Source organism: Nitrogeniibacter aestuarii (assembly GCF_017309585.1).
In the GTDB taxonomy this organism is placed as follows: domain Bacteria; phylum Pseudomonadota; class Gammaproteobacteria; order Burkholderiales; family Rhodocyclaceae; genus Nitrogeniibacter; species Nitrogeniibacter aestuarii.
The window spans coordinates 2,982,589-3,095,605 of the sequence record NZ_CP071321.1; the positions used below are offsets into that span (position 1 = coordinate 2,982,589).

A 113,017-nucleotide genomic window follows, 5' to 3' on the forward strand; every position below is an offset into this window, starting at 1 on the left:
GCGCACCGATGCCGAACGACTTTGGCGGCGCAGCGGCCAGTGTGCAACTCAACGCCGCGGCCGACTGACTCGAACAGGCAGGCTAGGCGCCCAAGCCCGGGCTGACCACCATCAGCCACGCCCCCCAGGCGATCAGCCCCGCACCCACCGTACGGGAGAACCAGGCGCGCCCGGCCAGCCACTTCTCGACGAGTACGAACACGGTCAGCGCGAGAATCCACCACAGATTCATCACCCCGAGCACGAACAGCAGCAACATGAGCATGGCGCAGCAGCCCACGCAGTCACTGCCCTGCCGCACGCCGAGCCAGAATCCGCCGGCGTCGCCATGGGTCAGCAGAAAGCTCAACGGCGAGCGGCATCGTTGCAAACAGGCGTGCTTGAGCGCACTGAACTGGTAAAGCCCGGCCAGAATGAGCAATACCGCACTGAGCTGGGCACTCGCGCTGTCCATCATGGGCGACACAAGACGCAGCTCGAGCAAGCCCCACTGAAGCCCGGTGGCCAGCACGGAAAAACCCGACCACACAGCGAGATAACCCAGCGCAAACAGGGTGCTGCGCGAACTCGCTCGCCCAGGCACGCTGCCTAATTGCTCGGCTTTGCGCAGCAGACCAAAGACCGGCAGGACGGAGGGCAGCATCATGGCCGCCATCATGATGGCCCACATGAGAAACACCAGCAGCAGATCGACCGCACCCCAGTTGACCATGCGCGGCATCAACCACCAGGTGCCGGACACCTCCATGTGCTCCATGCCCCACACCATGGCGACGAGGTAAGCCCAGCCCAGGGCAATGACCACCACCGGCACCCCTGCGCCGGCAAGCTTCATGCGGGTCGGAACGCGCTCAGGCCTGGTAGGCAAAGGGCGAATAGAACCCATTGCGGTCGCTGATATCCAGATCGAAGCCGTGGTCATGCACGCTCAGTCCGGACGATCTGGCCACCACGGCAGGAAACCCCGGCACGGGCGTGAACGGCACATTTTCTATGGTGACCGGTTTGCCGCCCTGCCCTTCGATCGCGGCCACATCCATCGCAAGCAGGTTGCTGACACGCAAGCGGCGCTTCGTGCCCTCGGCCACAAATTCGATCGGCACCGTCTTGACGCCCAGCACCTCGCCCACGAGGGGTGCAAGCGCGCCCAACGGGCCGCCGGCCTGACCGGAAAAGATGGCCCCAAGTGCCTGCTGCTGCTCCGGCGTGGCCCGATCGTCCAGATAGAGCGCCACTTTCCATTGAGTCTTGAGCATGTTCCCCGGCGACGCACCAAGGAAGGCGACATTGCAACCGTCCAGTTCGACCCCGTCGTAATGCCCAGCATCCACATGCCAGGCGATGAGGACGGTACATCCGCCTTCAGTCGGGTTGCCGAGCACGACGCAAGGACACATCGAGGTGCAATTGCAAGCCTCGAAATAAGTACCGCTGACCTGCCAGGAAGCTGAAGCCATGGTGATGCCCTCCACGATCGTTCAAAGGTGGTCGGCGCCAAAGGAACTGACGTCGGGAGTGCGGGGACAGGGTCTCCGTATTTCAAGGTAGCCGACGCTCGTCGCGGGTCAAGCACGAGGTACCTGATCACTCAGTGATCATTCGGCGCGCGCGCTTGCCGCACATTCCTTAAACTGGACGTTTCCATTCACCTGCCAAGCCGCCATGTCCACCCTGTCAGAAGTGCACGTCTCCGCGATCTATCAGTACCCGATCAAGTCCTGCGCCCCCGTGCTGCTCTCGCGTGGGTACGTGGACCACTACGGCCTGGCCGGCGACCGGCGGTATCTGGTCACCGATCCCGAGGGCAACTTCCTCACCGGTCGCAAGCATCCGCGCCTGGCCAGCCTCCTCGCCACGCCCTTCGATGGCGGCCTGGTGCTGGCGGTCGAGGGCGAAGCCGACCTGATCCTGCGCACGGCCGATTTTCCTGACGACTACGTGGATGTGCAGGTCTGGCGTCAGGGCATCTTCGCTCAGCGCTGTGGCGATGCGGCCGATGCCTGGATGAGCCACTACCTGGGCACGCCGGCCCAGGTGGTGCACTTCGGCCCGCTCACCACCCGTGCCATCCGCGACGTGCAGTCCAAAGAGGTGAGCTTTGCCGATGGCTATCCCTTGCTGCTGGCCAACGAGGCATCGCTCGAGGCTGTTCAGGCCGAATGCCCGGCGCCGCTGGTCATGGAACAGTTCCGCCCGAACATCGTCATCCGCGGTGCTGAAGCCTGGGCTGAAGATGCCTGGTCTGCCATCCGTATCGGCGCGCTGGAGTTCGACATCCATTCGCCCTGCGAGCGCTGCATCTTCACGACGCTCACGCCGCGCACCGAGCACTTTCACCCGATGCAGCAACCGCTGCGCACGCTCATCCGGATGCACAGCAATGAGCACAAGGCCCCGCTGTTCGGACAGAACATCATTGCCAGAGGCACCGGCGTGATCGAAGTCGGCACCCGGGTCGAGATCCTCGGTGCATGACGCGCGGTCATGATTGTCCCTGACTTCTGGGCGCAGGCCAGCGCCCGACACCGCGACCGCAAACGCCAGATCACGGTCCGGCGCTTCGGATGGTCAAACGAAAGTGAAGCCGACGCCAGGGCGATGGCGCAGCAACGCGCCGACGAGGCGCTCGCCCAGATCCTTCAGGGCAAGTCGCTTCAGCGTCGGGAGCCGGTCCGCGCCTATAACGGCGCCGATGGCGTACCCATTCGCGAAGAGGTGCTCGCCCGGCATGGCGAACAGGTCATCACCCGCAACAGCTATGGGGCCCACTGCCTCAACTCGCCCGATACCCTGTTCGCCGACATCGACTTCGACCCTCCTCGCAGCCGGGCATGCAATCTGATCGCCCTCGCCCTGCTGATGTCGGCTGCCTTCGTGGCCAGCCAGACGATCGGCTCGAACAGCTGGCCGCTGTGGATCGTGGCCGCGATTGCGTTTGTCCCGCTGGGCCGGGCCATGGCCCGGGTCGTGAATCGATATCGCGGCGGACATGAAACCATCGCGGTCGCGCGCATGCGCAGCTTCATCGCCCGGCATCCGGACTGGGGGCTGCGCTATTACCGCACGCCAGCGGGCATGCGCGTCGTTGCGACCCACAGCACCTTTTCCCCGCGAGATGACGTGGTCGCCAAGTTTTTCGCCGCCATCGGCACGGATCCGCGCTACGCGCGCATGTGCGCCCATCAGCACTGCTTTCGCGCACGACTGACGGGAAAACCATGGCGGATGGGCATTGATCGCCACGTGCGCCCGCGCCCGGGTGTCTGGCCCGTGAGCGACGAAAAGCGCCCGGTGCGCGACGCCTGGATTCGCGAATACGAAGCAAAGGCGGGCGGGTTTGCCGCCTGCCGATTCGAGGGCAGTCTGGGCACGACCCGGGTTCATCCGGATGTCCGCGTGACGCTTGAACTGCATGACCGGCTGGCGGGCGCGAAACGAAAAGGCGCCCCTCTGGCCTGATGCGATCAAGCCGCCCCGCCGTGCGGAAAATGACAAACAGTAGCCGCCCGGGTCGCTTAAACTAGGGCCTTTCCGTTCTCGTTGGAGCGCATCCGGTGCATATCCTGATCGGCTTTTTGCTGCTGGCAATCATCGCCTATCTCCTGTTCCGTCAGTCGAGCGCCCAGCGCGCTTCACTGCCCGAGCCGCAGGCCCTGTCGGGCCAGAGTGTTCGCCCGTTTGCCTACATGGCCAATGGCGTGCTGTTTCTGCGACGCAACGGCCAGAAGATCGAGGAACTGGACAGCCCGTATATTCGCGAATCCATCGCCCGACGCGACCGGGCCCGTCAGCGTCACAGCTGGAAAGAAGGCACCAGCTTCAACATCCAGGCCGGTGGCGGTCGCCGCAGTTTCGAATCCATCGATCGGCCGCTGGTCGCCACCGCAGCCGCATACGCGCCCAATGGCGATCTCTACTATTTCCTGCGCGATGAAACGATCGGCGGTCTGTTCCGGCGTGAGGCGGAATCCGACAAGGAACTGCGCATCATGCTGCGCCAGGGCCTTCATCTGACCCACCTGTGCGCCTCGCCCGACGGCAGCCGACTGGCCGCCTCGGTTCAGGAAGACGGCGGGGTCTCGAGCATTGCGCTGTTCGACAACGAGGGCAACAACTTCCGCATCGTCACCGGCGGCGACACCGTCGATGTGGCTCCGGCGTGGATTCCCGACGCCCCGGCCCGGCTGCTGTTCCAGTCGGCAGGCCTCGCACGCGACGAGAACGGCTACCTGCTCGCCCAGAGCCACAACAGTATCCAGATCCTCGACATGGACACCGGCACCATCGAGCCGATTCTCGACAACGACGCCTTCGACTATCTCAAGCCACGGGTCGACGCCGAGGGCAATCTGCTGTTCATCCGCCGCCCCTACGAGATCCCGCGCTACAAGGCCGAGAACGCCATCACCGATGTGCTGTTCTTCCCCTTCCGCCTGCTGCGCGCGCTGTTTCACTACCTCAACTTCTTTTCGCTCATGTATTCGCGCAAGCCGCTCACCAGCGCAGACAACCCGAGCGTGAAGGCCGACATCAAGGACATCCTGCTTCAGGGCAAGCGCATCGATGCCGAAAAGGCGCTGCGCAACGAGCGCCCGGTGCACGGCATTCCCTCGCTGGTACCGTCGAGCTGGGAGCTGGTGCGACGCAGCCGGAATGGCGACGAAACCGTGCTCGCCACCAACGTGGCCAGCTACGACCTGGGCGCGGACGGCGTCATCGTTTATTCCAACGGTCGCGGGGTGTTCGTGATCGAGCCCGATGGCAAGGCCGCTCTGGCGATGAAGGGCGATCTGGTGGCGGAAGTGGCGGCCGGATAAGTCCGCTCAATGCTGTCTCGACTCAGATCGCTGTTTCGCCCTGAACCCGCGTCGCCCGCCGGCAAGGTGCGCGTGCTTGAGGAAAATCCTCCGCACGCAATCGGTCATTCGTACCACTCCAGTCTCGACTTTCTGGATGTACTTCAATGCCACGAGGGACTCCCGGCGCCTGACTGGCGTCGCGTCATGGCATGGCTCGATTCGGGCGAAGCACACGGCTCGATCGCTGAACGATGGCCAGAGATCCAGCGCGCCTGGGCGCTTCACTTGCGTCAAGCCCTGGGGCCGGCATACGAGATCAGCGAGCTCGGCAGCACGCTGCTCGTGAGCACGCTGCCGGCCAGACAACGCGACATGCTGCTGACATTCGTCGAAAAATCCCAGCAGCGGATTTCGCGATTGCTGCATGGCATTGCCAGGCGGGCAAACGGTGCCCTGACCCTCGTTTTTGTCTTTGAGGACCAGGAAACCTATTACCGCTATGTCTCCCGGTATTACCCTGACTGCGGCGAGTTTGCACTGAGTGGCGGCATGCACATCAACGATGGGTGCAGCCATTTCGTCACGGCTCGTGCCGACCTGACCTTGATCGAGCCCGTCATCGTTCATGAGCTGACCCATGCGCAAGTGACGCATCTTCCCATTCCGGCCTGGCTCAACGAAGGGCTGGCGGTGAATTCTGAAAGACGCCTCACACCGACACCCGCCGAATTCACGCCCGCAGAATTTCACGCGATGCATGCAGCGTACTGGTCACCTGAGACGATTCAGGATTTCTGGTCCGGCCAGGCGTTTCACGCTTCGGGAGAAGAGAACCGGCTCGCCTACGACCTGGGACAACTCCTGACGGCACAACTCTCGCAAGACTGGGACGCCTTCGCCGCCTTTGCGAACGAAGCGACGATGGCAGACAGTGGGCACGCCGCTGCGTTGGCGCATTTCGATCTTGATCTCGGAGAAGCGGTCCGGCTGATGTTCGACGCCCGACCCGATGAGGGCTGGTCACCCAGACCCGCTTCGTGGGGACAGCCCTCAAACGCTTGAGCTGACTCAAGCCCCCCGGGCAATCGCCAGCACGGCCCCCCGCGCCCGCTCAAACGCACCCAGGTCGTTCGACACCTTGGTCATGAGCATGGCGCCCTGCATGAGCGCCAGAATGTTCTCGGCACGACGTGCGTTGTCGCCCTCCGGGATTTCCCCCTGCGCGACCGCCCGATCGAGCGTCTGTTCAAGATAAGCCCGCTGCTCGGCAAAGATGGCGTCGAGCGTGGTGCGGATGTGTTCGTCCTGCCGCGCCATCTCCTGCCCCAGGTTGCCGAAGGGGCAGCCCAGCACGCCGCCCTTGGCGTCGGCCACCTCTCGCTGGAAGCCGATCATGCCGTCAACAAAGGCCTCCAGTTGCACCAGGCCGCTGCCTTCCTGGCCGAATACGCCGTCAAATAAACGCGCTCGCGCCATGGCCCAGAATGACTCGATGGCAGCCACGGCCAGATCCGTCTTCGACTTGAAGTAGTAGTAGAAGCTGCCCTTGCGGGCATCGGCACGCTGACACACTTCGTCCACGCCCGTGGCCTGGAAGCTGCGCTCCCAGATCAGGTCAGAGGCGGTGTGGACCAGTCGGTCCCGGGTATCCAGTGTTTGCGCGGCGCTCATGGCTTTTCCGGTGGGGTTTTCATGGGTGTAAGCCTATTGCCAGTTGACCGGTCTGTCAATTGAAGCTAGCTTGTTGACTGACCGGTCAAATACAAGCTTCTTCCCGAGCTTCTTTTTCCCCCTATGCAACCTACTGGAGCACCCCATGAGCCTTTTCACTCAACACACCGAAGCCACCGCCCCCGCCGAATCCGCTGCCATTCTTGCGCAGGTGAAAGCCCGCTACGGCTTCATCCCCAATCTGGCGGCCTACCTGGCCGAATCGCCTGCTGCACTCGGTGCCGTGCTGAGCCTGGCCGGCGCGGTCGACAAGAGCAGCCTCACCCCGCAGGAGCAGCAGATCGTCCAGCTCACCATCAGCGTTCTCAATGGATGCGGCTACTGCAAGACCGCACATACCGGCATGGGCAAGATGGCCGGCGTCGATGAAGCCACCATCAATGCCATCGTCGGCCTCACGCCGCTGCCCGATGCACGCCTGAACGCCCTGCGCGACTTCGTCCAGAAAGTGGTCGAGGAGCGCGGCTGGGTCAGTGAGGCCGAGGTCCGCACCTTCATGGCCGCCGGTTACACCCGCGCCCATGTCTTCGATGTCGTCCTGGCCGTCGCCAACAAGGTGCTGACCAACTACACGAACCACATCGTCGGCACGCTGGTGAACGAAGAATTCGTTGCCATGGCCGAGGGCCGGATCGCCGCCTGATTCCCGATTGTCACCGCCGTTGCCGGCGCTCACTGCCTACGGGCGCCGGCCTTTTTCTGCTGCAGGAGCCCCTCATGAGCCTCAACACCACATCACGCCCGCGCGTGTTTTCCATCCCGGCGGCGCAGCCCGTCCCCTGCCCCGAATGTGGCGCCACGACCCTGGAAGTGGCGCGCGGGCGCTTCGGCCCGATCCGTCAATGTTCAAGCCCCTTCTGTGCCTACTGGTGGTCGCCGCCTCCCGACGCCCCCCAGAGCGCCAAAACCGATCGCTAACCCCCACTCGTCCACACCGGAGGTCATCCACATGCCCTACGTCAACATCAAGATCACCCGCGACGGCGCCACGCCAGAACAGAAAGCCGAACTGATCGACGGCGTCACCCAGCTGCTCCAGCGCGTTCTGGACAAGAACCCCGCGACCACCATGGTGGTCATCGACGAGGTGGACCCCGACAACTGGGGCATCGGCGGCGAATCCATCTCCATGCGCCGCGCGAACACGCGTTGACACCCACGCGCACAAACACACGCTCATGAGCCCGACGTTGACTCCCCATGCCAGCTTGATAAGCTAGCCGGCGTTTTCAGGTGCTTGCGCGTGTCGGCCATGTGCGAGTGAAACGGGAAACGGGTGCGCTCATCGAGCAATGCCCGTACTGCCCCCGCAACGGTAGGCAGATTCAGCCCCTTCCGCCCGGCCTCCCCGGCCCGGCAGCCACTGCGTTCAAACGTGGGAAGGCGAAGGTGGCGGTCGAACCGGTGTTTCACCGGCTATTCGACGATCTGTGAGTCCGGAGACCGGCCTGAGACCCAGGAGAAAGTCATCCAGGCGGGGCGCCGTGGACACGATCGTGCCATCCCCTTTCCCGGCGGCTTTCATCGAAAACCCAATGATGTCCGGGCGGGTGCGCGCGGGCGGGATGGTCTCTCATGTCTTCGATGTTGCGCTCGTGTGGCGTCCTCTGGCAGTGCCTGTGTCTGGCGCTGTGTCTGCTTTCCTTGGCGCCACGGGCCCACGCGGACGATCTTGGCGTACTGGCCATCGTCTCAGACCGCTCGGCCGCCACGGTGGTCGCCGGCGCACACCAGTTGCTCGACGCGCGCCCCGCCCAAGGCGTTCAGGTGCGCTCGCTCTCGCAACTGGCCCGCATGGACGACGCACAGCTTCAGGCGCTTGTCGCCAGGCACGATGCCGTGCTGATGCTGGCGGTGTTTGGCGAGTCCGTCGAACGACTGCTCGCGCTCAAGTACCGGAAGGACCAGTTGCGCTTCGTGTTGCACAGCGACCGTCGCCTGCTCCCCTTGCAGCACGACCGCTACGGCAACATCTTTGCAAGCGGGCTACCGGCACAGGTTGTCGACGAAAAGATGGCGCTGTTCTCGCCAGAAGCACTCGCCGCCGCCAGGACGCAGTACCCGCAGTACGCGCACTGGCTGCAGGCCCGGGCCTACTGGATCAACCGATCTGCCGACAATGCGGCCAGCTTGCTCAACATGATCTCCAGCGGCGGCGAGCGACAGGCACCGGTGAGACCGGTGCCGCCGGTGCGCTATGCACTCCACGGCGATCACGGCCCGCGCTGGCTGAGCGCGCCTGAACTGCTCGGGCAGGCCGACCCGGCACGCCCCACCCTGTGGCTGCTCGATCACGACACCGGCGATCTGTCCGGCGAATGGGCGCTGCACGAGCGCCTGTGCGACGGCCGGCCGTGGCAATGCATTTCGGTGCTGGCGGCCTGGGGCGAACCGAGCCTGGAGGCCATTCACACCATGACGCGCTTCAGGGCGACGGCAAAAAGCGCGATGGCTGTCGTCGCCGTGCAGGATTTCGTGATCGGTGGCGGCGAGCATCGCGAAGACGTCACCGCCTTGCTGACGCAACTGGACGTGCCCGTGCTCAAGGCCCTGCGCCAACGCGAACTCACCGAGGCCGAATGGCGTCTGTCGAACGAAGGCGTGCCCGCCGAAAAGGTGCACTACCGCCTGGCCATGCCCGAGTTGCAGGGCATCAGCCAGCCACAGGTGCTGGCGGTCTCCGAACCCGAGCGGCTCGATGAGCGCACGGGTGCGAGCGTGGCGATGAGTCATGTGATCGATGGCGAAGTCGAACGCCAGGCCCGCCGACTCGAACGCTGGATGATACTGCAGACCCGCCCCAACGCCGACAAGCGGGTGGCCATCGTCTATTACAACCACCCACCGGGCCGCCACAACATCGGCGCCGACAACCTGAACGTACCCGAAAGCCTGCTGGACATGCTGCGCGCGCTCAAGGCCGCGGGCTACACCACGGGCACGTTGCCGGCCGACGGCAAGGCGCTGCTCGACCGGCTGCAGGCCCAGGGTGTCAACCTGCCGGAAGACGCCGATGCCCTGGCCGGGATGGCCCCGCATGTGGCCTCGCTCGACACGCCCACCTACCGCCGCTGGTTCGAGACCCTGCCCGCCCATGTCAAGGCCGAGATGACCGAGGGCCCGGTGGCCGCGCTTCGCGCCCTGATGCACGCACAGGCCGTCGAGATCACGGCCATCGACAGCGCCCATGAACGCGCCCCGCGGATCGACCTCCTGCGCCAGCGCATGCACAGCACCATCGCCGATCTGCATCACGCGATCGACGGCGCCCGGCACAAGGGCCGGGCCCGTGCACTCGATCTGCTCGGTCAGCTCGAAGCCGCCTACGACAGCGCGCTGAACGCACTGGCCGAACGCCAGACGCCCGACTGGCCCGCCGGTGACACCCTCGCCACCGCGCTCATCGACATGCAGATCGAAGGGATTCGCGGCTGGGGTCCGGCGCCGGGGAAAGTGATGGTCTGGCAAGGCAAGCAGCTCATCCCGGGCGTGCAGTTCGGCAACGTTTTCATCGGCCCTCAGCCGCCGCGCGGCTGGGAGCTCAATGAAGAACTGCTGCACGCCAACATGTCCTTCCCGCCACCGCACCAGTACCTGGGCTTCTACCACTATCTGAAATCGGTCTTCAAAGCCGATGCACTGATCCACGTCGGGCGCCATTCCACCTACGAATTCCTGCCCAAGCGCAGCGCCGGACTGGCGGAAGACGACTACCCCAGCCTGATCGCCGGCGATCTGCCGGGCATCTACCCGTACATCGTCGATGGCGTCGGCGAAGGCATTCAGGCCAAGCGCCGCGGGCTGGCGGTGATGGTCGATCACCTGACGCCGCCACTGGCCATCACCGAGCTGTACGACGACCTGCTGGAGATTCGCCAGCTCATCGAAAGCGCCGAGGCCACCACGGATGCACCGACCCGGCGCAAGGCGGTGCTTGCCCTGCGCGAGCGCATCGACGCGGCCGGGCTGCGCGACGAGCTCGAGGCGAGCATGGACGAAGAGCTGAAAGTTCGGGGCGTGCGCTTCGAGGAGGCGGACGACGAGATGCTGCTGCATGAAGTCGGACACTACCTCACCAAGCTGCAGGAAGACTTCATGCCGCTCGGCCTGCATGTGTTCGGCCGCACGTGGTCGCCCAAAGGCATCGACACCATGCTCGCCTCCATGGCCGACGGTGCCACGGCGGATGGCGCCTCCCACGCGCAGTGGCGGCAACACCTGACCGCATCACCCGGCGCGGAGATGACCGCGCTGCTGGCCGGGCTCGATGGCCGCTTCGTCGCCCCCGGCAAGGGCAACGACCCCATCCGCACGCCTGAAGCGTTACCGACCGGACGCAATTTCTTCGCCCTCGACGGCAGTCTGCTGCCCACCAAACTCGCCTGGGAGACCGGGGCGGCGCTGGCCGACGACGTACTCAGCGGCAAGGCTGGCGTCGCAGCGCATACGGAAGAAGTCGGGGCCAACAAGCAGGGTATCATCCTGTGGGCCTCGGACGCCGTGCGGGACGAAGGCACCATGATCGCCTTCGGCCTCAAGCTGCTCGGCGTCAAACCGGTGTGGAACAGCCGCGGCATCATCAAGGGGCTGGAGCGGCTGCCCCTGGACGACAGCCAACCCAAGCGATACGACGTGGTCTTCACCACCTCAGGTCTGTTCCGCGATCTCTACGGCCAGCACATGCTCATCCTCGACAAGGCCTCGCTGGCCGCCCTGGACGCCAGCCGCGCCACCATCGAGCACGACTACCCGGCCCTCAGTCTGGCGCTGGCCGAGGCGCTCAACCCGCTGGGTGAGTGGCAGCGCGGCGGCGACGAGCCACTGGCACGGAATCAGGTGGCCGCCAACTGGGTGGATCAGGCGCGCAAGATGCTTCAGGCCCGGCCGGAGCTGACACCCGCCGAGCTCGGCCGCCAGGCCAGCGCGCGGGTCTTCGGCATCGCCCCCGGTGCGTACGGCGCCGGGGTCAACCGCATGGTCGAGCGCTCCGGCGCCTGGCAGGACCGCGCCGAGCTGGCCGAGGTGTTCACCCGCCGCATGGGCCACGCCTATGGCGCCGGGCTGGACGGCGTACCCGCGCAGGCCCTGTTCGAAACCCAGTTGCAGGGCATCAGCCAGACCTACCTGGGCCGCGCCAGCAACCTCTACGGACTCATGGACAACAACGATGCCTTCGATTATCTGGGCGGGTTCAACATGGCCGTGGAACATCAGCGTGGCGCCCCGCCCGCGAGCGCGGTCGTCAACCATGCCAACGCACGCGACACGCGCATCGACCCCCTCCACAACGCCCTGCTCGGCGAGTTGCGCGGCCGCTTCCTCAACCCGCAGTGGATCAAGCCGCTCATGGACGAGGGCTATTCCGGTGCCCGCACCATGGGCAACGAGTTCATCGAGTATCTGTGGGGCTGGCAGGTGACCAGCCCGGAGATCATCGACGACCGCGTCTGGGAAGAAGTGAAGGCCGTCTATGTGGACGACAAACACGACCTCGGCCTCGACCGTTTTCTCGCCGATGGCCACAACCGCTACGTGCAGACGAACATCCTCGCGGTCATGCTGGTGGCCATCGACAAGGGCTTCTGGGCGGCAGACGCGGCCACCCGCAGGCAACTGGCCGAGCAGTTCGCCACCAACCTGATCGAGCACGGCAACCCGGGCAGCGGCCATACCCACGCCAACCACCCGATGTACGACATGGTCAAGGCACAGCTCAGTGCCGAACGCGCCGCGCAGCTCGACGCCGTGCTGGCCAGGAGCCGGCTCGATGACACGGCCGAATCGGCCGAGGCGCCGGCACACATTCAGGAGGTCCGCCTCGAGACCGCCGACCCCGACCCGACCGCATCGCAAGCATCGCAGGCCGACACGTCCAGCCCGACGGACGAGCCAGATGCGCCAGACTACCTGCCCTGGCTGGCCGTGGCCGCCGCCCTCCTGCTGCTCGTCGGCGCCACCCGTGGCCGCCGCGCCCGATAACCCAAGCGAAGTGACCCCATGAACATGTTTTCCGGTATCTCCCTGGGCCTCATGCACCAGATCACTGCCTGGTTGCTCGAACCTGTGGTCTGGGCGCTGCTGTTCTTTGTCGGGCTGGCGCTGTACGAAGCGGGCGTGAGCCTGGGCGAGCGTTTCGGCGGCATCGGCAAGCTCACCGAGCGGGGCGACCGCGCCGCCCTCATGCAGGCCGGCCGGCGTCGCATCGAGCGGGCGGATTTCATTACCCGTCTTGCGCCCATGCTCGGCCTCATGGGCACACTCATTCCGCTCGGGCCGGGGCTCGCCGCACTGGGCGACGGCAATCTCAAGATTCTCACCACCGCCATGACGGTCGCCTTCGACACCACGGTCATCGGTCTGCTCGCCGGCATGATCGGTTTCGTCCTCGGGCGCCTGCGCCGCCGCTGGTACGACCATGCCCTGGGGCAGCTGGACGCACGCCATGGATAAATGGCGCAACTCCGCGTTCTACGACACCGAGGAAGACCCGCTCGGCCCGCTGGCCAACCTGGTCGACATCATTCTGGTGTTCGCCTGCGGACTCATCGCCGCCCTGGTCGCCTACAGCCCGGATCTGCAGCAACACTTCGGCAAGCTCGAACAGCGTGACATCACCCTGGGCAAGGAGCTGCCGACGGTGCCGGAGAACATCGACCGTGAGCGCACGGCCGGCGACGGGTACGAAGCGCTGGGACAGGTGTATCGGGATCCGCAGACCGGGAAGCTGATTCTGATCGGGCGTTGAGCACCGGCGCGCGCCACCCGATCAAGCGGTCGACGCATCCAACACGCGACACGCGACCTGAAAGAGCATCGATCAGGAGATACGTGTTCAGCCGTGCACGGTCGCGCCGTTGATGGCGATCATCAAGCCGCCTTCACCAAAGCTGAAGTCGATGACCGCCGGCGGCATGCTTTGGCTGAACAGATCGGCATAGCGGGAGATCAGCCGATCGGCCTCCGCCTGCGATCCTGCATTGGCATATTCGCGAGAGAACGCGGCAGCCCGCTCGAGGCCAGGCACATGGCTGGCCAGTGCGTGGGCATTGTGCACGGCCATCTGTATGGCCGGATCACCATTGATCGCGTCTTCAATCGCGCGGGCGTCCGGGCGGTTGCCCTTGACCGTGACATGGGGCGAATTGACGTCCTCGATGACCAGATCGAACGCGGGGTTGCGCGCAATGCCCAGCGCATCGAGTCTGGCGCCCACCAGCTGACCGGCCTTCTCAGTCAGTGTCGCCACATTCGCCCGGCTTGGCAGAAGCAATTGGTCCGTATCCAACAGACTCGCGGGCTGGCGCGTCGCCGGTTCGACCGCTTGGCGCCCCTGAGCCGACAAGTGCACCACGGTCGATGCATCATCGGGCGCATGGGCGGCAGATGTTGCCACGGCGGACGGACTCCGGCCGGCAAAGACTGCCGACGTGTAGGTCGAAACAAGGGCGCTGATGGACATATGGGCCTCCGAAGATCAAACATCGACATGCCCCCGGTACGTGCGCAATTTCCGTTCCACCCCGGGTCGACGTCCTCCTCGCGCGCCCGACAGCCGCCGTGCGCCCCTCTCCTCGAAATGACGCCGCTGGCGTAGAATGCGCGCCGCTGACGTCGGGTGCGCCTGCCGCCAACGCGTATCCACGGCCCACCGGCCATTGCAGGCAGACCTGACATGACAATGAAGAAAACCGACCTCTACAAGAACCTGGGCAAACAGATCGAGCGCCAGAACAAGGCCGCCAACCGCCCCGACCGCTTCGGCGATGGCGCCGCCGAGATCGGCAAGCGCGAGAAGAAGACCGTGGCGCCCAAGTCGGTGCCGCTCACCTGCCGCCTGAGTGCTGATCTGGTCACACGCTTGCGCGCGCATGCCCAGACGGTGGACGGCGGCGTCAGTGCCGTGGTGGAGATGGCGGTCGCGCGCTGGCTGGACGAGGTAAATCCGGACGGCGACGCCTGATCGAGTCGGTATTGTCAGCACAGAGCGTTCAAACAGGGCAGCGTGTCACTGCCCGGTACCGACGGATCTGAATTCAATCGAATCGCCATCAAGCCTTGACGCGGCCAACTGGCGACCATGCCATTCGATTGACACAATCGAGCCACAGCGCTTTCACACCAAGGCCTGCAGCCCGATAGAAGACTTGAAAAAATACCGGAAGGGCACCAAAACCGGGCCTTGAGTGCCGTCGTTTGGTGCATTTTCGACGTCCGGCACCTGCATTCAAACAGCGGTTCCACAGACATGTGCTTTGAGTTCAGCCACTTGGGGCTTCGGGCACATCCCTTGCGTCGAGCATCATGCGGGGGTTTCTGCTCTCTACCCCGGCATGCTGTCTCCTCACTTCGCCCGCTTCGCCCAAGCGGGCGTTTTCTTTTGTGCGCGGGCGCTTGCCGGTAGCATGTCCACCCAAACCTGCCTAGCACAGCACAGGACACCAATGAGCGACACCTGGGACTACTATTTTCTGCGCGTGGATGACCAGCCGGCCTCCATCTTTCTGAACCTCAGCGCCTTCGAACGGGCGCCGGATGCCAAGCTGCCGCATATGGCCTATCTGCGCCTCTACATGCAGGCGCCCCGCGAGGACGGATTGTCGAACCAGGAAGAATTCGATGCCTTGATGGCGCTGGAGGACCACGTCACCGAAGCGCTTGAAGGCGATGGCGCCGCCTATGTCGGTCGCTGCACCACCAATGGCTGCCGGGATTTCTTCTTCTATGTCGCCAAGCCTGACGACTGGGCAGCCCGGGTCGCCAAGGCGCTCGACACCTATCCGGAGTATGAATACGACGTGGGCACGCGCGAGGACGAGGACTGGGGCCTGTACTTCGGCTATCTGTATCCCTCGGCCATGGATATGCAGACCATCCAGAACCGCCGGGTGTGTGAAGCACTGGAAAATGACGGTGATGCGCTCAAAACGCCCCGGCCGATCGATCACTACGCATACTTCAAAACGGCCGCCGGCGCCGACGCCTTTGCCAACGCAGCCGCCGCCTTGGGGTTTGAAATCACGGGTCGCGGCGACCCCACGGACACCCACGACGAGTACGGCGTGCATCTGACGCGCGAAGATACGCCCAGCTACGAGCACATCGACAGCATCACCCTGCCCCTGTTCGAACTGGCCCTCGACAACGAGGGCGAATACGACGGCTGGGAATGCCCCGTCGTCGAGGGCAAGCCGAACTGAGGCCATGCGCGTCGGGCTCATTTCGGACACTCACGGGCTGATGCGCCCGTCCGTGCTCGCCTACCTGGCGGGGGCGGAGCACATCATCCATGCGGGCGACATCGGCGGTGCCGACATTCTCGACGCCCTCGCCGAACTCGCACCGCTCACCGCGGTGCGTGGCAACAACGACCACGGCCCGTGGGCGGATGCACTGCCAGAGCGCATCACCCTGGAACTGGCCGGTGTGCGCATCCATGTGCTTCACGATATCGCCGAACTGGACGAATCGGTGGATGCACACGCAGTGATTTGCGGGCACTCGCACCAGCCCCGCGCCGAGACCGTGTCCGGGCATCTGCAGATCAATCCGGGCAGCGCGGGCCGGCGACGCTTCAAGCTGCCTATTGCCGCAGGCAGTCTGTGGATTGACGGGCACGGCATTCGCCACGAGATACACACCTTCGAACCCGATTGACGAGCGTCCGGTTGCAAGTCGACACGGCATGTTGCGCCAATGTGCGCTACGCTCCGTCCCTTGCTTCTGCGTTCACACCCATGCCTCAAATCATCGAGCTCGATACCCCGCGAATGATCCTGCGCCAGTGGGCGCGTTCAGATCGCGCGCCCTTTGCCGCACTCAATGCCGACCCACGGGTCATGGCCTGTTTTCCCGCGCCCCTGAACCGGGCGCAGAGTGACGCCCTGGCCGCGCGATGCGAGGCCCTGATCCGCGCTCGTGGCTGGGGTTTCTGGGCTGTCGAGGAAAAGTGCAGCGGGCATTTCATCGGCTTTGTGGGCCTGCATATACCCGGCGCAGAGCTGCCGTTTTCCCCCTGTGTCGAGGTGGGCTGGCGCCTCGCCCATGGCGCCTGGGGCAAGGGCCTGGCCACCGAGGCCGCCCGGGCCGCCCTCACCTTCGGATTCGACCGTCTCCAATTGAACGAAGTGGTGTCGTTTACCGCCGTGATCAACCGTCGATCCCGCGCCGTCATGAGCCGGCTGGGCATGCGCGAAGCGGGCACCTTCGATCACCCACACCTGCCCGCCAGCAGTCCGTTGCAACGGCATTACCTCTACAGACTGAGTGCCGTTCGCTACCAGGCGTCACAACAAACCGTGGCGTGATCGGCGTCAAGGCCTAGAATGAACGGGTATTCGTCCCGACTCGTTCCGCCATGCTTTCATCGCTCGAATCACGCATCCCGCCACCTTTCGTTGCACTCGTGACCGCGCTTGTCATGGGCACCACGCTCGGAGGCGACCCGCGCTTCGAACCCGGATTCACCGTCAATCTGATCTACACCGTGCTGATGAACCTGTCGTGGGTCATCGCGGGCGCCGCCCTGCTCGTCATGTGGCGGGCGCGCACCACCATCAACCCCATGCACCCCGAGCGCAGCAGCGCGCTGGTCACCACCGGCATCTACGCCTGGTCGCGAAACCCCATGTACGTGAGCCTGCTGTGTCTGCTCATGGGCTATTCCCTGCAGCTCGGGCATGTGGCGGCCGTGCTTGGACCGATCCTGTTCGTGAGCTACGTCACCCGCTTTCACATCGTGCCCGAAGAGCGCGCCCTTGAAGCGCGTTTTGGGGACGCCTACCGCGCCTACAAGGCCCGAGTCCGCCGCTGGATCTGAAGCGCGCTTGACAGCCGGGCAGCCCGGCGCCATCGTCTGTGGCCATGAATATCCTCGCCGTCAGCCTCTTTCTGTTCATCTGCCTCATCACCCTGTTTGCCTGCATTCAGGTGCTGGCCGCCAAGGCCAGGGAAGACTGCCCCGATCTGCACGCCCGGATCACCGCGCACGGGGTGCCCGGATTGCGCTGGATCGGCATGGCGTGTCGTCCCGGCGCCATCGAGCGCACCGGCGGACACCTCAAGGGCATCGTCTGGGTGGTGCGGGTGATGGTCTTTGTGGTGCTGTTCGTGATCGTGCGACTGCTGATCGGTTAAGCGTCATGGCGCCGCTTGTCTACTTTGCCTATGGCTCCAACATGTCGGTCGCGCGTTTGCGTGCGCGCATTCCCGCAGCCACACCGGTCGGCCGCGGGCGACTCACCGGCCATGTGCTTCGATTCCACAAACTGGGTGATGACGGCTCTGCCAAGCTCGATGCAGCACCATCCACCGTGCCCGGTGACCAGGTGCTGGGAGTGCTCTATCACCTGAGTGCCGCCGACAAGGCCGTGCTCGACCCCATCGAGGGCCAGGGCTACGAGGTGGTCGAGGTCACCATCGAGCGTGACGACGGCCACGCGGTACGCGCCTTCATGTATCGAGCCGTACGCATCGACGCCAACGCACGTCCGTTTCACTGGTATGTGCATCATGTGCTGGTGGGCGCGCGGGAAGCCGCCCTGCCCCAGGCCTATCTCGACGCCATTGCCGCGACCCCCGCCGTCGAAGATCCGGACACGGCTCGCGCGGCCCGGGAACACGCCATTCATTCGGGAACCGCCTGAGGGCGCGACCGTCAACAAGCCCCAAGACCGCCCACTGGAAACCGACCATGCGCCTGCTCAGGATTGCCTGCCTCATCGCCACCACCAGCCTGACGCTCGGCGCCACGGCGGCCGAAGACACCCGCGAAATGGTTCAGATGCCACCGACGATGCAGGCGCACATGCTCGCGAACATGCGCGACCACATGAAGACCATCGACGGCATCCTGCGAGCACTGTCCGAGCGCCGCTTCGACGCTGCCGCCGAACTGGCCGAACAGCGCCTGGGCATGAGTTCGCTCGATGACCATGGCGCATCGCACATGGCCCGGGTCATGCCGCCCGCGATGCAGGCCATCGGCACCGGCATGCATCGGGCCGCCAGCCGCTTCGCCCTGCGGGCGCAGGAAGAAGACGCACCCGCCGCCTATCAGGCCCTGACCGAAGTGACCGGTGCCTGCGTGGCGTGCCACGACGGCTATCGGATTCGCTAGACCAAGGCCCTCGGGTTCAGAGTTTTCTGAACACCCGGATTGTCCCCGGATCGTCGGGTACGCGCTCTTGAGCGAAACCCAGTTGCCGGGCGAACTTGAGCATCTTGTGATTGCTGGCCAGCACCAGCCCGTCCATGGTTTCGATGCCGCGCGATCGCGCCACGTCCATGAGGGTGAACATCAGCACGCCGGCGATGCCGGACCCCTGCCAGGCGTCATCGACGGTGACGGCAAACTCGCAGCTCGTCCCCGACGGGTCGAGCACGTAACGCGCCGACCCCACTTCCACGGTCTCGCCATCGTGCTGCACCAGCGCCACCAGGGCCAGGTGATGCTCATAGTCGACATCGGTCAGATAGCGCAGCTTGTTGGCCGGGAGCTCGTTGAGGGTGGCCATGAAGCGGGCATACCGTGAATCGGGCGACAGATGGCGGACAAAGTCCTGTTCCATCGCTGCGTCACCCGCCCGGATCGGCCGCACCAGGACCTTGCGCCCGTCGAACAGGGTGCGTTCCCGTTCCAGTTCGACGGGGTAGTCAGCCACCGCCCGATCCTGTGCGTTCGGCCACGTAGGCGACGATGTCGTCGAGTGTCTGCAAGCGCCCATAGTCGGTTTCGGGCACCGCGATGCCGAACACGTCGGCAAGCCCGGCAAGAATGTTCAGCGAGTCCATCGAATCGATGTCGATCTGGGCACGCAGGGCGCGGTCGCCACGCAAGGCATCGAGGTCGGCCTCGGGCGCAATCCGCCGCAGCAGTGCGACAACGTCGCCACGGATGACCTCAGGCTTCATGCAGGCTCGCCTCTTCGAGCATGGACAGATCAACAATGGACTCGCCGAGCGCTTGCGCCCGCACCTGGCGGCGCATGATCTTGCCACTGCGCGTGTGCGGCAGTTCCGCCGAGAATTCGATGTGCCGCGGCGCCATCACCGCGCCGAGCCGGGCGCGCGCATGCCCTCTCAGTTCAGTGGCCAGCGCGTCGCTCGCCGCGTAGCCGGCATTGAGCGACACGACCGCGTGCACCGCTTCGCCGCAGGTGTCGTCGGGCACGCCGATGGCGGCCGCCTCCGCCACGGCCGGATGCGCCATGAGGACCCGCTCGACTTCGTAGGCACCGATCAGATGGCCCGACGACTGGATGGCGTCGTCGACCCGCCCCACATACCAGTAATCACCTCTGGCATCCCGCCGGGCGAGGTCGCCCGTCAAGTACAGGCCATTGCTGAACTGACTGCGATAGCGTGCCGGCTGATCCAGATACGCGCCGAACATGGCGGGCCAGGCAGCGTCGAACGCCAGCTCGCCTTCGGCGGCTTCATGATCGTCGAGCACATGGATCAGACCCAACGGCAGCCGGCGCACCAGATGCGCACGCACGCCGATGACCGGTCGGCCCATCGACCCATCCGCCGAAGCGCCTGCCGGCGTATTGGCAATCATGATGGCGCCGGTCTCGGTCTGCCACCAGGTATCACGAATGCGCTGGCCCAGCATGGTTCGCCCCCATTCCACGACCTCGGCATTGAGTGGCTCGCCGACACTGGCGACCACCCTCAGCGAAGTGGCCTCAAGCGGCGGCTGACCCAGCGGGCGGGCACGCATGATCATGCGCAGCGCGGTGGGTGTGGTGTACCAGACCGACACGCGCATGCATGCCAGGGTGTCGAGCCAGCGTTGCGGATCGAAGGGTGCGGTGTCGATCACCAGGGTCGCGCCGATGAGCAAAGGCGCCAGCACCCCATAGGCCGTGCCTGTGACCCAGCCCGGATCGGCGGTACACCAGAAGCGGTCCAGCCCGCCCAGATCGAGCACCTCACGCCCGGTGGCCACCAGACTCACGCCAATGGCGTGGGAATGCACCACCGCTTTGGGCGTACCGGTCGTCCCGCTGGTGAAATGCAGCAAGGCAGGCGCACTTTCGTCGGTATCGACGGAGCACGGCCCTTCACCAGACTCGGCGATCAGCAGGTTCAGATCGAACACGCCGTCCGACCACGCCCCTTCGGGGGCATCGACCAGCACGATCGCACGCAATTGGGGCAACCGGGCGCGAATGGGCGCAATTTTGCGCCGATACAGGGCATGGGTCGTGACCAGCACACCCTCCCCGCCCACGCCAATACGGGTGGCAATCGGATCGGGGCCAAAGGCGGCAAACAGCGGCGCGGCAACACCACCGGCCTTCAGTGCGCCGAGGACCAGCTTGGGAAACTCGACTGATCGCTCAAGCAGAATGTACGCCTTCAGACCGGGCCGCAAACCGACCACACGCAGGGCGTGGGCAATTCGCGTGGTTTCGGCACACAGCGCGCGGTAGCTGAGCTTGCTGACGGTGCCATCGGCCCCGCGCACCTTGATCGCAACCTGATCCGGACGCAATGCCGCATGGCGGTCGATCGCCGCCCCGAGATTCACCGTGCCATGCGGTTCGGCCAGCCAGTCGCGCGCGCTGCGCCACGCCGGCACATTGGCCCGGGTGAATTCATTCGATTCCACCTCGCTCTCCCATCCTGCTTCTCGCCTCGTCATGCCCATTGTGCATGCAAGAAGTCGGCCACACTTTGATCAAAGGCAAGTGTGTCGGGTGCAAGGTGCTGCCGATCAAGTGTCGCTGGCGAGCGCCGGGGCGACAATACTGCCCTTGCCCAGCAGGACCCTGAACGTGCTCTCGGAGACGGGCCGGGAGAAAAAGTAACCCTGCTGCACATGCCCACCCGCGGTCAGCAGCCGTCGGGATTGCGCCGCCGTTTCAACCCCCTCGGCCACCACTTCGAGACCGAACTGGCGTCCGAGCATGAGAATCGACATGGCGATGATGGCGTTGCGCTCGCCTTCATCGATATGCTTGATGAATGCGCGGTCGATCTTCAGTTCGTCGATGGGGAAGCGGTGCAGATAGCTCAGTGACGAATAGCCTGTTCCGAAATCATCGAGCGACAGCCTGAAGCCGGCCTGCTTGAGCGCATTGAGTCGCTCCAGCGTGCCTTCGGCGTCGTTCATCAGCAGGGATTCAGTGATCTCGATGGTAATCAGCGACGGGTCGACCTCGAAGGTCCGTGCGGTGGACGCGAGGCGCTCCACCGCCTCCTCGATGGCAAAGTAGGGCGCCGGCACGTTGACCGACAGGGGCACGAGCGGCAAGCCGGCCTGCCGCCATTGCGCCAGGCTCGCACACGCCATCTGCATCACGCTGTCGGTCATCGGGATGATCAGCCCGGTCTCTTCGGCCACCTGGATAAAGTGACCCGGGGCCAGCACGCCCTGCTCCGGGTGGTCCCAGCGGACGAGGGACTCGGCGCCGATCATGCGCCCGGACCGCGCATCCACCTTGGGCTGGAAATACAGGCACATTTCGCCCGCCATGAGACCGCGACGAAAATCCTTGTCCAGCTCCGCACGGGCATGCGAGAGGCGACCGAGCTCCTGACTGAAGAATTCATAGCGGGCGCGGCCCGCCTTCTTGGCCGCGTACATGGCCTGTTCAGCGGCCTGGATGAGACCGGGCACATCGTTGGCGTCGCGCGGATAGAGCGCAATCCCGGCGCTGGCCGTCACGAACTGAGGCTGGCCGTCGATCACCAGTGGCTCGGCCAGCGCGTTCAGAACCCGGGCGCACACCTGAGCAGCCACCTGATCGTTGGCCAGGTCGACAAGCAGCACGATGAACGAGTCACCCGCCAATCGGGCCACCGGCTCCTCCTGACCGTTGTCATCGCAACGCGCCAGCATGTCGGCTCCGCGCACGCACCGCTGAATGCGCCAGCCCACCTTGCACAACACGGCATTGCCGCCCTCGTGACCGAGCGAGTCGTTCACCGACTTGAAGCGGTCGAGATCGAAGTACAGCACCGCACTGGTCTTGCGAAACCGTAGCGAGTGCTCCACCGCACCCCTGCCGACCTCGAGAAAGTAGTGTCGATTGGGCAGGCCGGTGAGTTCGTCCTTGAATGACAGCGCATCGATGCGCTGCTGCGCGGCCACCCGGTCGGTAATGTCCTGGGCGATCGCCCGCAGGGTGACGATGCGACCGAGCGCATCGCGTTCGACCTCGGCCTGCTCGATCAGCACACGCTCGACGCCGTCGTCACAGACGACCGCATACTTGAGCTGGTAGGCCCGACCCGATTCGGCGGATTGCCGGCGTACCGAGGCAACCGTTGAACGATCGGATTCGCTGACATGCGCGAGCAGTGCGTCGAAATGCGTCGTCTGCCCCAGTTGATACATGTCGAGCAGACGCAGCATTTCGTCGGAACAGATGACCTCGCCCGAATCGACCACCCACTCCCAGCTACCCAGCCGCGCCAGCCGCTGGGCGGCCGACATCTGGCGCTGGTGGCGCATGGCCGTTTCGGCCAGGGCCGCCGCACGCAGGTTGAAGCGGATCCGGTGGCTGAGCAGGGTCCAGTTGATCGGTTTGGTGACGAAGTCGGTTGCACCGCGCCGGAAGGCCTCGTCCACCGATGCCGTGTCGTCCAGCCCGGTCAGCATCAGGATGGGGATGTGCAGTCCCCCCGGCATCTGCCTCAGTCGCTCGCAGACCTCGAAGCCACTGATCCCCGGCAGCATCACGTCGAGCAGGACCAGATCGAACTCACCCGAGTCAAAAGCCTGCACCCCCGCCTCGCCCGAATCGACCGCATGGACGGAGAAACCGGCGTGCTTGAGCGTTCGGCTGGCCATGCCGCGCAAGACCATGTCGTCGTCGACAAGCAGAATGTGATTGCGCTGTCTGGCTGGCGTGATCATTGTCCTGCCCTCGCCCGGATCTGCGACCGATAACGTTCAACCGCGACGCTCAGCTGGTCGAGTTCAGTGCGCGCCTCGGTCAGCCAGTCGGCACTCACCCGCCCCCCTTTGCGTAGATGGGCCTCTGCGTCCTTCATGAATGCCGACATGGCCATGGCCCCCACAGACGCACTGGACGACTTCAGAGAATGCACCAGACGCAAGGTGTCGGGCGTATCGTCCTGCTCAAGCAGCGGTGCCAGTTCGTCCAGCACACTGCAGGTATGCTCAAGATACATGTCAAGCAGCTCCTCGCCCGCAGCCGGATCACTGCCGTCGGCCACCATGGGTAAGGCGTCGATCACCGACGGGTCGAAGATCAGCACGGACTCCTCCTCGACCGTCTTCACAGACGGGGCCACTTCGGTTACAGATCCATCCACGCCATCCGGCGCAGACAGATCCAGCTGACGCGTCAGCGCGTCGCGAATATCGGCGCGCTCGATCGGCTTGCTCACGTAGTCGTCCATACCGGCCGCCAGACAATGCTCCCGATCGCCTGACATGGCGTTTGCCGTAAGGGCAATGATCGGCATACGATCGAGACCGGTGCTCTGTTCATGGCGACGGATGCAGCGCGTGGCTTCGAGACCGTCCATCTCAGGCATTTGCACGTCCATCAGGACGACGTCGTAGGCGTTGGTGCTGACCGCGTCGACCGCCTCGCGGCCGTTGCACACGAAGTCGGACTCGCATTTGAGCGAAGCGAGCACATGCATGATGACCCGCTGATTGACCATGTTGTCCTCGGCAACCAGCACGCGCACCCCGGCAAGCGCGTCGGCGCTGATGGCGGTGCTCGCATCGTGCACCGCCTGGCCGGCGTCGTGTGCAAGCACGCAGCGCCTCAGCGTCTTTCGCCGTACGGGTTTGCGTAGCAACTGTTCCACGCCCAGTTCCGCCAGCTGATCGGGGTGAACCTCGTCGCTGGCACAGGTGAGCAACACCAGGCGCAGTGATGCGTTGGCAGGGTCCTCGCGCAGTTCGCGGGCAAGCGCAACACCATCCATGGACGGCATGCCCACATCCGCCAGCACCAGCGAGAAGGGGCGCCCGGCGTCGCGGGCAAGCCGGACCCGTTCGAGTGCATCGCGCGCCGACGGAGAGGTGGAGCAACTCAGCCGCCAGGAAGCGAGCTGGCGTTGCAAGGCGCCGCGGCTGGCATGGTTGTCATCGACCAGCAAGACCCGCTTGCCGAACGTTTCTGACGACTCCACCGGCTCGCCGGCCTCCGCGACATACTGAACGGTCACGGTGAACCAGAATTGAGAGCCCTCACCCGGCTCGCTGACCACGCCCACGTCGCCTCCCATGGCGATCGCCAGCTTGCGAGCGATGGACAAGCCCAGCCCGGTACCGCCAAAGCGGCGCGTGGTCGAACTGTCGGCCTGACTGAACGCGTCGAAGATGCTGGCCTGCACCTCGCGCGAGAGTCCGACGCCGGTGTCGACAACGACAAATCGCAAGCTCACCTGCTCGCCACGTCGCTCGAGCAACTCGACACGGGTCACCACCTCGCCACGGGACGTGAACTTGATGGCATTGCCCACCAGGTTGAGCAGGATCTGCCGGATCCGGCCGGGGTCACCGCAGAACCGGCCGCGCACCTCCGGGGCAATTTCGACGACCAGTTCAATTCCCTTGTGTTGCGCGTTGCCCGCCAAGAGAACACCGGTGTCCTCGATCACGTCCACCGGGTCGAACTCGATCTGCTCAAGCACCAGCTTGCCGGCCTCGATCTTCGAAAAATCGAGGATGTCGTTGATGATGTCCAGCAAGGCGCGGCCCGACTGATTCACCGTCTGGGCGTATTCCATCTGGCGCGGCGTCAGCGGCGTACTGAGCAGCATTTCAACCATGGCGAGCACCCCGTTCATGGGCGTGCGGATCTCGTGACTCATAGTGGCCAGGAACTGGGATTTGGCCAGGTTCGCCGCTTCGGCCAGCCCCTTTGCCTCCTTGAGCTGGGCGATGGCGTCGGCCAGCGCAGCGTCGCGACTCTGGATCTGGTCGAGCATGGTGTTGAAGCCGTCGATCAGGTGGCCGGTATCCTCATCCTCCGCTGGCGGCACACGCAAGCTGTAGTCGCTCTTCTCAGAGACCTCTCGCATCGCTCGCCCCAGACGCACCAGGGGCGCCGAGATGAAGCGCTCCATGCGCGAGGCCAGCAGATAGGCCACCGCGAGTGCCGCCACAAAGACGAGCGCGGCAAACACCAGTTGCCGGTGAATCTGTGCCTTCAACTGTGCGTCGGACACGTACAGATCCAGAAAGCCGAACACCTTCCCCCCGGCCGAGACCAACTGGGTCACCCGCAAGTAACCGTCATCGAAGGTCGTGCGGACCGGGGCATCGAGACTCAGGCCGCTTGAATGGAAGTCATCGCTGACCGCCATGCGATGGGCAACGTCCACGGCCGGATGCGACGTTCTGCCTTCGACGGCGGCAAAACGGGTGCCGTCGGCCATGCGCAGATCGACGAACAGGGTGCCCGCTTCCTGGGCCAGCGCGGTACCGATTTCCTCGGCGGCGCGGTTGTCCTTGAAGGCCAGGGCCGCCGAGGCATTGACGGCGGACACCCGGGCCAGCGCGGTCGTCGAACCGACCATGGCAGCCCGCGCCGCCTCGGTCTGGTTGGCCACGAAGATCATCGAGGCCGCCAGCATGGCCAGAAACGTCGTGATCACCGCGACGGCAATGATGCGGGCGCGGATGGACAGCGCCTTGAGCCCCGAGCGAAGGATGAGCGGCATTCGCCACCTCGGCGCGGTGGCGACCGTGCGCTCAGTCATGCAGCACCTGCGCCAGCCTCAGCAGCTTGGAGCTGATCATGAGCCCCCCGCGGCGTACCGCCGAGAGGTTGATCTCGAAGACCACGCGTGCGTTCTGCAGACCCATGTTGATGCCGACGCCCGCCTGGGCCGCCCCGGGGGAGTCCGCCACGGTCAGCACGGCCGTCCCGTCGAGCGTTGAGAGAATCTGCGGCAGAATCGCCATTGACGCCTCCGGAATGAACAGCAACTGGCAGCCCGACAGGGGCGCAAGACGCCCGAGGCGCCTGACCTGCAAGCGGCGCGAGCCCACCGGCTCGCCGCCAAGCGCATCGAGTTCGGCACCGAAGGGGTCGGCACCGATGACGCACACGGTGATCTGCTCGCCCACACTCTCGGGCCACTCGACAAACAGGGCAAAGTTGTAGAGCACTGCCGCCTTGAGCGAATACTCGGGCACCGTCTGCGCTGCCGAATGGCTGCTCCCGAACGCGACGCCCAGGGCAAGCAGGATGAACATCACCCGTTCGCGAATTCGGCAGTTCAGCAACTCGAAGAGACGGAGGCACATGCTCACGTGATGCTCAGAATCCTGCCGTGATACCCAGCGTCACCGATCGACCGTCCTGCTCGATGGTGTGCTGCCAATTGGTATCGGGCGCCGGGTTCCGGTAGTGCCGGTCGAACAGGTTGCGAATATCCAGCGCGACCGTGGTGTTCCGGGCGATGGCGTCGGTGCTCAGGCACAGGTTGGAAATTGCGTAGCCTCCCGTGTTGCCGCCCATCACGGCCTCTCGCCGGGCGTCATAGCGCAACTCGTAGCCGAGCTGGGCACCGAGTACCGGCAACGGCGTGGAGGCATTGAGGCGGCCCAGCATCCGGGGCGAGTTGGCGATCCGGTTGGCGTCATCCGCACTGGCATGCTGGAAGGCAATGCTGCCGCGCAGGCTGGCGCCACTTTGCCAGCCCCGGTTGAACGAAAGTTCGATGCCGCGGGCGTCATAGTCGCCGCCCGACTGGTACTGCGGCAGACCGCTTGAGGCGTCAATCCCCAGGGCAATGACGTCCTTGATCGTCCACTGGTACAAGGCGGCACGCAACGAGCTGTCGGACGACAGGCGGTGATCGGCCACCACCTCATAAGTGGTGATGGTTTCGCCGTTCAGATCCGGGTTGGCCACCACGGAGACCGCATCGTCGTACTCGGATTCGTAGGCGTTGGGTGCCCGGTGCGCACGGCCGTACAGCAGTTTGACCACCGTGGCACCGGAAGCGGTCCAGATCACGCCCGCCCGCGGGCTGAGCTTGGTCCCGGTGACGCTGTTGTTGTCGATGCGCAGGCCAAGGGTCGCAGACACGGCATCGGCTAGCCGCCATTCGTCCTGGAGGTAAGCCCCGATGCGCTGGCCGGGCGATTCGATACGCATGTTGTTTTCCGGCGCGGACGCGTCAAGGATGAACTGGTCCACCCGGCTGTTGCGCTGGTATTCCATACCGACCATGAGCTTGTGTCGCTCGACAGCGGTGGATACGAGCTGAAGCTCGAAGCCGTGCCACATGGCCTTGCCCGGGTAACCGTAGATGTCCCCGCCGTAGGAGAATTCGCTCGCATAGCTCAGCTCGCCGGCAAAGGCGCGCGCAGACACACGCAGCGACGAGTCGGGCACATTGGCGTCGTAGCGGATCTGCAGCAGGTGGTATCGGTCTTTCTGGTATTGCCCTTCGGTCAACGGGTCCGACAGGTAGCCGGCAGTAGGATCGTCTTTCTTGCGATCGCTGATCAGATATTCCGCGCTCCACGCCTCTTGCGACGCGCGCAGGAAGAACTGGTCGACCCGCTCACCGTCGAGCCCGCGCACGCGCGAACGCCCGCCCGCTGAGCCGAAATCCATCCACAGATCGTCGCCCCGGGCCTTCATGCTCGAGACCGAGGCCACCACATCGACGCCGCTGTCGTACTTCTGCCCCCAGCTGGCGCGCGCCTCACGACGCTGTTCCGGATGGGTATATGCGGCCATGACTTCCGCGCCACCGAACGATGCGCCCGTTCGCGTCACCACATTGACCACACCGAACATGGCGTTCTGCCCATACACGGCGCCCCCCGGGCCCGGGATGAACTCGATGCGCTCGACCAGATCCATGTCGAGCGGAAACTCCCGTCCCGTCGGCCCCGCGTCGTAGAGCGGGTCATTGATCCGGTTACCGTTGATGGTCACGAGAATGCGTGTGTTGAAATCCCCCGGGATACTGAAGCCGCGGGTCCCCAGCCCCATGTACTGCCGGTCATAGCTCAGATAGAGCCCCGGCAGACTGGCCAGGGCATCTCCCAGGGTCCGCCAGCCGTAGGCATGAATTTCCTCGCGGGAGATGACGCTCACCGCCGCCGCGACCTCGCTTTGCAATTGCTCGTACTTGGAGGCCCCCACCACCGTCATGCCCATCAGGTCTTCGAGCGACATGCGTGTGAGTTTGCCCGCAGCGCTAGCGGGTGAGGCGACAAGCAGACCGGCACTCACTGCGGGCAAGAGCGTGCACACCAGGCGTGCCATACGGTTGACCCGTGTCGGGTGGCGGCAAATTTTCATCTGGAGTCGTCTCGGTTCGATGCCATTTTTTCGGCAAATTCCGCATCAACTTTAGGGATACCGAGGCGCAAAGCCCTTTATACATGCGGCATTTCGGCAGATGTTTCAAACGCGACTTGCCACCCGGCATGGGCCTGTGTTTCCCTGAAAGAGACGAACACGACAATGGAATTCGCGGATGCAGACGCTCCACACCGCCGACTACATCATCGTGGCGATCTACCTGCTGGTCGTCATCGCGGTCTGCGTGCGGGTCACACGCAAGAGCCCGGATGCGGACGACCTGTTTCTGGCCGGCCGCAGCCTGGGGGCAGGCGTCATCGGGCTGTCCCTGTTCGCCTCCAACATTTCCTCCACCACGCTCATCGGCCTGCCCGGCGCCGCCTGGTCGACGGGCATCTCGGTGGCCAACTACGAATGGATGGCGGCCCTGGTGCTGGTATTCACCGCCGTGTTCGTGGCGCCCCTGTTCATCGGTCGGCGGCTCACGACGGTGCCCGAGATCCTCGAGCAACGGTTCGATGCCCGCCTGCGCAAATATCTGTCGGCCACCAGTTTGCTGCTCAGTGTCTTTCTCGACACTGCTGGCAGCCTGTATGCCGGGGCGCTGGTGATCATGCTGTTCGTGCCAGGCCTGAGTCTGTGGCCCACCTGCGTGGCGCTGGCGATCTTTGCAGGCCTGTACACGGCCGCCGGCGGCCTGCGCGCCGTGGCCTACACCGATGTGCTCCAGTCGCTGGTCCTGCTGATCGGCTCGATGATTCTCTTTGCGCTGGTCTTCGCGGAGTTTGACTACTCCTGGGCGCAGGTGACCGCCGTGGTACCCCCCGAGAAACTCTCGCTCATCCGCCCGCTCGATGACGAGGCCCTGCCCTGGCTGGGCACCCTGCTCGGCCTGCCGATTCTCGGCTTCTACTACTGGACCATGAACCAGTACGTCTGCCAGCGACTGCTCGGCGCGCGCAACATCGAAGCGGCCGGCAAGGGTGCGCTCATTGCCGCCGCCCTCAAACTGCTGCCCCTGTTCTTCATGGTGCTGCCCGGCGCCATGGCCATCGGGCTGTTCTCCGATCTGGAGCGGCCGGACACGGTCTTCCCCCGTCTGATCGGTGAATACGCGCCCCCCGGTCTGGCCGGTCTCATGGTGGCGGGTCTGCTGGCCGCGATCATGTCGAGCGTGGATTCGGCCCTGAACTCTGCCTCGACGCTGGTGATCACCGATTTCGTTCAGCCCCGGCGCCCGCGCCTGGATGCGAAAGCCCTGGCGCGACTTGGCCGCTACACCACGCTTGGCATGATGTGCGTTGCCGCCTTGTGGGCACCGGCCATCGACAACTTCCCGGGGCTGTTCGCCTATCTGCAGCAAGGCTTTGCCTATGTCACCTCGCCCCTGGTGGCGATCTTTGCGCTGGCCATGCTCTCCCGGCGCGTGTCCGCACGAGCGGCGCTGGCCGGGCTGATCACCGGACATGCCGTCAGTGCCCTGTGGTTTATCGCGGCCCAGTTCGACTGGCTGACCATGCACTTCACCATCGTGGCCTTTGTGCTGCTGGTACTGACCGTGGTGGCGACCTATGCCTGGCAATCGGTGCTCGGCACGTCGCCAACGGCGACGCAACTCGCTTCGGTCAGCTCGGCTAACGTCGCCCCGGCACCGGCCTTTGTGCGGCGCGGCGCCCTGGTGCTGACCGCACTAACGACAGTACTGGTAGTCGCCTTCTGGTAGGCAGCGACATGCGGATACGCTTTGCTGCTTGTCGCGCGCTGGCTCGAGTGATTCAATTTTCGCCACCGCCCATACCGCCAGACACGAGTCCGCCACCATGCCTTCGCGCCCCCTTTCGCTCCTTGCCCTGTTCGTCGCTCTAACCGTCTCCGGCACCACGTTCGCGGCCGGCACCTGCGAGGTGCGCGAAGCCGACATGAGTTTCTTCGGCGATCAGGCCAAGACCGTTTCGCTGGGCACCAAAATGCGCTTCAACAAGGTCTTGCTGCAGGAGAAATTCGACGTGCGCGTGGTCGGTGGCGTGGCCATTCTCTCGGGCAACGTGAGCTCCAAGCTGGCCATCCAGACCGCAGACAAGATCGCCCGCGACACCGACGGCATCCGCTGCGTGCAGAACCACCTCAAGATCGGCCCGCCCATCCCGGAACCGACAACCGGCCCGTACTGAGGCACTACCCTGATTTCAGGGCACGGGCCTGCTCACGAATCGCCTTGCGTTCCTCATCCGGTTTTCGCCTCAGGTTCTTGACCTGCAATGCCATGCGCGGGTGATCGGCAAAGCGCTTTTCGTGGCGATCGAGAAAATCCCAGTACAAGGTGGTGAATGGACATGCCGCCTCCCCGGTCGCTTCACCGGGGTCGTACCGACACCCCTTGCAGTAATTGCTCATGCGGTCGATGTAGTTGCCGCTGGCCACGTAGGGTTTGGAGGCCATGCGCCCGCCGTCGGCATGCTGGCTCATGCCCAGCACGTTCGGCAACTCCACCCACTCGACCGCGTCCACGTAGATGGCCAGATACCACTCGTGCACCTGCCGGGGTTTCACCCCCACCAACAAGGCGTACAGGCCGGTCACCATCAGGCGCTGGATGTGATGCGCGTAGCCCGTCTTCAGCGTCTGCTTGAGGGTCTGGCTGAGGCATACCATGTCGGTCTGCCCCGTCCAGAAGAACCCGGGCAACTCAGCATCGGCCTCAAGTGCGTTCTCATCCAGCCAGCCGGGCATGAATCGCCAGTACAACCCGCGGACGAACTCGCGCCAGCCCAGAATCTGCCGGACGAAACCCTCCACCGCGGCGATCGGCGCCCTGCCCCCCTGCCATGCTTTCTCGGCGGCCCGGCAGACCGTCATGGGGTCGATCAGCTTGAGATTGAGTGCGGCAGACAGACGCGAGTGGTAGAGCCAGGTCTCGTCGGTCCACATCGCATCCTGATAGTGGCCGAAGCATTCGAGACGATGTGTGATGAAGTCGTCGAGCGCCTGCCGGGCCTGCTCGGGCGTGACCGGCCAGTCGAAGTGCTCGAGCGTGCCCGGGTGATCCGCGAAGCGTGATTCGACCAGCGCAATCACCGAGCGCGTGATGTCATCCGGCTCGAACGTGGCCGGGCTCGGCAGCCAGCCGGGGCCGTCCGCATCGAAGCTGGCGCGATTCTTTTCGTCGTAGTTCCAATCGCCCCCCGCCGGCTTGCCGTCCTTCATGAGCAGGCCCGTGCGCTTGCGCAGTTCGCGGTACCAGTATTCGAGCCGCAACTGTTTGCGCCCGTCATCGGCCCAGGCGTTGAAATCGTATTCGGTGGCGATGAAATGCCGGTCTTCTGCCCAGTCGATGGCCACCCCGGCCGCGTCCGCCGTTTCGCAAAGTGCCTGGTGCACGCGCCAGTCACCGGCCTTGACCATGCGGATACTCGACGGCTTGAAGCGGCGGAGTGCATCGGCCAGGGCGTCACCCAGCGTTTCGTGATCATGGTCATCGAGCGCCAAGTAGTCGACGGGCCGCCCCTGCGCACGCAGCGCCCCGGCAAAGTGGCGCATGGCGCTGAGAAACATGGCGATGCGCACCTTGTGCGACCACACGTGCGTGCTTTCCTGCACCACTTCGGCCATCCAGATGCGGTCGGTGTCCGGATCGAAGTCTTCCAGAGCTGCACTGTCGGGGTCGAGCTGGTCGCCCAGCACCACGATCAGACGACGCGTCTTGTCACTCATCGACAGACCTCCTGCGTTTCCGGCAGGCCTCGGAGCAGTAGCGCACCTCGTCCCACACACGCGCCCACTTCTTGCGCCAGGCGAAGGGGCGGCCGCAGATGGCGCAGATACGGGTGGGTAGATTGGGTTTCCTGCGGTTCATCCGAACAAGCCCATCTGGCCATCGTTGCGTCGCGCCGACCCCGTGCGCCCCCCATCCGCGCGTCGCTTGCGGCTGCCATGGCGCGCCATCACCGCCTGGCTCGCTTCGAGAGCGTCCTCCCCCCGGTAAGCAGCCCGCAATCGCGCACGCGCCTTACGCGCGGCAGCCTCGTGATCGACGATGGGCGCCGGGTAGTCACGCCCGATGCGACACCCACTGCGTGCCTGCAAGCTCGCGTCCATGCGCCAGGGCTCGTGAATCCACGCGTCGGGGACCTGCGCCAGTTCCGGCACCCATCGGCGGATGAAGGTGCCCTCCGGGTCCTGATCGTGGGACTGTTTGATCGGGTTGTAGATCCGGAAAGCATTGATGCCGGTCGAGCCGGACTGCATCTGCATCTGGCTCCAGTGGATGCCCGGCTCATAGTCGATGAACTGCCGCGCCAGATGCAGGCCGGCCTCGCGCCAGGGCTGCCACAAGTGGTAGCAGGCCACGGCGGCCAGCATCGCGCGCATGCGGAAGTTGATCCAGCCGGTGTGATGGAGCATGCGCATGCACGCATCCACGAACGGCCAGCCGGTGCGCCCCTCGGCCCAGGCGGCGAACCGCTCGGGATCAACCGACTGGCGCTCGTCCGCCATCGCCGGGTGGAGGTTGCGCCACTCCATCTCCGGCTCGGATTCAAGTTTCTGCATGAAATGGCTTTGCCAGGCCAGGCGTGCTTCGAAGGCGGCCAGCGGCCGTCGCCAGGCACTCAGGGCCGGATCGGCTTTCACCTCGCGCCGCCGCTGGCGCAGCGCCTGAACCACTTCGCGCATGGACAGGGTGCCGTAGGCGATGTGAGGGGACAGTCTTGAACAGGCATCCGCCGCCGACAACGGGGACGACATGCCCCGCGCGTAGTCGACCCCGCGTTGCTGCAAAAAACTGTCGAGCAACATCAGTCCGGCCGTGCGCCCACCGGGCTGGGCACCGGGACAGTCGTCATCCGCGAGGGTCGATACCGGACGCACGGGCAGCGGGTCGGAGAGTATCGACACCCCCCGGATGCGTGCAGGTTGCGGCGCAAGATCCAGGGCCATGAAACGGTCCCGGTGGGCGGCCCAGCCGTCCCGGTTTCCGAGCCGGCGAACCACGCCATCCTGGCGGTACTCCTGCCATGTCACATTGTTGCAACGACACCATCGCGAAATTGCTGCATCGCGGCAAAAAGTCCACATATTGCCCGTCTCTTCATGAGACCATAGCGCCGCTTTGCCGAATTGCTGCCGAACTTGTTCCAGCACCTCGACGGCTTCACCATGTCGAACGATCAGCCCGGGCGCCCCCAGCGCCTTGAGTGACTGATCAAGTTCCCGCAGCGACTGGCCGATGAATCGCCATTGACGCAAGGACGACTCGGGCTGTTGCCACAGCCCCGGCTCGACGATGTACAGCGGGAGCACCGAACCGGCACGCGCCGCCTCGACCAGAGGCATGTGGTCGTGCGTTCTGAGATCCCGCTTGAACCAAACAATCTGAATTCCGTCCACGGCGCTGCCCTCCTGCCATCGAACGCAGCCGGGCAGCGCCGACGACGCACTTGGGATTGGCAAGTTTGTCTAGGACAAATAATATACACACTTCAATGGGACCGCATCATGATCACCTTGAGCTACACCGGTAACCGATTACCCCGCGCACTCGGCCTGGCGGGTGTCATCCCCTTCATCCTGCTGGGGCTGGCCTCGCATGTGCCCTGGAAGCACCAGGCCGATGTCCAGACGGCGCTCGTGAGCTACGGCGCGGTCATCCTGACCTTTGTCGGTGCGCTGTACTGGGGTCTGGCCATGCGTCGCGAGGGCACGGTGGCCTCCCGCGCCTACTTCTGGAGCGTCATCCCCAGCCTCATCGCCTGGGTGGCACTGATGTTCCCGACCTTCGGGGGGGCATTGATCGTGATCGTGGCTCTGTGGACACAGTATGTCCAGGACACCATCCTCTCGCCTGAGCTGTCGGTGCCTGAGTGGTTCATTCCCCTCCGGCTCGGGCTCACCGTGGGTGCGACCATCGGCATCGCCATCGCGCTGCCCCCCATATGGACCATGTGATCGACGAACCGACACACGATTTCGACTTTCCGCCCAGCGTCTTCACGGCGCTGCGGCGAGTGCTGGCGGTGCAGCCCGAGGCCTACGCCGCCCGCCGCAACCACCTCGATGGCCCCGTCACCGGCCTGTCGCCGTACATCACCCACGGCTATCTCGACGACGCCGCCCTGTATGCCTTCTGGCACAAACGCTTCGACCTGCCCGCGCACAAGGGGCTACTGAGCCAGCTGGCCTGGCGCAGTTTCTTTCATCACGTCTGGTTTCACCTGGGCGACGGCATCTTTGACGACCAGCGCCCCGCGCTCACGGGTGTGCGGTATCGCAATGCTTTGCCGGACGACATCCTCACCGCCAGCACCGGCGTACCGGTGGTCGACGCCAGCATCCGCACGCTCTACCGCACCGGCTATCTGCACAACCACCAGCGCATGTGGCTCGCCAGCTACGTGGTTCATCTGCGCAAGGTGGCCTGGCGCACCGGCGCCGACTGGATGTACGGGCACCTGGTCGACTGCGATCTGGCCTCCAATCACCTGTCCTGGCAGTGGGTCGCCGGCACCTTCAGCACCAAGCCGTATCTGTTCAACGCGGACAACGTGTTGCGCTTTGCCCCTGCGCTGGCCAGCCCCGGCACGGCCATCGATACCGATTACGAAGCACTTGCCGACATGGCAGCAAGCAACACGGATGTGGGCCCGGAGCGGCAGCGACCACACCCGCTGGAGGCCCCGCCCTTACTCGCCATTCCGGCGGAACTGGTCAGCGGCCGTGCAGGCGGCCTTGATGGGAACACGGCACGTGTGCTTCATCCATGGTCACTCGCCGGCCACCGGGGTAATCACACGCTCGGTTTTCTCTGCCCGCGCTTTCACGCGCGGTTCGGCTGGTCGGCGCGGCGCTGGCATTTCGTCCTGACGCGCCTGAAGGCGCTGTGCGACGACATCATCGTGAGCAACCGCCTGCCCGAGGCGCTGCATGCAAACGCACAGGCCGTTCAGACACTCAATCCGGGTTACCGGGGCGCGCTGGCCGCGTTGCCTGGTGATCACTTGAGCGCACCACCGTCCGCCCTGCCCGTACTGGACGCGCCAACCCGCTCCTGCGCCCAGTACATGAAGCGCCTGGGCAAACTGGGCTTGCTGCCGGGCTAGATGCCGCGCCAGGCCGCGATGGCAAAGAGCGTGATCACCGCCGCCACATACCCCTGGGCACAGTAAGCCCAGTTGCCTCGCGCCAGCCGGGCGCCCGAGATGCCGTAGCGCCCCTGCAGCGCCAGGTGCACCCCCGAGAGCGGGCTGGCCGCCAGGCCAATGGCCCAGCACTGCATGTAGACCATGGCCATGAGAATCGGGTCCGGCTGCAAGGGCGCGAGCCAGACTGCCACCATGGTGATCGAGATGACTGCATGGATACCCACGATGCACAAGGCGATCATGCCCGCGAGGATCAGTGAGGCTTCCAGCGCGCCGACGTGGTCCATGGGCAGCCAGACACCGCTGCTGCCGATGAGCGCGTTCAGGCCCGTGGCAAACACCGCGGCGGCGAGAAACAGCCCCAGCTCCCCACGCATGGCCGGCAAACGGTGCATTGCATGGCGGACGATCCGGCTGCTGCCATCACCGAGACCATGCCGTGCAAAGATGACCGCCGCCGTCATGATGGGTGCCGCCAGTGTCACGATGGCCAGGGTGGTCCAGTCCGGCCAGATCCAGTGCCCGGCAATGACCATGCCGGCCAAGGTGGTCGGGACCCAGAGCGAGGACGGCCGCATCGGGTAGCCCACGAAGTCATTGCGCACCGATGGGTTGCGCTGAACATCCATACTGGCCAGGGCGATCAACACCACGGTGAGCGGCACGCCCCACATCGCCAGCACGCCAAGCGAGGCCCCCGGCGCATTGGTCGTGGCCACTGCCGTCGCCGCAAAGAAGGGCGACCACAAAGCACCGATCAGAAAACCGCGCGTGAGGGCGTTGAGCTGTGCCGGGCCCGGCCCTTTTGCGCCGCCCATGCGGTCCGCCATGATGAAGATGGCCGACAGATTGATGACCGCGCCGAACACATGCACGCCCGCCACCGTACGCCACAGCGCGCCCACCCCCCTGGGTGAATCGTCGTCCGCTTCCAGCCCGATGAGCTGCAGAAAGCTCACCCCCGCCAGCATGCCGAGCAGCGCGATGTTGGTGGTCAGAACGCCTTGCCACGGCCACTGTCCACTCCCATATCCGGCATACACGAAAGCCGCCACGCCAATGCCGACAAGAATCCACACCTGACGCCGTTGCCGGTGGTCCATGCCGGGCCACAGCAGTGTCAGCGCGGCCCACGCGGCGACCCCACCGGTCCAGGCCGGCCAGCCGGTCCGCGCGCCCACCAGCACGGCGGCCACGAGCATGGCGAAGATGAGTAAGGCGGCAAGACGGTCAGCGTGCTGACGAACGAAAATGGACATGACCCGGTATGATTTTGGAGACGCATGACAGGTGCAAGCAGCGGCAACGCCGCACACCCATGCAAAACCGTATTGTCCCGTGATCAAGGGAAATGAGAAAGCGCATTCGATGACCCAACGCATCATCACTGTGGTGCTCAACACCCGCTCGGCTGGCGGCCGCGCACCTCACCTGCGCGAGCAGATCGAAAAGGCCATGCAAGGCCCCGGCGTAGAACTCAAATGGTTCGACCCGGCCAAACGCTCGCGCATCGACCAGCTGTGCCAGCAGGCCGCGGAAGCGGGTGACCTGATCGTCGCCGTGGGTGGCGACGGCACCGTGCGCAGCGTGGCCCAGGCGGCACGGGCCGCAAACACGCCGATGGCGATCATCCCCACCGGCACCTACAACTACGTGGCCCGCCAGCACGACATCCCCGAAGAGATCACCGACGCCGCGCGCCTGGCGATCACGGGCACCCCCAGACCCACAGGCGTGGGCGACATCAACGGCCTGCTGTTCTTCAACCACGCCGCCTTCGGGCTTTACACCCGCATCATCGTCGCCCGTGAACGCCACACCGCCATGCTCGGGCGCTCCCGCATCACCGCCGTGCTGTCGGGCATCGCCACCCTGTTCAACCGTTATCCGATCATGCGCCTGACGCTCACCGAAAACGGCGTCGCCCGGCAGGTCAAAGCCAATGCCGTGTTCTTTGGCGCCAACCCGCTCATGCTCGAAGCCGTCGATACGGTCTTCGCCCGTGAATGCCGTGACGAGACGCTCGGCCTTGTGCTCATGAAGCACCAGTCGCGCCTGCATGTGCTGGCAGCCGCCGTGCGCGCCACGCTGGGGCGTCTGTCGGAGGCGCCGGAATTCGAGCTGGCCCCGGTCACCCGCATGGAACTCGACATCAAGCGCCGGCGCCGCCGCTTGCGGGTCTCGCTCGATGGAGAGATCATCAAGTGTGCCCTGCCGCTGGATCTCGCCTTCGAAAAGAGCGCACTGCAGCTCGTCAGACCATGAATCCCGTTCACGACCACCTGCGTATCGTCCATATCTCCGACCTGCACTTCGGCGCCCAGCACGAAGGTGCCGCCGACGCGCTGCTCGACGCCATTCACGGCCTCGCCCCCACGCTCACGCTCATCACCGGCGACATCACCCAGCGCGCCCGCACCCAGCAGTTCCTCGACGCCAAGCGCTTCTTCGAACAATTGCCGGCCCAGTGGATGGCCATCCCCGGCAACCACGACATGCCGCTCTTCCGCCCCTGGCACCGCCTGCTCACCCCTCGCCACCGCTACCGCACCCACATCGGCGCCATCACCAGCGACCGGCTCGACCATCCGCAGCTACGGGTCGCCCTGCTCGATAGCACCAACAACCTGTCCTGGCGCTCCGGCCGCCTCAAGTCCGAAGCCAGCCGCAGCGCCGCCCACTGGCTGAGCCAGGCCAAGCCCGGCCAACTGCGCATCGCTGCCGCCCATCACCCCTTTGCCTCACGCGAGAAAGGCAACAAGGGCGGCATGGCCGGCGCCAGCAAGGCCCGCCAGGCGCTCATCGACGAAGGCGAAGTCGATCTGCTGCTCTGGGGCCACCTGCACCGCACCGAAACACTGCTACTGCGCGCCCAGTCCGGACGACAAGCGGTCGGCCTCGGGGTTGGATCGCCCACCTCCCATCGCCACATCGGAGACGGCTTCTACTTTCATCACATGGACGTCACCCGCGACCGCATCACCACCACCGTCTGGCAACGCTTCGCCGGCGAGACCGGCTTCCATTCACACGCGGCCCATACGTTCGAACGGCACGCAGGCTCATGGACACAAACGTCGAACTGAGGCCGGCGCGCGTCCAAGACGCTGCCTCCATCGCCATCCTCGCCGGCCAACTGGGTTACCCCACTTCGGAAGCGCACATGCGCGCACGACTCGCAAACCTGCTCGACCAGACTGAACGGCATGCCGTGGTTGTCGCCTCGACAGCCGACACACTCACTGGCTGGATTCACGTCATGCGTGTGGATCGGCTGGAAATACCCCCTCACGGAGAAATCGCAGCCCTGGTGGTTGGGGAGGAATATCGAGGCCACGAAATTGGCGCCCGACTGGTCGAAGCAAGCGTTCGCTGGACGCACAACGCCGGGCTCGCGCACCTGACCGTGAGATCACGCATCGAGCGCGACGACGCACATCGCTTTTACCAGCGAATGGGGTTTTCCATGGAAAAGACGCAACGGGTCATGACCATCGGCCTTTAGTGTCATTCGGCGGATCAAATCGGGACGGGACTCGACCCAGAACGGTCAAGGTTACGGCTTCGAATGAAGACCGCTATTGCCTCGAAGCTGACTCTCAACGTTTGGTTAAGGGGCGGGCATTAGACAGTCCCAGTGAGCGAAGCGAACGATTTAAACTACTTGTTAGAGGACTGCTAGTTCACGGAGCTTTGCACCTAGCACCTGCATCTCTTCACGCGTGTAACCAACCAAGGTTGGCATTTCCCAGTCATAAAATGTTTCGTCAGAAGTCGCTTGAAAGACTAAGTTACTTAGCGCTGCCAGCTCTTGAGTTGTGAATATACCCGCGTATGCAGTTTTGACCGCTTCAGCCATTGGTTCGGTAATGTCATTGATGATAGCTGTGGCAATGACAAGATCGCCGTTCTCCTCGGACCTAGTCAGCGCCTCTGCCAGCGCTTTCTTGATTTTTCTCGTGGAGTCGGCCATAGCCACCTCTAACGAAGCTGTAGAAAAACCCGTTTCCAGGCAATCAGATCTTGCCCGGTCACTGCCGGTCTGTTTTGTTCGTTCATCGACTTCGCCTTTCTGTTCCGTCGTCTCTCGGGCCCCTCTGGGGCTCCGTGCTCATCCCTGAGCGTGTTCCCGCAGCTGCCTGCCTCTTAATCTATCCTGCATACCCGTGATGCGCCAGCTTCTCGATGTTGTGCATCAGGCACATGAGCTTCCACTGCCCATCGACCTTCGTTCGCCCACGCAGGGTGAAGCGCGTGAGCCGCTTGTTGTGCCTCAGGTTGCCGAACACCGGTTCGACCGTGGCAAAGCGCGCTGCGATCATTCGCTTGCCCTGCGCCGAATCAACGCGCTGCTTCATGCGCTCGGTGTGGCTCGTCGCCCCATCGCGCTTACCCATGAAGAACGCCACCTGACGCACACGCGTGGTGTCGGGCTTTCTCAGGCACTGCCGACGCAGTGCGCAGGGCTCGCAATCGCGTGCGGCGCCACTGAACTTCATCGCCTTGTGCCCACCGATCGTGCAGTCTGATCCGTTCGAATAGAGGCGCTTGCCTGCCGGGCAGGTGCAATGGCTTGCATCGGCCGCCAGTGCGAATTCACTCACACCAAAGCAGCTCGGCTTCTTGGGCCTCTTCGACTTGTCCCACAAGGGGTCGGGCTTGCTCTTGTGTGCGCTCTGGCCCGCGTAGCGCGGGTCGCGCGAGCGGTACTGGTTGTCGCAGATCCACGCATTGACCTGGCGTACCGACAGCGCCTTGAGGTTCGCTTCCGAGTGGTATCCGGCGTCGGCGCAAATGGCCGTCTGTGCGCTTCGATACGCTTTGACTCCATCAATGGCGCCGATCAGCAACTCCTGCTCACTGCCGCTGCCGTGGGCCTGTGCGTCCAGCACGATCTGCGCCCTGGCGTCGACCGTGGCTACCCCGGTGTAGCCCTGGATCACCCCTTTGCCCGTGGCCATCTTGGCCGACTCGTTGTCCGTCCGGTTCGATAGCCGTACGGCTCCACGTGGCCCCCGGCGATCCGCCGGATTGCGCTCGAGCCAGCCACGGATCTGCGCCGCCTCGCGGGTGAGCCGCTCGCGCGTGCGTCGGGCGTGTTCGCCTTCGGTATGGGGGTTCGTGTCATCGTCGCTGGCCGCATGGGAGGCCATCATCTGCCGAACCGCCGCCTCCATCTTCGCCGCTTCGCGCTCGAAGTCCGAACGCTTGCCGCTCTTCGCCTTGGAGGCATTCGAGGGCAGCTTGACGCCATCGATGGCAAACAGCTCCCGCCCGATCAAGCCCTGCCGATCGCACACCAGCAGCACTTGGGTAAAACACCTGCCCACCTCTTCGCCCAGCCCCGACACAAAGGCGGCAATCGTCGTGAAGTGCGGGCAGCTATCGCCCGAGACCGCCATGAACAGCACGTTACTGACACAGGCCGAAGCGATGGCCCGGGAGCTGACCAGCCCCCGCGAATAACCGAGCAGCACAATCTTGAGCAGCACCGCCGGATCAAAGGCCGAAGCCCCGCCGGCATCGTTGCGATAACCCGAACGCAGTCCCGACAGATCCAACTCATGATCGACCAGGTGACACAGCGCAAACTCGATACTGCCCGGCAGCACCTGCTGCGAAAAATCCACCGGAATCATCTTCAGACCGTAGTCGGGTGTCTTGAAGTGCGCCATCGGGGCATCCTCGAACGAGATGCCTGATTATACGGTCAGCATATGGCCACCAGAATGGGCGGCGGGAGTTTTTCTACAGCCTCAACGCCCAGGTAAGCGGCATTCAGCATGGAGCGATTGCTCGGGCAAAAATGGCAAAGCCATGCCCGAGCAAGTGCGGAGTGCTGAATGTCCGAGTGAGCCGCAGGCGAACGGCTTGACCTGCTTGTTAGCCCTTTTCACGCGAATAACTCTCGGACAACTGACTTCTTTGGATTACTCGCATCAACCAAGACTCGCACGGGCTGCCGGAAGGAAAAACCAAGCACGCGCTTCGTTTTGTGCACCGGGCTCCACGCCACCAGAGTTTCTTCACCCCAATGGTACGTGTACTCAAGCCTCCCCCGATCTCGGGTAATCAACACGCCTCGAATCTCGCCAGGCACTTCTACCCCGCGTTCGAACAATGCTCTCACCCTCAGCACGCGCCACGCCAGCAGCCCCACCAACAACGCTGTTGAGACAACCGGCAAAAACACTGCATAGCTACCGGAAAGTGGTTTCGACCCGTTAAGCATCGGGAACGCAAAATAGATCGCCCACATGATCGGGATGCCAAGCCAAAACGCCAGCGCTGGCCAATCGTTCCATAGAATTGCTCGGAGTGATGCCTTCATTGGGCTAACTTGTTGTAGACCGCGAAATTGCGAGCGTAACCAGGGACCTGCGGTATAACCTGCCGAAGTCCGCAGGCTGAATCCCTTGATGGCACTGGGAATTACAAGAAAAACTGTATTTATGTGCAGTGATAACCAAGCTAACAAACCCCGCAGTCGTGACAGGAGAATTTCGTGCCCACGAGACACGACGAGCATACGATTGGCATGGCGTCATGTCCATCGCATCGATCCGGGTGCTTTGCGTCAAGGGCCGCTTCAGGTTCTGAGCTGACGGAGACGTCCGAAAGGTCGCCGGCCGCGCCTGACCGACTGCAGCCATAAACGCAACAACGCCCGACGTGCATTCGCACGCCGGGCGTTGGCCTCTCTGTTTGAGTTGTTATCAGTTACAGCGGTTCAGCGTTTGCCGCCAGCGACCAGAGCAATCCCGCCGATAGCGATGGCTGCCACCCCGGCCCAGACCGGGATATTGACGGTTTCCTGCTCTTTGACTGTCAGCTCCATGGGCCCCACCTTAGCGGCCGTGGTGTCCTTGGTGTAGCTGAAACCACCGTAACCGAGGGCCAGAATACCAGCAACAATGGCGGTGATTGCAAAAATCCGGATGCCGTTCATAGTGTTCTCCTTGAGTGTCTCGCGCTTCGGGGCCTGATTTGGGTTGATGTCGGCCGCTGCGTTGCGCACACCTCAATTTCAGGACATTGCTCGACCTTCGCGTGTAGGAAAACGCCGGTATCGCTGTCAGCCGGAATCCCGGCGTCAGAAAAGAAAAACCCCGGACGTGCCGGGGTTTTCTGTGAGACGGGCTTGCGCGCTCAGACGACCAGGGTCGGTGCCTCGCCTTTGGCCTGTGCTCGCACGGTGCCGAGTTCATAGACCGTCTCGCCCGCATCGCGCAGGGCCTGAGCGGCGGTGGCCGCGTCGGCGGCGGCGACAACCACGCACATGCCAATGCCGCAGTTGAAGGTGCGATACATCTCTTTGGGCTCGATGTTGCCCGCGCCCTGCAGCCACTGGAACAGGGGCGGCATTTGCCAGGCGTCAGCACGCAGTTCGGCGGTCAGGCCTTCGGGCAGCACGCGCGGCAGGTTTTCCAGCAGGCCGCCGCCGGTGATGTGGGCCATGCCCTTCACCATGCCCGGGTTAGCTTTCATGAGCGAGAGCATGGACTTCACATACAGGCGGGTAGGCTCGAGCACCACGTCGCGCAGCGGGCGACCGTGGAAGTCGGCATCCAGGTTAGGCTTGGTCAGCTCGATCACCTTGCGGATCAGCGAGTAGCCGTTGGAATGCGCACCACTGGAAGCGAGGCCCAGCACCACGTCGCCGGCCTGAATGGTCTGGCCGGTGATGATCTCGGACTTTTCAACCGCGCCGACCGCAAAGCCGGCCAGGTCGTATTCGCCGTCCGGGTACATGCCCGGCATTTCGGCCGTTTCACCGCCGATCAGGGCGCAGCCGGACAGCTCGCAACCGGTGGCAATGCCCTTGATCACGTCTGCGGCGGTGTCCACGTCGAGCTTGCCGCAGGCGAAGTAATCGAGGAAGAACAGCGGCTCGGCGCCCTGCACGAGAATGTCGTTCACACTCATGGCGACCAGATCCTGGCCGACGGTGTCGTGCTTGTTGAGCTCGAAGGCCAGCTTGAGCTTGGTGCCCACGCCGTCGGTGCCCGAGACCAGCACCGGCTCCTTGTACTTGCCGGTCAGCTCGAACAGGGCGCCAAAGCCACCGATGTTGCCCAGCACTTCGGGGCGCATGGTGCGTTTGGCCATGGGTTTGATGCGGTCAACCAGGGCGTCGCCGGCCTCGATGTCCACACCAGCGTCGCGATAAGTCAGGGAAGTCAAGGGCATACCTCGTGAATCAATGGCAACGGCATCGCCGTTTGCTTGAGCCTGTCGCAGCTTGCGACTACAGTGTCGGGGTTTTGCGCAATCCTGCGCTTGGTGCGGACCCTCCGCCCCCGAACCGAAACCCCGCATTTTACATCGAATGATCTCCTTGAGTGACCGCCAGATACAAACGGCGACGTGGATTGGCGTCGGTATCGCCCTGTTGGTGCTGCTGTACCTGCTCGGACCGATCCTCGGCCCCTTCGCAGTCGCAGCGGTGCTGGCCTACATCTGTGACCCGATGGTGAGCTGGCTGGTCAATCGGCGCGTCCCCCGGGCAGCGGCGGTGCTGCTGGTGATCGCCCTGCTCGGTCTGGTGCTTGCCGCGCTGCTGCTGATTCTCATCCCCATGGTCTACAAGGAGGCGATGACCCTCGTCAGCCGCCTGCCGGACCTGGTCGAGATGCTCAACACCAACGTGTTGCCCATGCTCAAGAACCACTTCGATGTGGACATCCAGCTGGACGCCAACTCGATCCGCCAGTGGGTCACCGAAAACTGGAGCTCTGCACAGGATCTGTTGCCCGGGCTGGTGAAGAAGGCCTCGACCGGCGGATTGGCGGTGATCGGCTTCTTTGCCAATCTGCTGCTGGTCCCCATGGTGATGTTCTACCTGCTGCAGGAGTGGCCGCACATCACCCAGGGGCTGCGCAACGTCATTCCCCGCCCGATGGTCGATCGCACCATGCGCATCCTGGGCGACATCGACAAGGTGATGAGCGAGTTCCTGCGCGGGCAGCTGTCGGTCATGCTGCTGCTGGCGGTGTTCTACAGCATCGGGCTGTGGATGGCCGGGCTGAAGTTTGCCCTGCCGGTCGGTGTGATCACCGGCCTGCTGGTCTTCGTGCCCTTCGTGGGCTTCACGGCCGGTCTGGTGCTGGCGCTGCTTTCGGCCATCTTGCAGGCCCAGGGCTGGCCGCCGATCATTGGCGTGGCCATCGTGTTCTCGCTGGGCCAGTTGATCGAAAGCTTCCTGCTCACGCCCTACATCGTGGGTGATCGTATCGGCCTGCATCCGCTGGTGGTGATCTTCGCGTTGATGGCCTTTGGCCAGCTCTTCGGCTTCGTGGGGGTGATGGTCGCCCTGCCGGCCAGCGCCGCGCTGCTGGTGGCCTTGCGCGAGTTGCGCGGTGCCTATTTCTCCAGTCACGTGTATCTTGGCGAGCCGGACAAGCAAGAAGACGTGGCATGAAACAACTGGTGCTGGACGTGCGGCTCGACGCGCCGCCACGCCTGGACAATTATTTTGCCGGCGACAATCAGGCGCTGGTCGCGGCACTGGCCGACCAGGCACGTGGTGTCATCAGCGATCACATCTATGTGTGGAGCGCCCCGTCCATGGGCCGCACGCATCTGCTGCGCGCCGCCACCGCGGCGGCCAGCGACGGCGCCTATCTGACACCCGACCAGGTCATCGAGCCGCTGCCCGGACATGCACTGCTTGCCATCGACGATGTCGATTCGCTGAGCGACGCGGCGAGCATTGCCGTGTTCAACGCATTCAACCGTTCGCGCGAGCAGGGTCAGACCTTGCTGCTGGCGGGCAACGCCCCCCCACGTGAGCTGGCGCTGCGCGAAGACCTGCGCACCCGCATCGGACAGTGCCTGGTCTTCGAGATCCAGCCCCTGACCGACACGGCGCGATCAGCTATTCTCAGCAGCATGGCGGCTCAGCGCGGTCTGCGCCTCGATGGCGATGTGGTGGCCTATCTCATGCGCTATGGCCGCCGCGACATGCCGGCCCTGGTCAGCACGCTCGACGCGCTCGATCGCGCCTCGCTGGAACGCAAACGCGCCATCACCCTGCCCCTGTTGCGCGACCTGATGCGCGACGGGCTGACTCTTTAAGCTTCGGAACCGATCATGGAACTCGTTCTCTTTGACCTCGACAACACCTTGCTGGCTGGCGACTCGGACTTTTCCTGGGCGCAGTTCCTGATCGGCAAGGGCGTGCTCGACCGCGAGGTGTATGAAGCGCGCAACCTGCAGTTCTACGACCAGTACAAGGCCGGCACGCTGGACATCTTCGAGTTTCTCGACTTTCAGCTCGCGCCGCTGGCCCGCCACGATCGCGCCCAGCTCGACCGCTGGCATGAAGAGTTCATGGACACCTTCATCCGCCCGATGATCACCACTGCCGCGCGCGCGCTGGTGGACCAGCATCGTGCCGACGACACCCTGCTGGCCGTGGTCACCGCCACCAACAGCTTCGTGACCGGCCCGATCGTGCGCGAATTCGGCATCCCGAACCTGGTGGCCACCATTCCGGCCCAGATGGATGGCCGCTTCACCGGAAAACCCCGTGGCATGCCCGCGTTCAAGGCCGGCAAGATCGAACGTGTCGAAGCCTGGCTCGAATCGCTGGGTCTGTACATGGGCAGCTTCGAGCGCACCCATTTCTACAGCGATTCGCACAACGACATCCCGCTCATGGCGCGGGTCAGCCGCCCGGTTGCCGTCGATCCGGACGACACCCTGCGTGAGCACGCCCGCCTGCACGGATGGGAAGTCATCAGCCTGCACGGCTGAAAAATACCCGTGAGAAGACAACTCGGCGCCCGCTAACACCCTGCCGGGCATAGGCTTTTGCCCATGCTCTGCGGTATCATCGCGGGCTTGATTCATTCAACGAACACTCATCGATGATCCGCAAACTGCTGCGCAAGGTCTTTCGGCGCGCTGCACCCGGTGCCAGCGACGGGCCGGCCCTGATTCCGGCCCAGTCCCACGGCATCAACCTCGACGAAGTTTCCTATGCCGCCAAGAAGGTGTGCACGGTGCTGCAGGAAGGCGGCTACCAGGCCTTCGTGGTCGGCGGCGCTGTTCGCGATCTGCTCGCCAAACAGTTGCCCAAAGACTTCGATGTGGCCACCAGCGCCACCCCGGAAGAGGTCAAGCGCCTGTTCCGCCGCGCACGCATCATCGGCCGCCGCTTCAAGATCGTTCACGTGATGATCGGCCAGGAGCTGATCGAGGTCTCCACCTTCCGCGCCATGGTCGAGGCCGACGCGGCCGAAAAGGACGAGCACGGCCGCATCCTGCGCGACAACGAGTACGGCTCGCAGGAAGAAGACGCCCTGCGTCGCGACTTCACGGTCAACGCGCTCTACTACGACCCGACCACCCAGAACATCATTGACTACCACCACGGTGTGGCCGACCTGCAGCAGAAAACCCTGCGCATGATCGGCGACCCGAAGGTACGCTACCGCGAAGACCCGGTGCGCATGCTGCGGGCCGTGCGTCTGGGCGCCAAGCTGGGCCTGACCATCGACCCGGCGGCCAGCCGCCCGATTCGCGAGATGGCCGAGCTCATGGACAACGTGCCGGCGGCCCGTCTGTTCGACGAGATGCTCAAGCTGCTGCTCTCGGGGCATGCAGTCAAGTGCCTGAAGCAACTGCGCGAAGAAGGCCTTCACCATGGCCTGCTGCCCCTGCTCGACGTGATTCTCGAGCAGCCCATGGGCGAGCGCTTCGTGTGGCTGTCGCTCGAGAACACCGACGAGCGCGTGAGCCAGGGCAAGCCAGTGTCACCGGGCTTCCTCTTCGCCACCCTGCTGTGGCACGAGGTGCTGGTCACCTGGGAAGCGCGCAAGGCCAAGGACGAGCACGCGCACCCGGCCCTGTTTGCGGCCATGGACGATGTCCTGGGCACCCAGGGCGAAAAGCTCGCCATCACCCGCCGCATCGCGGGCGACATCAAGGATATCTGGGCCCTGCAGCCGCGCTTTGAAAAGCGATCCGGCAAGGCCCCCTTCCGCCTGCTGGAGCAACCCCGTTATCGTGCCGGTTGGGACTTCCTGCGCCTGCGCGCCCTGTCCGGCGAGATCGACATGGAGCTGGTCGAATGGTGGGAGCAATTCGCCCATGCCGGCGGCAACGAGCGTGAAAGCATGCTTACGGCCCCGGCCGCGGGTGAAGGTCGCAAGCGTCGTCGCCGTCGCAAGCGTCGCCCCGCAGGCGGCGATGGCGGCAACAGCGGAACGTCCGCAGGCGAATGAGTCGCGGGGGCACGGCCGTCACGGCCTTTATCGGTCTGGGGGCCAATCTGGGGGACGCCGTCGCGGCCATGGACGCGGCCTGCTCGGCCCTGGGCGCCCTGCCCGATACCCGCCTTGTCGCCCGCTCCCGCCTCTACCGGAGCGCGCCTGTGGGTGTCACGGGCCAACCCGACTACATCAATGCCGTGGTGCAGCTGAGCACCTCGCTGAGCGCGCGCGCGATGCTCGAAGCGCTGATGCGCATTGAAGCCGACAACGGCCGCACGCGTGAATATCACATGGCACCGCGCACACTGGACATGGATTTGCTGCTCCATGGCGACACCGTGGTCAATGAGCCTGAGCTCACCGTGCCGCACCCACGCATGCATCAGCGCGCCTTCGTGCTCGCGCCCCTGGCCGAGCTCGCGCCGCAAACGATCATCCCCGGCGTGGGCCGTGTGGCGGATCTGCTGCCCACCGTCGCTGACCAAGCCATCTCGCCCCTCTGACATGTTGACCTGACCGGCGCGGGCTGTGATGCTAGCCGTACGGTCAGAAACAGGGCAAAACCAGAACATCCATGCTCGATAAAGCCAAATACATTGTGGTCGAAGGTCCGATCGGGGCCGGTAAGACATCGCTGGCACGACGCCTTGCAGCACGCCTCGAGGCCGAGCTGGTGCTCGAGCATCCGGAACTGAACAGCTTTCTGCCACGCTTCTACTCCGACATGGAGCGCTGGGCGCTGCCCACGCAACTCTCGTTCCTCTACCAGCGGGTCGACCAGCTCAATCATCACCTGGCCAACGACCAGGCCGGGCGCCGGGTGGTCTCGGATTTCATCCTCGACAAGGACCCGCTGTTCGCCCAGCTCAACCTGGAAGCGGAAGAGTTCAAGCTCTACCAGCGCACCTACGACATGGTGGTGCCTCAACCCACCCCCAAGCCCGATCTCGTCATCTACCTGCAAGCCAAGCCCGATACGCTGATCGAGCGCATCGGCAAGCGCGGCGTCGAGGCCGAGCGCCACATCACGGCGCACTACCTGGAACGCGTGGCCGAGCGCTATGCGCAGTTCTTCTACCAATACGAAGCCTCGCCCCTGTTCATCGTCGATGCCGAAGTGCTCAACCCGATCGATCAGGCAGACGATTTCGACCTGCTGCTCGACCGACTGCGCGCCATGCGCAGTTTCCGCGAGTTTTTCGGCTACGCCTGACCGGCACACCACCACACGCTTACATTCGGCTTGAATGTATTGGCCGCATGCGGTTTACTGCGCGGCCTGAGGGAGAAAAGGGGAAGCTCGCATGAGTTATCTTCAGGACAACAAACCAATCACGCTCACCACGCTTGGCAAGATGCGCGCCGAGGGTGAAAAGATCGCCATGCTGACCGGCTACGACGCCAGCTTTGCCGCGCTGCTTGAGCGCTGCGGGGTCGACACCATTCTGATCGGCGACTCGCTGGGCAACGTACTGCAGGGACAGAAGACGACCCTGCCGGTCACGCTGGAGCACATGAGGTATCACACCGAGTGTGTCGCCCGCGGCTGCAATCGTCCGTTCATCGTCACCGACATGCCCTTCGGCACGTACCACGAGAGCCCGGAGCAGGCCATGCGCAATGCCGCCACCCTGATGGCGGCCGGCGCACAGATGGTCAAGCTCGAGGGTGGCGAATTCATGGCCGAGACGATCCGCTTTCTGGTCGAGCGCGGCGTCCCGGTGTGCGCGCATATCGGTCTGACGCCGCAATCGGTCAATCAGCTCGGTGGCTACCGGGTGCAGGGCCGTACCGAGGAAGGCGCCGCCCGCCTCAAACTCGACGCCTTGGCGCTCGAGCAGGCCGGCGCTTCCTTGATGGTCCTGGAGATGGTACCGGCCGACGTGGCCGCCGACATCACCCTGCGATTGTCCTCCATGGCCACTATCGGCATCGGTGCGGGTGCCGGCTGCAACGGGCAGGTGCTGGTGCTCCACGACCTGATCGGCGTCTTTCCCGGCCACAAGGCCCGCTTCGTCAAGGATTTCATGGCCGAGGCCACGAGCATCGACGAGGCCGTCAGCAACTACGTCAAGGCCGTCAAGGACGGCAGCTTCCCGGCACCGGAACACTGCTACTGAGCGACAGATCCCATGCAGATTCATACCACCATCGAAAGCCTGCGCGAGGCACGCCGCGCCGCAGGCCGGGTTGCCTTCGTTCCGACCATGGGCAATCTCCATGAGGGGCACATCACGCTGATGCGCCAGGCCGGCGAGCGCGCCGATGCGGTCATTGCCAGCATCTTCGTGAACCGTCTCCAGTTCGGCCCCAGCGAGGATTTCGACAAGTACCCACGCACCCTGCAGGCCGACTGCGAAAAGCTCGAAGCGGCCGGGGTGAAACACCTGTTCGCGCCGGACGAGTCGGTCATGTACCCGAAACGCCAGAACTACCATGTGGAGCCCGATGGCGCCCAGGTGGCCGTACTGGAAGGCGCCTTCCGCCCAGGGCATTTCCGGGGCGTCGCCACCGTGGTGCTCAAGCTGCTCAACATCGTCCAGCCCGATGCCGCCCTGTTCGGCAAGAAGGACTACCAGCAACTCATGGTATTGCGGAACATGGTCGAGCAACTGGCCCTGCCCGTCGAGGTGATTCCGGGCGAGACGGTGCGCGCCGAAGACGGCCTGGCGCTGTCGAGCCGCAATCGCTACCTGAGCGATGCCGAACGGACCGAGGCCATCCGCCTGTACCATTGCCTGCAACGTATCCGCGAGGCCGTGCGAGGCGGCGAGCGCGACTACGAAAAGCTCGAGCGCGCTGCCATGACCGAACTGGCAACCCATCACTGGCAGCCTGACTACGTGTCGGTGCGTCGGCGCAAGGATCTGCAGGAGCCGGCCACGCCCGGCGACCCGCTGGTCGTGCTCGGTGCGGCCAAGCTGGGCGCCACCCGGCTGATCGACAACCTGGAAATCTGACCCGATTGCGCCCAAGAACCCCCGATTTGATCCAGGTCATCATGGGCCGGGTCAATCGGGGGCAGCATGGTCCGGCATCCTCTCTGGATAGGCCAAACCATGTATCTGCGTCGCGTGTTTCCCGATCGACCTCTCGTCTATGCCTGCTCCGGTTGTGCCAGCGCAGGCCAGATGGCCAATTTCATGGCGCTCAAGCTCGACCGCCTCGGCATTGCCCAGATGGGCTGCCTCAGTGGCGTGGCCGCGGGGCTTCCTCACATGGTCGCCGAAGCCGACTCTGGCCGACCGCTTCTCGTCATCGATGGCTGCCACCATGGTTGCGCTCGACTGTGCATTGAAAATCAGGGTCTTGCGTGCGATGAACATGTCGTATTGACCCGCCTGGGCGCACGCAAACGCTTTCACCGCGACTTTCCACTCGAAGAGGCCGAAGGGCTGGCCGAAACCATCGTGAACACCGCCAGCGCCCTCGGCGCAGCCTCGACACCGTCCCGATAAACACCCCCGAGACATCAAAAGACGCGCAACGGGCTTGCGCGAACGGCCGGTTCGTACGAAGCTAAACGCCGTGAACGCACGCATCCATCGAAAATAGCGTGCTCAACACCTTTCACGCGGTACCGGACCGTCGACGGACGGCCGGCGAAAATTGAACCCCGGAGGGAGACGTTTGATGAGTACCACTGTTCAGCAAGTGATTGACCAGAAAGGCAGCGGCATTTTCTCAGTCAGCCCGGACGCAACTGTCATGGAAGCGCTCGAGTTGATGGCCAAGAATGACGTCGGTGGCCTTCTTGTGCTGGAGAACGAAGCCCTGGTCGGCATCTTCACCGAGCGTGACTATGCCCGCAAGGTCGCCATCAAGGGCCTTTCGTCCAAGGACACGCGCGTGGGCGACCTGATGACCGCCAACGTGAGCACGGTCACGCCGAAGAACACCATCGACGAAGTCATGGGCATGATGACCGCCAACCGCTTCCGCCACGTGCCGGTCGTGTCTGACGGCAAGCTGATGGGCATCATCACCATCGGTGACGTGGTCAAGGCGGTCATTGCCGAGCACGAGGCCACCATCCAGCAGCTCTCCAGCTACATCGCCGGAGATATCAGCGCCTGACAGGGACGCCGATCAAGCCGGCACAAAGCCCGCCTTACTGGCGGGCTTTTTCATGTCTGGCGCGTCAGCATGCGCCATGCACACCGACGCCGGACCGGTCGAGCGCCGGCGCCGGAAGACCGCCGGCAAATTCACGCCTGACCGACGCACGCGGCCGCCACGGGGTGGCCTTTGTTCATCCAGCACTCATGGGGCCTCACGGACCTCCGGCAAACGGACCACCACCCCGAGGCCGCAACCCCCTTCGCGCTTGAGTCCGTCCGTGAATTCCAGTTCGCCCCCGTGGAGCGACACCACCCGCTGCACGATGGACAAGCCCAGCCCCACGCCCTCGCTCTCACCCTGCGCGCCACTGCCTCGGGCAAAACGCGCGGTCAGCGACTGGCGCTCGGCTTCGACCATGCCGGGGCCATCGTCGATCACGGCCACCGTCGCCCGGCCCATGACCACCGACACGTTCACCTGAATGTGCCCACCGGCCGGGGTGTAGCGCATGGCGTTATCCACCAGATTTCGCACCAGTACCTCCAGCCAGACCGGATTGCCGCACACCTTGGTGGAACGGGCATCCAGATCGAGTTCCTGCTGGCGCGCGAGAATCGCCGGTGCAATCTCGGCGCAAACCTGCTCGGCCACCACGGCCAGATCCACCGGGCTGCACTCCCCCGCCGCCGCTTCGGGCTGCAGCCGGGCCAGCGTCAGCAGCTGCTCGACCAGATGGGTCATTCGATCGACCGCGGCGCCAACCTGATCGAGCGCACGTCGCCGAGCCTGTTCGTCGGCGGTCCGGGCGGCCACCTGTGCCTGCACCTTGAGCGCCGCCAGCGGCGTACGGAGTTCATGAGCGGCGTCGGCGGTAAAGCGGCGCTCGTTCTCCATGGCGTCATGGATGCGCACCAGCAGCCGGTTGATCGCCCCGACCAGAGGCTCGATCTCGCTGGGCAGGCGGGTATCGCGAGCCACGGGCTCAAGCGCATCGGGCGACATGTTGCCCACGGTGGTGGCGGTCGCCTGCAGCGGACTGAGCGCCCGCCCCACGGCCCACCACACGCCCAGCGCCATCAAGGGCAAGCCCACGATCATGGGCAGCAGCAGGTGCAACGCCAGTTCGGTGGCGACCTCTTCGCGTGCCGAATGATTCTGCCCGACCACCACGAAATACCCGTGCTCTTCCTCGGCATAGCCGTAGTAGCGCCACAGCGTGCCTTTGCCGTCCTTCTGCTGGGAAAAGCCGGTGTGCGACACCATGGGCTGTCGGGGTGCGTCGGGCGAGCGCAACAGCAGGCGGATCTTCCCGTCGTCTTTTGACCACACCTGATAGCGCAGTGGCAGGTCATATCGCATCGAGTGCTCGGCCATCTCATGCGCCACATGCTCCACCTCGCTGAGCGTGGCCAGGGTGACCAGCGTTTCGGCCACCTGGACGAGCTGGGCATCGAACACCTCGTCGGCCTCGTGATGGGCGGTCCGGTAGGCCATGACCCCGGAGCTGATCCACAGCACACCGACCACCACCACCAGAATGCCGATCAGCCGATGGCGCAAGGAATAGGTCTTGCCCGCCATCAGGCATCGCTCCCGATGGTGTAGCCCACGCCGCGCACCGTGCGGATCAGCGTGCTGCCCAGTTTCTTGCGCAGATGATGAATGTGCACTTCGAGGGCATTGCTCTCTACGTCCGAATCCCAGCTGTAGAGCTGCTCGTCGAGCTGGCGACGGGTGACCACCCGCCCCTGCTGGCGCATGAGCAGTTCGAGCACGTCGAACTCCTTGCCGGTCAGCAGCACCGGCACACCCTGGAGGCTGACCGTGCGGGCGGCGGGGTCCAAGGCCACGCCGTCGGCGGTGATCATGGCAGAGGCTTGCCCGCCGGCACGCCGCAGCAGTGCGCGCAAGCGCGCACCGAGTTCATCCAGATCGAAAGGTTTGACCAGATAATCGTCTGCCCCCAGATCGAGGGCATCGACCTTGTCGCGCACCTGGTCGCGCGCCGTCAGCACCAGCACCGGGGTGCGATCGCCGGCATTGCGCCGGCGTGTCAGCACCTCGCGACCATCGAGCCCGGGCAGCCCCAGGTCGAGCACCACCGCGGCAAATTCACCGGCACTCAAGGCCGCGTCGGCGGACTTGCCGTCCCGCACCCAGTCGACCACGAATCCGGCCTCGCGCAGACCCACACACAGGCCGTCGCCGAGCATCGGGTCGTCCTCAACCACCAGCAGTCTCATCGCCCCTCACTTGGGAATCTTGATGCGATGTTCATTGAATTCACCCTTGTCGGCCCCACGGTGACAGGCACCACAGTTGGCCGGCGAACCGACCGCTTCACGCGCCCACACACGCGCGCTGATCTCGTCGTGTTCATGGCGGAACCAGCGGGTTTCCGTGATGCGCAGTGGCGCCGCATTCCCGGCGCCGTTCGCTCGTTTGTCATCGTCATCATAGCGCCAGCCAATGCCACGCGCACCGGACGCATGGGCCTTGAGGTAGCTGCGAATACGCTCGCTGGTCTCGGGGGCCAGCTCGGCGTTCTCGCCAAAGTGATCGGCCAGCCCGTCCATGACCCGGTCCCATGAGGCCGCCGGCAGCAGCCGCGGTGGATAGGGCACATGACAGGCGCCGCACTCGCTCACCCAGGCCTCGTCACGCACGGCGGGCCAGGCCCGCTTTTCCTTGTCTCCCCCGCTGGCCAATGCACCCGGCCAGCTGAAGCTGATTGCGGTGGCGGCTGTCACCAGGGACACCACCAGAATGCCACGTATCGCCATGTTCATTTTCCCTCCCGATCCAGACCCGCCAGCCACGCAATCAGGCTGGCCTTTTCAAGCGGCGTGCATTCGCGCGCCAGTACGTCCTTGCAGTTGCGGCCAAACCACTTCTCCACCTTCTTTTCATCGGTGAAGCGCTGCGGATTGGCGGCAGGTGCCATCGGCTCGATGCGTTTCCCCACCTTGGTTCTGCCGGCAGCGCGCGGGTCCTGCGTGTGACAGCTCGAGCACTGTTTCTCGCTGCCGCCGCCCTGGCGAAACAGGGCCTCGCCCACAGCAACATCGATCGATTCGACCGGCACGCCCGCCTGGGCCGCGTAGGCCGCCACCAGCGATTCCGGCGTCGCCGCCAGCACCGCTGGCGCCCCCAGCATCGACAGGGTCAGCAGCACCGGTGCACTCCATTGCTTAGCCATGGCTCACCTCCGCCTCGTCGCTCACGAACTGTTTGCCGTTGATCATGGCCTGGGCCACGCGCTCGCCACGCCAGTGGTGAAAGGCAATCGCCGCCAGATGCAGGCCAATGAAGCCGAGAATGAGCGCAAAACCCACCTCGTGCGGCTCTTCAAACAGCTCTTCGAGCTGCTTCATGCCGCCCAGCAGCGAGGCCATCGGGCCGGTCTGGAACTCGGTGGCCGCCAGGCCGAAGCCGGTCAGCACCATCATGGCGACCAGAAGATAGAAACCGATGAACGCCAGCGATGCCGCCGCATCGTGCCCGCGTCGCGCGCGCGGCCAGCGAAGATTCAGCAGCCCCTTCCAGGCGCGCGGATGCCACAGATCGGTCCAGCGGGCGCTGGCCGGACCCACCAGCCCCCACAGCAGACGCACCGCCAGGCCGGCGGCCAGCGCGTAGCCACTGACGATATGCCAGGACCACAACAATTCGGCGGTGGTGTCATGTTCGAAAAACTCGGCCAGCTGGCTGGTGCCGATCAAGGCCACAATGGCCAGCACGATCCACCAGTGGGTGATGCGCAGCAGTGGGTCGAAAACCCGGACGGGTTGCGATGCTTGCGTGTTCATGATGCCCTCCTCTCATAGGATGGCACCCAGTCTGACCACCAAAGCTTAGGGAATTCTTAAGCGATTACGACTGCCGGCAACCTCACACGAACGAGTAATCCACCGCCGGCCGATGAGGTGTCGAGCACCACCTGGCCGCCATGTGCACGCACGATCTCGCGCACGATGGCCAGCCCCAGCCCACTGCCGGGTACTGCCGAACCGGGCATGCGGGCGAAGCGCTCGAAGGCCTTCTCGCGCCATTCCGGCGGAATACCGGGCCCGTTGTCCTCGACCTCGATGCGCACCGTCGCGGCATCGGTCCGGCAGCGCACAGAGACGCGGCCCCCCGCCGGCGCGTACTTGAGCGCGTTATCGACCAGATTGGAGAGCAATTCGCGCAGCAGTGTCGGCTCACCCGCCACGCACGCTGGGTCGCGCTCGATCCCCAGATCGATGCCACGTGCATCCGCGCGCCGCAGCCACTCTTCGACCTGCTCATCGATCAGGGTGTCCAGCGCCACCGGGGTATCGCCTCCCGCCCACTGCCCCATGGCATCCACACGGGCCAGGGAAAGCAACTGATTGGCCAGGCGTGTGGTGCGTTGCACCCGTTCGCTGAGTCGCGCCACCTCGTCGGCAGACGGTGACGGGCCCAGACGCTCGATCTGCACCTGCAGGGCCGCCAGCGGCGTGCGCAACTCGTGGGCGGCATTCTGCAGAAAGTCGCGCTGCGCCGCCCCGGCCGCGTCCCGCCGGGCAAACATGGCATTGAGCGCCCCCACCACGCCGCGCACCTCGCGGGGCACACCTGCCGGATCGATGGCCGACAGATCGTCCGCACCGCGCGCCGCCAGGGTCTGCTCGAGCTGGCGCAAGGGCCGCAGGCTGGTGGGAATGACAAAGCGCACGATCCAGAACACCGCCAGCGAGGCAAAGATCAGCACAGCGCCAAAACCGAACAGCAGCCATTCGAGGGCCTGAGCGCGCTTGTGCCGGGTTTCGGCCACGGTGACGAAAAACCCCTGCCCTTCGTGGATGCGATGAATGCGCACGCCGCGGACGGCCACATCGCGATAGATCACCTCGTAGAACGAGGCCCCCCCTTCACCGTCCGGCGGCTCTGGTGGCGGCAGACCACGGTCACCGGCGATCCATTGTCCGGCGTCGCTACGTACCCGGAAGAAGATGCGATCGACCCGGTCGGTGCGCAGCAGTTGCTCCGCCTCATCCGGGAACGCGAGCGCAAGCTGCCCGTCGATGAGGCGCACATGGTTGGCCGTGCCTTCGGCCAGGTTGAGCAGACTGGCATCGTAGGCGTCGCCCACCACACGCTCGGCGATCCGGTAGGCCACCAGAATGCCGGCCAGCACCAGCAGCGCCGGACCGAGCACGCCCAGCGTGAGGCGACGGCGCAGGCTGCGGTTCAAGGGGTGGCGTCCGGGCATTCGAGCCGGTAACCGAAACCGCGAATGCTGCGAATGCGCACGCCAGCGGCCTCCAACCGGGGGCGCAGGCGCGAAATGTACACCTCCACCGCGTTGCTCGAACCCTCGGCCAGCAAGCGGTCCTTGGGCACCGAACGGCCCCCGGCGCGCATGAGCGCTTCGAGCAGATCCCACTCGCGGCCGGTGAGTGTCATCGCCTCACCCTGCAGGGTCACGGTGTGATCGTCCAGGTCGAGCCGCAAGGGGCCGAAGCTGATCATGCGCGGGCTCTGGTGGCCGCTGCGCCTGAGCACGGCGCGCATGCGCGCGTGCAGCTCAGACAATTCGAAAGGTTTGGGCAGATAGTCGTCGGCGCCCAGATCGAGCCCGTAGATCCGGTCCGACAAGGCATCGCGCGCGGTGATGAGGATGATCGCCATGGGCTCGCGTCCGGCGCGAATGCTGCGCACCAGCTCGTAGCCCGACACCCCGGGCAGGCCCACGTCCACCAGCGCCAGGTCATAGCGCTGGGCCTGCAGGCGAGCGAGCGCGGCACGGCCGTCGTGCTCCACATCCACCGTATCGCCGGACTCACGCAAGAAGTCGGCAACGCCCTGAGCCAGGTCCACGTCGTCTTCAATGAGGATGACTCGCACAACGCCCTCCGGAACGCGCCTGTTGCGCGCAGCAAGCAGTGTATTCGTGTCCGGCCCGGTACGGCGTGCCGGAAAGAAAAAAGCTCCCGCCGAGGCGGGAGCTTTGGGCAACGCGGCCGGAGGTCAGTGACCCGTGGCAGCGCCGGCACCGCGTGGGGTGCGGATGTCTTCGACCATGTGCTGGATGTGATCCGGGCACGGGGCGGTGACTTTCGACACCAGGAACGCCACACCGAAGTTCAGCAGCGCACCAACAACACCGATACCTTCCGGCGAGATGCCGAACAGCCAGTTGGCCGGCACGTTTTCCGCCATCGGGGTGATGAAGATGCCCTTGAAGTACAGGATGTAGCCAAAGGTGAAGATCAGGCCCGTGAGCATGCCCACGATCGCGCCTTCCTTGTTCATCGTCTTGGAGAAGATGCCCAGCAGGATGGTCGGGAACAGCGAGGCGCACGCCAGACCGAACGCGAAGGCCACCACCTGCGCCACGAAGCCCGGCGGGTTGTAGCCCAGATAACCGGCCACGCACACCGCCACGGCGGCTGCCACACGACCGGTGGCCAGCTCGGCCTTCTCGGACATGTCCGGCATCAGGATGCTCTTGAGCAGGTCATGCGAGATGGCGGCGGAAATCACCAGCAGCAGGCCGGCCGCGGTCGACAGGGCGGCGGCGATACCACCGGCGGCCACCAGGGCAATCACCCAGTCCGGCAGCTTGGCGATCTCGGGGTTCGCCAGCACCATGATGTCCCGATCCACGTCCAGTTCGCTGCCCTTCCAGCCGGCCGCTTCGGCTTTGGCCAGAAAGGCGGTATCGGTGGACTTGTCGTTGTAGTACTGGATGCGGCCGTCGCCGTTCTTGTCTTCGAACTTGATCAGCTTGGTCGCTTCCCAGCGCTTCATCCAGTCGGGGCGCGCCTCGTACTGCAGGGCGGCTTCCGGCGCGAAGGCATCACCCGACACCAAGCCGCTGTTGACCGTGGTGTGCAGGTTGAAGCGGGCCATGGCGCCCACGGCCGGTGCCGTGGTGTAGAGGATGGCGATGAACACCAGCGCCCAACCGGCCGAGGAGCGCGCATCACGCACCTTGGGCACGGTGAAGAAGCGCACGATCACGTGGGGCAGACCAGCGGTACCGGCCATCAGCGCCAGGGTGATGGCGATCACGTCGATGAGCGACTTGTTGCCCTTGGTGTATTCCAGGAAGCCCAGATCGGTCACCACGGCATCGAGCTTGTTCAGGAACGGCTCGCCCGTCTCGATCGAACCCCCCAGGCCCAGCTGCGGCACCGGATTGCCGGTCAGGTTCAGGGAAATGAAGATCGCCGGCACCATGTAGGCGAAGATCAGCACGCAGTACTGCGCCACCTGGGTGTAGGTCACGCCCTTCATGCCGCCGAGCACGGCGTAGAAGAACACCAGGCCCATCCCCACCAGCAGACCGGTGACGATGTCCACTTCCAGGAAGCGCGAGAACACGATACCGACACCGCGCATCTGACCGGCCACATAGGTGAAGGAGATGAAGATCAGGCAGATCACCGCCACCAGGCGCGCCGTGTTCGAGTAGTAACGGTCACCGATGAACTGGGGCACCGTGAACTTGCCGAACTTGCGCAGGTACGGGGCCAGCAGCACCGCCAGCAGCACATAACCGCCGGTCCAGCCCATGAGATACACCGAACCGCCATAGCCCAGGAAGGCGATCAGGCCTGCCATGGAGATGAAGGAGGCGGCGGACATCCAGTCGGCTGCCGTGGCCATCCCGTTGACGACCGGGTGCACACCGCCACCGGCCACGTAGAAGTCGGACGTGCTGCCCGCACGTGCCCAGATGGCCACGCCGATGTACAGCGCAAAAGACAGGCCAACGACGATAAACGTCAGGGTTTTCAGATCCATGGTCGTCGCCTCAGTCTTCGTGCACGTCGTGTTCGCGATCGATCTTGTTCATGCGCGCCGCGTACCAGAAGATCAGCACCACGAACACATAGATCGAACCCTGCTGGGCAAACCAGAAACCCAGTTTGTAACCACCGATATGGATGCTGTTGAGCGCGTCGGCCATCACGATGCCGGCGCCGAACGACACCACGGCCCAGATCGCCATCACCGTCCACAACAGACCCAGCGTGGCCTTCCAGTAAGCCGCGCCACCCTCTCTTGTTGTCATCTTGTTGTCTCCTCCAAAGCATGACCCGCGGCGCACCTGCGACCGCATGCGGCAATGTACGTTTGGAGGGCTTACGAGAGGCTTTCCCGAAGCTTACGAATACCTGAACGCGACGGGCACGGGGGCCACAGGCACATGACGTGCTCGCGGATACCCCCCCGCCCCGGTCGGTGACGCCATTCGACAGCGATGCTTGCCAGCCGAAAAAAAGACCGCCCGGGCGCGGGCGGTCTTTTTGCATGAAACGCATCCACGCAGTGTGGCTTAGCGGGTATCGAGTTCGCTCATTAGCCCTTCTTGGCCGAAAGGTGCAAGTTCGAGACTTCTCGTAAGCGGTCGTTGGATGGGGAAGCGCTCTCAACGGCGAGAGAGCGGCCGTTGCTGTCGTTCAGCCGCACCCACAGAGACGGCCGCAAGGCCACCTAAAGGGGCGCCCAAAGGCTTTCGTCGTCGAATGCGCGCCCCTGCCTTTGATTTCGCGCGCAGACGACAACAATGCAGTAGATGCAGATTGAATAATTAGTGGCTGCACGGATATACTTCAACGTCATTTCTGCCGGGTTGCGTTCATGCCCTCCCTCCGAGCCCTCTTCACCGCGCACCTCTCCCAGCACGCCCGTCTCCTCCACATCGAGACCGCACTTCCCGAGTCCGCCCTGGTGGTCGAACGCCTCACGGGCCGGGAAGCGATCAGCGAACTGTTTCGCTTCGAGGTGGACTGCCTGTCGGGCAACGCGCACTTTGAACTGAAGCAACTGCTGGGTGAGGAAGTCACCTTGCGCCTGCTGCAGGCCGACGGCAGCCTGCGCAACTGGCATGGCTATGTGACCGAAGCCATGAACCTGGGGGCCGACGGTGGGCTGGCCCGCTACCGGCTGGTGGTCGAACCCTGGCTGGCCTTCTGTGCCCAGCGCCGCGACTGCTTCCAGTTCCAGGACAAGGACGTGCTCGGCATCGCCGAAGAGATGTTCGGCGACTATGTCATGGCCGACTGGCGCGCCGATGTGACCCAGCCCCTGCGCCAGTACAGCCGCATCACCCAGTACCGCGAAACCGATTTCGATTTCCTGCGCCGTCTGCTCGCCGAAGAGGGCCTGTCGTGGCGCTTCGAGCACGACCAGAGCACCACGGCCAGCGACGATGCATCGGCCTCCCATGCCCGCCACAAGCTGGTCATCTTCGACCGCGACGCCGAGGCACCCGACAGTCTCCAGCCCACCATGCGCTTCCATCGCAATGACGGCCCCGAATTCGAGGACAGCATCAATGTGCTGCGCGACATTCGCCAGGTGGTGCCCAATGCGGTCACCCGCAGCAGCTGGGACTACAGGAAACTCACCGCCACCGCCGCCCAGGCGACCAGCCCGCTGGCCATGGGCGAGCTGCCCACGCTGGAAATCTACGAAGGCGCCAGCGCCTATCGCTTCGAAGACACTGCCGCCGCCCAGCTGCGCACCGATCTCATGCTCGCGGCCTTCGAATCCGAACACCACCGCATTGCCGGCGAAGGCGCCGTGCGCCAGATGGCCGAGGGCACGCTCTTCACCCTCACCCAGCATGATCACTACCAAGGCGACGACGCCCGCTTGCGCCTGCTCAGTGTCGAGCACCACGGAGCCAACAACCTGGGCGCCGAAGCGGCGCAGTTGCTGGGCAACACCGAGCTGGAGCAAGGCACCTACCGCAACCGCTTCGTGGTCCAGCGCGCGGACGCCCCGGTGGTGCCCGCGCCCATGGCACGCCCCCGGGTCAGCCAGCAGGTGGCGCTGGTGGTGGGCCACCCGGAGGCGGCACTGACCACCGATCGCGACCACCGCATCAAGATTCAATACCCCTGGCAGCGCGGCGAGGCGCCCAACGCGGGCGGCCTCAACGACACCGGGCCGGCCGCCACCGAGGGCAACGCCCCGGGTGACGCCACCTCAGGCACCTGGGTGCGGGTGGCCGAATGGCTGGCCGGCCCCAACTGGGGCAGCCACTTCCTGCCGCGCATCGGCACCGAAGTGCTGGTGGACTTCGTCGATGGCGATATCGACCGGCCCATCGTGGTCGGTCAGTGCTACAACGGCGCCGACCTGCCCCCGTTCTCGGCCGGCGTCGATTCAGGCGCCAACCACCCCGGCACCGTCTCGGGCTGGCACAGCCACAACCACGAAGGCAAGGGCGCCGGCACCAATCAGTGGCTCACCGACGACGCCCCGGGCCAGTTGCGCACCCGTCTGGCCACCAGCGAAACCGACGCCCAGCTGGGCCTGGGCCACCTGGTGGATCAGCGCCTGGACAGCGCCCATCGCGGGCCCTGGCGCGGCACCGGCTTTGAGCTACGCACCGACGGCTGGCTGGCCGTGCGTGCCGGCGAAGGCATGCTCATCAGCACCACCGCCCGCCAGAACGCCACCAGCACCCAGATGGATGTGGCCGAAGCTGTCGGCCAACTGCGCGCGGCCGAGCAGAGCGCCCAATCGCTCAATGACGCGGCCAGCGCATCCGGTGCCCTCGGCCTCAAGGCCAACAAGCAACAAACGGCATTCATCGACGGGCTCGATCCACAGAAAGAGGGCAAATTCGAGGGCAGCATCGGCGGGCAGGAAGCAAAGAAAGCCCAACCCGGCAGCCGAACTCTGGGCGAGCCCACCGAACGCTTCGCCAAGCCCTATATCGTCACCGAAGGGCCGGACGACATCGGCCTCTCGACCCCCGCCAGCAGCATTCTCTTCGCCAGCCAGAACCTGCACGCCACCGCGCAGGAAGACCTGCACATCGCCAGCGCCAAGACCTTCTCCGCCACCGCCGGCGAAGCGGCCAGCCTCTACACCCACGCGGGCGGCATCAAATCCATCGCCGCCGCCGGCACCCACACCCTCCAGGCCCACACCGACGAGATGGAAATCCTCGCCGACGACTCGGTGACCATCACCAGCTCGAACGACGAGATCCACATCCAGGCCAAGGACAGCATCGTGCTCAAGGCCGGGCAGAGTTCCGTCACGCTCAAGGGCGGGGACATCACCTTTGCCTGCCCGGGGACGTTCTCGGTCAAGGGCAGTGGGAATGCGTTTGTGGGGCCGGGGAGTCTGTCAGCTAACCCACAAGCCTTGCCAGCCGGATTGACCGAAGTCACTGACAGCATTGATCTTGAATTCACCTATCACAACTTGGCACCCGTCAAGAACGCGCCTTACAAACTGATCTTTGAAGACGGGTCCGTCATGAGCGGCACCTTGGATGCCAACGGGAAAGCCCACATCGAAAACCCGCCACCCTACGCCGCACGAGTCGAGTACGGCGAGGATGTCCGAGTTGAGCCAGAGCACTTTGTCCCCCTCATGAACAACCCCATTGCCGGGGCCAAGCCCCGAACAAAAGAAGACGCGCTGGCCCTGTGGGCGCAGTTTTCCGAAGCCGAGCAGGCGCACCGCGAAGACTATTTCTTTGACGACGAAATTGCCGCAATGGACGATGAATCTGCCTCGCTAGAATACGGCGCCTACACCGACTACACGCTGCCTGGAGAAGACAACCCGGCCGCTGGCGACTATCGAGTCGATCACCCGCAACAGCCCGCAGGCGACGAGGAGGCCGAACTGTGAGCGCCGCCACACAAATCACCTCTCAACAACTTCGAAAAGCAGATGATTCGGTCAGTGGGTGGCTCTTGGGGCTTGTGGACGGTAAGGGCGATTCGCCGTCTCAAATCATCGTCACCGCGGTATTGGGGTGCGTACCCGTCGTGGGGCAACTCTTTGACCTTCGAGATCTCATCCGATGCATCATCGCCCTCGCAACCCCGGGCGCCGGCGTGTTCGCCTGGGTCGAGCTCGTCATCACGCTGGTGGGCTGCATTCCCGGCTTCGGTGATGCAATCAAAGCGGGGCTGACCCTGGCTCGCAAGGGCGGCGGTGCGGCTCGAGCGTTTGACGCCATGCGCGGATTCGCTGCCTTCGACCCCGAAAAAATGCTGCGCCAGCTGGACTGGTCCCACATTGCCAAAGAGTCGCGTCGCTTGCTCGACGAAATGCTCGATGGATTCATCGACGCGCTGGACGGGTGGGTGGTCAGTTGGGCACTGGGGCGTCAGCGGGTTCGTGAACTGACTCGGACGCTCAAAGACATCAAGCGAAGCGCGCCGCAGAAAATCAACGAGGCGATCGGCGAGCTGCGCAAAACAGTCGATGAGATGCTTGCTGGTCCGAAGGTCAAGAGCACGGCAGAGGTGCAACCGACCCAGCGCGAACTGGCCCCTGCCAGGAAAGAAGGTGGGAGTCATGGCAAGGACCAGGCAAGCGACAAGACGGGCGACCTGCCGGCGCAACGATCCGTCAGGAACAGTGCCGAAATCCGGCAGGCCAAGCGGAACCGCTGGGCCACGGGCGCGCCGGCCGAACACATCGTCGACTATCGCACCCGCGAAAAGACCCCGGCGCTTCGCAAGATCAACAACCACGGTCGCCTGATCGAAGAATGGGAGCGTCACCGCAAGATCGATGATGTGCTCAACAGAACCTCTGGCGTCGCCTCGCACGGCTTCGATCACCTGTGGTTCGGCAATCACCGTGGCCGAAAATACACCGTTGGCGAAACCAAGGGCAGCACGTGGGCCAGCTTCAGTTTTCTGGCGGCAATGAGCGAGCAGGATCGCGCTGCAGTCGAGGCCACGAAAACCGACACGGCCGACATCCTTGATCCCAAACGCGGTGACTACGACCCGGACAAACCGATAAGCGCCGACCTGCCGACCAGTGGTACGGTTGAGTTGAAAGACGAAGGCGCACTCTCCGACCCCTCGAAGAAAACCGGTACGCTGCCCGAGACCAAGACAAAGGGGCGGCAGATGAGTCACAAATGGGTTCGCTCTTCTTTGGCCGAGGATTCCACCGTCTCGCGCACTCAGAAACGCGCTCTGACGAAGAAGATCGCGGCGGCGAGAAAGTCATTAGAAACCCTCCCGTATCCCTATGGGAGGGAAGTATTCATGGTTACTGGCAAGCAGTACGAGCTGCATGACCGCTCGAAAGGCAAGGTACACAAAATCCAGCCGCCGGTGATCAGAATTCCAGACTCGGTTTTGAAGGAATGAGAATGTTAAGTTTGCTCGGTAAAAAGGAATGGGAAGCACAACATCGAGAACCACGACAAGACTACGAGGACTATGAAGACGTCATCGTTGACGCCCTCGAAGGTTTCGAAATAGTCGCCGCCAACCTTTCCAACAAAGAAATGATGGCCAAAGCATCGAAGGGCGCCATCATGAGTGCTGCAGAGCAGCGTGCAAGCGACGCCAGCGATGCGGTCATTTTTAGCTATTCGGGGGGGGCGCCCCTAGACGAGCTAGCCTCTTTTCTGCCGACGGTTCTTGAATACTGGGAGTCGTACGCGCCACTGCACATCGATTTTCACGAAAGCGAAGAAAGCGGCGGTCACAAGGTGCCCCACCTGGATCTCTACGATTCAGACTACTGGAAGGCGCTCCAGCTCGTCTGCTTTGCCATCCTGCTCGGCCACACCGGGCTACTCGGCCGCATCGTGGATCTGCTTGCCTACGAGAACGATGACCAGGACGCCTTGCTGGAAGCACTGGTCGCGCCCTACCTGCCTGGGCGTCCAGAGGCGACGATCTACACCCGACAGCTCCCGTACCGGAAGACCCGAAAGATTTTCGCTGCAAAGCCCGCCGATCGCCCTGCGCTGATGGCCCAGTATCTGGACGAGTGGTACGACGCCAGCCGGCGGGAGCCCTACCACGACCGGCACAAGTCCTCGATATTTCCGGGGTACTGGTCGCTGGAAGCAGCGGCCATCACCTTCATTCTCGACATCGACGACAGCAGCTACCGCGACAAGCCGTTCTACCCTGCGGACCTCGTCGACTATGCGCGGCAACACAGCCAGCGCGGTTATGGCGATAAGACTGGTGATTCACGGGAGACCGAGAAACAGCGTAGCAACGTCCCCGCCGGCCAACCCTGCCCCGAAGCCGGCTGGTGGTTCACGCCTGCCAAGCAGGGCAGCCGTCGCTACTTCAAACAAGGCGAAACCATGCCTGATGTCGGCGGCGACTATGGCGCCGTTTTCTGGCAGTGGTCGCCAGACCAATCGGCGCCGAGTCTGTAGCTTCCATGCGGTCGCGGTAATGTCGGACGATTCTAAAGCACAACCGTCGCCAAAGCCACAGGAGGTTGCAAGCGTCAATGCCATGTATTGCATTACGTACCAAGCGACACCTGGCAAAGAGGGATACGAGGCACGCCTCAGACGACGCGGCAAGACCCACAAGCGATGGTTTGGCAAGCGCGGCTACGGCAGCATTGAGGACGCCCTGCGCGCGGCACAGCAATGGCGCGACAAGATGATCACCAGTCTGGCCATGTTGCCTAAACGTGAATACGTCTCGAAGCTGCGCAAGAACAACACCACCGGCAAGGCCGGAATTCGCCGACACAAGCGCATCTATACCAACAAATCGGGCCAGCAGCGCTGCTACATCTCTTGGGTCGCCGACCCGCCCTGGGGTATCAAGGCGAGCTCACGCTCGTTCGCAGTTTCGAAGTACGGCGAGGAAGGTGCACTCGAGCGTGCTATCGAGGCGCGTCTTGAGCTGGAGGCGCTGTGCCACGGGGTACATGCGCCAAACGTTCCAAGAACAATCGTAGATACGATTCCCCAATGAGCCCCGGTCATGCCCAGATATATGGGTGAAGGGCTCATTGATTAGGAACGGTCGAAGGGTTGCGCGAAGCCAGCGAGTCCTGCGTGCGCGCCACCGACCGAGGTGCCTTCAAATGGACGTTTTCGAATCTCCGGTTTTCGGCCATTGCGGACATACAGCCGGTACCGCATGAACGTCCGGTATTCGCCAGTCACCAGATCTTAGAGTTACCTTGGCGACGAAGGTCGCCCCAGCATTCTGATGTCGTTCTTAGTTGCGCGCCATAACTAAATCAGGCAGAAATATGTCGGCGGCAACGTAAGCTGGCAACAAATACGACATACTCAGTCGGCCGTCCCTCGGGTCCGCAAAGCGACCTAGAACATAGCCGAGCGATTCAGGGTGGGGTAACAATGACGAGTACGACAGCAAGCGCAGCTAAGCGGGCGAAAAATACTCCGAAGCGACGTGCCCTAATCGCGCAACTGCTCTTTCAGCTAGACCAGCTTTCAGCCACAAACTCGCACCACGAGTTTGAACACATCTGCCGCCACTTGGCTCGTGAGACGATTACGCCGAACATCCTCCCTGCAACTGGCCCTGTGACAGCTGGTGGCGATGAGGGCAGAGACTTCGAGACTTTCACGACCTTCATACGGCGGGTGGAGACCCGTAGCAGCCTCTTCCGCGGCATCGGGGAGTCGAAGCCGCTGGTCTTCGCCTGCTCAATCACCGGAAAATCCCGCATCAAAGCGAAAGTTCGTGACGACCTCGCCAAGATTTGCGCGCGAGAAACCCCCTATATCGTCTACTTCTTCTCCAACCAGAACATTCCCATCGCTACTCGCCTTGTGCTCGCACAAGAATGCGTTGACACCTACGGGTGCCGCCTCGAGATCTTGGACGCACAGGCTATGGCGGAGCAGTTCACCGAGCCGGCTCTATTCTGGATCGCTGAGGAATACCTTCACATACCCAGCGACCTGCTTCCGGAGCCGCAGGTGGCCCCCAAATCCGCATACGCGGACGCCCGTCGGCGATGGCTCGAAGAGACACAGACGCCGTACACGTTCGCCGACTTCGTCAGCATCAAGTACGGCCTTCGCGCTGCGACCTTCCAGCCGGAGTACAAAGCTGATTTGACGCGCTGGCTTGCCGTTATGGAGCAGTTAATAACTCCCGAGCAGAGGGAGTCGCTGGTCCGTCGAGTCCAATACGAGATATGCGTGGCGACACTTCGCGGATTGCATGACTTGAGACCATGCGAACCCATGGTCCACGCATACCTCGCCGACTGGCACCGATGGACCAGGCCTGCGGAGCTTCGTGATTCGGCACTCTTGCTGTCCTATGCCTCGTCCGCAGTACTTCATCGCGAATTCGATGCGGACCCAGCTGTGCTCCATGGTTACAGCACCGAGATCGTCGCGTTCGTGGACGCAGAGATTGCTGCGTCCTCCGACAACCCGAACCGGCTAGCTGACCTCCTGTACACACGATCTTCGCTCGCGTCGCTCCCATTCCTCACAGGCGCCGAGCCGCAGTTCGACCTCGACGCTCCGATCAAATTCTGGTTTAAGTTATTGAAGGTTGCCGATGCAGCACCGCTATTCGAGCTGGAGTCGTTCGTAGACGGGCTGACGAAGCTGACCCCCATCCTGAGCAGCCACCCGCAGTTCGACCGGCTTGTCCGTCGGACTGACGAAGTGCTTGAGAAGCGCACGTCCGGCTTCGTAGTGGCTGAGAAATGCCGCGATCGCGCAATTGCCCTCATCGAGCAAGGTGACATCCTGTCCGGCATGTCGGAGCTACATCGGGTCAAGGTCAAGTGGTTCACAGGAGACACGTTGCGGCCAACCGTACTTGCAATGCTGCTGCTCTCAGGTGCCTATCGCAGGCTCGGACTGCTCTGGGCGGCTAAGTACTATGCGTTCGGCGCCGCGTTCCTGGTTCATACGTCTGAGGATGACGACCTGCGGCCACTTTTTGTGGGCGCACTCCACGAAGCGGCTGCTTGCAACTATGAGGCTGGAGAGTGGATGTCGTTCAGCGAGCTGATGCCGTTGATACTGTCATCGCACTATGAATTCCTCAACGACCCGGATAATTGGGAGGAGCACGAACGACTCCAGGCAACCGTCTACCACTTCTTTGTCGCCCGTGCACTCTCCAAGGCGCTCAACGGTGAATCGGCAATGGCGCTCCTGAACGCACCACTGGCTGCTGTCAGCATGCCGGAGGACTTGGCGAAGGACCTTCTGATTCCTTTGACCGATTTGACAAAATTCGAAACTTCTAGCGCGGCGCAGCTTCGTGATGAGATGCAGAGGGAATTCTTCGGAGTACCGCTCAGCGACACCGGCCCGACCCGAATTTACGCTTGGGCGGCGCTCGGAATTCAGTGGCGTGTGACGTGTCCCAATAGCTACGGAACAATCTGCTTGGTCGAGCAGTTCGTCGCCATTCTGCAAATCGCCTTGGCCGATCTCGCGCAGCGCGACCTGTGCCTGCTTCCCACAAGCGTGTCGATTCAGGTGGAACTGTCGGCGATTCGACGGGCGAGGGTCGAGATGCTGCCTGGTAATGACTCTTCCGGCATGAAGGTCACATTGCCGAAGGTGAATGCCGTCAGTCAGGCTGAACTGGAGGAGATGCAGCAAGACGTCAGCAGCATAGCCCTAGCCGTGCTGACCCAATGCAGTTGCCTTTCGGATAAAGACCTCTTCCGCCGGCTCGACAGCGCCTTCCGCGATGGGCTTACGTCGAAAGTGTTTATCGTCCGTCCGTACAGTGAACTGTTCGCTCAGTTCGTAGATCCCGCCGAGTACGAAGGGCGGAGAGCCGCGTCGCTGGCTCCACCTGATGCGAGTGCTTATATCATTCGCTCGGCACCCGAACTCGCTTGGCTTGACACTCCGGGTCCCGGCTATACCCCTGAGAAGGCTCAGATCGCGCTCAGGAACCGATATGAGCGTGGCGTGAAACCAATCGCGACCACCCTTGCACGCCTGCGAGGGAATCCGCGATTCCAGGAGTGGGTCGCCCTGCATCGCGCGGAAGGGCACAAGGACTGGTGGATCCTTCTCGTTCTCATGAATACGATCCTTAACTATCGGGCAAGGCTGGCGGTTAAACCTAACGACGTGCAGGGATATCGGCAGTACATCTCGAAAGTACTGCACGAGGAGGAATCTGCGGACACTGTCGAATTCCCGGTGGAAACCCTATTCAGCGAAGAGGCGAAGATGTCGGCGACCTCCTTCATGATGACGACAGCGAATGTTTGGAACCTTACCGTGCGATCACGTACTCCTGACATCAACGCCTTAGAAAAACTGCTGGGAACGCGTTATGGCCAAGCCACGGACGACGTTGAGCACATCGATCCATTCTCCAAAGATCAGTCCGAATGAAGAGGTTTATCGAGTGCGCTCTCCGCCGAGTGCTTTTTCCAAGCGTCAAGACCAATTACTCGCTGAGTGACAGCTAACCGGCACATTGGCGCCTGATTCTGACAGAATGCCCACGGTCGGCTTCGGCCGAGGACTTGTCACTTGGGGAGCGAACTCAACAGCCGTCCTCCCCCCTCAATTCCAGTCAAAAAAGAAGGCGCACAAAGGCGCCTTCGTTCCCCGGTCCATCTGACCTCGTTCAAGGCACCCGTCGAGCAGGCAGATACACCACGGTCTCCGTTTTCACGGCCTCATCGAGCGCCCCCGCCATGCCCAGGTCGCGTTCGCGAGCATCGAGCACGCTTTGGCTGAAGCGGCTGTCGGTTTTGAGGCTCAGGTGCACGTTGCCCACATAACGCTGCTCGCCCCCGGCAACGGTGAACCGGTAGGCGCTGCCGGCCGGTGGGCTCAGTCTGGCGTTGCCGGCCTTGTCGGCCATGGAGAGCGACCAGTCGCGAAGCTCGTATTCGCCCGGCGGCAGGTGCAGCACCAGCACGCGGCCGGTGGTCTTGTCGGCCACATGGATGGCCGCGTTGTCGGGGGCGTTGTCACCGAGTACCTCCACCCGGCTGCGGAGGTTGTCGGCGGCGCGTCGGGCGTTGTCGGCGGCGGCGCGGCGGAACTGTTCGGTCACCGAGCCGGCGCGGCGCTCGGTGCGGGCGAGCTGCTCACCCTCACCCATCGCCTCGACCGGGCGGATGCGATATTCCAGCGACGAGATGCGGGCGCCCGCCGGGGCATCGGCGGTCAGTGACAACACCACGAGGCCTTCCGGCGTGGCCGCCGGGGTGGTCATCATCGGGCCGGCACAAGCAGTAATGGAAAAGGTGGCCGCAGTGGCGGTCAAGAGGGGGCGAATCATGAGTGATCTCCTTTCATGTCGGGGTGGGCAGGCATATCCGAATCACCCCACAGGCGCCCGGCGTCCAGCGACAGGCGGTAGTAACTTTCGAGTGCGTCCAGGTGACGCTGGCGGGCGCTGAGTGCCGCTTCATTGGCGCGGCGTTGGGCGAGCAGCAATTCGTCGAAGCTGCCTTCGCCCAGGCGGTAGGCGCGTTCGGTCATCTGCGCGGCGGCCACCATCTGTTCGCCGGCCGTGCGGCTCGCTTCCCAGGCCGTGCGGCTGGCCTTGGCCTTGAGCAGGCTGGTGGCCGCTTCGGCCGTGGCTTCGCGCAGGGCGTCGGCTTCCATCTGGGCCACGGCGTCGGCTTCGGCCACGGCGGCCGAGGCGCTGGCGCGGCGTGCACCGCCGGCAATGGGGATGCTCACCTGCGCGCCGATCACCTGCTCTTCGCCCCCGCGCTCGCGGGAGAAGAACACCCCGAAGGTGGGGTCCGGCACACGGTCGCGACCGACGCGGCGCGCGTTCAGGCCTGCCAGATGGCTGCGTGACTGGGCCAGGCGCAGGCCGTGGCTGTGGGCCATGAGCGCATCCATCCATTCGCTTTCCTGCCCGGCCACCACCCCCGGCTCGGCCAGGTGGGTCGGCGCGGTGAGCGGCAAGTCGGGGTAGCGGCGGCTCAGTGATTCGGCCGCCGCGTCGCGCATGGCCAGCGCGGTGGCCAGTTCGGCCCGTGCCTGCGCCAGGGCGGCATTTGCCTGCACGGCATCCAGTGACGAGGCGTCGCCCAGCTCGTTGCGGCGCGCCACGGCCCTGGCCTGGGTGTTGAGCGAGTCGACCTGCGACTGCCACTGCTCGGCCACGGCCACCCCGCGCAGCCACGCGAACCAGGCGGTAAGCAGATCGCGCGAGGCTTCGTGGAAGGCGTCCTCACGGGCAATGGTGGCCATGTCGACACCGCCCTGCCCCAGCGCACGATCCATCGCCGCCTTGCCCGGCAGGCGCACGGTGCGTTCCACGCCGGCGCTCCATTCGTTGAAGCGGTCGGTGCCGCCGTTGGTGGCGTCGGCGCGGCGGCGCTGGGCGCTCAGGTTGGCGCTCCATTCATACGGACCGCTGGCCAGGCCATCGCTGCGCGCCGACTCGACACGCAGGCGCGCATCGGCGGCCTTCACGCGCGGGGCGGCGTTGAGCACCTGCTCAACCACGGCGCTGTCGGGCAGGCCGAGGGCTTCGTGGCCGGCAGCCTGCGCCCCGGTGGAGACGATGAGGGCGAACACCACCCAGGAAAAACGAGCGGAATTCATAGACGCCCCATCTCAATGACCGGCGTGAGCCAGAAGAAAACGTTGGCACCCGGCAGGTGGCGGCGAATCAGATCGACCACGATCTGCATGGCGGCCTCGGTGCCCACCGTCTGGATGGTGGTGCGCGGTGCATGGCCGCTCACCAGCTCTGAGGGCTGGACCAGCTGCACACTGGCCCCGTGGCCTTCGGCGGCGGTGGCGGTGAAGCCGCCCACCACGTCCGGATGGGAGATGAGCAGGTCTTCGACATGCTGGGCGATGTCGTTGGGCATCACCAGCGTGAGCATGACGTTATTCAACGGAAGTCTCCGAGAAGGCCACGGTGCGCTTGGCACCGAAGCGGCTGAACAGAATGGGGAGCAGCACCAGCGTGAGCGCGGTACAGGTGACCAGACCGCCGACCACCACAATGGCGAGCGGGCGCTGGATCTCCGAGCCCGGGCCGCTGGCGAAGAGCATGGGCACCAGGCCGAAGGCGGCAATGCTGGCGGTCATCATCACCGGGCGCACCCGGCGCCGCGCGCCCTCACGCACCGCCTGCGCCATGGGCATGCCCCGGGCCAGCAACTGGTTGAAGTAGCTGACCATCACCACGCCGTTGAGCACCGCAATGCCCAGCAAGGCGATGAAACCCACCGACGCCGGCACCGACAGGTATTCACCGGTGAGCAGCAGACCGAACACCCCGCCCACCAGCGCGAAGGGAATGTTCGACAGCACCAGCAGGGCCTGGCGCACCGAGCCGAAGGTGGAAAACAGCAGGAAGAAGATCAGCGCCAGCGCCACCGGCACCACCACCGCCAGCCGGGCCGCAGCCCGCTGCTGGTTTTCGAACTGGCCACCCCAGGCGAGGCGATAGCCATCGGGCAGCGCGACCTGATCGATCACCGCGGCCTTGGCCTCATCCACAAAACCCACCAGATCGCGGCCGCGCACGTTGGACTGCACCACCACGTAGCGCTCGGCGTTTTCGCGGTCCACCTTCACCGGGCCGTCGACCCGCGCAAGGCTCGCCACCGAGGCCAGCGGCACACTGCGCCCGTCGGGCAGCGCCAGGCGCAGGCTCTCGAAATCGGCCGGCGAGGTGCGCAGGCTGTCCGGCCCGCGCAGCACCACCGGCACGCGGCGGCCACGGTCGATCACCGTGCCCACGTCGGCGCCTTCGAGCAGGGCCTTTAGGTCGTTCTGGATGTCGTTCACATTCAGCCCGTAGCGACCGGCCGCGAGGCGGTCGATCTTCACCTGCAGGTACTGCACACCCTCGTTCTTGACGGTGAAGGTGTCCTCGGCGCCATTGACCTGGCGCACCACGCCCTCGATCTCGCCGGCCAGCCGGTTGAGCACATCCAGGTCAGGCCCATAGATCTTGATGGCCAGGTCGCCGCGCACACCGGTGAGCATTTCGGACACCCGCATGTCGATCGGCTGAGTGAAGGAGAAACCGATGCCGGGGAAATCCACCATCACTTCGCGCATCTGGTCGGCCAGCCATTCGGGATCGGGCGTGCGCCAGGTGTCGCGGGGCTTGAGCACCATGAAGGTGTCGGTCTGGTTCAGGCCCATGGGGTCGAGCCCCAGCTCGTCCGAACCGGTGCGGGCGACGATGGCCTCGACTTCCGGAATGCGTTCGAGGATGGCCTGCTGCACGCGGATGTCCACCTCCAGCGACTGGTCGAGACCAATGGAGGGCAGCTTTTCGAGCTGCATGATCATGTCGCCCTCATCCATGGTCGGCATGAAGCTCTTGCCCAGCAGGGTGTAGGCGCCGCCGGCGGCCACCAGGGCCACCATCGCGGCACCGATGAACAACTTGCTGCGGGCAAAGGCCACGTCAAGCACGCGCTCGTAGATGGCGGCCAGCTTGCGCACCAGCCACGGCTCGTGATGCGGCCCACGCTTGATGAGGTAGGACGCCAGCACCGGCACCACCGTGAGCGACAGCAACAGGGAAGCCGACAGGGCAAACACGATGGTCAGCGCCACCGGGCCGAACATCTTGCCTTCCAGCCCCTGCAGGGTGAGCAGCGGCAGGAACACGATGATGATGATGGCAATGCCCGAGGCCACCGGCGAGGCCACCTCGCGAGCCGCGCGGAAGATCAGGTGCAGCGTGGGCAGCTTGTCGGGCGCCGCATCGGCGCTGCCGGTGAGCTGGCTTTCCACGTTCTCGACCACCACCACCGCCGCATCGACCAGCATGCCGATAGCGATGGCCAGGCCGCCCAGGCTCATGAGGTTGGCCGACAGGCCAAAGAACCGCATCATGATGAAGGTCGCCAGCGCCGAGAGCGGCAGCATGAGCGCCACCACCAGCGCCGCGCGCAGGTTGCCCAGGAAGGCGAGCAGCAGCAACACCACCAGCACGATGGCTTCAAGCAAGGCCTTGGACACGGTACCCACCGCGCGCCCGACCAGCTTGGAGCGGTCGTAGAACGGCACGATGCTCACGCCCTCGGGCAGGGTCGGCTCGATCTGCGCCAGACGCGCCTTCACACCCGCCACCACCGACTGCGCGTTGGCACCGCGCAGGCCCAGCACCAGCCCTTCCACGGCCTCGCCCTGCCCGCTGCGCGTGACCGCGCCGTAGCGGGTGAGCGCGCCCATGCGCACCTCGGCCACGTCGCCCACACGCACCACCATGCCGCCGTCGGCCTGCAGCACGATGGCACGCACGTCGTCGAGCGTCTGGATGGCGCCTTCGGCGCGCACCAGCAGGGCCTCTTCCACATCGGTGAGGCGGCCGGCACCGTCGTTCCGGTTGTTCTCTTCCAGCGCCATCTGCAGCGCGGCCATTTCGATGCCGCGCGCGGCCAGTTGCACCGGGTCGGGGATGACCTCGAAGGTGCGTACATGGCCGCCCAGGCTGTTCACATCGGCCACGCCGGGAATGGTGCGCAGCTGCGGGCGGATCACCCAGTCGAGCAAGGCGCGCTTGTCCGCCAGTGGCAGATCGCCTTCGATGGTGAACATGAACATCTCGCCCAGCGGCGTGGTGATCGGGGCCATGCCGCCGGTCACGCCGGCCGGCAGATCGCCCATCACCGAGGCCAGCCGCTCGCCCACCTGCTGGCGGGCCCAGTAGATGTCGGTGCCGTCCTCGAAATCGATGGTGATGTCGGTGAGCGCGTACTTGGAGGTCGAGCGCAGCAGCCGCTGGTTGGGGATGCCGAGCATCTCCTGCTCCACCGGCACGGCCAGGCGCGTTTCCACTTCCTCGGGGGTCATGCCCGGCGCCTTGAGGATGATCTTCACCTGGGTGGTGGATACATCCGGGAAGGCGTCGATGGGCAGGTTGAGAAAGGCCTGCACCCCGGCGGCCAGCAGGATGGCCGTGAGCACCAGGATGAGCAGACGCTGGGTGAGCGAGAAGCGAATGAGGCGGTCGAGCATCACTGGGCTCCCACGCCGGTCAGCAAAGCCTTGAGCCCGGAGACCCCGGACACGGCCACCGGCTCACCGGCCTGCACCCCCTGCACGCTGGCCGTGGTGCCGCTGACTTCCAGCACCTTCACCTCGCGCGCCTCGAAGCTCACCTCGCCACCGGCGCCCTCCGTGCGCACGAACACCAGCGTGCGTCCGCCTTCGTGCGACAGTGCCGAGGCGGCAATGTCGATGCCGCCGCCGGCGGTGTCGGCGATGGCGGCCGAGACCATCTGGCCCGGGCGCAGCGCCTCGGCGTTGTCGGTGACCTCGGCGCGCACCATCACCGTCTGGGTGACCGGATCGACGGCATGCCCCACCCCGATGACCCGCCCGCTCACGCCCACGCCGGGCACATCGACCCGTGCATCGGGCTTGAGACGATCGGCGGTGGCCAGCGGCACCTGGATTTCCAGCCACAGGGGCGACAGGCGCGCAATGCGGAACACCGGCGCGCTGGCATCGACCCGTTCGCCCACTTCCACCATTTTCTCGAGCACGACGCCATCGATGGGTGCCACCAGCACCAGTGAGCCGGCCGCGCGACCGCGCTTTGCGCCGCTCAGCGACAGCACCTGGCTGCGTTCTCTGGAGAGCGCACCGGCCTGCGCGGCGGCAGCGCGGGAAGCCTGCAGGCGCGCTTCGGGAATCAGCCCTTCCTTGTAGAGCTTCTGATCGCGCACGTAGGCGCTTTGCGCCAGCGCGGCCTCGCTGGCCGCCTGCATGGCTTCACGCTGCAGTTGCAGGGCGTCCGGGCTGCTCAGGGCGGCCACTTCCTGCCCGGCCTTCACGGCCATGCCTTCGGCGACCGACAGGGATTCGACCCGCCCGCTCATGGGCGAAGCGACGATGCGCATCTGGTCGACCGGCACCAGCACCCGCGCGGGCAGTTGGCCGGCCGTGGCGGCCAGCCCCTCGCCCGCCGGGGTCGTACGGATGCCCAAGCCTTCGAGCTGGGCCGGCTTGAGCACGATACCCTCGGCGGCACCTGCGGTGCCCAGGACGAGCGATGTGGTCAGTGCAAGGATGAAACGGCGGTGAAGCATATGAGTCCCCAATAAACGATGGGGGGACTCTAGACAGGCACCCTTAAGGGTTTCTTAAGCGCTTGGCGTATGACGGGGAACGGGGCAGGAACACAGCGGCGGCGCGGCACACCAGCGCGCACCCGGCGCGACGCGACTCAGTCGGCAGGCGAGCTGCCCGGCAAGGACAGGGCAAAACAGGTCTGCCCATCGGCCGAGCAGACCGAAATGCGGCCACCGTGGGCATCCACCACCGCCTTGGTGATCGCCAGCCCCAATCCGCTGCCTTCGGCGGCATCGTGACGACGCGCCCTGTCCGCACGGTAGAAGCGTTCGAACAGGTGCGGCAAGTCTTCCGGAGCGACGGTCTCGCCGGTGTTGATGACCCGGACCTGCACCTGATCGGGCATGCCGCCCGACTCGATCTCGACCCGAAGCTGCCCGCCCGGCGGGGTATGGCGGATGCCGTTCGACACCAGATTGCCCAGCGCCCGGCGCAACATGAGACGGTCGCCGAAAACGGTCGCCCCGCCGCTCACCACCAGCGAGACCTCACCGACTTCGGCCAGTGCATCGTAGTAATCGTAGAGATCCTGCACCGTCTGATGCAGATCGACCGGCTCGCGGCTGGGCAACATCAGCCCGTGATCGGCCTTGGCCAGAAACAGCATGTCGGCCACCATGCGCGTCATGCGTTCGAGCTCCTCGGCATTCGATTCGAGCGCATCGCGGTAGTCATCGGCGCACCGCCGCTGGCTGAGCACCACCTGCGTCTGGGTCGTCAGATTGCTGATCGGCGTGCGCAGTTCATGCGCCAGATCGGCCGAAAAGGCCGAGAGGCGATTGAAGGCATCTTCGAGCCGGCCGAGCATCGCATTGAGTGTCTCGGCCAGTTCCGCCAGTTCGAGCGGCACATCGGCCGTCGACACCCGCTGATCGAGTCGCGAGGCCGTCACCCGCTCGGCCTGCGCGCGCATGCGGGTCAGGGGCGCCAGGCCATGGCGCGCCACCGCCCAGCCCAGCAGCGCACTGGCGAGCACCGCGAGCACGCCCAGCACGCTCAGGCTGCGAATGAAGCGCTCGATGAACATGGCGTGATGACTGATGTCGATGGCCAGCGCGAATCGCACACTTGGCTGGCCGGGGAGCGCCGTGGGCATGACGGCGGTCCATCCACGATACGGATGATCGTCGAGTTCCCACTCGAAGGCGGCCGCGCGGGCATCGAGTGCGCCACGCAGTCGCGCCTCGGCACTGGCGTCGTGCGGCATCTGCAGCACCACCCGGTCGTCCGGCAGCAAGGCCAGCACCAGCATGTCCTGGTGGCTGACCACCACGTCGTGCAGCAGGGTGTGCAGTTGCTCAAGCTGATCGGCGCGGGAAATCGATGCCAGCCGCGACTGGATGCGCGCCAGGCGGCCATTGACCAGATCATGATCCTGTTCGATGAAGTGCTGCTCGATGGCCGAGACGATCACCACGCAGAACACCCCCAGCACCGCACTCGAGATGAGCGCGTAGAGCAGTGTCAGCCGCGTGGTCAGCGACATGAAGGGTTTCAATCGGCCTCCGGCGCTTCGAGCACGTAACCCATGCCGCGAACGGTGCGGATCAGGCGCGGATCGAAGGGGTCGTCCACCTTGCTGCGCAAGCGGCGCACCGCCACCTCGATCACGTTGGTGTCGCTGTCGAAATTCATGTCCCACACCTGCGAGGCAATCAGCGAGCGCGGCAGCACCTCGCCCTGGCGACGCATGAGCAGTTCGAGCAGGGAAAACTCCTTGGCCGTGAGGTCGATCCGGTGGCCCGCGCGTACCGCCCGGCGCCGCAGCAGATCGAGCTCCAGATCGGCGACGGCCAGCGTGGTCGGTTCGGAGCCGCTGCGCCCCCGGCGCAGCACGGTGCGCACGCGGGCGAGCAACTCGGCAAAGGCAAAAGGCTTGACCAGATAGTCGTCCGCCCCCAGCTCCAGCCCCTTGACCCGGTCTTCCACCTCGTCGCGGGCGGTCAGAAATAGTGCCGGCGTGTCCTTGCCGGCACGGCGCACGGATTCGAGCAGCGCCCAGCCGTCGATGCCCGGCAGCATCACGTCGAGAATCATCAGGTCGTGATCGCCCGTGAGCGCCAGATGCAGCCCGTCGGTGCCGGTGCGCGCCAGTTCGCTCACGAAGCCGGCCTCGCTCAGGCCCTGGCGCAGGTAGTCGCCGGTCTTGGGTTCGTCCTCGACGATCAGGATCTTCATGCCTCGCAGTGTGCCAGTCCCCGCGCCCGGCCGCAGCAAGATGACAGAAATGTAATGTTCGCGTCAGCTTGGTGACGCCCGCAGGGGATGACACTGGCCTCATTGAATGCAACGGCACGTTTGCGGCCGCCCCCCAACAACACCCCTTTTCCCCGAGGAGATCAGCGTGTCATCGAAATCCTTGCTGACGCTTCCCCAGCCCCACATGACCCGACGGCGTTTCGTCCAGGGTCTCGCCGCGGGCGGCGTGGTCGCGAGCATGCCCGGCCTGGCTCGCGCCGCGCTGGAGAACCGCGCCCACACGGGCACCGCACCGGTACTGACCGGCACCGAGATTCAACTGGTGGTCGAAGAGACCCTGGTCAATTACACCGGCAAGCCGCGCATGGCGACTACCATCAACGGTTCGATCCCGGCGCCCACACTGCGCCTGCGCGAGGGCGACACGGTGACCCTGCGCGTCACCAATCGCCTCAAGGAATCAACCTCCATTCACTGGCACGGCATCATCCTGCCCTTCCAGATGGACGGCGTGCCGGGGATCAGCTTCAGGGGCATCCCGCCGGGCGAGACCTTCACCTATCGCTTCAAGCTGCAGCAAAGCGGCACTTACTGGTATCACTCCCACTCGGGCATGCAGGAGCTGACCGGCATGTACGGCGCACTGATCGTAGAACCGAAGGATGGCGAGCGAATCCGCGCCGACCGGGAACACGTGGTGCTGCTCTCCGACTGGACCGACGAGGAGCCGGGGCGGGTCTTTGCCAAGCTCAAGGCCCAGGGCGACTACTACAACTTCCATCAGCCCACGGTGATGGACTTCTTCAATGACGCGGCCCACCAGGGGCTGCGCCGGGCCATGGCCAAGCGCGAGATGTGGAACGACATGCGCATGAGCCCCACCGATCTGGCGGACCTGTCGGCCGAAACCCTCACCTACCTCATGAACGGCAGTGCGCCGGCGGCCAACTGGACCGGGCTGTTCAAGCCCGGCGAACGGGTCCGGCTGCGCTTCATCAACGGCGCGGGCAACACCTTCTACGATGTGCGCATTCCGGGCCTGAAGATGACCGTGGTGCAGTCCGACGGCCTGCCGGTCGAGCCGGTGACGGTCGATGAATTCCGCTTCGGTCCGGGTGAGACCTACGACGTGATCGTCGAGCCCAAGGACATGCCCTACACCCTGTTTGCCCAGGCCATGGACCGCTCCGGCTACGCCCGCGGCACCCTCGCCCCGCGCGAAGGCCTGACGGCCCCCGTGCCGGCCATCGACCCGGTGCAGCCACTGACCATGGGCGACATGATGGGGGACATGAGCCGCATGGATCACAGCGCCATGGGCCACGGCGATATGGCGCCTGCGGCGATGGATCACAGCCAGATGGACCACAGCGCCCACGGCATGGCCATGGGCGGCCTCGCCAAACCCGGCCAGCAGGTGCGCCACGCCCGCACCGAATACGGTGCCTCGGTGGACATGCGGGTCGACACCCCGCGGACGAACCTGGACGATCCGGGCGTGGGTCTGCGCGGCAATGGCCGCAAGGTGCTCACCCTCGACCAGCTCTCCACCGTGGGCGGCCCGATGGACGATCGTGGCCCGGGCCGCGAGATCGAGCTGCACCTGACCGGCAACATGGAACGCTACACCTGGTCCTTCGACGGGCTGGCCTTCGGCGGCAGCACGCCGGTGACCTTCAAGCACGGCGAACGCCTGCGGGTGATCCTGCACAACGACACCATGATGACCCACCCCATGCACATGCACGGCATGTGGAGCGAGCTGGAGTCGCCCGATGGCCGCTTCCTTGTCCGGCGTCACACCATTCCGGTGCAACCGGCACAGCGCATCAGCTTTCTGGTGACGGCTGATGCCCCGGGCCGTTGGGCCTGGCACTGCCACCTGATGTTCCACATGCACGCCGGCATGTTCCGCGAGGTGCTGGTGGCATGAAGATGACGCACACACAAGGATCGATCCGAATGAAGCGCACCCTGATCGCCGCCGCGCTGCTCTCGCTGAGTACATCGGCCGCCATCGGCCAGGCCATGGACCACAGCCAGATGGACCATAGCCAGATGGATCACGGCAGCATGCCTCATGCCGCAGGTGCCGAGGGCATGAACACAAATGACAGCGCCATGGACCACGGCACGATGGACCACGGCACGATGGACCACGGCACGATGGACCACGGCACGATGGACCACGGCACGATGGACCACGGCACGATGGACCAGCAGACAATGGACGGCATGGACCATGGCGGCATGGAAGGCATGGATCACGGTCAGATGCAGGGCGGCAGTCCCCCGGCCGATGCGCGCGATCCGCACGCCTATTCCGGTGGCTACACCCTGACCAGCGGCCCTCACCTGTTCGACGGCGCCCACCCGCCGCACACGGCCGACATGGACAGCTTCGCGAGCTTGCTCGTCGATCGCCTCGAACGGGTCGACGCCGAAGACTCGGCCTTCACGGCCTGGGACGCCCAGGCCCGCATCGGCCGTGATTTCAACAAGCTGGTGATCAAGTCCGAAGGCGAATATACCGAAGGCGCCCTTGAACACGCCCGCACGGAGTTCCTGTGGAGCCATGCGGTCGAGCACTTCTGGGACCTGCAGTTGGGCTGGCGCCACGATTCGGGCGAAGCGCCGGACGAAGACTGGCTCGCCATCGGGTTGCAGGGGCTCGCCCCCTACTGGTTCGAGGTGGACGCCGCCGCGTATATCGGCAAGGGCGGCCAGACCGCACTGCGTCTGGAGGGCGAGTACGAACTGCTCATCACGCAACGACTCGTTCTGCAGCCGCGCGTCGAATTCAACGCCTATGGCAAGCGGGACGAAACGCAGGGGGTGGCCTCGGGCCCGGCCGACCTGAGCGCCGGCGTGCGCCTGCGCTACGAGTTCTCGCGTCAATTCGCACCCTACGTTGGCGTTGAATGGAAGCGACTGCTGGGCGGCACGGCGGACCTGGCCCGGGACGAAGGCGGCGACACCATGGACACCCGCCTGGTGGCGGGCGTGCGCTTCTGGTTCTGACCGACCGATGCTCAAGGGAGACTGAAAATGAAACGCGTTCTGACCCTGGCCGGCCTGCTCGCCGCCTTGTGTGGCGGCACGGTGTTCGCGGCCGGCATGGAAATTCCCGAACCGGACCGTGGCCTCATGGCCAGCCCGGCGAAGGGCAGGCCACTGTTCGAGCGCACTTGCGCCAGCTGCCACGGGCAGGACCTGGCCGGCACCAAAAAGGGCCCGCCCCTGGTGCACAAGATCTATGAACCCTCACATCACTCGGATGCCTCGTTCCAGCTGGCGGCCCGCTATGGCACGCGCGCGCACCACTGGGGTTTCGGCGACATGCCGCCGGTTGAAGGGGTCGACGCCAATGACGTGGCACACATCATTGCCTATGTTCGTGCGCAGCAACGTCGCGCGGGCATCCGCTGACGCACGCGGCCAGGCGCGGAACACACGGAGGCCCACCCCATGAAATCCTTCATCTCCGGCATCGTCTTCGCCGCGCTGGTCGCGATCGGCGGCGGGGCCGTCATGCTGTTCGGCGGCTTCGTCAATGTGGCGGCAGATGAACCGCATCACCCCCTCGTATTCAGCCTGCTGGACACCGCACGGGAGCGCGCCATCGCCCATCACGCCGACGGCATCACGGTGCCGGCGGATCTGGATGACAGCGAACGCGTGCGCAAAGGTGCCGGCAACTACGCCGCCATGTGCGCCGACTGTCACCTGAGCCCGGGCGTCGGCGAATCCGAGATCCGCCTCGGGCTCTACCCCACGCCGCCCAACCTGGCCCGCGCCGGTGAGGACGGCGCCGCGCCGCTCGCCCCGGCCGAGGCCTTCTGGGTGATCAAGCACGGCATCAAGGCCAGCGGCATGCCCGCCTGGGGGCGTGGCGGCATGACCGATGACGACATCTGGAACCTGGTCGCCCTGCTCAAGGCCTTGCCGGTCATGGGCGTGGCGGAATACCGCGCCTGGGTGAACAGCAGCGATGGACACGCCCATGGCGGCCAGCCGGCTGACGAACATGAACACGGGCACGACAGGGCTGTCGATATGCCCGCCCAGGATCACGAGGGCCCGGCTGCCCACACGCACGATGAAGGGACGCCCCATGCCCACTGACCTGCCATCCACGCCCGATGCCGATGCACCCGCCACCCCGTGGTGGCGCCGCACATGGCGTGCATTTCGCGCCTGGATGAAAGCCAACGAACAAGCCCATCGAGACGCGCCGACCTCACCCTGTTGTTCGGCGCCACCCCCGGGCGCCGGTCGTCGCGATCGCTAGAGTCACGACACACGTTTTGCCATAACGCAAAGAAAACGGCACCCAGCCGTCGCACACTGAACCACAGAGAGATCGTTGAACGAACAAACATGGTTGGCGAGATGCCTCTCATCCCGCCGGAGCGTAAGGAGAAAGCCATGAAACAGAGCACGACTCGCAAATGGATGCCCTGGGTGGCCGTAGCGGCCCTCGGCCTGGCTGCAACAGGCGTCATCGCCAATCCACCGGGACCCAAGCCAGGATCAGCGGGCTACGACTGCCCCTACGAGCAAGGCCAGGGCGGCCCGGGCATGATGGGCGGTGGTTACGGCCCCGGCATGATGGGCGGCGGTCAAGGTCCCGGCATGATGGGTGGTGGTTATGGTCCCGGCATGATGGGTGGTGGCTATGGGCCCGGCATGATGGGCGGGCAAGGTCCCGGCATGATGATGGGCGGTGGTTACGGCCCGGGCATGATGGGGGGCTATGGTCCTGACTTCACGCCCGAGCAGCGCAAGGAAGCGAACGCCATCATGGACCAGACCCGCAAGAGCCATTGGTCGATGATGGGCGCGATGATGGACGAACAGGCCAAGCTGCGTGACCTCTACGCGGCCGAAAAACCCGACCGCGACGCCATCGGCGCGATCTACAAACGCATCGGTGAAATTCGCCAGTCCATGTACGAGAGCATGATCGACGCCCGTCAGAAGATGGACGCCCTGCTCACCGACGAGCAACGCAAACAGATGTATCGCGGCGGTCGCTGACCGTCTGATCGCTCACTGCCCGCTCACGAAACGCCCCGGCACGACCGGTAATGCCGTTCAGTTAAGGCACGGTTCCTCCCCCTTCAAGGGGGAGGTCAGGAGGGGGATGGGGTTTGAGCAACCCTGTTTCACCCCATCCCCACCCCAACCCTCCCCTTGAAGGGGAGGGAGCGACCCGTCCATGAGGCCCGGATTCGCTTAACTGAACGGTATTGCGGCACGGCCGGGCGTTTTTGTGTCTAATCCAGCAGCAAGCCAAGCAACAGACACACGCCAATCACCAGACACAGGCCGGAGCTGACCCACCAGAACAGATCGCTGTTGTCGGGAAAGGCCGGTTTGAGCAACGGAAACGCCACTGCGCGCAGCAGATAGATGGCGGTCGCGGCCATCAGGACCCACTTCTGCCATGGCAGCGGGCCGATCAGGCGCGCGCCTGCCAGCGCATAGACACCCCAGGCGCACAGCACCGAACCGATCGCCGTGGCAATGAACGCGGGATACCAGTGCCCCTGCCGGGCCATGCTCACCAGGGGCTCGCCCGCCCCCAACAGTTCGAAGCCCCGCGCACCGACCACCACACACGCGTAATGCGCCAGACCTGCCAGAAAGTTGAGGATGGCGGCAATGATGAAGAAGGCGCTTGAGCTCATGCGACGGTGTCCTGGCGAGTGTCAGTGTGGGCGAAGCCGGCCATGATATCGGCATAAGCACGGAAGAACCAACTCATGCCAGGGCACGACGCCCCTGTGGCAAGTGCGACAAATCGCGCTCGCTGCCGGCCGACGAGCACACACACCGATCCACGACCCGCGTTAAAACAAGCACTTGCAGACTGGCGCATGGATTGCTTCGGGGGTGGCAATGACGCTCAACCTCGTGGAACACGCATGAAGCTGCAAATCGAAAAGGCCAGTGTGGAAGCCCTGGTCGTCCAGTTTCCGGAACTGATCAACCTGCGCGAGCAGCTGCGCCTCGGCGGCCGCGTCGAAGTGCCCTACCGGGACTTCACCGTCGAGCAACTGCGCTTCCTGCGCCAGCGCTATGAGGCGGGCGGGCCGCGCATGGCCGCTCGGGCCGCGCAGATATCCACGCTTGAAGAGGCGGTGAACGACAGCGGCACGCGCTACCGCGATGGTGATCTGGAGCGGCTGGTGCCCGACATCATGGCCTTTGTGCTGCAGGACGTGATTCGCGGCTGGCTGTTCCGCGCCAGCATGGCCGGCAAACCGGCGGCATACCTGATCACGCGGCTCGACTACACACCGCCGGGCGAAGAGGAATCAGGCCGCATCCTGATCGAGCTGCGCGCCAATGCCATGGGCAAGATCGCGGTCGAGCAGGTGATGATTCGCGGGCGTGACATCGAGGGCAAGAACCTGCGCGAGATCTTCGCCGAGAAAGGCTATCTCAAGGAGACGCGGGCACTGGTCGACACCTATGACGCCTCGGCCGGGCACTATTTCGAGTGGCGGTCCCGCTACGGCCAGCAGTTTTCCGGCCGCGGCACCGGCATCTATGCCGAAGACCCCACCGCCTCCCATCGCACCACCGACTGGTCGCGCAAGAGCCTGGTGGTGCTCTCGTCGAGCGGCGGCCAGGCGCGGCTGGTGAATGATGAGGAAATCCTCAAGGATCGCGACCTGACACTCGAGATGCCCGGCGACATCCTCGCCAAGTTCCTGCGCAAGGCGGAACGCAGCAGCCGCATCGACCTGAAGCTCGAAACCCAGCTGGAAAAGATGCGCGACAGCGTTCCCGAGGGACTGTTCACGCAACTGCCGGTGCATCCCTATGTGCTCATGTTTCATCTGGAGCTGCACCATCACCTGTGGGTGCATGTGGACGACATGCAGCCCTATGAATACGACCCTGCCCTGAAAGACAAGCTCATCCTGCCGCCCGAGCAGATCGACCTGATCGACATCCTCACCGCCGAAATGGACGTGCTCATGGACGACATCGTCGAGGGCAAGAGCGGCGGTACCACGGTGCTGTGCGCCGGCCCGGCGGGCGTCGGCAAGACGCTCACCGCCGAGGTGTATTCGGAGATCATCCAGCGCCCGCTCTACCGGGTGCATTCGGGGCAGCTGGGCCTGAACGTGGCGGAGATGGAAATCGCCCTGCGCCAGACGCTCACCCGCGCCCAGCGCTGGGGCGCGGTGATGCTCATCGACGAGGCGGATGTGTATATCAAGCGCCGGGACGACAACATCGCCGCCAACGCGGTGGTGGGCGTTTTCCTGCGGGTGCTCGAATACTTCAATGGCCTGCTTTTTCTGACCACCAACCGGATCGGCGACATCGACGAGGCGATCATCTCGCGCTGCATCGCGATGATCCGCTATCACCAACCGGGGTTCGATGATCGCAAGCGTATCTGGCGGGTCATGGCCGATCAGTTCGGCCTGGCCATCGACGACGGGCTCATCGCGCAACTGGCCGAGCAGTTCCCCGAGGCCAGCGGCCGCGACATCAAGGGCCTGACCAAACTCACGGCCAAGTTCTGCCACCACAAGCAGGTGGCGCCGGGCATGGCGGTGTTCCGCAAATGCGCCGTGTTCCGTGGCATGGACGTGATCTCGGAGTCGGCCGCATGATGACCTTCTACATGACGCCGGGCTCCTGCAGCACCGGCATTCACATCCTGCTCGAAGAACTGGAACTGGTCTTCAGCGCCGACGTGCTCAACCTGCCGGCCGGCGACGGGCAGAAGCCGGAATACCTGGCCATCAACCCCAAGGGCACCATCCCCACCCTGCTGCTGGACGACGGCACGGCCCTGACCGAGTTCACCGCCATCGCCTGGTGGCTGGCACAGCGCTATCCGAAAAGGCAGTTGCTGCCCGCCGACCCGGTCGCCCAGGCCAAGGCGCTGGAGATCGTCAGCGACGTGACCGCCAACATCCACGGCCAGGGCTACACCCGCATCTTCACCACCGACCGATACGCCCTGCGCGCATCCGACGCGGACGCCGTCGTCAATCAGGGCAAGGTGCTGGTACAGAAGGGCCTGCGGCGCATGGCGGATCATCTGGCCACCACCGAAGGCCCGTGGTGCTTCGAGCACTTCACCATTGCCGACGCAGCCCTGTTCTATGTGGAGTTCTGGGCCGACCGCATCGACCTGTCCATGCCCGAGGCCTGCCGCAAACACTTTCAGGCCATGTGCGCCCGGCCGGTGGTCAAGCGCGTGCTGATGGAAGAAGGCTACCGGGTCTGATCCTGAAACGCTCGGCGCACCGAATCGGTGGCGTCGATGCACCAGGATGCACGCCGCAGGGCCGACGACGCACCGAGGGCGTGCGCCGTGGGCGTGTTTCTGCGCGCGGCACGGGGTGGCTCAGTTCGCCTTGAGTATCCACCTATCGCTTTGAACTGATTGTCTTTTGTTCAAGCACAGCCGCGTCTTCAAACAGCTTGGCATGCTTCTGGCTTTGTTTTCGGCATCACTGGTCTGACCGGTCTGAACACATGATCAAAACCGCTTCAAGCGTGTCCAACGACGCCGCCCGCCATCTGCAGAAACAGATCCTGGAGGGGCAGTTCGCCCCCGGCAGCATGCTGCCGGGCCAACGGGAGCTGTCAGTCTCCATGGGCATCAGCCGCGCCTCGTTGCGCGAAGCCATCTCCATGCTCGAAGCCCTCGGCATGGTGCGCTCTCGCCCGGGCAAGGGCGTGATCGTGACCAGCGGTCAGCATCGGGACGCGAGTGATCTGCCCGATGGGCCGGAGTCGATTCCCGCCAAAGCCATGTTCGAGTACCGCATCACGCTCGAACCCATGGCCGCGGCCCTGGCGGCGCGTTGCATCGAGCCCGCCGGCGCGAGCGAACTGTGGTCCCTGCAGCACACGCTGGAGAGCGCCATCGCGGCGAAGGATCTGGTGCTCGCCTCCGAAACGGACCTGGCCTTTCACACCCGGGTGGCCGAACTGTGCGGTAACCCGCTGTTCCATGAAGCCATTGCCGATGCCCGAGGGCGCATCGCCCACAACCTGCGCCTGGCCTTTGCCGACCTGGAGCGCATCCAGGAAACCGCCGAAGAACACCGTGCCATCACCCTCGCCATCACGACGGGCAATGCCACCGGGGCGCACGTAGCCATGCGCCACCACCTCACCCGAACCGCCGAGCGCGCCGGCATCGCGCTCGACCTGCCCTGAACCCCTGTCACCCGACCCCCTGATCTCACGGAGAACCGCCATGAATCGTCGCCACTTCCTCTCAGCCCTCACCACGGCCGCCGCCGTGCTCACCCTTGGCCTGCCGACGGCCCACGCCGACGTACTTGCATCCGTCGGCAAGGCCGGCGTGCTCAAGGTCGCCGTGCCGCAGGACTTTCCGCCTTTCGGCTCGGTCGGTCCGGATCTCAAGCCGCGCGGCTACGACATCGATATGGCCGAGCTGATCGGCAAGGCCATGGGCGTGAAGGTGGAGCTGATCCCGGTGACCAGCACCAACCGCATTCCCTACCTCACCACCGGCAAGGCCGATCTGGTGATCTCCAGCCTGGGCAAGAACCCGGACCGCGCCAAGGTGATCGATTTCTCCGACGCCTACGCGCCCTTCTTCAACGGCGTGTTCGGCCCGAAAGACATGAGCGTGACCCAGGTCGGCGACCTGTCCAGCAAGGTGGTCGGTGTCACCCGCGGTTCGGTGGAAGACCTGGAGCTGACCAAGATTGCCCCCAAGGACGTGACCATCAAGCGCTTCGAGGACAACAACGGCACCATCTCGGCCTACCTCACCGGCCAGGTCCAGCTCGTGGCCACCGGTAACGTGGTGGCGGCCGCGGTCAATGACCTCACCGACCTGCGTGAGCTGTCCGCCAAATTCCTGATCAAGAACTCGCCCTGTTACGTGGGCGTGAACAAGGGCGAGAGCGCCCTGCTCGCCAAGGTGAATGCCATCATCGCCGCCGCCAAGGCCGACGGCAGCCTCGAAGCCATCTCACAGAAGTGGTTGCAGCAGCCCCTGCCTGAAGGTCTCTGAAACTCGCATCACGGATTCACCGGGCCGTCGGCCGCACCGCTGACGGCCCATCACAGAGAGGTCAGAGATGGCATATCAATTCGAATTCGCGCCGGTGTTTGAATACACCAACCTGTTGCTCAAGGGCGCCGGTTTCACGCTGGCGCTCACGGCCGTGGGCGCCGTGCTCGGCATCGGGCTCGGCATCATCGGAGCCATCTGCCGCGGCTGGCACATCAAGCCCTTCAACTGGATCTTCGGGGTCTATGTGGAGTTGATCCGCAACACCCCGTTCCTGGTCCAGCTGTTCTTCATCTTCTTCGGCCTGCCCGCCATCGGAGTACGCATGGGCGAGTGGGAAGCGGCCGTGCTGGCCATGGTGATCAACCTGGGCGCCTACTCCACCGAGATCATCCGCGCCGGCATCCAGGCCACGCCCAAGGGGCAGATCGAGGCCGCCAGTTCGCTGGCCATGAGCCGTGTCGAGATCTTCCGCTACGTGGTGCTGCGCCCCGCCCTGCAGAAGGTGTGGCCGGCGCTCACCAGCCAGGTGATCATCGTCATGCTCGGCTCGGCGGTGTGCTCGCAGATCGCCACCGAAGAGCTCACCTTTGCGGCCAACTTCATCCAGTCGCGCAACTTCCGCGCCTTTGAAACCTATTTCGTCACCACCGCCATCTACTTCCTGCTCGCCGTGCTGCTGCGTCAGGTGCTGATGCTGATCGGCCGGCGATATGTGACCCGGAGGGCCGTCTGATGTTCACCCAATTCACCACCTGGGACATCGTGCGCAACCTGCTCGAAGGCGGTAAATGGACGCTCGCGCTGTCGCTCATCGCCTTCGTGCTCGGCGGCGCGGCCGGCCTGCTCGTGCTCATGGCGCGCATCTCGAAAGCACGTTGGCTGCAGACCGGGGCGAAAGCCTATATCGAGGTCTTCCAGGGCACGCCGCTGCTGATGCAGCTGTTCATCGTGTTCTTCGGCCTGTCCCTGGTCGGCGTGGATGTCTCACCCTGGCTGGCCGCCGCGCTCGGGCTGACGCTCTTCACCAGCGCCTATCTGGCGGAAATCTGGCGCGGCTGTGTGGAATCGATTCCGAAAGGCCAGTGGGAAGCCTCGGCAAGTCTGGCCATGAACCCGCTTGAACAGATGCGCTACGTGATCCTGCCGCAGGCCCTGCGCATTGCCGTGGCGCCGACCGTGGGCTTCTCGGTGCAGGTGGTCAAGGGCACGGCGGTGGCTTCGATCATCGGCTTTGCCGAGCTCACCAAGACCGGCTCCATGCTCGCCAACGCCACCTTCAAACCCTTCATGGTGTTCGGCTTTGTCGCCCTGGCCTATTTCTGCCTGTGCTACCCGCTGTCGCTGTATGCCAAGTCACTCGAAAGGAAATTCCATGTCGCTCGTTAAGATCTCCACCCTGCACAAGCATTTCGGCAACAACCACGTGCTCAAGGGCATCGACCTGGACATCGAGGAAGGCGAAGTCATCGCGCTGATCGGCAAGAGCGGCTCGGGCAAGAGCACCTTGCTGCGCACCATCAACGGGCTGGAGTCCATCGACAAGGGCGAAATCCAGGTCGAGGGCGCCACGCTGCACGCCGGCGAGAAAGACCTGCGCCCGCTGCGCCTGAAGGTGGGCATGGTGTTCCAGCAGTTCAACCTGTTCCCGCACCTCACGGCAGGCGAGAACGTGATGCTGGCCCCCACGGTGGTCAAGAAGACGCCCAGGTCGGAAGCCCGCGACATCGCCGAAGCCATGCTGGAAAAAGTGGGTCTGGGCGAGAAGTTCGACGCCTATCCGGATCAGCTTTCAGGCGGCCAGCAGCAGCGCGTGGCCATCGCCCGTGCTCTGGCCATGCAACCGCGCGTGCTGCTGTGCGACGAGATCACCTCGGCGCTGGACCCGGAACTGGTCAACGAGGTGCTGGCCGTGGTCAAGCAACTGGCCTCGGAAGGCATGACCCTGGTGATGGTCACCCACGAGATGCGCTTCGCCCGCGAGGTGGGCGACAAGCTGGTGTTCATGCACCAGGGCAAGGTGCATGAAGTCGGTCACCCGAAAGACCTGTTCGCCCACCCCGGCACGCCGGAGCTGGCCAGCTTCATCGGCAACTCGACCCACTGAGGCCGCTGCATGCCCCGAGGCGTATCAGCCCCCGGGCAGCCACTGGTCCCGCTGCAGTTCGCGGGTGCGCTGCTCGGTGCGCTGCTGCAGGCAACCGAGGTGGATCAACGTCACGATGCTGCCCCCGGCGTAGAGCTGCGCCTGGGCGGCACAATCGGCATCGCGGAAGGTGATCCAGGCCCGCTGCGCGTCGCGCAAGGCCAGGCGTGGTGACGGGCCCGCAACGCCGGGGGTGTTCTCGGCCGGCAGCGCCGCTTTGAGCGCGGTGTACGCTTCATTGAGGCGGGCATCGGCTGCATCGAGCTGCTGTCGGGCGCAGGCATTCATCTCCTGCGTGTTGGCCTGGGTCACGCACGGGTCTGCCCATGCGGTCGTGCTCAGGGCGATCAGGGCCATCGTCGCCCAGGTGTGTCTTGCTGGCATGCGGATGCGCTCAAACGGTCGGTGAAGCGGAGTTTTCCGTGCCCTCGCCCGGGGTGATGAAGATCATCCTCGTCGGCAGGTGCGGCACGGCAGTGTGCCACGTGTCGCGCGGCACGATCAGGAACTGCCCGGGCACATTCAGCCGGACGTGCTGGTCCCCCGCCGCGGTGCGCAGGGTCAGCGTGACGTCGCCATCTAGCAGAATCACCGTCTCGTCACCGGCCGGATGTCGCTCCCACGTGGGCCAGGGTGCCGAGAACTCGAAGGCCGAGATGAGCACATGCCCGCGAAACGAATCGAAGTCGGCATCGAGGCGCTGGTACACGTCGGGCGTCACCGGCACGGGGCTCACCGTGAGCGCCGGCGACAGGACGGCAAACACCTTTGAGAGTTGATCGGATGCAGGTGGCGTCATGCCCGGCTCCGGGAATTGCACGAGTGCTCACACTATAGCCCGCTCCATCCGCCATGTCGGGGCGGAACGCTTGCGCGGTGTGCGGGTCCATCGGAAGAACCCTGACCGGAGACTCCGATGAAGAACCGACTCAAGAGCGCACTGCTGGTGCTGAGCGCCGTGACCCTCCCGGCGACCGCCGCCGAACTGCTCTGGTACGGCCAGGCCGCCGTCAAGATCACCACCGATGCCGGCAAGGTCATCCTGATCGATCCGTTCATCACCAGGAACCCGAAAACGCCCGAGGCACTCAAGGACCTTTCCGGACTCGGCAAGGTGGACCTCATCCTCGTGACCCACGGACACGGTGACCATGTGGGGGACACCGCCGAGATCGCGAGGATGACCGGCGCCAAGGTGGCCATGAACGCCGACATGGGTCACACCTTCAGTACCCTGGGCGTGGTCCCTGCCGATCAGTTGATCCGTTTCAACAAGAGTGGCCCCATCAAGCCAGTGGATGGGGTCACGGTCACCATGGTGCGCGCTGAGCACAGTTCCGAATTCGTGCACACCGATGCCGACGGACACAAGTCGGTCCATCCCGGCGGCGAACCGGCGGGCTACATCATCGAGCTGGAGAACGGTTACAGGATCTACCACGCGGGCGACACGGGGGTATTCGCCGACATGAAAATCATCGGCGAGTACTACCGCCCGGATCTGGAGCTGCTCCCCATCGGCGGACATTTCACCATGGACCCGAAACACGCTGCCTACGCCGTCAGGAACCTGCTCAACAGCAAGCAGGTGCTCCCCATCCACTACGAGACTTTCCCGCCGCTCACGGGCACGCCGGAAGAATTCAAGGCAGCACTCGGCACCACGCAGACCAAGGTGATCGATCTGGCGCCGGGTGAAACGATGAAATTCTGAGGCCAGCCGGCGTTCAGGCGCTGGCCGCGCGCGACGACTGGCGCCGGGCGACGATGAACACCGCCTTGTTGGGGCCGGGGCACCAGATTTTCTCGACCTTGAACCCGGCCGATTCGATGTCGGCAATCAGTTCGTCACGCTTGAACGCCGTAAAGCGCGGCATGAACGGCAGCATGCGGAACAAAGGGGCCAGCATGCGGAACTTGAGCGGGCTGTCGCCCAGGCAGATGGTGCTTGAAATGAAGACGCCGCCCGACTTGAGCAGCGAATGGATCTTGCGCAGCGCCGCGCCCCTGTGGTCGAGCAAGTGCAGCACACTCATGGCAAGCACCGCATCCCATTCGCCTTTGGGGCTGTCGAGACGCTCGATGGTGGCCTGTTCGAAGCTCAGGTTGGCGAGGGCACTCTCGGCCACTTTCTGGCGGGCGATCTCCAGCATCTGACCGGAACAGTCGATCGCGTGGTAGTGCTCGACGTAAGGGGCGTGAAGAATGGCGGTCGAACCCGTCCCGCACCCGATTTCCAGCACCCGCGACAGGGGTGAGAAGTATGCGCGGGTGAATGCCAGTTTCTGCTCGTACGACGCCTGATCGGCAATGGGCGTACGGGCATATCGGCGCGCGATCGTGTCCCAGAACCAGACGCGGGTACTCATGCTTCATCCTTGGCGGTCATGCCTTGTTCAGGCTGTCGTGAAATCATACGCACTAGCCCGGCGCAGGGGCAGGCTTCACGCCTTCTTGACGAACTCCGACTTGAGCTTCATACCGCCGTAACCCGGAATCTTGCAGTCGATGTTGTGGTCGCCTTCGACCAGACGGATGCCCTTCACCTTGGTGCCGACCTTCAACGGCTGCGAGGCGCCCTTGACCTTCAGATCCTTGGCAATCACCACGTCGTCGCCGTCGGCCAGCAGGTTGCCGTTGGCATCCTTGACCACCAGTCCCTCATCCTGCGAAGCCGCGGCATCCTGGGACCACTCGTGTGCGCACTCCGGGCAGACGTACATGGCGCCGTCTTCGTAGGTGTATTCCGAGCCACAGCTCGGGCAGTTGGGCAAAGTGCTCATCAGATCAGTCTCGGTTGCATTTGAACGGGCCGAACCATGCCACAAAAACCCTGCAAATGGTACGGGAATGCACTCAACGCCAGCTCGCATCGCGCCCGGATTGCCGTCCGCGCGCGATACGCATGCGAACGCTCGGCCCGGTGGTTTATCGCGAGAAGGCCGCCGCGGCGACCGTCAGCACGGACAGCACCAGATTGAGGGCAACCAGCTGGCGGATATCGTTCAGTGCCGCGGCCGCATCCGGCCAGCGGCCGGCCGACACATGTCCGACCAGTCGCGGATAGAGGCGCCAATAGATGAACACGAACACCCCGGCCATGAACAGGCCGAGGACCATCATGGCCAGCCAGCCATGGGGCGCATAGCTCAGACCGATCCGCAGGATCATCCACAGTCCGCTGCCGATCAGGAGCACCACGGCGATCGCCACGTAACGGAAAAAACGGGCAAAGGTCGCCGCCCACAGGGCCAGGCGCTGGGGCGGCTCGAGGACGCTACCGGCAGCCGGTCGCAGACAGAAATAGGCAAAGGCCATGCCCCCGACCCAGAAGATGGCGGAGGAAAAGTGGATGAAGAGCAAGACGGCGTGTTTCATGGCGCAAAGACCCTCGAATGCAATAGGTGCATCTTACCGATAGCCCCCGCCAGCCCCCAAGGTTCATGCGTGCCCGTATGCGGCACCGCCGGCGCCCTCTAGAATGGTGCATCGCGCGACCGGAGTGTTTTCCATGGACTACGTGGATGCAAAGCTGCTGCTGGTCATCCTGCTCTCCCTGCCGATCTCCGCAGGGCTCGCCCTCTGGCTGGCACGGCGCTATCGCAGGGCCATGGTGGCGCTCATGCGCCGTTCCGCGCCATCCACGGTCGCTGCATTCCCGCCCCCTTCGCCGGGCCCGGCAAGGCCTGTTGCACCCGATGCCCGCTTCTCGAGTACCGACAATGCCCGGCGCAACCGGCACCTCTCGTTGCGGCTGGCGGGCATCAGTCTGGCGATCGGACTGAGCACCAGCGTCTACTACCTCACCGTTATCGAGCCGGACACCGGCTTCGGCTTTCGCCGCTGGCTCATCCTCGGGCTCATCCACAGCTGGCCGGTGATGGTCAGTCTCGGCCTGCTGTGGCGCTGGCCCCTGTGGCGTTCGGTGCTCGCGGTACAGGCCTATCTTGCGGCTCTGGTGCCGGTGGTGATGCTGGCCTCCAACAACGAGCAGTCCGCGCTGGCTGTCAGCCTCTGGCTGCTAAGCACCACCCTCGTGCCCATGCTGGCCCTCTTCTACCTGACCGCTTCCGGGCAAATCCGCGCCATTGCGCCGCTGCTGTTTCCCATCGTCGCGCTGCTGCTGACCGCCTCCATCCTCGGACTGGATGTGGGCGCCGCCTGGACCGAACATCCCCCGGAGTGGTTCACCGCGCTGGTCACCACGATCGGTGCATGGCCCACCATCGTCCTGCTGACCATCACCCCGTGGCTGATTGCCGCCGGACCCGCCGTCTGGCTGTTTCGCACCCTGGCCCAGCGCTATCGCCGCAAGGCATTCTCGGAGCTGAGCTACCTCACGACAAGCATCTGGCTGGTGATCCTGACCAGCGCCGCGCTGCCGGCAACCCACAGCGCCGGAGCGCTCGCCTTCGGCTCACTCGCCGCGATTCTCTGGGTCCCACTCGGTTTCCGGCTTTTCGCGGGAGAAACGCCGCCGCCCCAAGGCGTGCCAACGCTCCTGATCCTGCGGGTCTTTCAACGCGACGCCGAGGTCGAAGCCCTGTTCGACGACGTCACCGAGCGCTGGCGGACAAGCGGCAACACCATCCTCATTGCGGGCACCGACCTCATCAGCCGCACCCTCGACGCGGACGATCTGTTCGTCTATCTGAGCCGGCGCCTCGGGGAGCGATTCATTGCCACCCCGGATCAGGTGAGCGCTCGCCTGGACGAGTTCGACCTGGCCCCGGATGACGACGGGCGTTACCGGGTGAACGAGTGCTACTGCACCGACGCCAGCTGGCAGCATGCACTGGTTGCCCTGGTCTCCCGCGCCAACTATGTGCTCATGGATCTTCGCCAGTTCAAGGCGCACAACGAAGGCTGCCGGATCGAACTGCGCCATCTCGGCCAAGCTGCCCATCTGCGCCGGATTCTGATCCTTCACGATCAGGACACGGACCGAACCACCGCCGGGCGCGACCTGGGCACCGCGGCAACCCAACGGGTGAAGTGGATCGACCTGACCGGTCGGCGGGCGGATGGAGCGCAGGTGTTGAGCGCCCTGGAGCCCGACTGACACCATGGTCCGGGCGGACCCGTTCAGGGCGACAGCCGCGAACGGGCTCGGGTCGCGCCGCCAACCACAAGCCGCCCTGGCAGCACCATGTGGCCGCGGTCAGTTGTCAGAGGAGAACAGCGCCAGCACCTCGGCGCCGGTCATCTCCTTGGTGTCGTTACCGAAGGTGTAGTACGCCGGTTTCTCGTCAATGAACACCTGATGATCGAAGTGCAGTCCGGCGTCCTCGTCGAACAGGCCGACCGGCACGAAATGCATGTTGTTCTGTTTGAGCCGATAGAACATGTGGGTGCCACACGCGGTGCAGAAACCGCGCTCGGCCCACTCCGACGAAGCATAGGTCTTGATGTGTTCGGCACCCGAGAATTCGACCTGGTCACCACAATTGACCACCAGGAGCGGCCCGCCGCCCCACTTGCGGCACATGGAGCAGTGGCAGGCGCCCACGGCAGTGGGCATGGCCTTGGCGGTGACGCTCACCGCGCCGCACAGGCACTGGCCTCTGGATTCGATGCTGTCGGACATGTCGGGCTCCGTTGAGTGAATACCGGCCACATCATGCCATTGTTATAGCCCCGATGCAGCGCTGCTGCGTCGGGGCCTGCCCGTCAGGCCGCCGCCCTCGCCCGGTGCAGTTTCTTGTAGCTCTCGATCAGGCGTAGATGCTTGTCCAGCCCTTCGAGTTTCATGCTGGTGGGCGTGAGCCCGTGGAACCTGAGCTCGCCATGCACGGAGCCGATCACGGCGTCCATGACATCGTCGCCAAACATGCGGCGCAGGTTGTGCTGGTAGTCCGCCAATTCGAGGTCTTCATCCAGCGCAATGTTGAGCACGGCGTCCATCGCCTGATAGAACAGGCGGCGCTCGACGGACGCATTGTTGAAGGTGAGGAAGTCCTCGACCATGTCGCTGGCGTCTTCCAGATTGCCGAGCGCCAGGTGAATCAAGCCCTTGAGCTCACCGATGGTCAGCTGCCCCCACACCGTGTTTTCATCGAATTCGATGCCGATCAGGGTCCGGATGTCGGTGAAGTTGTCTTCTTCACTTTCTTCCAGCCGCTCGACCAGATCGGCCAGCTGGTCGTCGTCCAGCGAGTGGATATTCAGGATGTCAGAACGGAAGGCCAGCGCCTTGTTGGTGTTGTCCCAGATGAGATCTTCAACCGGATAGACCTCGGAATACTCGGGCACGAGAATGCGGCAGGCCGAGGCACCGAAATGCTTGAAGGTCGCGACATACACCTCTTTGCCAAGCGATTCGAGAATGCCCATGAGGGCTTCGACCTCCTCCTCGTTGGTGCCGGAGAAGTCCCAGTCGCAGAACTCGAATTCACTGTTGGCACTGAAGAAGCGCCATGAGATGACGCCGGTCGAGTCGATGAAGTGCTCGACGAAGTTGTTCGGCTCGGTCACCGCCATGCTGTTGAAGGTGGGCAGCGGCACATCGTTGAGCCCCTCGAAGCTGCGCCCTTGCAGCAACTCGGTCAGGCTGCGCTCCAGGGCCACTTCCAGGCTCGGGTGCGCGCCGAAGGACGCGAACACCCCGCCGGTACGCGGGTTCATGAGCGTGACGCACATGACCGGGAATTCGCCGCCCAACGAGGCGTCTTTCACCAGCACCGGAAAGCCCTGCGCCTCCAGCCCCTTGATGCCTTCGACCACGCCCGGATAGCGCGCCAGTACTTCGTCGGGCACATCCGGCAGCGCCAGCTCCTGCTCGATGATCTGGCGTTTCACCGCCCGCTCGAAAATCTCGGATAGGCACTGCACCTTGGCCTCGGCCAGCGTGTTGCCCGCGCTCATGCCGTTGCTCAAGAACAGGTTCTCGAGCAGGTTGGAGGGGAAGTACACCGTTTCGCCATCCGACTGGCGCTCGAACGGAATCGCACAGATGCCGCGTTCGACATTGCCCGAGTTGGTGTCGATCAGGTGCGAGCCACGCAGCTCGCCATCCGGGTTGTAGATACCGAGACAATAGTCGTCGAGCAGCCCCTTGGGCAGGCGGTCATTCCTAGTGAGCTTGAACCACTTCTCGTTCGGGTAATGCACGAACTCGGCGTTGGCGATCTCTTCGCCGAAATACTGGTCGTTGTAGAAGAAGTTGCAGCTCAGGCGTTCGATGAACTCGCCCAGCGCGGAGCACAGCGCACTTTCCTTGGTGGCGCCCTTGCCGTTGGTGAAGCACATGGGCGAAGCCGCATCGCGGATATGCAGCGACCACACGTTGGGCACGATGTTGCGCCAGGACGAAATCTCGATCTTCATGCCCAGCGATTCGAGCATCGCCGTCATGTTGGCGATGGTCTCTTCCAGTGGCAGATCCTTGCCGGTGATCATGGTGCGGGTGTGCTGGTCGGCCACGCCCACCGCCATCAGCGAGGCATCTTCGTCCAGGTCTTCAACGACCTCGATCTTGAACTCAGGCCCCTCCTGCACCACCTTCTTGACCGTACAGCGCTCGATGGAACGCAGGATGCCGGTTCGGTCTTTCTCCGAAATCGAGTCCGGTAGTTCGACCTGAATCTGGAACGTCTGCTTGTAGCGATTCTCCGGATCGACAATGTTGTTCTGCGACAGCCGGATGCCTTCGGTCGGGATATCGCGCGACAGGCAATACACCCGCACGAAATAGGCCGCGCACAGGGCCGACGAGGCCAGGAAATAGTCGAACGGACTCGGCGCCGAACCATCGCCCTTGTAGCGGATCGGCTGGTCGCAGGTAACGGTGAAGTCGTCGAACTTGGCTTCGAGGCGAAGCTTTTCGAGGAAATTGACTTTGATTTCCATTCAGGTGCTCAAGGCATCATGCGCTCGTACTTCAACTGCCGACGTGCACAACGCACTGATCGGCCGGCAGGAGGTGAGGCAAGCAAGTTTTCGTGGGATCGTTCATCGAACAAAAATGTTATGACGTGCGCAATTTAACGCATCGAGCTCAGCAAACCATATATGCTTTACAAATATTCCATCAGTGTGGTAATTCATGAAAATTCTTTTTTCGACGGCGCTGTTCTCGATGACAATCATCGGCTGCGCAACACCTACAACTCGCCTCAACGCTCAGGATCTCTCTGCGCTCGAAGCGTTCGAAAAAATATGCCTCGAATTCGCACCCTCCTTCGAGGGATCCCAGCAGGCATCCCGCGCCGCTGGCATCAACGATTTCTTCGAAGACTCCGCCGTGAAAAAGATGGGGTTCAATAATGGCCATAGCCTTGGCGTTCAAATCGAGTTGAACAAAGAGTGCGTCATTACAACGCCGGAAAGCAAGAATCGCACACTCACTCAACGATTTATTCAAACCATTGCCAGGCACGCGACTGAAAAACCGGCGCTGACAATGCCAACGTCCGCAAAATTAGGTGGAACGACATTTATCTTCCTCCATGATCGTTCTCGTGGGGAAGCCTATGTAATGCTGAAGGCGGAAAAGAAATGAGCGGAGTAACCCTGCCAGTTCGTCTGAAGGATGCTGGAACGTGGCAGTTTCCGATCGGCCCGTATCACCTGCTCGCCCATCGTTGTCTCAATTGGTTGGCGGCTGCCTGTGTTGTGTCCCTCTTGGTCTTAACAGGTTGCGCAGGGCGAACACCTCATTACAGCCAATATCAACTCGACGAGCGCGCGGGAACAGCAATCGTCGAACTGTCGTCGCGCGAAACAATCGGGGCGACGATTTTTACCAATGGATTGGACTGCTCGTCGCCACATCATTCTGACGAGAACAAGTTTCTCGTTGAGGCTTACAAGGAGCTGGCCATTTCCGTGGGCACCAACGACGGTCACATGCGCTGTGATGTCATCGCATCTTTCATCCCGATGCCAGCAGAGCATTATCTCGTCACATTTGAGTTGAATCGGAAGAAACGAGCGTGCTTTCTGAAAGTTCGGCGCTATGCAACCGAGAACGGCGACAAGCTCCAACCCGTACCCACCTTCAAGCAGCGACGCCGACGCACACCGTGGGACAATAGCGGCGCGTTTTGCTACGAATCACAATGATGCCGAATCTCCTGATTGCGAGCACGCTTCTGTTTGCAGTCTATGCGTTGTCGAGACACGCGTAGGAGTGGAACCAGATTCGAGCTAAGGATCACAGGTCTCTCCTGATGCATCGGATTTGCGGTCATCCCAACGCCTTCTCCAGCACTTCCCGCACATCCGGGCTCAGCGCCTCATCGCCCACCAGTGCCTCGATCTGCGCCTTCGCCTGCTGTTGCAGTTCCGGCGTGTAACGGCGCCAGTTTTCCAGCATGCGGGCCATGCGTGAGCACACTTGCGGGTTGCGGGCATTGAGTTCGCGGATGCGGTCGGCCCAGAAGCGGTAGCCGGCGCCATCGGCACGGTGGAACTCGGCCGGGTTGTTGCGGAAGAAGCCGCCGAACAGGCTGTAGATCTTGTTCGGGTTGCTCAGGCTGAACGCCGGGTGCCGGGTGAGCGCTTCGACCCGCTCCAGCGTGCTCGGCTGGGCTTCGCTCCAGCGCCAGGCGGCCGCCTGCACGGAGAACCACTTGTCCATCACCAGCGCGTCCTGGCTGAATTCCTGCTCGAAGGCCTTGAGCGCCAGATCAGCCGATTCGATGGCCGGGCTCTGGACCAGCGCCAGCAGCGCGCCGAAGCGCTCGGTCATGTTGGTGGCGCGGGCAACGCGCAACTCGGCGGCGGCAACACCTTCATTGACGTTGGCCGCGCACAGGTAACGCAGCGCCAGATTGCGCAGCGAGCGCTTGCCCGCGTCGGCCGGGTGGTATCGGTACTCGCCCGGCACCGCCATGGCCTCATCGATGCGCAGCCAGTCCTGCGCCAGCTCGGTGCCGATGGCCTTGCTCATGAGCATGAGCGCGGTGCGAAGCGCCGCCGGGTTGGCCACGTCCATCTGCTCAAGCAGATAGGGTTCGGAAGGCAGGGTGAGCGCCACGGCACGGAAGGCCGGGTCGAGCGCCTCGTTGTTGAGCAGCACGTCGAAGGCGCTGATGAAAGCTTCGGGCACTTTCGGGTCGCCTGAGGCGGCCATGCCCAGCAGCGTGCGGGTCATGTAGCGCTGGGTGGCGTCCCAACGGTTGAACGGGTCGGCATCGTTGGCCATGCGGAAGGCGAGCTTCTCATCGCTTTCATTGACCGCCATGACCACCGGCGCAGAAAAACCGCGCAGCAGCGAGGGCACCGCGTCGGTGGGAATCCCGTCGAAGACGAACTGCTGCTGCATTTCCTTGAGTTGCAGCACACGGGTGGTGGTGCCCGCCTCGGCTTCGCCCTTGAGGCGCAGCGGCAGATCCATGCCATCAGCGCCGATGAAGCCCACGGCCACCGGAATCTGCAGCGGCTCGTCATCCTTGTCGGGGCGGGACTGCGTCAGCGTGAGCGTGCACTGCCCGTCGGCGAAGGCCACGTCGGCATGCACGGTCGGCGTGCCGCGCTGGCTGTACCAGCGCATGAACTGGTCGAGATCGACGCCGTTGGCCTCGGACATGGCCTCGACGAAGTCGTCGCAGGTGACCGCCTGACCGTCGTGGTAGCTGAAGTACAGGTCCATGCCGTTGCGGAAGCCCTCCACCCCGAGGATGGTGTGCAGCATGCGGATGACTTCCGAGCCCTTCTCGTAAATGGTGGCAGTGTAGAAGTTGTCGATGGCCTGATAGGCGTCCGGGCGGATCGGGTGCGACATGGGGCCGGCATCTTCCGGGAACTGGGCGGTGCGCAGCACACGCACATCCTCGATGCGTTTGACGGCCCGGGCGGTTTCCCCTCCGGCCCGGGCGAGCATGTCGGCCGAGAACTGCTGGTCGCGGAAGACGGTGAGACCTTCTTTCAGGGTGAGCTGGAACCAGTCGCGGCAGGTGACGCGGTTGCCGGTCCAGTTGTGGAAGTATTCATGCGCCACCACGCTCTCGATGTTTTCGTAATCCACATCGGTGGCGGTTTCGGGCTTGGCCAGTACGTACTTCGCGTTGAAGATGTTGAGGCCCTTGTTCTCCATCGCGCCCATGTTGAAGTCGCCCACGGCGACGATCATGTAGCGGTCGAGATCCAGCTCCAGTCCGAAGGTCTCCTCGTCCCAGCGCATGGAGTGCTCAAGCGAGTCCATGGCATGGCCGGAACGATCAAGGTTGCCCTCCTCCACATAGACTTGCAGCAGCACTTCGCGTCCGCTCATGGTGGTCGCCTTGCGTTCGAGCACCACCAGATCCGCGGCCACGAGCGCAAACAGATAACACGGTTTGCGGAACGGGTCTTCCCACTTGGCAAAGTGTCGCCCGGCCTCCAGATCACCCTGGCCGACGAGGTTGCCGTTGGAGAGCAGCACCGGGTAATCGCGTTTGTCGGCTTCGAGCGTGACCGTGAATCGCGCCATGACGTCCGGACGGTCCGGGAAGCAGGTGATGCGGCGGAAGCCCTCTGCCTCGCACTGGGTGAACAGCCCGCCGGCCGACTGGTACAGGCCGGAGAGCTCGGTGTTGAGCGACGGGTTCAGGCGCGTGACCACCACGACTTCGACCGCATCCAGACCGGGCTCCACCTCGATCTCGATACGCCCGCCTTCGTCTCGCATCTTGCGCGGCGGCTCGCCGTTGATGGTGAGGTCTTCGCGCATCAGGCCTTCGTGCAGCAACACCAGCGGCCCGTCGCCCTGACGCACCATCTGCATGGTGTTGCGCACGATGGTCGCTTCCGGATCAAGTGAGAAGTACAACTCGACGGCATCGACTGTCCAGGCCAGGGGGCGATAGTCGGCGCGGCGAATGGTCGGAGCGTGTTCTGTTCTCATGGGGTTGTCGCTGGCGCGCAGGGCGCAGTATTGAATTCGAAGCCCCGAGTGTAGCGCGGCTGAGCCATCGACGACCTGCCGCTGGGCACCGATAGCAAGATGCTATCCGGGCGATTGAGCAATGCAATACGCCAACATCATGCGGGCGTCTAACCTGAAAGAACACCCGACCGACTCGGCACCGGTCCCGCAAGCGGCGGAGGCGGACAGTTTGAGGAGAGGGGGACGGGGGCGCTCCTGATGGACCGCCCCCGTTTTTCACTGGTTCTGCTTGTCGGCTTCGGCCGCGTCCCTCAGGGCGTCCATGAGCGCCGCGTTCGGGTCCGGCTCTTCGGCCGGTGCGGCCTCGGAGCCCGACTCTGCAGGTGCCTCAAGCCCCGGGATGGCCGGTGCATCGCTGCCGTATCCGCCGTCGCCGTAACCGCCACCATCACCGTATCCGCCACCGCCGCCATAGGCATCAGGGCTCTGGATGTTCAGTTCGATGGTATCGAGGTCCACATCAAGCGGCGGATCTTCGTTGATGGTCACCAACTGCGGGAAGGAAAAGATCACCACCAGCGCAATGAGCTGAATGACGATGAAGGGGATCACACCACGGTAGATCTGCATGGTCTTGATCCCCTCGATCCGCTTGCCGGTCACCGCATCCTTGTAGGCAGCAGCCGGGGCCACGCTGCGCAGGTAGAACAGCGCAAAGCCGAATGGCGGCGTCAGGAACGAGGTCTGCATGTTCAGGCCGATCAACACCAGGAACCAGACCATGTCGATGCCCATGTTCTGCGCCACCGGTCCGATCAGCGGCAGCAGGATGAAGGCGATCTCGAAGAAGTCGATGAAGAAGCCCAGCACGAACACCAGCAAGCTGACCACGATCAGGAAGCCGATCTCGCCCCCCGGCACCAGGCTGAACAGGTGCTCCACCCACAGGTCACCGTTGACGGCGCGGAAGGTGAGCGCAAACACGGTGGAACCGATGAGAATGAACATCACGAAGGTGGCCAGGTTGGCTGTCGTCTCCAGCGCCCCTTTGATCACGCCCAGACTGAGACGCTTGCGCATGCCGGCCAGCGCCAGGGCACCCACAGCGCCCATGGCCCCGCCCTCCGTCGGCGTCGCCAGACCGATGAAGATCGTGCCCAGCACCAGGAAGATCAGCACCACCGGCGGCACCATGGCCACCATCAGGCGCTTGAACAGAGCCGTGCCCTGCAAGGTACGCGCCTCGACCGGCAGCGCAGGCACCGATTCGGGCTTGATGATCGAAAGTACGAAGACGTAGATGATGAGCATCGCCACCAGCAAGGCGGACGGAATCATCGCGCCGGCATAGGCGTCACCCACCGACACCTGCAACACGTCCGCCAGCACGATCAGCACCAGCGATGGCGGAATGATCTGCGCGAGCGTACCGGACGAGCAGATCACCCCCGCAGATACTTCACGGGAGAAGCCGTAACGCATCATCACCGGCAGCGAGATCAGGCCCATGGAGATCACCGAGGCTGCCACCACGCCCGTGGTCGCCGCGAGCAAGGCACCCACAAGAATCACGGCATAGGCAATACCGCCGCGAATCGGCCCGAACAACTGCCCCGCCGACTCGAGCAAATCCTCTGCCATGCCCGAGCGTTCGAGAATGATGCCCATGAAGGTGAAGAACGGGATGGCCAGCAAGGTATCGTTGGCCATGATGCCCAGCACACGTTCGGGCAGTGCCTGCAGCAGCGCGGGCGTCAGCAGCCCCAGTTCGATGCCCAGGAAACCGAAGAACAGACCGTTCGCAGCCAGCGCGAAGGCGACCGGGAAGCCACTGAGCAGAAAGATGATCAGCGAGGCGAACATCAGGGGCGCCATGTTGGCGATGACGAACTCGGTCATTTCGCCTCCCCTTCATGCGGCAGATCGATACCGTGTTGCTCCTGCTCTTTCTCCAGCGAATCGGGCCCGTGCCCGGTCAGGAAAGCGAGGCGTTTGATCAGCTCGGAGAACCCCTGCAAGGCCAGCAGCCAGAAACCCACTGGAATGAGGAGCCGTACCGGCCAGCGGATGAGACCACCCGCATTACTCGACATCTCGCCCATCTGATAGCTGTCGACCACACCGGGCCAGGACATCCATGCAATCATGACGGCGACCGGGATCAGGAACACCGCCAGGCCGATCACATCGACCCAGTTGCGTGCCTTGGCCGAAATCCGGTTCGAGACTAGATCGATACGCACATGCTGGTTCTTGAGCAGCGTGTAACCGGCCCCCAGAATGAACACCGCCGAATACAGATACCACTGCACTTCGAGCATGGCGTTCGAACTGGCACTGAACGCATAGCGACTGATCGCATTTCCGGCACTGATCACGACCGCACCGAGAAGCAGCCAGATCGCGTATCGACCCACATGGTCGGTGACCCAATCGATCACCGCCGAAATTCTCAATAGGAAGGACACCCGCAGCCCCCTCATCCACGCTTTAGAATTGAGGTCGGCAGACGCGTGTTAGCCTGCCGACCTGACATTGAGGCGCATTATCCCGACACTATTCCCGCGAGGGCATCAGGGGAAACGCGTAAACGCCCGAAATCATTCATATACACAAGACAGATTCATGACCGACATTGTCCGCTTCTGCGTCGTCCGCCACGGTGAAACCGGCTGGAATGCCGAACGCCGCCTGCAGGGTCACGTGGACATCCCACTCAACGCCACCGGTGAAGCGCAGGCCCAGGCGACGGCGCAGCTCCTGAGCGGGCACGCATTCGACGCAGCGTACACCAGCGATCTTCGCCGCGCCGCCGATACCGCAGCAGCCATTTGCGCATCACGTCGCCCAGCCTCGCCACGCGCCGACCTGCGCGAGCGTCACTATGGCATCTTCCAGGGTCTGACCTATACCGAAGCCGAATCCCGGCATCCCGAAGCCTATGCCCATTTCGAGGCGAGAACGCCGGACGAACCCATCCCTGGCGGTGGCGAAAGCCTCACCCGGTTTCAAGCCCGCATTCGTGCCGCCTTCGACGCCATGGCCGATGCACATGCGGGTCAGACCGTGCTGGTCGTCGCGCACGGCGGCGTGCTCGACATTCTGAATCGCATGGCGCGTCAGCGACCGCTCGAAGCGCCGCGTGATTTCAAGATCCCCAACGCCGCACTCAACTGGCTGCGGCGCGCCCCCGAGGGCTGGTCCATCGAGGCATGGGCTCAGGAGGCCCACCTGCCTGGCGCACGGGACGAACTGCCCAATAGCTGAACACCGGCGAACCTGGCGCGCAGACCTCAAAAGCCCCGCGTATTCAATGATTTCGGCGAACAGGACTGGATTTTTGTGCGGGTGCACGTGCTAGAATCCGCTTTTGAACCGCAACTGACTCCAAGCTCATGTTCTCCAAGCAAAGCACGCTCGCCAAAACCGACCCGGAACTGTGGGAAGCCATCGTCGCTGAAAACAAGCGCCAGGAAGACCACATCGAACTGATTGCCTCTGAAAACTACGTCAGCGCCCCCGTCATGGAAGCCCAGGGCTCCCAACTGACGAACAAGTACGCTGAAGGGTATCCGGGCAAGCGTTACTACGGCGGTTGCGAATATGTGGATGTGGCCGAGCAGCTGGCCATTGACCGCGCCAAGGCCCTGTTCGGCGCCGAAGCCGCCAACGTGCAGCCGAATTCCGGCTCACAGGCCAACCAGGCCGTGCTGATGGCCTTCCTCAAGCCGGGCGACACCATCATGGGTCTGAGCCTGGCCGAAGGCGGTCACCTCACCCACGGCATGGCGCTGAACATGAGCGGCAAGTGGTTCAACGTGGTTTCCTACGGCCTCGACGCCAAGGAAGCCATCGATTACGACGCCATGGAGCGTCTGGCCATGGAGCACAAGCCGAAGCTGATCATCGCCGGCGCTTCCGCCTACTCCCTGCGCATCGACTTCGAACGCTTCGCCAAAGTGGCAAAAGCCGTCGGCGCCATCTTCATGGTCGACATGGCCCACTACGCCGGCCTGATCGCCGCCGGTTTCTACCCGAATCCGGTCCCGCACGCCGACGTGGTCACCACCACCACGCACAAGACCCTGCGCGGCCCGCGCGGCGGCCTCATCCTGATGAAGGAAGAGCACGCCAAGAAGATCAATTCCGCGATCTTCCCGGGGCTGCAGGGTGGCCCGCTGATGCATGTCATCGCCGCCAAGGCCACCGCCTTCAAGGAGGCCATGGCCCCTGAATTCAAGACCTATCAGGAACAGGTGATCGCCAACGCCCGCGTCATGGCGCGCGTGCTGGGTGAAGAGCGCGGCCTGCGTATCGTCTCCGGCGGCACCGAGAGCCATGTCTTCCTGGTCGACCTGCGCAACAAGCGCATCACCGGCAAGGCCGCTGAGGCCGCGCTGGGCAATGCCCACATCACGGTCAACAAGAACGCCATCCCGAACGACCCGGAAACCCCGTTCGTCACCTCCGGCGTCCGAATCGGCTCCCCGGCCATGACCACGCGCGGCTTCACCGAAATCGAAGCCGAGAAAATTGCGCATCTGGTCGCCGACGTGCTCGACGCCCCTGAAGACGAAGACAACCTCGCCCGCGTGCGTGCTCAAGTGAGCGAGCTGTGCGGCAAGTTCCCGGTCTACGGCGCCTGACCCGGATGGCGGATCGATGACCTCTTTCACCGTCCGCCCTTCAACCACGACGAACGCCTATGAAATGTCCGTTTTGTGGTGATCCCTCGACGCAGGTCACGGATACCCGTGAAAACGAAGACGGCGACATCGTTCGTCGCCGTCGTCGTTGCGTCCAGTGCGACAAGCGTTTTACCACCTACGAGCGCATCGACCTCAAGATGCCGCACATCGTCAAGCGCAACGGCACCCGGGTCGAATTCGATCGCAACAAGCTCAACGCCAGCATGACCCTGGCCCTGCGCAAGCGCTCGGTGCCGCTTGAAGATATCGAGGCGGCGGCGGCTCGCATCGAAGGCAAGCTGCTGGCCATGGGCGAGCGCGAGATTCCGTCCGAAGCCGTGGGCGAACTGGTGATGCGCGAGCTCAAGAAACTCGACAAGGTCGCATACGTGCGTTACGCCTCGGTTTATCGCAATTTCGAAGACGTGGACAAATTCTCCGAAGCCATTCGCGAAGTCTCGCGGACGCGTCGCACCAAGCAATCCAGCTAAGGGCGCTCCATTGGCCCCGAACTCCCCGGCTTCGTTTTCCGCCACCGATCACCGTCTCATGGCGCGCGCCCTCCAGCTGGCCGAACGCGGCTTGACGACGACCACCCCCAATCCGCGCGTCGGCTGCGTGATCGCCCATGGTGAGAGCATCGTTGGCGAAGGCTGGCATCAGCGCGCGGGCGAGCCCCATGCCGAAGTGATTGCCCTGCGCCAGGCCGGTGATCGTGCGCGCGGCGCCACCGCTTACGTCACCCTCGAACCCTGCGCTCACCACGGTCGCACGCCCCCCTGTGCCGATGCACTCGTGGCCGCCGGTGTGGCCCGTGTGGTTTCTGCCCTGAGCGATCCGAACCCGAAGGTCTCCGGACGCGGTACCCAGCGCATCCGCGACGCCGGCATCATTGCCGACGAAGGGCTGATGCGCGCCGAGGCCGAATCACTGAACATCGGCTTCATCTCCCGGATGACCCGAGGGCGTCCCTGGGTGCGCCTTAAAGTAGCCACCACCCTTGACGGCAAGACCGCGCTCAACAATGGCGTCAGCCAATGGATTACCGGCCCTCAGGCGCGCGCCGACGGACATGCCTGGCGCGCTCGTGCATGCGCGGTGCTCACCGGATTCGGCACGGTGCGCGAAGACAACCCGCAATTGAACGTACGGGCAGTACCTTGCGAGCGCCAGCCCCTCAAGGTAGTGGTCGACTCACGTCTCGAGACCCCACTCGATGCGCGATTGTTCGACGGCTCTCCGGTGCTGATCGCCGCCGCCATCGATGATGCGGACAAGATATCTGCGCTGGCCGGCAAGAACGCGGAAGTCGTCCTCTTGCCCAACACCCACGGAAAAGTCGAGCTGGCGGATCTGTTTCAGGAACTGGGACGGCGCGGCATCAACGAAGTCCACGTCGAGGCCGGATTCAAACTCAACGGATCCCTCCTGCGCGAGGATTGCGTGGATGAGTTGCTGATCTACCAGGCCCCCATGCTCGTGGGCGACGCCGCCCAGGGGGCGTTCAACCTCGAGGAACTGGTATCACTGGACGGAGCAAAGCGGCTGGAAGTGTTCGATCGCCGCATTCTCGGCGACGATCTGCGCATTCGCGCGCGAATCAGCCGCGACTGAAAAAATCAGACGTTAACGCCGCAAACGGCACAGGACGGGTCCTTTGCGAGCCCGATACTGCGCCAATCCATGTTGAGGCCATCAAGCAGGAGCAGACGCCCTGCGAGCGACGTACCGCATCCGGCCAGCAACTTGAGCGCCTCGGCCGCCTGACTGGCACCAATGATGCCGGTAATGGGCGCGAAGACCCCCATGGTGGCACAGCGGACCGTCTCAACGTCCTCAGCTTCGGGGAACAGGCAGTGATAGCACGGCCCCTCACCTTCCCGAAGATCAAAGACATAGAGTTGGCCGTCAAAACGGATGGCAGCGCCTGACACAAGCGGCTTGCGATGTTTGAAACAGGCGCGATTGACTGCGTGCCGGGTCTCGAAATTGTCGCAACAGTCGAGCACCACATCGGCCAGCGCCACCTGTTCCTCCAGAGCCTCGCCCTTGAGCCGGGTCTTGAGCGGCACCACCTCCACTTCGGGATTGATGCGTGCGAGCGTCGCCTTGCCCGACATTACCTTGGCCTGCCCCACGCTCTCGTGCGTGTGCAGAATCTGGCGCTGGAGGTTGGTCAGATCGACGTCGTCATCGTCGGCCAGGACAAGCGTCCCGACACCTGCCGACGCCAGATACATTGCCGCCGGCGATCCAAGGCCACCGGCACCGATCACCAGCACGCGCGCATCCACGATGTGCTGCTGCCCCTCGACGTCGATTTCGGGCAGCAGGATATGGCGGCTGTAACGCAGCAGTTGATCGTCGTTCATCAGGATGAGAGCTCTGGCGTGGGCTTACTTGTAGTCGCGCAGTTCCAGCGGTGTGTCGTCGTGATCACCGTGCGGGTGCTGGTCATAGACCTTGATATACACCTCGTTAGACTGCTTGATGAGTCGCTCGGGGGACGCGATGTTGTGCCGCTGGGTCTCTTCGGTAAAGTACACCAGCGCTCTCACGAGCTTGGTATAGAGCGTGTTATCGAGGTGAAAGCCGGCATCGCGCAGCGCAGCTTCGAGCATTTCAAGCGAGAAATCGAGCACCGAATACTCGACTTCAAGCGTCCGCTCTTTGACTTCCGACAACCGGACCTTGAGGCCCTTCAGGCGCTGGAGCGCGGTCAGGGCCTTTTCGGTCTGCTCAGGCGGGAGTGGCCGAAAGGATATTTCGCGCCGTTTGACGAGCCCGGTGGCAGCGACACGGGCATCGTGTCGGCGGCCGGCCAGCTTGTAGGCAGTCTCTCGGCGCATAGTATCCCCTGAACAGTCGTGGTTATTCCTTGACTGTATTCTGGACGATCGGCTCGCCCTTGAGAAGCTTCAATGCCTGCTGGAACTGGAAATCCTCGGCGCTGGCGGGCTCAATGCGCTTGAAGGGCTTTTCTTCATCCGCCTTGGCTTCGCCCGACGCGCCCTCTTTGGCAGCATCCTCCGTGGCCGGCAATTCCTTGGCCACCGGCAGCTTCTCAGCATCCGGGTCCTTGTCATTGATCAGATGCCCAACCAGGTCAGCCTCGCGCACGCGACGGCCGACCCCACGCTCGTTGGGATCTTCGACCACGATGTCGGGCACGATGCCCGTGGCCTGGATCGAGCGGCCATTGGGCGTGTAATAACGCGCTGTCGTCAGCTTGATCGCAGTCGTCTCTGACAAGGGCAGAATGGTTTGCACCGAACCCTTGCCGAAGGTCTGGGTGCCAAGCACTTTCGCCCGCTTGTGATCCTGAAGAGCCCCCGCAACGATCTCCGAAGCCGAAGCGGAACCGCCATTGACCAACACCACCATCGGCACGTCCTTCACGCCGGCTGGCAGATCACGCAGGAAGTCGTTGCCACCGCGAAGGTAATCGTCGGGCGACGCGGTGAATTCGCGTTTGGCATCTTCAACACGACCGTCGGTCGAGACCACGACGACATCCTTGGGCAGGAAGGTGGCGGAAACACCGACCGCGCCATGCAGCAGACCGCCCGGGTCGTTGCGCAGATCGAGCACGAGGCCTTTGAGGGGGCCGTTTTCATACAGGCGCCCCAGATGCGTGGTCAGGTCACGCGCAGTGCTTTCCTGGAACTGGGTGATGCGCACATAACCATACCCATCTTCCGGGGCCTTGGACTTGACGCTCTGTACGCGGATCACATCACGCACGATGGTGATGATGACCGGCTTGTCCTCGCCTTCGCGGGCAATGGTCAGCACGATGTTCGTGCCTGGCTTGCCGCGCATCTGCTTCACGGCCTCGCCAAGGGTCATGCCTTTGACGGGCGTATCGTCGAGCTTCACGATGAGGTCACCCGCCTGCACCCCTGCGCGGTAGGCCGGCGTGTCCTCGATGGGGGAAATGACTTTCACGAAGCCATCTTCCATGCCCACTTCAATGCCGAGGCCACCGAACTCGCCCTGCGTGCTTTCCTGAAGGTCTTTGAAGGCCTCCACGTCGAGATACGCTGAATGCGGGTCGAGCCCGGTCACCATGCCACTGATGGCATCCGTAATCAGGGTCTTGTCTTCGACCGGTTCGACATAACTTTGCTTGATCGCGTTGAAAACGCTGGCCAGAGCACGAATCTCCGGCACGGGCAGGGGCTCCAGGGCGGCCTTGTCGGCCTGGGCCGGAAAGTTCAGGCTGATCAGGACGCCAGCACACAAGCCGGTCAGCACAAGTCCTGCCTGTTGCAGTTTGCTACGCATCGTCTCTCCAATTAGCCGCTCGCGAGGGAGCCGCTTCAATCATTCTCTGCGAATCCACGTGAGTGGATCGACCGGTCGTCCTTCATGACGGATTTCGAAGTATAAACCCGATTCGGGGATGCCTCCGCTGTCACCCACAGAGGCGATCACATCGCCCGAGCGAACGCGCTCACCGGTTGACTTGAACAAGGCCTCATTGTTTCCGTAGACCGTCAAATAATTGTCACCATGATCCACGATGACCAGGTTGCCGAACCCGCGTAGCCAGTCGGAATAGACCACCATCCCGTCAGCCACGGCGTGCACGTCGTCGCCGGCACGGCTGCGGATGAAAACGCCCTTCCAGCTCGTTCCGGTGGACGCGCGCTCCTGACCGAAGCGTCCGACCAGGCGCCCCTCGACGGGAAAACCCAACTGCCCGCGCAACTTGGCGAAAGCCTTGCCCCGCGCGGACGCATCCGCAGCGCGCCCACTGTGCCCAATCTCCGGCTCGTCCGCGGGTTCGGCGCGCGGGATGACCGGTCTGGGCGGTGGTGCCGTCTCGATCTGACGGATCAGCGCCATGAGCCGTGATTCGTCCTGCTTGAGAGCACCGATCTGTGCCCGCTGCGCTTTGAGCGTCTCCGAGAGTTCTGCGAGTATCTTGCCCCGCCTCGCCTGCTCCTTTGAAAGCTCTGCCGTCAGCGCCTTTTGTTTGCGTTCGTTCGCTTCAAGCGCTGTTTGCCGGATTTCGATCTGAGCGGCCTGCTCGACGAAGCGCGCCTCAGCGATCCTCAAACGTTCGACAATTGCCTGCTTTTCCCGCCCGACACGTTCGAGGTAGTACGCATCCCGCGCCA

112 protein-coding genes and 1 riboswitch (2 of these 113 running past the window's edge) are annotated in these 113,017 nt (G+C 64.0%); of the genes, 61 read left to right on the plus strand and 51 right to left on the minus strand.

Annotated elements, in window-relative coordinates; genetic code table 11:
- Positions 1-68, plus strand: partial view of a hypothetical protein gene (locus J0W34_RS13860; RefSeq protein WP_230969163.1) — the 3' portion only. Its footprint begins 541 nt before the window's first position; 68 of the gene's 609 nt are visible here — the last part of the coding sequence; its start codon lies off the left edge, out of view; its stop codon occupies positions 66-68.
- A 14-nt stretch (positions 69-82) separates the two neighbouring features.
- Here the strand turns inward: J0W34_RS13860 and J0W34_RS13865 are convergent, their stop codons facing one another.
- Both J0W34_RS13865 and J0W34_RS13870 read right to left on the minus strand, forming a co-directional pair.
- Positions 83-835 (minus strand): DUF2182 domain-containing protein, encoded by a 753-nt coding sequence (locus J0W34_RS13865; RefSeq protein ID WP_230969164.1) that lies wholly within the window; start codon positions 833-835, stop codon positions 83-85.
- A gap of 16 nt (positions 836-851) precedes the next feature.
- Positions 852-1,457: a DUF1326 domain-containing protein gene (locus J0W34_RS13870; RefSeq protein ID WP_230969165.1), complete on the minus strand. Its 606-nt coding sequence runs from the start codon at positions 1,455-1,457 to the stop codon at positions 852-854.
- Positions 1,458-1,662: 205 nt separating this feature from the next.
- Here J0W34_RS13870 and J0W34_RS13875 point away from each other — a divergent pair, with 205 nt between their 5' ends.
- The 4 genes from J0W34_RS13875 (at position 1,663) to J0W34_RS13890 (ending at position 5,861) form a co-directional block, all read left to right on the plus strand.
- On the plus strand, positions 1,663-2,475 hold the full coding sequence (locus tag J0W34_RS13875; RefSeq protein WP_230969166.1) for an MOSC domain-containing protein: 813 nt from the start codon (positions 1,663-1,665) through the stop codon (positions 2,473-2,475).
- 9 nt (positions 2,476-2,484) lie between these two features.
- Complete coding sequence (locus J0W34_RS13880; protein WP_230969167.1) at positions 2,485-3,459, plus strand: hypothetical protein; 975 nt, start codon at positions 2,485-2,487, stop codon at positions 3,457-3,459.
- A 95-nt stretch (positions 3,460-3,554) separates the two neighbouring features.
- Positions 3,555-4,817 (plus strand): TolB-like translocation protein, encoded by a 1,263-nt coding sequence (locus J0W34_RS13885; protein ID WP_230969168.1) that lies wholly within the window; start codon positions 3,555-3,557, stop codon positions 4,815-4,817.
- 9 nt (positions 4,818-4,826) lie between these two features.
- Positions 4,827-5,861: a hypothetical protein gene (locus tag J0W34_RS13890; RefSeq protein WP_230969169.1), complete on the plus strand. Its 1,035-nt coding sequence runs from the start codon at positions 4,827-4,829 to the stop codon at positions 5,859-5,861.
- Between the two features lie 6 nt (positions 5,862-5,867).
- On the opposite strand, the gene J0W34_RS13895 is transcribed toward J0W34_RS13890, so the two are convergent.
- Positions 5,868-6,470 (minus strand): TetR/AcrR family transcriptional regulator, encoded by a 603-nt coding sequence (locus J0W34_RS13895; protein ID WP_230969170.1) that lies wholly within the window; start codon positions 6,468-6,470, stop codon positions 5,868-5,870.
- A 145-nt stretch (positions 6,471-6,615) separates the two neighbouring features.
- Here J0W34_RS13895 and J0W34_RS13900 point away from each other — a divergent pair, with 145 nt between their 5' ends.
- The 6 genes from J0W34_RS13900 (at position 6,616) to J0W34_RS13925 (ending at position 13,275) form a co-directional block, all read left to right on the plus strand.
- Positions 6,616-7,173, plus strand: a complete 558-nt coding sequence (locus tag J0W34_RS13900; RefSeq protein ID WP_227817901.1) for a carboxymuconolactone decarboxylase family protein — start codon at positions 6,616-6,618, stop codon at positions 7,171-7,173.
- 74 nt (positions 7,174-7,247) lie between these two features.
- The gene (locus tag J0W34_RS13905; RefSeq protein WP_227817902.1) at positions 7,248-7,448 is read left to right on the plus strand and encodes a hypothetical protein; all 201 of its coding nucleotides are present in this window, start codon (positions 7,248-7,250) and stop codon (positions 7,446-7,448) included.
- Positions 7,449-7,479: 31 nt separating this feature from the next.
- Positions 7,480-7,683 (plus strand): tautomerase family protein, encoded by a 204-nt coding sequence (locus tag J0W34_RS13910; RefSeq protein ID WP_230969171.1) that lies wholly within the window; start codon positions 7,480-7,482, stop codon positions 7,681-7,683.
- A gap of 61 nt (positions 7,684-7,744) precedes the next feature.
- A riboswitch (cobalamin riboswitch) is annotated at positions 7,745-7,996 on the plus strand.
- A gap of 109 nt (positions 7,997-8,105) precedes the next feature.
- The gene (locus J0W34_RS13915) at positions 8,106-12,509 is read left to right on the plus strand and encodes a cobaltochelatase subunit CobN (RefSeq protein ID WP_230969172.1); all 4,404 of its coding nucleotides are present in this window, start codon (positions 8,106-8,108) and stop codon (positions 12,507-12,509) included.
- An 18-nt stretch (positions 12,510-12,527) separates the two neighbouring features.
- Positions 12,528-12,980 (plus strand): MotA/TolQ/ExbB proton channel family protein, encoded by a 453-nt coding sequence (locus tag J0W34_RS13920; protein ID WP_230969173.1) that lies wholly within the window; start codon positions 12,528-12,530, stop codon positions 12,978-12,980.
- On the plus strand, positions 12,973-13,275 hold the full coding sequence (locus J0W34_RS13925) for a DUF2149 domain-containing protein (protein WP_230969174.1): 303 nt from the start codon (positions 12,973-12,975) through the stop codon (positions 13,273-13,275). The genes J0W34_RS13920 and J0W34_RS13925 overlap by 8 nt, the downstream gene beginning before the upstream one ends.
- An 87-nt stretch (positions 13,276-13,362) precedes the next feature.
- On the opposite strand, the gene J0W34_RS13930 is transcribed toward J0W34_RS13925, so the two are convergent.
- Complete coding sequence (locus J0W34_RS13930; RefSeq protein ID WP_230969175.1) at positions 13,363-13,989, minus strand: hypothetical protein; 627 nt, start codon at positions 13,987-13,989, stop codon at positions 13,363-13,365.
- Positions 13,990-14,202: 213 nt separating this feature from the next.
- Between J0W34_RS13930 and J0W34_RS13935 the strand changes: the two genes are divergently transcribed.
- The 8 genes from J0W34_RS13935 to J0W34_RS13970 all read left to right on the plus strand — a co-directional run bounded on the left by J0W34_RS13935 (position 14,203) and on the right by J0W34_RS13970 (position 18,645).
- A complete protein-coding gene (locus tag J0W34_RS13935) occupies positions 14,203-14,490 on the plus strand; it encodes a hypothetical protein (protein WP_230969176.1) in 288 nt (95 codons plus the stop codon).
- Between the two features lie 481 nt (positions 14,491-14,971).
- Positions 14,972-15,727: a DUF695 domain-containing protein gene (locus J0W34_RS13940; protein WP_230969177.1), complete on the plus strand. Its 756-nt coding sequence runs from the start codon at positions 14,972-14,974 to the stop codon at positions 15,725-15,727.
- Between the two features lie 4 nt (positions 15,728-15,731).
- On the plus strand, positions 15,732-16,184 hold the full coding sequence (locus J0W34_RS13945) for a metallophosphoesterase family protein (RefSeq protein ID WP_230969178.1): 453 nt from the start codon (positions 15,732-15,734) through the stop codon (positions 16,182-16,184).
- 80 nt (positions 16,185-16,264) lie between these two features.
- A complete protein-coding gene (locus J0W34_RS13950; RefSeq protein ID WP_227817911.1) occupies positions 16,265-16,834 on the plus strand; it encodes a GNAT family N-acetyltransferase in 570 nt (189 codons plus the stop codon).
- A 50-nt stretch (positions 16,835-16,884) separates the two neighbouring features.
- On the plus strand, positions 16,885-17,346 hold the full coding sequence (locus J0W34_RS13955) for a methyltransferase family protein (protein WP_227817912.1): 462 nt from the start codon (positions 16,885-16,887) through the stop codon (positions 17,344-17,346).
- 44 nt (positions 17,347-17,390) lie between these two features.
- The gene (locus J0W34_RS13960; RefSeq protein WP_230969179.1) at positions 17,391-17,663 is read left to right on the plus strand and encodes a hypothetical protein; all 273 of its coding nucleotides are present in this window, start codon (positions 17,391-17,393) and stop codon (positions 17,661-17,663) included.
- Between the two features lie 5 nt (positions 17,664-17,668).
- Entirely contained in the window at positions 17,669-18,172 is a 504-nt protein-coding gene (locus J0W34_RS13965; protein WP_230969180.1) for a gamma-glutamylcyclotransferase family protein, read from the plus strand.
- Between the two features lie 47 nt (positions 18,173-18,219).
- A complete protein-coding gene (locus J0W34_RS13970) occupies positions 18,220-18,645 on the plus strand; it encodes a cytochrome c (protein ID WP_230969181.1) in 426 nt (141 codons plus the stop codon).
- Positions 18,646-18,661: 16 nt separating this feature from the next.
- On the opposite strand, the gene J0W34_RS13975 is transcribed toward J0W34_RS13970, so the two are convergent.
- The 7 genes from J0W34_RS13975 to J0W34_RS14005 all read right to left on the minus strand — a co-directional run bounded on the left by J0W34_RS13975 (position 18,662) and on the right by J0W34_RS14005 (position 28,795).
- Positions 18,662-19,189, minus strand: a complete 528-nt coding sequence (locus tag J0W34_RS13975) for a GNAT family N-acetyltransferase (protein ID WP_230969182.1) — start codon at positions 19,187-19,189, stop codon at positions 18,662-18,664.
- The gene (locus J0W34_RS13980; RefSeq protein ID WP_230969183.1) at positions 19,182-19,439 is read right to left on the minus strand and encodes an acyl carrier protein; all 258 of its coding nucleotides are present in this window, start codon (positions 19,437-19,439) and stop codon (positions 19,182-19,184) included. The genes J0W34_RS13975 and J0W34_RS13980 overlap by 8 nt, the downstream gene beginning before the upstream one ends.
- Positions 19,429-21,144: an AMP-binding protein gene (locus J0W34_RS13985; RefSeq protein ID WP_230969184.1), complete on the minus strand. Its 1,716-nt coding sequence runs from the start codon at positions 21,142-21,144 to the stop codon at positions 19,429-19,431. Before J0W34_RS13985 ends, J0W34_RS13980 begins: the two co-directional genes overlap by 11 nt.
- Before the next feature lie 105 nt (positions 21,145-21,249).
- Entirely contained in the window at positions 21,250-23,397 is a 2,148-nt protein-coding gene (locus tag J0W34_RS13990; protein ID WP_227817919.1) for a putative bifunctional diguanylate cyclase/phosphodiesterase, read from the minus strand.
- A complete protein-coding gene (locus J0W34_RS13995) occupies positions 23,394-26,189 on the minus strand; it encodes a hybrid sensor histidine kinase/response regulator (RefSeq protein WP_230969185.1) in 2,796 nt (931 codons plus the stop codon). The genes J0W34_RS13990 and J0W34_RS13995 overlap by 4 nt, the downstream gene beginning before the upstream one ends.
- A 31-nt stretch (positions 26,190-26,220) precedes the next feature.
- Positions 26,221-26,778, minus strand: a complete 558-nt coding sequence (locus tag J0W34_RS14000) for a YfiR family protein (RefSeq protein WP_230971683.1) — start codon at positions 26,776-26,778, stop codon at positions 26,221-26,223.
- Positions 26,779-26,791: 13 nt separating this feature from the next.
- The gene (locus J0W34_RS14005; RefSeq protein ID WP_230969186.1) at positions 26,792-28,795 is read right to left on the minus strand and encodes a TonB-dependent receptor plug domain-containing protein; all 2,004 of its coding nucleotides are present in this window, start codon (positions 28,793-28,795) and stop codon (positions 26,792-26,794) included.
- A 178-nt stretch (positions 28,796-28,973) separates the two neighbouring features.
- On the opposite strand from J0W34_RS14005, the gene J0W34_RS14010 reads away from it, so the two are divergent.
- Both J0W34_RS14010 and J0W34_RS14015 read left to right on the plus strand, forming a co-directional pair.
- Entirely contained in the window at positions 28,974-30,521 is a 1,548-nt protein-coding gene (locus J0W34_RS14010; protein WP_230969187.1) for a sodium:solute symporter family transporter, read from the plus strand.
- Between the two features lie 97 nt (positions 30,522-30,618).
- Positions 30,619-30,969, plus strand: coding sequence for a BON domain-containing protein (locus J0W34_RS14015; RefSeq protein ID WP_230969188.1), 351 nt, complete (start codon positions 30,619-30,621; stop codon positions 30,967-30,969).
- 4 nt (positions 30,970-30,973) lie between these two features.
- Here J0W34_RS14015 and J0W34_RS14020 read toward each other — a convergent pair whose 3' ends face one another.
- From J0W34_RS14020 to J0W34_RS14030, 3 genes are read right to left on the minus strand one after another with little or no spacing between them, the layout of a single operon-like run.
- Positions 30,974-32,509, minus strand: coding sequence for a cryptochrome/photolyase family protein (locus tag J0W34_RS14020; RefSeq protein ID WP_230969189.1), 1,536 nt, complete (start codon positions 32,507-32,509; stop codon positions 30,974-30,976).
- On the minus strand, positions 32,502-32,651 hold the full coding sequence (locus J0W34_RS14025) for a DUF2256 domain-containing protein (protein WP_230969190.1): 150 nt from the start codon (positions 32,649-32,651) through the stop codon (positions 32,502-32,504). Before J0W34_RS14025 ends, J0W34_RS14020 begins: the two co-directional genes overlap by 8 nt.
- Positions 32,648-34,183, minus strand: a complete 1,536-nt coding sequence (locus tag J0W34_RS14030; protein WP_230969191.1) for an FAD-binding domain-containing protein — start codon at positions 34,181-34,183, stop codon at positions 32,648-32,650. The genes J0W34_RS14025 and J0W34_RS14030 overlap by 4 nt, the downstream gene beginning before the upstream one ends.
- A 108-nt stretch (positions 34,184-34,291) precedes the next feature.
- On the opposite strand from J0W34_RS14030, the gene J0W34_RS14035 reads away from it, so the two are divergent.
- Together J0W34_RS14035 and J0W34_RS14040 are read left to right on the plus strand one after the other, a co-directional pair.
- Positions 34,292-34,741, plus strand: a complete 450-nt coding sequence (locus tag J0W34_RS14035) for a DUF3429 domain-containing protein (RefSeq protein WP_227817927.1) — start codon at positions 34,292-34,294, stop codon at positions 34,739-34,741.
- On the plus strand, positions 34,729-35,892 hold the full coding sequence (locus tag J0W34_RS14040) for an FAD-binding domain-containing protein (protein ID WP_230969192.1): 1,164 nt from the start codon (positions 34,729-34,731) through the stop codon (positions 35,890-35,892). Before J0W34_RS14035 ends, J0W34_RS14040 begins: the two co-directional genes overlap by 13 nt.
- Here J0W34_RS14040 and J0W34_RS14045 read toward each other — a convergent pair.
- On the minus strand, positions 35,889-37,193 hold the full coding sequence (locus J0W34_RS14045) for a hypothetical protein (protein WP_230969193.1): 1,305 nt from the start codon (positions 37,191-37,193) through the stop codon (positions 35,889-35,891). The genes J0W34_RS14040 and J0W34_RS14045 overlap by 4 nt on opposite strands.
- Before the next feature lie 109 nt (positions 37,194-37,302).
- Here J0W34_RS14045 and J0W34_RS14050 point away from each other — a divergent pair, with 109 nt between their 5' ends.
- Genes J0W34_RS14050 through J0W34_RS14060 form a run of 3 tightly spaced genes read left to right on the plus strand, consistent with a single transcriptional unit; the run spans position 37,303 to position 39,439 of the window.
- Positions 37,303-38,199: a diacylglycerol/lipid kinase family protein gene (locus J0W34_RS14050; RefSeq protein WP_230969194.1), complete on the plus strand. Its 897-nt coding sequence runs from the start codon at positions 37,303-37,305 to the stop codon at positions 38,197-38,199.
- Positions 38,196-39,020: a metallophosphoesterase family protein gene (locus J0W34_RS14055; RefSeq protein ID WP_227817931.1), complete on the plus strand. Its 825-nt coding sequence runs from the start codon at positions 38,196-38,198 to the stop codon at positions 39,018-39,020. The genes J0W34_RS14050 and J0W34_RS14055 overlap by 4 nt, the downstream gene beginning before the upstream one ends.
- Entirely contained in the window at positions 38,999-39,439 is a 441-nt protein-coding gene (locus J0W34_RS14060; protein WP_230969195.1) for a GNAT family N-acetyltransferase, read from the plus strand. The genes J0W34_RS14055 and J0W34_RS14060 overlap by 22 nt, the downstream gene beginning before the upstream one ends.
- A gap of 162 nt (positions 39,440-39,601) precedes the next feature.
- Here J0W34_RS14060 and J0W34_RS14065 read toward each other — a convergent pair whose 3' ends face one another.
- The 5 genes from J0W34_RS14065 to purM all read right to left on the minus strand — a co-directional run bounded on the left by J0W34_RS14065 (position 39,602) and on the right by purM (position 44,124).
- Complete coding sequence (locus tag J0W34_RS14065) at positions 39,602-39,907, minus strand: hypothetical protein (RefSeq protein ID WP_230969196.1); 306 nt, start codon at positions 39,905-39,907, stop codon at positions 39,602-39,604.
- Between the two features lie 178 nt (positions 39,908-40,085).
- Positions 40,086-41,609 (minus strand): transposase, encoded by a 1,524-nt coding sequence (locus tag J0W34_RS14070; protein WP_230969197.1) that lies wholly within the window; start codon positions 41,607-41,609, stop codon positions 40,086-40,088.
- Between the two features lie 218 nt (positions 41,610-41,827).
- Positions 41,828-42,265 (minus strand): hypothetical protein, encoded by a 438-nt coding sequence (locus tag J0W34_RS14075; protein WP_230969198.1) that lies wholly within the window; start codon positions 42,263-42,265, stop codon positions 41,828-41,830.
- Between the two features lie 399 nt (positions 42,266-42,664).
- On the minus strand, positions 42,665-42,883 hold the full coding sequence (locus tag J0W34_RS14080; protein ID WP_227818312.1) for a hypothetical protein: 219 nt from the start codon (positions 42,881-42,883) through the stop codon (positions 42,665-42,667).
- A gap of 200 nt (positions 42,884-43,083) precedes the next feature.
- Positions 43,084-44,124 (minus strand): phosphoribosylformylglycinamidine cyclo-ligase, encoded by a 1,041-nt coding sequence (purM, locus tag J0W34_RS14085; RefSeq protein ID WP_230969199.1) that lies wholly within the window; start codon positions 44,122-44,124, stop codon positions 43,084-43,086.
- 139 nt (positions 44,125-44,263) lie between these two features.
- On the opposite strand from purM, the gene J0W34_RS14090 reads away from it, so the two are divergent.
- The 10 genes from J0W34_RS14090 to J0W34_RS14135 all read left to right on the plus strand — a co-directional run bounded on the left by J0W34_RS14090 (position 44,264) and on the right by J0W34_RS14135 (position 52,229).
- Complete coding sequence (locus J0W34_RS14090) at positions 44,264-45,355, plus strand: AI-2E family transporter (RefSeq protein ID WP_230969200.1); 1,092 nt, start codon at positions 44,264-44,266, stop codon at positions 45,353-45,355.
- Entirely contained in the window at positions 45,352-46,011 is a 660-nt protein-coding gene (gene hda / locus J0W34_RS14095; RefSeq protein WP_230969201.1) for a DnaA regulatory inactivator Hda, read from the plus strand. Before J0W34_RS14090 ends, hda begins: the two co-directional genes overlap by 4 nt.
- A gap of 15 nt (positions 46,012-46,026) precedes the next feature.
- Positions 46,027-46,692, plus strand: coding sequence for a histidinol-phosphatase (locus J0W34_RS14100; RefSeq protein ID WP_230969202.1), 666 nt, complete (start codon positions 46,027-46,029; stop codon positions 46,690-46,692).
- Positions 46,693-46,805: 113 nt separating this feature from the next.
- Positions 46,806-48,164, plus strand: a complete 1,359-nt coding sequence (gene pcnB, locus J0W34_RS14105) for a polynucleotide adenylyltransferase PcnB (RefSeq protein WP_230969203.1) — start codon at positions 46,806-46,808, stop codon at positions 48,162-48,164.
- Positions 48,161-48,655, plus strand: coding sequence for a 2-amino-4-hydroxy-6-hydroxymethyldihydropteridine diphosphokinase (gene folK / locus J0W34_RS14110; protein WP_230969204.1), 495 nt, complete (start codon positions 48,161-48,163; stop codon positions 48,653-48,655). The genes pcnB and folK overlap by 4 nt, the downstream gene beginning before the upstream one ends.
- Before the next feature lie 71 nt (positions 48,656-48,726).
- Entirely contained in the window at positions 48,727-49,365 is a 639-nt protein-coding gene (locus tag J0W34_RS14115; RefSeq protein WP_227818305.1) for a deoxynucleoside kinase, read from the plus strand.
- Between the two features lie 91 nt (positions 49,366-49,456).
- Positions 49,457-50,272: a 3-methyl-2-oxobutanoate hydroxymethyltransferase gene (gene panB, locus J0W34_RS14120; protein WP_227818304.1), complete on the plus strand. Its 816-nt coding sequence runs from the start codon at positions 49,457-49,459 to the stop codon at positions 50,270-50,272.
- Positions 50,273-50,284: 12 nt separating this feature from the next.
- Complete coding sequence (panC, locus tag J0W34_RS14125; RefSeq protein ID WP_230969205.1) at positions 50,285-51,112, plus strand: pantoate--beta-alanine ligase; 828 nt, start codon at positions 50,285-50,287, stop codon at positions 51,110-51,112.
- Positions 51,113-51,211: 99 nt separating this feature from the next.
- Positions 51,212-51,610, plus strand: a complete 399-nt coding sequence (locus J0W34_RS14130; RefSeq protein ID WP_230969206.1) for a putative zinc-binding protein — start codon at positions 51,212-51,214, stop codon at positions 51,608-51,610.
- A gap of 175 nt (positions 51,611-51,785) precedes the next feature.
- Positions 51,786-52,229: a CBS domain-containing protein gene (locus J0W34_RS14135; protein ID WP_230969207.1), complete on the plus strand. Its 444-nt coding sequence runs from the start codon at positions 51,786-51,788 to the stop codon at positions 52,227-52,229.
- Positions 52,230-52,415: 186 nt separating this feature from the next.
- On the opposite strand, the gene J0W34_RS14140 is transcribed toward J0W34_RS14135, so the two are convergent.
- The 9 genes from J0W34_RS14140 to J0W34_RS14180 form a co-directional block, all read right to left on the minus strand.
- Positions 52,416-53,795 (minus strand): ATP-binding protein, encoded by a 1,380-nt coding sequence (locus J0W34_RS14140; RefSeq protein ID WP_230969208.1) that lies wholly within the window; start codon positions 53,793-53,795, stop codon positions 52,416-52,418.
- A complete protein-coding gene (locus J0W34_RS14145) occupies positions 53,795-54,457 on the minus strand; it encodes a winged helix-turn-helix domain-containing protein (protein ID WP_230969209.1) in 663 nt (220 codons plus the stop codon). Before J0W34_RS14145 ends, J0W34_RS14140 begins: the two co-directional genes overlap by 1 nt.
- 6 nt (positions 54,458-54,463) lie before the next feature.
- Positions 54,464-55,003, minus strand: a complete 540-nt coding sequence (locus J0W34_RS14150; protein WP_230969210.1) for a diheme cytochrome c — start codon at positions 55,001-55,003, stop codon at positions 54,464-54,466.
- Complete coding sequence (locus tag J0W34_RS14155; RefSeq protein WP_230969211.1) at positions 55,000-55,413, minus strand: DUF1924 domain-containing protein; 414 nt, start codon at positions 55,411-55,413, stop codon at positions 55,000-55,002. The genes J0W34_RS14150 and J0W34_RS14155 overlap by 4 nt, the downstream gene beginning before the upstream one ends.
- Complete coding sequence (locus J0W34_RS14160; RefSeq protein ID WP_227818296.1) at positions 55,406-56,023, minus strand: cytochrome b/b6 domain-containing protein; 618 nt, start codon at positions 56,021-56,023, stop codon at positions 55,406-55,408. The genes J0W34_RS14155 and J0W34_RS14160 overlap by 8 nt, the downstream gene beginning before the upstream one ends.
- 56 nt (positions 56,024-56,079) lie before the next feature.
- On the minus strand, positions 56,080-57,432 hold the full coding sequence (locus J0W34_RS14165) for a sensor histidine kinase (protein ID WP_230969212.1): 1,353 nt from the start codon (positions 57,430-57,432) through the stop codon (positions 56,080-56,082).
- Positions 57,429-58,085, minus strand: coding sequence for a response regulator transcription factor (locus J0W34_RS14170; protein ID WP_230969213.1), 657 nt, complete (start codon positions 58,083-58,085; stop codon positions 57,429-57,431). The genes J0W34_RS14165 and J0W34_RS14170 overlap by 4 nt, the downstream gene beginning before the upstream one ends.
- A 123-nt stretch (positions 58,086-58,208) precedes the next feature.
- Positions 58,209-59,990, minus strand: a complete 1,782-nt coding sequence (locus tag J0W34_RS14175; RefSeq protein WP_227818293.1) for a sodium:solute symporter family protein — start codon at positions 59,988-59,990, stop codon at positions 58,209-58,211.
- Positions 59,991-60,000: 10 nt separating this feature from the next.
- Entirely contained in the window at positions 60,001-60,261 is a 261-nt protein-coding gene (locus tag J0W34_RS14180; protein ID WP_230969214.1) for a DUF4212 domain-containing protein, read from the minus strand.
- Positions 60,262-60,830: 569 nt separating this feature from the next.
- On the opposite strand from J0W34_RS14180, the gene J0W34_RS14185 reads away from it, so the two are divergent.
- From J0W34_RS14185 to J0W34_RS14205, 5 genes are all read left to right on the plus strand, one after another.
- Positions 60,831-63,851, plus strand: coding sequence for a type VI secretion system Vgr family protein (locus J0W34_RS14185; RefSeq protein WP_230969215.1), 3,021 nt, complete (start codon positions 60,831-60,833; stop codon positions 63,849-63,851).
- Positions 63,848-65,338, plus strand: a complete 1,491-nt coding sequence (locus J0W34_RS14190; protein WP_227818334.1) for a hypothetical protein — start codon at positions 63,848-63,850, stop codon at positions 65,336-65,338. Before J0W34_RS14185 ends, J0W34_RS14190 begins: the two co-directional genes overlap by 4 nt.
- 2 nt (positions 65,339-65,340) lie before the next feature.
- The gene (locus J0W34_RS14195) at positions 65,341-66,372 is read left to right on the plus strand and encodes a PoNe immunity protein domain-containing protein (protein WP_230969216.1); all 1,032 of its coding nucleotides are present in this window, start codon (positions 65,341-65,343) and stop codon (positions 66,370-66,372) included.
- Positions 66,373-66,391: 19 nt separating this feature from the next.
- Positions 66,392-66,928 carry an AP2/ERF family transcription factor gene (locus tag J0W34_RS14200; protein ID WP_230969217.1) on the plus strand — a complete coding sequence of 179 codons (537 nt, stop codon included), beginning with the start codon at positions 66,392-66,394 and terminating at the stop codon, positions 66,926-66,928.
- A 392-nt stretch (positions 66,929-67,320) separates the two neighbouring features.
- Positions 67,321-70,320, plus strand: coding sequence for a hypothetical protein (locus tag J0W34_RS14205; RefSeq protein WP_230969218.1), 3,000 nt, complete (start codon positions 67,321-67,323; stop codon positions 70,318-70,320).
- Between the two features lie 238 nt (positions 70,321-70,558).
- Here the strand turns inward: J0W34_RS14205 and J0W34_RS14210 are convergent, their stop codons facing one another.
- The 7 genes from J0W34_RS14210 to J0W34_RS14240 all read right to left on the minus strand — a co-directional run bounded on the left by J0W34_RS14210 (position 70,559) and on the right by J0W34_RS14240 (position 79,194).
- Entirely contained in the window at positions 70,559-71,221 is a 663-nt protein-coding gene (locus tag J0W34_RS14210) for a hypothetical protein (RefSeq protein ID WP_230969219.1), read from the minus strand.
- Positions 71,218-72,507 (minus strand): TolC family protein, encoded by a 1,290-nt coding sequence (locus J0W34_RS14215; RefSeq protein ID WP_230969220.1) that lies wholly within the window; start codon positions 72,505-72,507, stop codon positions 71,218-71,220. Before J0W34_RS14215 ends, J0W34_RS14210 begins: the two co-directional genes overlap by 4 nt.
- Positions 72,504-72,806: a DUF3240 family protein gene (locus J0W34_RS14220; protein ID WP_227817133.1), complete on the minus strand. Its 303-nt coding sequence runs from the start codon at positions 72,804-72,806 to the stop codon at positions 72,504-72,506. Before J0W34_RS14220 ends, J0W34_RS14215 begins: the two co-directional genes overlap by 4 nt.
- A complete protein-coding gene (locus tag J0W34_RS14225) occupies positions 72,799-75,897 on the minus strand; it encodes an efflux RND transporter permease subunit (protein WP_230969221.1) in 3,099 nt (1,032 codons plus the stop codon). The genes J0W34_RS14220 and J0W34_RS14225 overlap by 8 nt, the downstream gene beginning before the upstream one ends.
- Positions 75,897-76,973 carry an efflux RND transporter periplasmic adaptor subunit gene (locus J0W34_RS14230; RefSeq protein ID WP_230969222.1) on the minus strand — a complete coding sequence of 359 codons (1,077 nt, stop codon included), beginning with the start codon at positions 76,971-76,973 and terminating at the stop codon, positions 75,897-75,899. The genes J0W34_RS14225 and J0W34_RS14230 overlap by 1 nt, the downstream gene beginning before the upstream one ends.
- Positions 76,974-77,110: 137 nt before the next feature.
- Entirely contained in the window at positions 77,111-78,502 is a 1,392-nt protein-coding gene (locus J0W34_RS14235; RefSeq protein WP_230969223.1) for a heavy metal sensor histidine kinase, read from the minus strand.
- Between the two features lie 8 nt (positions 78,503-78,510).
- Positions 78,511-79,194 (minus strand): heavy metal response regulator transcription factor, encoded by a 684-nt coding sequence (locus J0W34_RS14240; protein WP_230969224.1) that lies wholly within the window; start codon positions 79,192-79,194, stop codon positions 78,511-78,513.
- 166 nt (positions 79,195-79,360) lie between these two features.
- Here J0W34_RS14240 and J0W34_RS14245 point away from each other — a divergent pair, with 166 nt between their 5' ends.
- The 5 genes from J0W34_RS14245 (at position 79,361) to J0W34_RS14265 (ending at position 84,255) form a co-directional block, all read left to right on the plus strand.
- Positions 79,361-81,148 carry a copper resistance system multicopper oxidase gene (locus tag J0W34_RS14245; protein WP_456238051.1) on the plus strand — a complete coding sequence of 596 codons (1,788 nt, stop codon included), beginning with the start codon at positions 79,361-79,363 and terminating at the stop codon, positions 81,146-81,148.
- A gap of 29 nt (positions 81,149-81,177) precedes the next feature.
- A complete protein-coding gene (locus tag J0W34_RS14250) occupies positions 81,178-82,236 on the plus strand; it encodes a copper resistance protein B (protein ID WP_230969225.1) in 1,059 nt (352 codons plus the stop codon).
- Between the two features lie 27 nt (positions 82,237-82,263).
- A complete protein-coding gene (locus J0W34_RS14255; protein ID WP_230969226.1) occupies positions 82,264-82,644 on the plus strand; it encodes a c-type cytochrome in 381 nt (126 codons plus the stop codon).
- Between the two features lie 39 nt (positions 82,645-82,683).
- Complete coding sequence (locus J0W34_RS14260; RefSeq protein ID WP_230969227.1) at positions 82,684-83,340, plus strand: c-type cytochrome; 657 nt, start codon at positions 82,684-82,686, stop codon at positions 83,338-83,340.
- Positions 83,341-83,643: 303 nt separating this feature from the next.
- Complete coding sequence (locus J0W34_RS14265; RefSeq protein ID WP_230969228.1) at positions 83,644-84,255, plus strand: Spy/CpxP family protein refolding chaperone; 612 nt, start codon at positions 83,644-83,646, stop codon at positions 84,253-84,255.
- Between the two features lie 239 nt (positions 84,256-84,494).
- Here the strand turns inward: J0W34_RS14265 and J0W34_RS14270 are convergent, their stop codons facing one another.
- Positions 84,495-84,908 (minus strand): hypothetical protein, encoded by a 414-nt coding sequence (locus J0W34_RS14270; RefSeq protein WP_227817146.1) that lies wholly within the window; start codon positions 84,906-84,908, stop codon positions 84,495-84,497.
- Between the two features lie 237 nt (positions 84,909-85,145).
- Between J0W34_RS14270 and J0W34_RS14275 the strand changes: the two genes are divergently transcribed.
- The 7 genes from J0W34_RS14275 to J0W34_RS14305 all read left to right on the plus strand — a co-directional run bounded on the left by J0W34_RS14275 (position 85,146) and on the right by J0W34_RS14305 (position 91,355).
- Positions 85,146-86,855: an AAA family ATPase gene (locus J0W34_RS14275; protein WP_230969229.1), complete on the plus strand. Its 1,710-nt coding sequence runs from the start codon at positions 85,146-85,148 to the stop codon at positions 86,853-86,855.
- Entirely contained in the window at positions 86,852-87,478 is a 627-nt protein-coding gene (locus J0W34_RS14280; protein WP_230969230.1) for a glutathione S-transferase family protein, read from the plus strand. The genes J0W34_RS14275 and J0W34_RS14280 overlap by 4 nt, the downstream gene beginning before the upstream one ends.
- A gap of 251 nt (positions 87,479-87,729) precedes the next feature.
- A complete protein-coding gene (locus J0W34_RS14285; protein WP_230969231.1) occupies positions 87,730-88,419 on the plus strand; it encodes a FadR/GntR family transcriptional regulator in 690 nt (229 codons plus the stop codon).
- Between the two features lie 40 nt (positions 88,420-88,459).
- The gene (locus J0W34_RS14290; RefSeq protein WP_230969232.1) at positions 88,460-89,248 is read left to right on the plus strand and encodes a transporter substrate-binding domain-containing protein; all 789 of its coding nucleotides are present in this window, start codon (positions 88,460-88,462) and stop codon (positions 89,246-89,248) included.
- A 67-nt stretch (positions 89,249-89,315) separates the two neighbouring features.
- Positions 89,316-89,984 carry an amino acid ABC transporter permease gene (locus tag J0W34_RS14295; RefSeq protein WP_227817151.1) on the plus strand — a complete coding sequence of 223 codons (669 nt, stop codon included), beginning with the start codon at positions 89,316-89,318 and terminating at the stop codon, positions 89,982-89,984.
- The gene (locus J0W34_RS14300; RefSeq protein WP_227817152.1) at positions 89,984-90,637 is read left to right on the plus strand and encodes an amino acid ABC transporter permease; all 654 of its coding nucleotides are present in this window, start codon (positions 89,984-89,986) and stop codon (positions 90,635-90,637) included. Before J0W34_RS14295 ends, J0W34_RS14300 begins: the two co-directional genes overlap by 1 nt.
- A complete protein-coding gene (locus tag J0W34_RS14305) occupies positions 90,624-91,355 on the plus strand; it encodes an amino acid ABC transporter ATP-binding protein (protein WP_230969233.1) in 732 nt (243 codons plus the stop codon). The genes J0W34_RS14300 and J0W34_RS14305 overlap by 14 nt, the downstream gene beginning before the upstream one ends.
- Positions 91,356-91,379: 24 nt before the next feature.
- Here J0W34_RS14305 and J0W34_RS14310 read toward each other — a convergent pair whose 3' ends face one another.
- Both J0W34_RS14310 and J0W34_RS14315 read right to left on the minus strand, forming a co-directional pair.
- On the minus strand, positions 91,380-91,778 hold the full coding sequence (locus J0W34_RS14310) for a lysozyme inhibitor LprI family protein (protein WP_230969234.1): 399 nt from the start codon (positions 91,776-91,778) through the stop codon (positions 91,380-91,382).
- Between the two features lie 10 nt (positions 91,779-91,788).
- Complete coding sequence (locus J0W34_RS14315; RefSeq protein WP_230969235.1) at positions 91,789-92,193, minus strand: cupin domain-containing protein; 405 nt, start codon at positions 92,191-92,193, stop codon at positions 91,789-91,791.
- Positions 92,194-92,310: 117 nt separating this feature from the next.
- Here J0W34_RS14315 and J0W34_RS14320 point away from each other — a divergent pair, with 117 nt between their 5' ends.
- A complete protein-coding gene (locus J0W34_RS14320) occupies positions 92,311-93,108 on the plus strand; it encodes a metal-dependent hydrolase (RefSeq protein ID WP_230969236.1) in 798 nt (265 codons plus the stop codon).
- A gap of 13 nt (positions 93,109-93,121) precedes the next feature.
- Here J0W34_RS14320 and J0W34_RS14325 read toward each other — a convergent pair whose 3' ends face one another.
- From J0W34_RS14325 to J0W34_RS14335, 3 genes are all read right to left on the minus strand, one after another.
- Positions 93,122-93,763 carry a class I SAM-dependent methyltransferase gene (locus J0W34_RS14325; RefSeq protein WP_230969237.1) on the minus strand — a complete coding sequence of 214 codons (642 nt, stop codon included), beginning with the start codon at positions 93,761-93,763 and terminating at the stop codon, positions 93,122-93,124.
- 75 nt (positions 93,764-93,838) lie between these two features.
- Positions 93,839-94,177 carry a zinc ribbon domain-containing protein YjdM gene (locus J0W34_RS14330; protein WP_230969238.1) on the minus strand — a complete coding sequence of 113 codons (339 nt, stop codon included), beginning with the start codon at positions 94,175-94,177 and terminating at the stop codon, positions 93,839-93,841.
- Positions 94,178-94,322: 145 nt separating this feature from the next.
- Positions 94,323-94,772, minus strand: a complete 450-nt coding sequence (locus tag J0W34_RS14335; protein ID WP_230969239.1) for a CopD family protein — start codon at positions 94,770-94,772, stop codon at positions 94,323-94,325.
- 133 nt (positions 94,773-94,905) lie between these two features.
- Here J0W34_RS14335 and J0W34_RS14340 point away from each other — a divergent pair, with 133 nt between their 5' ends.
- Positions 94,906-96,456 (plus strand): hypothetical protein, encoded by a 1,551-nt coding sequence (locus J0W34_RS14340; RefSeq protein ID WP_230969240.1) that lies wholly within the window; start codon positions 94,906-94,908, stop codon positions 96,454-96,456.
- 99 nt (positions 96,457-96,555) lie between these two features.
- On the opposite strand, the gene J0W34_RS14345 is transcribed toward J0W34_RS14340, so the two are convergent.
- Together J0W34_RS14345 and J0W34_RS14350 are read right to left on the minus strand one after the other, a co-directional pair.
- Positions 96,556-96,981 (minus strand): GFA family protein, encoded by a 426-nt coding sequence (locus J0W34_RS14345; protein ID WP_227817161.1) that lies wholly within the window; start codon positions 96,979-96,981, stop codon positions 96,556-96,558.
- An 83-nt stretch (positions 96,982-97,064) separates the two neighbouring features.
- Complete coding sequence (locus J0W34_RS14350) at positions 97,065-99,242, minus strand: OsmC domain/YcaO domain-containing protein (RefSeq protein ID WP_230969241.1); 2,178 nt, start codon at positions 99,240-99,242, stop codon at positions 97,065-97,067.
- Between the two features lie 196 nt (positions 99,243-99,438).
- Here J0W34_RS14350 and J0W34_RS14355 point away from each other — a divergent pair, with 196 nt between their 5' ends.
- Both J0W34_RS14355 and J0W34_RS14360 read left to right on the plus strand, forming a co-directional pair.
- Positions 99,439-99,894, plus strand: coding sequence for a hypothetical protein (locus J0W34_RS14355; RefSeq protein WP_230969242.1), 456 nt, complete (start codon positions 99,439-99,441; stop codon positions 99,892-99,894).
- Positions 99,891-100,457, plus strand: a complete 567-nt coding sequence (locus J0W34_RS14360; RefSeq protein WP_230969243.1) for a hypothetical protein — start codon at positions 99,891-99,893, stop codon at positions 100,455-100,457. Before J0W34_RS14355 ends, J0W34_RS14360 begins: the two co-directional genes overlap by 4 nt.
- 124 nt (positions 100,458-100,581) lie before the next feature.
- Here J0W34_RS14360 and pepN read toward each other — a convergent pair whose 3' ends face one another.
- The 3 genes from pepN to J0W34_RS14375 form a co-directional block, all read right to left on the minus strand.
- Positions 100,582-103,221, minus strand: a complete 2,640-nt coding sequence (pepN, locus tag J0W34_RS14365; protein ID WP_230969244.1) for an aminopeptidase N — start codon at positions 103,219-103,221, stop codon at positions 100,582-100,584.
- Between the two features lie 258 nt (positions 103,222-103,479).
- On the minus strand, positions 103,480-105,102 hold the full coding sequence (locus J0W34_RS14370; protein WP_230969245.1) for a TRAP transporter large permease: 1,623 nt from the start codon (positions 105,100-105,102) through the stop codon (positions 103,480-103,482).
- Positions 105,099-105,644, minus strand: a complete 546-nt coding sequence (locus tag J0W34_RS14375) for a TRAP transporter small permease subunit (RefSeq protein WP_227817165.1) — start codon at positions 105,642-105,644, stop codon at positions 105,099-105,101. The genes J0W34_RS14370 and J0W34_RS14375 overlap by 4 nt, the downstream gene beginning before the upstream one ends.
- Positions 105,645-105,828: 184 nt before the next feature.
- Here J0W34_RS14375 and J0W34_RS14380 point away from each other — a divergent pair, with 184 nt between their 5' ends.
- From J0W34_RS14380 to ribD, 4 genes are all read left to right on the plus strand, one after another.
- On the plus strand, positions 105,829-106,470 hold the full coding sequence (locus J0W34_RS14380) for a histidine phosphatase family protein (protein ID WP_230969246.1): 642 nt from the start codon (positions 105,829-105,831) through the stop codon (positions 106,468-106,470).
- A gap of 128 nt (positions 106,471-106,598) precedes the next feature.
- Entirely contained in the window at positions 106,599-107,849 is a 1,251-nt protein-coding gene (gene glyA / locus J0W34_RS14385) for a serine hydroxymethyltransferase (protein ID WP_230969247.1), read from the plus strand.
- Positions 107,850-107,908: 59 nt separating this feature from the next.
- Positions 107,909-108,382, plus strand: coding sequence for a transcriptional regulator NrdR (gene nrdR / locus J0W34_RS14390; RefSeq protein ID WP_227817168.1), 474 nt, complete (start codon positions 107,909-107,911; stop codon positions 108,380-108,382).
- A 10-nt stretch (positions 108,383-108,392) separates the two neighbouring features.
- Entirely contained in the window at positions 108,393-109,505 is a 1,113-nt protein-coding gene (gene ribD, locus J0W34_RS14395) for a bifunctional diaminohydroxyphosphoribosylaminopyrimidine deaminase/5-amino-6-(5-phosphoribosylamino)uracil reductase RibD (protein WP_269144623.1), read from the plus strand.
- Positions 109,506-109,510: 5 nt separating this feature from the next.
- On the opposite strand, the gene J0W34_RS14400 is transcribed toward ribD, so the two are convergent.
- The 4 genes in view from J0W34_RS14400 to J0W34_RS14415 are tightly spaced (at most 39 nt apart) and all read right to left on the minus strand, a layout consistent with a single transcriptional unit that may run on beyond the window.
- Positions 109,511-110,263 (minus strand): HesA/MoeB/ThiF family protein, encoded by a 753-nt coding sequence (locus J0W34_RS14400; protein WP_230969249.1) that lies wholly within the window; start codon positions 110,261-110,263, stop codon positions 109,511-109,513.
- A gap of 24 nt (positions 110,264-110,287) precedes the next feature.
- On the minus strand, positions 110,288-110,740 hold the full coding sequence (locus tag J0W34_RS14405) for a hypothetical protein (protein ID WP_230969250.1): 453 nt from the start codon (positions 110,738-110,740) through the stop codon (positions 110,288-110,290).
- Between the two features lie 22 nt (positions 110,741-110,762).
- Entirely contained in the window at positions 110,763-112,178 is a 1,416-nt protein-coding gene (locus J0W34_RS14410; RefSeq protein WP_227817172.1) for a S41 family peptidase, read from the minus strand.
- A 39-nt stretch (positions 112,179-112,217) separates the two neighbouring features.
- Positions 112,218-113,017 carry the 3' portion of a murein hydrolase activator EnvC family protein gene (locus J0W34_RS14415; protein WP_230969251.1) on the minus strand. It continues 430 nt past the right edge of the window, so only the last 800 of its 1,230 coding nucleotides appear in the window; the start codon falls outside the window, past its right edge; the stop codon is at positions 112,218-112,220.

Bases quoted from the DNA above. Each gene is read 5' to 3' on its own strand.
- J0W34_RS13990 (WP_227817919.1), bottom strand. From the start codon at position 23,397: ATGATCACGCCAGCCAGACAGCGCAATCACATTCTGCTTGTCGACGAC.
- J0W34_RS13900 (WP_227817901.1), top strand. From the start codon at position 6,616: ATGAGCCTTTTCACTCAACACACCGAAGCCACCGCCCCCGCCGAATCC.
- J0W34_RS14045 (WP_230969193.1), bottom strand. From the start codon at position 37,193: ATGTCCATTTTCGTTCGTCAGCACGCTGACCGTCTTGCCGCCTTACTC.
- J0W34_RS14305 (WP_230969233.1), top strand. From the start codon at position 90,624: ATGTCGCTCGTTAAGATCTCCACCCTGCACAAGCATTTCGGCAACAAC.
- J0W34_RS14210 (WP_230969219.1), bottom strand. From the start codon at position 71,221: ATGATTCGCCCCCTCTTGACCGCCACTGCGGCCACCTTTTCCATTACT.
- J0W34_RS14200 (WP_230969217.1), top strand. From the start codon at position 66,392: ATGTCGGACGATTCTAAAGCACAACCGTCGCCAAAGCCACAGGAGGTT.
- J0W34_RS14240 (WP_230969224.1), bottom strand. From the start codon at position 79,194: ATGAAGATCCTGATCGTCGAGGACGAACCCAAGACCGGCGACTACCTG.
- J0W34_RS14130 (WP_230969206.1), top strand. From the start codon at position 51,212: ATGTATCTGCGTCGCGTGTTTCCCGATCGACCTCTCGTCTATGCCTGC.
- J0W34_RS14135 (WP_230969207.1), top strand. From the start codon at position 51,786: ATGAGTACCACTGTTCAGCAAGTGATTGACCAGAAAGGCAGCGGCATT.
- J0W34_RS14040 (WP_230969192.1), top strand. From the start codon at position 34,729: ATGGACCATGTGATCGACGAACCGACACACGATTTCGACTTTCCGCCC.
- J0W34_RS13890 (WP_230969169.1), top strand. From the start codon at position 4,827: ATGCTGTCTCGACTCAGATCGCTGTTTCGCCCTGAACCCGCGTCGCCC.
- pcnB (WP_230969203.1), top strand. From the start codon at position 46,806: ATGATCCGCAAACTGCTGCGCAAGGTCTTTCGGCGCGCTGCACCCGGT.
- J0W34_RS14055 (WP_227817931.1), top strand. From the start codon at position 38,196: ATGAATCCCGTTCACGACCACCTGCGTATCGTCCATATCTCCGACCTG.
- J0W34_RS13930 (WP_230969175.1), bottom strand. From the start codon at position 13,989: ATGTCCATCAGCGCCCTTGTTTCGACCTACACGTCGGCAGTCTTTGCC.
- J0W34_RS14020 (WP_230969189.1), bottom strand. From the start codon at position 32,509: ATGAGTGACAAGACGCGTCGTCTGATCGTGGTGCTGGGCGACCAGCTC.
- J0W34_RS13995 (WP_230969185.1), bottom strand. From the start codon at position 26,189: ATGCCGCTCATCCTTCGCTCGGGGCTCAAGGCGCTGTCCATCCGCGCC.
- J0W34_RS13980 (WP_230969183.1), bottom strand. From the start codon at position 19,439: ATGAAGCCTGAGGTCATCCGTGGCGACGTTGTCGCACTGCTGCGGCGG.
- J0W34_RS14345 (WP_227817161.1), bottom strand. From the start codon at position 96,981: ATGTCCGACAGCATCGAATCCAGAGGCCAGTGCCTGTGCGGCGCGGTG.
- J0W34_RS13965 (WP_230969180.1), top strand. From the start codon at position 17,669: ATGGCGCCGCTTGTCTACTTTGCCTATGGCTCCAACATGTCGGTCGCG.
- J0W34_RS13915 (WP_230969172.1), top strand. From the start codon at position 8,106: ATGTCTTCGATGTTGCGCTCGTGTGGCGTCCTCTGGCAGTGCCTGTGT.
- J0W34_RS14340 (WP_230969240.1), top strand. From the start codon at position 94,906: ATGGACTACGTGGATGCAAAGCTGCTGCTGGTCATCCTGCTCTCCCTG.
- J0W34_RS13960 (WP_230969179.1), top strand. From the start codon at position 17,391: ATGAATATCCTCGCCGTCAGCCTCTTTCTGTTCATCTGCCTCATCACC.
- J0W34_RS14320 (WP_230969236.1), top strand. From the start codon at position 92,311: ATGAAGAACCGACTCAAGAGCGCACTGCTGGTGCTGAGCGCCGTGACC.
- J0W34_RS14265 (WP_230969228.1), top strand. From the start codon at position 83,644: ATGAAACAGAGCACGACTCGCAAATGGATGCCCTGGGTGGCCGTAGCG.
- J0W34_RS14225 (WP_230969221.1), bottom strand. From the start codon at position 75,897: ATGCTCGACCGCCTCATTCGCTTCTCGCTCACCCAGCGTCTGCTCATC.
- panC (WP_230969205.1), top strand. From the start codon at position 50,285: ATGCAGATTCATACCACCATCGAAAGCCTGCGCGAGGCACGCCGCGCC.
- nrdR (WP_227817168.1), top strand. From the start codon at position 107,909: ATGAAATGTCCGTTTTGTGGTGATCCCTCGACGCAGGTCACGGATACC.
- J0W34_RS14075 (WP_230969198.1), bottom strand. From the start codon at position 42,265: ATGAAGGCATCACTCCGAGCAATTCTATGGAACGATTGGCCAGCGCTG.
- J0W34_RS13875 (WP_230969166.1), top strand. From the start codon at position 1,663: ATGTCCACCCTGTCAGAAGTGCACGTCTCCGCGATCTATCAGTACCCG.
- J0W34_RS14150 (WP_230969210.1), bottom strand. From the start codon at position 55,003: ATGAACATGGCGATACGTGGCATTCTGGTGGTGTCCCTGGTGACAGCC.
- J0W34_RS13935 (WP_230969176.1), top strand. From the start codon at position 14,203: ATGACAATGAAGAAAACCGACCTCTACAAGAACCTGGGCAAACAGATC.
- J0W34_RS14115 (WP_227818305.1), top strand. From the start codon at position 48,727: ATGCTCGATAAAGCCAAATACATTGTGGTCGAAGGTCCGATCGGGGCC.
- J0W34_RS14070 (WP_230969197.1), bottom strand. From the start codon at position 41,609: ATGGCGCACTTCAAGACACCCGACTACGGTCTGAAGATGATTCCGGTG.
- J0W34_RS14400 (WP_230969249.1), bottom strand. From the start codon at position 110,263: ATGAACGACGATCAACTGCTGCGTTACAGCCGCCATATCCTGCTGCCC.
- J0W34_RS14180 (WP_230969214.1), bottom strand. From the start codon at position 60,261: ATGACAACAAGAGAGGGTGGCGCGGCTTACTGGAAGGCCACGCTGGGT.
- J0W34_RS13910 (WP_230969171.1), top strand. From the start codon at position 7,480: ATGCCCTACGTCAACATCAAGATCACCCGCGACGGCGCCACGCCAGAA.
- J0W34_RS14050 (WP_230969194.1), top strand. From the start codon at position 37,303: ATGACCCAACGCATCATCACTGTGGTGCTCAACACCCGCTCGGCTGGC.
- J0W34_RS13920 (WP_230969173.1), top strand. From the start codon at position 12,528: ATGAACATGTTTTCCGGTATCTCCCTGGGCCTCATGCACCAGATCACT.
- J0W34_RS14290 (WP_230969232.1), top strand. From the start codon at position 88,460: ATGAATCGTCGCCACTTCCTCTCAGCCCTCACCACGGCCGCCGCCGTG.
- J0W34_RS14410 (WP_227817172.1), bottom strand. From the start codon at position 112,178: ATGCGTAGCAAACTGCAACAGGCAGGACTTGTGCTGACCGGCTTGTGT.
- J0W34_RS13880 (WP_230969167.1), top strand. From the start codon at position 2,485: ATGATTGTCCCTGACTTCTGGGCGCAGGCCAGCGCCCGACACCGCGAC.
- J0W34_RS14260 (WP_230969227.1), top strand. From the start codon at position 82,684: ATGAAATCCTTCATCTCCGGCATCGTCTTCGCCGCGCTGGTCGCGATC.
- J0W34_RS14270 (WP_227817146.1), bottom strand. From the start codon at position 84,908: ATGAGCTCAAGCGCCTTCTTCATCATTGCCGCCATCCTCAACTTTCTG.
- J0W34_RS14185 (WP_230969215.1), top strand. From the start codon at position 60,831: ATGCCCTCCCTCCGAGCCCTCTTCACCGCGCACCTCTCCCAGCACGCC.
- J0W34_RS14195 (WP_230969216.1), top strand. From the start codon at position 65,341: ATGTTAAGTTTGCTCGGTAAAAAGGAATGGGAAGCACAACATCGAGAA.
- glyA (WP_230969247.1), top strand. From the start codon at position 106,599: ATGTTCTCCAAGCAAAGCACGCTCGCCAAAACCGACCCGGAACTGTGG.
- J0W34_RS14325 (WP_230969237.1), bottom strand. From the start codon at position 93,763: ATGAGTACCCGCGTCTGGTTCTGGGACACGATCGCGCGCCGATATGCC.
- J0W34_RS14035 (WP_227817927.1), top strand. From the start codon at position 34,292: ATGATCACCTTGAGCTACACCGGTAACCGATTACCCCGCGCACTCGGC.
- J0W34_RS14065 (WP_230969196.1), bottom strand. From the start codon at position 39,907: ATGGCCGACTCCACGAGAAAAATCAAGAAAGCGCTGGCAGAGGCGCTG.
- pepN (WP_230969244.1), bottom strand. From the start codon at position 103,221: ATGAGAACAGAACACGCTCCGACCATTCGCCGCGCCGACTATCGCCCC.
- purM (WP_230969199.1), bottom strand. From the start codon at position 44,124: ATGCCCTTGACTTCCCTGACTTATCGCGACGCTGGTGTGGACATCGAG.
- J0W34_RS14080 (WP_227818312.1), bottom strand. From the start codon at position 42,883: ATGAACGGCATCCGGATTTTTGCAATCACCGCCATTGTTGCTGGTATT.
- J0W34_RS14330 (WP_230969238.1), bottom strand. From the start codon at position 94,177: ATGAGCACTTTGCCCAACTGCCCGAGCTGTGGCTCGGAATACACCTAC.
- J0W34_RS14155 (WP_230969211.1), bottom strand. From the start codon at position 55,413: ATGGCTAAGCAATGGAGTGCACCGGTGCTGCTGACCCTGTCGATGCTG.
- J0W34_RS14405 (WP_230969250.1), bottom strand. From the start codon at position 110,740: ATGCGCCGAGAGACTGCCTACAAGCTGGCCGGCCGCCGACACGATGCC.
- J0W34_RS14100 (WP_230969202.1), top strand. From the start codon at position 46,027: ATGGAACTCGTTCTCTTTGACCTCGACAACACCTTGCTGGCTGGCGAC.
- J0W34_RS14370 (WP_230969245.1), bottom strand. From the start codon at position 105,102: ATGACCGAGTTCGTCATCGCCAACATGGCGCCCCTGATGTTCGCCTCG.
- J0W34_RS13940 (WP_230969177.1), top strand. From the start codon at position 14,972: ATGAGCGACACCTGGGACTACTATTTTCTGCGCGTGGATGACCAGCCG.
- J0W34_RS14090 (WP_230969200.1), top strand. From the start codon at position 44,264: ATGATCTCCTTGAGTGACCGCCAGATACAAACGGCGACGTGGATTGGC.
- J0W34_RS13865 (WP_230969164.1), bottom strand. From the start codon at position 835: ATGAAGCTTGCCGGCGCAGGGGTGCCGGTGGTGGTCATTGCCCTGGGC.
- J0W34_RS13895 (WP_230969170.1), bottom strand. From the start codon at position 6,470: ATGAGCGCCGCGCAAACACTGGATACCCGGGACCGACTGGTCCACACC.
- J0W34_RS13905 (WP_227817902.1), top strand. From the start codon at position 7,248: ATGAGCCTCAACACCACATCACGCCCGCGCGTGTTTTCCATCCCGGCG.
- J0W34_RS13970 (WP_230969181.1), top strand. From the start codon at position 18,220: ATGCGCCTGCTCAGGATTGCCTGCCTCATCGCCACCACCAGCCTGACG.
- J0W34_RS13925 (WP_230969174.1), top strand. From the start codon at position 12,973: ATGGATAAATGGCGCAACTCCGCGTTCTACGACACCGAGGAAGACCCG.
- J0W34_RS14175 (WP_227818293.1), bottom strand. From the start codon at position 59,990: ATGGATCTGAAAACCCTGACGTTTATCGTCGTTGGCCTGTCTTTTGCG.
- J0W34_RS14315 (WP_230969235.1), bottom strand. From the start codon at position 92,193: ATGACGCCACCTGCATCCGATCAACTCTCAAAGGTGTTTGCCGTCCTG.
- J0W34_RS14145 (WP_230969209.1), bottom strand. From the start codon at position 54,457: ATGAGACTGCTGGTGGTTGAGGACGACCCGATGCTCGGCGACGGCCTG.
- J0W34_RS13950 (WP_227817911.1), top strand. From the start codon at position 16,265: ATGCCTCAAATCATCGAGCTCGATACCCCGCGAATGATCCTGCGCCAG.
- J0W34_RS14280 (WP_230969230.1), top strand. From the start codon at position 86,852: ATGATGACCTTCTACATGACGCCGGGCTCCTGCAGCACCGGCATTCAC.
- J0W34_RS14235 (WP_230969223.1), bottom strand. From the start codon at position 78,502: ATGTCGCTGACCACGCGGCTGACACTGCTCTACGCGCTCATCTCGAGT.
- J0W34_RS14335 (WP_230969239.1), bottom strand. From the start codon at position 94,772: ATGAAACACGCCGTCTTGCTCTTCATCCACTTTTCCTCCGCCATCTTC.
- J0W34_RS14160 (WP_227818296.1), bottom strand. From the start codon at position 56,023: ATGAACACGCAAGCATCGCAACCCGTCCGGGTTTTCGACCCACTGCTG.
- J0W34_RS14010 (WP_230969187.1), top strand. From the start codon at position 28,974: ATGCAGACGCTCCACACCGCCGACTACATCATCGTGGCGATCTACCTG.
- J0W34_RS14350 (WP_230969241.1), bottom strand. From the start codon at position 99,242: ATGGAAATCAAAGTCAATTTCCTCGAAAAGCTTCGCCTCGAAGCCAAG.
- folK (WP_230969204.1), top strand. From the start codon at position 48,161: ATGAGTCGCGGGGGCACGGCCGTCACGGCCTTTATCGGTCTGGGGGCC.
- J0W34_RS13955 (WP_227817912.1), top strand. From the start codon at position 16,885: ATGCTTTCATCGCTCGAATCACGCATCCCGCCACCTTTCGTTGCACTC.
- J0W34_RS14360 (WP_230969243.1), top strand. From the start codon at position 99,891: ATGAGCGGAGTAACCCTGCCAGTTCGTCTGAAGGATGCTGGAACGTGG.
- J0W34_RS14140 (WP_230969208.1), bottom strand. From the start codon at position 53,795: ATGGCGGGCAAGACCTATTCCTTGCGCCATCGGCTGATCGGCATTCTG.
- J0W34_RS14310 (WP_230969234.1), bottom strand. From the start codon at position 91,778: ATGCCAGCAAGACACACCTGGGCGACGATGGCCCTGATCGCCCTGAGC.
- J0W34_RS14205 (WP_230969218.1), top strand. From the start codon at position 67,321: ATGACGAGTACGACAGCAAGCGCAGCTAAGCGGGCGAAAAATACTCCG.
- J0W34_RS14275 (WP_230969229.1), top strand. From the start codon at position 85,146: ATGAAGCTGCAAATCGAAAAGGCCAGTGTGGAAGCCCTGGTCGTCCAG.
- J0W34_RS14060 (WP_230969195.1), top strand. From the start codon at position 38,999: ATGGACACAAACGTCGAACTGAGGCCGGCGCGCGTCCAAGACGCTGCC.
- J0W34_RS13945 (WP_230969178.1), top strand. From the start codon at position 15,732: ATGCGCGTCGGGCTCATTTCGGACACTCACGGGCTGATGCGCCCGTCC.
- J0W34_RS14250 (WP_230969225.1), top strand. From the start codon at position 81,178: ATGAAGCGCACCCTGATCGCCGCCGCGCTGCTCTCGCTGAGTACATCG.
- J0W34_RS14285 (WP_230969231.1), top strand. From the start codon at position 87,730: ATGATCAAAACCGCTTCAAGCGTGTCCAACGACGCCGCCCGCCATCTG.
- J0W34_RS14380 (WP_230969246.1), top strand. From the start codon at position 105,829: ATGACCGACATTGTCCGCTTCTGCGTCGTCCGCCACGGTGAAACCGGC.
- J0W34_RS14255 (WP_230969226.1), top strand. From the start codon at position 82,264: ATGAAACGCGTTCTGACCCTGGCCGGCCTGCTCGCCGCCTTGTGTGGC.
- J0W34_RS14355 (WP_230969242.1), top strand. From the start codon at position 99,439: ATGAAAATTCTTTTTTCGACGGCGCTGTTCTCGATGACAATCATCGGC.
- panB (WP_227818304.1), top strand. From the start codon at position 49,457: ATGAGTTATCTTCAGGACAACAAACCAATCACGCTCACCACGCTTGGC.
- J0W34_RS14230 (WP_230969222.1), bottom strand. From the start codon at position 76,973: ATGCTTCACCGCCGTTTCATCCTTGCACTGACCACATCGCTCGTCCTG.
- J0W34_RS14005 (WP_230969186.1), bottom strand. From the start codon at position 28,795: ATGAAAATTTGCCGCCACCCGACACGGGTCAACCGTATGGCACGCCTG.
- J0W34_RS14215 (WP_230969220.1), bottom strand. From the start codon at position 72,507: ATGAATTCCGCTCGTTTTTCCTGGGTGGTGTTCGCCCTCATCGTCTCC.
- J0W34_RS14015 (WP_230969188.1), top strand. From the start codon at position 30,619: ATGCCTTCGCGCCCCCTTTCGCTCCTTGCCCTGTTCGTCGCTCTAACC.
- J0W34_RS14000 (WP_230971683.1), bottom strand. From the start codon at position 26,778: ATGTGCCTCCGTCTCTTCGAGTTGCTGAACTGCCGAATTCGCGAACGG.
- hda (WP_230969201.1), top strand. From the start codon at position 45,352: ATGAAACAACTGGTGCTGGACGTGCGGCTCGACGCGCCGCCACGCCTG.
- J0W34_RS14025 (WP_230969190.1), bottom strand. From the start codon at position 32,651: ATGAACCGCAGGAAACCCAATCTACCCACCCGTATCTGCGCCATCTGC.
- J0W34_RS13870 (WP_230969165.1), bottom strand. From the start codon at position 1,457: ATGGCTTCAGCTTCCTGGCAGGTCAGCGGTACTTATTTCGAGGCTTGC.
- J0W34_RS14300 (WP_227817152.1), top strand. From the start codon at position 89,984: ATGTTCACCCAATTCACCACCTGGGACATCGTGCGCAACCTGCTCGAA.
- J0W34_RS14295 (WP_227817151.1), top strand. From the start codon at position 89,316: ATGGCATATCAATTCGAATTCGCGCCGGTGTTTGAATACACCAACCTG.